This is a genomic window from Achromobacter marplatensis (genome assembly GCF_002209535.1).
In the GTDB taxonomy this organism is placed as follows: domain Bacteria; phylum Pseudomonadota; class Gammaproteobacteria; order Burkholderiales; family Burkholderiaceae_B; genus Achromobacter; species Achromobacter marplatensis.
Genome location: NZ_NJIG01000016.1, coordinates 1 through 115,343, shown reverse-complemented (window position 1 = coordinate 115,343; position 115,343 = coordinate 1). Strand labels below are relative to the sequence as shown.

Below are 115,343 nucleotides of genomic sequence, written 5' to 3'. Positions count from 1 at the left end.
CAGGTTGAAGAATTCTTCGATGGTGCGGGCGCGCACCGCGCCGTATTGACGGAACAAGGCGTCGTAGACCGCGTCGTCGCCCGCCAGCGCGGCGGTGTGCGAGGCGGCGGCCTGCGCACCGGCCTGGGTGCGGCCGATCTTGGTGACGACGACCGGTTTGCCGGCTTCGCGCGCCGCGGACAGGGCGCGGCGCAGCTTGTCGCCGTCGCGGCAGCCTTCCATGTACGTCATGATGACCCGCGTGTCGGTATCGCGGGCCAGCCATTCAATGCAGTCGGCGACGTCGACGTCGGCCTCGTTGCCGGTGCTGATCCAGTGCGACAGCCCCAAGCCACGGTCGCGCGCCATGCAGTAGGCGTAGGCGCCGAACGCGCCGCTTTGCGACACCATCCCGATGCCGCCCGGGGCAACCGTGCCGTTGGCGGGGGCGGGGGAGAACGTGGCGTAGATGTTGCGCCGGACGTTCATGTAGCCCAGGCAATTGGGGCCCAGCAGCCGGATGCCGCGGTCGCGGGCGATTTCGCACAGCTGCGCCTGCAGCGCGACGCCGGCCGCGCCCGTTTCCGAAAACCCCGAGGTGAATACCACGGCACCACCGACCTGGCCGGGCCGTGCCTGTTCCAGCGCTTGCGCGGCAAGCGCCGCAGGTACGGCCAGAATCACCAGATCGGCCTCGCCGCCCAGCGCAGCCAGATCGGGCGCCGCGGGCAAGCCCTGAATGGACTCCGCGCGCGGATTGATGGGCAGGATGCGGCCGTCGTAGCCATGCTGGCGCAGCAGGCTGACGGGCATGGCGCCGATCTTGCCGGGCGTGGCGGATGCGCCGACGATGGCGATGCTGCGCGGGTTGAACAAGCGGGTCAGCGAGGAATCGGGATTCTGGGTCATGGTCTGGGCAAGAAGGTTCAGCGAACGCAAGCGGGATACGCGTTCAGGAAAAGCGCACGACGCTGCGGCCGGTGCTGCCGCGTTCCAACATGGCGGCCAGCGCCTGGGGCAGGTCGCGGGGCTCGATCACGCGCGAGGAAAGGTCCAGGCGCGCGGGGCGGTAGTCGGCGGCCAGCTTTTGCCACAGCGCGCGGCGCAGCGGCATCGGGCTGTTGGCGTTGATGCCCAGCAGCTTGACGCCGCGCAGGATGAACGGAATGACCGAGGCGGGCAGGTCGGCCCCACCGGCATTGCCGAAGGCGGCGGCGACCCCGTCGGTGCGCAGGCTGGCCAGGGCGTGGGCCAGCAGTTTGCCGCCCACGGAATCGATGATGCCGGCCCAACGGGCGCTCATCAGCGGCTTCTGCGGACCCGACAGGTCGGGCGGCGCGATGACCTCGGCGGCGCCGAGCGACCGCAGGTAATCGCCGGCCTCGGGTTTGCCGGACATGGCGCACACCGTGTAACCGCGCTGGCTGAGGATGTCGATGGCAATGCTGGCGACGCCGCCTGTGGCGCCCGTCACCAGCACTTCGCCTTGTTCGGGTGTCAGCCCGCAGTGCTCCATCCAGTGCAGCGACAGGGCGGCGGTGTAGCCGGCAGCGCCCAGCACGGCGGCGTTGCGCAAGCTGATGGCGCGTGGCAGTGGCAGTACCCAGTCGTGGCGCACGCGTGCATATTCCGCATAGCCGCCGTCGCAATCCACGCCGATGCCAAAGCCGTGCACCACGACTTCCTGCCCGGGTGGCAGCGCCGGGTCCGCGGAATGCACGACGGTGCCCGAGAGGTCGATGCCGCCGATGCGCGGATAGTCGCGGACGACGTTGCCGCGCCCGGCTTGCGCCAGCGCATCCTTGTAGTTCAGGCCGGCGTAGGCCACCTTGATCAAGGTATCGCCGGCGGACAGCTGATCTACCGTCAACGTGTCGAAGCGGCCTTGCGGGGCGTCGCCGGCCGGGCCGGCATGCAGGCGATAGGCCTGGAATTCAGGAGTGCTCATGGGGGCTCCAATAGGCGGTCAGGCATGCGCCAGCAGGCGGCGCGCCAGCGTGGCGCGGTGCAGCTCGTTGGCGCCGTCGTAGATGCGGAACGGGCGCATTTCCTGCCAGATCATGGCCACGGGGGTGTCGTCCGACAGCCCCAACGCGCCCATCATCTGCACTGCGCGGTCGGCCACGCGGTTCACGGCTTCGGACACGAAGACCTTGGTCATGGCGCTGTGCTGCTTCACTGAAAGCCCTGCGTCCATGCGGCGGGCGCAATCCAGCGTCATTAACCGGCTGGCGTGCAGGTCGATGTGCGAATCCGCCACCATGGCCTGGATCTGCTGCAGGTCGGCCAGGCGCGAGCCGAAGGATTCACGCTGCGCCACATAGGCCTGCGCGGTGTCCAGCGCCCGGCGGGCGCGGCCGATGTAGCGCATGCAGTGCGACAGGCGGGCAGGCTCCAGCCGCAATTGCGCGTATTCCAGGCCGCGGCCAGGTTCGCCCAGCACGGCGTCGTCGCCGACTTCGCAGCCGTCCAGTTCGATCTCGGCGTGGCCACCGATCTGGTAACCCGTGACCATGCCGATATCGCGCACGACCTGATAGCCCGGGGTGTTGGCAGGCACCACGAACAGGGTGGCGCCCGCGTCCGTTTGCGCCAGCACCAGCGCGAAGTCGGCGCCCACGCCACCGCTGATGAACTGCTTGTGCCCGTTCAGCACCCAGCGCTGCCCGCGCCGTTCGGCGCGGGTGCGCAGCATGGACGGGTCGGAACCGGCGCCCGGCGCGGGCTCGGTCATGGCAAAGCAGGCGCGCTGTTCGGCGCGGACCAGGGGCCGCAGGTAGCGCTCCTGCTGGGCGGGCGTGCCCAAGCGCAGCAGCGTCAGCATGTTGGGTTGATCGGGGGCGGCGCAGTTCAGGGCGGCAGGCGCGAGGAACCCGCGTCCGGCCGCCTCCAGCACCTGGGCCAGGGCACTCCAGCCCAGGCCCAGCCCGCCCCATTCGACGGGCAGTTGCGGCGCATACAGGCCCGCATGGCGCGCCCGGTCGCGCAGGCGCGCCACGCATCGGTCCAAGGCGGCGACGTCCCGCGCAATGGTAGGAGATTCTGCGGGGATGGCGACCTCGTCCACGAAGCGGCGCACGCGTTCGCACAGGTCTGCGATGGCGTCGGTGTCAGGGGCTTGATCCGCGGGCATGGGGGTCGGGTTGGCGGGGCTCATTGGATCTTGGTCCCGGTGGACTGCACCAGCTTGCCCCACCACACGGTTTCGTCGGCGATCTGCTTGGCGAATTCGGTGGGCGAGCTACCCAAGGGCTCTGCGCCCAGTTCCTGGAAGCGGCTGCGCAGCTGCGGATCCTGCAAGGCCTTGACCACGGCGGCGTGCAGGCGGTCGACCACGGCCGGGGGCGTGCCCGCCGGCGACATCAGGCCTTTCCAGGCCATCACCACGAATCCCGTCTGGCCGGCTTCGTCGAACGTGGGGATATCGGGGGCGGCGGAAGCGCGCTGGTCGCTGGGCACGGCCAAGGCGCGGATCGTGCCCGCCTTCACCTGCGGCAGCAGCGCCGGCATGTTGTCGATCATGAAGTCGATATGGCCGGCCACAAGATCGGTGACGGCGGGGCCGGTGCCCTTGTAGGGCACATGCTCGGCTTGCAGGCCGGCCTGTTGCTTGAGCAGTTCCCCGGCCAGTTGCGCGGGCGATCCGTTGCCGGGCGAACCGAAAGACAGTTTTCCGGGATTGGCGCGGGCATATTGCAGGAACTCCTGCAGGGTCTTGGCGGGCAGGGACTTCGTCACCACCATCAGGTTGTGCTCTTTTTCGAGGCAGGTGATGGCGGTCAAGTCCTTGGCCGGATTGAACGGCATGTTGGCGTACAGGCTGGGATTGATGACGGTGGGGCCAGCCGCGGCCAGCAGCAGCGTGTACCCATCGGGGGCGGACCGCGCAACGAAGTCCCCGCCGATGTTGCCGCCGGCCCCGGGCTTGTTTTCGACGATCACGGGCTGGCCCAGGATGGGGTGCAGCGCTTCGGCCAGCAACCGCCCCAAGATGTCGGTGGAGCCGCCGGGAGCGAACGGAATGATCAGCCGGACAGGCTTGTCAGGGTAGGCGGCCGCGGCCTGTGGCGCCACCGCGGCGAACGCCAGCGCGGCCGCCGTGGCGGCGATCCATTTGGGCAGGTGCTTGTGCAGCATGTCAGTCTCTCCTTTGGTTCAAGGCCTGTTTCGAAGTACAGGCCCGGTGGGCCGCAGGCTTCTACTGGCTGCGGTCCCGGGTTCGCCCAAGCCTAGCGGCCGGGCGTATAACCTGCCTGGGTCAGCGTATGGCGGGCGATGGTCAATTGATGGATCTGGCTCGTGCCTTCGTACAGGCGGAACAGGCGCACGTCGCGATAGAAGCGTTCAATGCCCTGGTCGGCGATGTAGCCATACCCGCCATGCATCTGCACGCAGCGGTCCGCCACGCGCCCGCACATTTCGGAGGCGAAGTACTTGCAGATCGAGGCGTTTCCCGTCACGTCCTGGCCGGCGTCGCGTTCGCGCGCGGTTTGCAGCACCAGCGCCAGTGCCGCCTGGATTTCCGTCTGGCAGTCGGCCAGCATCGCCTGGATCAACTGGAAGTCCATCAGCGGCTTGCCGAACTGCTGGCGCTCGGCCACGAAGCGCATGGTGTCGTCCAGCATGCGGATGGCCGGGCCAATGCACAGCGCGGCCAGATGGATGCGTTGCTTGTTCAGGACTTTCATGGCCGTCTTGAAGCCCATGCCGGCCTGGCCGCCGATGATGTTGGCGGCGGGCACCCGGCAGTTGTCGAAATGGACGGACGACACGGGCGACCCGGCCTGGCCCATCTTGTCGTAAGGCTGGCCGGTAGATAGCCCGGGCGTGCCGCGTTCCACGATGAAGGCCGAGATCCCCTTGGCGCCGGGCGCATCGGGATCGGTGCGCGCCATGACGGTGAACAGGCCGGCCAGCGGTGCATTGGTGATGAAGCACTTTTCGCCGTTCAACACGAAGCTGTCGCCATCGCGCACGGCGGTCGTGCGTAGCGCCGTGGCGTCGGATCCCGCCTGCGGTTCGGTCAGCGCGAAGCATCCCGTCAATTCGCCGGACGCCATCCGGGGCAGGTAGCGTTCCTTCTGCTGCTCGGTGCCGTCGGCCACCAGGGCCTCGGAACCGATGCCGGTATTGGTGCCGACCCGCGCGCGGAACGCCACGGAGCATTGCGACAGTTCGAGCGCGGCCCGGATCAGTTCTTCGGTGCTCATGCCCGCGCCGCCATAGGCCTCGGGGATCGAATAGCCGAACATGCCCTGGGCTGCCATGGCGCGCACCAGATCGTCGGGCACCTCGTCCTGGCGGGCGACTTCGGCTTCGCGGGGCACGAGCTGTTCGCGGACAAAGCGTCGCAGCGATTCCAGGAAGGCCGGAAAGCCGTCGGGGTCTCTGATCATGAAACGTCTCCATTTTTCTAGTTGCGGCGCCTGCCGGATTGGGATGTCTGGTCCGGGGCGACTGATGATTCAGGCTAGCAAAGCGCCGCCCAATGCGAGACAAGTGTTTCGCTATCTTGAACTTGCGGCGCGCCGGAACCGCGTGGCCTTGCTCTATCATCGGCATCAGGGCCTCGCGCATCCGACGCGGCGCCGACTTCCGGATTGCGACCATGACCACGCCCCTGGGCGGCCGCCACCCTGACCCCGCATTCGCCACCACGCTGGCCCATGGCCTGTCGCTGTTGCAGACCTTCCGGCATGGCGAACCGGCGCTCAGCAACCGCGAACTGTCCGACCGCACCGGCCTGTCCAAGGCGACGATCTCGCGGCTGACTTCGACGCTGGTGCAACGCGGCCTGCTGCGCTACGACAGCAGCCTGCGCCGCTACCGGCTGGGCACGGCGCTGTTGTCGTTGAGCTACCCGCTGCTGGCCAGCATCAAGCTGCGGCAACTGGCGCGGCCCCTGATGACCCGGTTGGCGAATTCGGCAGGCGGTTCGGCGTCGCTGGGCATGCACCATGGCATGCACATGGTGTATCTGGAGACCTGCCGCGGCCATGACGCCGTGGCGTTCCGCCCCGATATCGGCGCCATGCTGCCCCTGCTGCAGTCCGCCATGGGACGCGCCTGGCTGGCGCAGGCCGACGCCGGGCAGGCCGAGTCGCTGCTGGAGGCATCGCGCCAGCAGGACCCTGCGGCGTGGCAGCGCAATGTGGCCGGCTGGGAGCAGGCGCGCCGCGACTACGCTCTGCATGGTTATTGCCTGGCCGAGGGCGACTGGCACACCGATGTGCACGCCGTGGCCGTGCCCATGCGCCGGCGCGTGGACGGGCAAATATTCGTCTTCAACTGCGGCGTGCCCCTGCGGCGGCTGCGTGGGGGGGATCTGCGCCGGCGCATCGCGCCGCGCCTCGTCAGCCTGGTGGCGCGGGTGGAAAAAATGCTGGAGCGTCAGGATGGCGCCTGACCGCGACTTCGCCACCACCTTGGCGCACGGCATCGACATCCTGGCGTGTTTCCGGGCGGATCGTCCCGAACTGGCCAATAAGGACTTCGCGCAGCAGACCGGCTTGTCCAAGAGCGCGGTGGCGCGCTTGACGCATACGCTGGTGGAGTTGGGTTTCCTGCAGCGGTCGGGGCCGCCTGCCCGGTATCGGCTGGGTGCGTCGGTGCTGGCGCTGAGCTACCCCTTGCTGGCCAGCATGCAGATCCGCCAACTGGCGCGGCCGTTGATGAAGCAATTGGCCGACCACGCCTGTGGCGCGGTGTCGCTGGTGGTGCGCGACCGGTTGCAGATGGTGTTCGTGGAAACCGCCCGATCCAACGACGCCTTGCAGACGCGTCCGGACATCGGCGGGTCGTTGCCGCTCTTGGCCAGCGCCGCCGGCAAGGCCTGGTTGTGCCGGGCGCCGGATAGCGAGCGGGCGGCCGTGCTGAACCAGTTGCGCGTAGCCGACGCCGGCCACTACGCCCAGCATTTCCCCAGCCTGGAGACTGCTGCCCTCGATCTGGAGCGCAAGGGCTATTGCGGCAACAACATGCAGTGGCGCCCGGACGCCTTCGGCTTTGCAGCGCCGCTATGCCGCCCCTATCAGTCGCTGCTGTACGTGTTCAATTGCGGCGTGCCGTCAGGCGATGGTCCCTACCGGGAACGCGCGGCGGACATCGGGCCCCGATTGGTGGCGCTGGCACGGGAAACGGAGCAATTGCTGGGGCTGGCCTGACCGGATTCGTGACCCCAAGTCAAAAGTGTTTACCCGTCAGACGGCTTTTTCCGCAAGGATGCCGCCGTCATACTGCACGCCTGTCTCCCCGATATGCCGGCCAATTCTGGCCGGCCACGCCCCAGGGGCACCCTGCCGGCGCGATCGAACCCAAGGAACCTGCATGAACCCGCAAGATACCCAACCGGTGAAAGCCGGCCTGCCGTTGTTGGCGCTCGCCGTCGGTGCGTTTGGCATCGGCGTGACCGAGTTTTCCCCCATGGGCCTGCTGCCCGTCATCGCCGAGGGCGTGAACGTGTCCATTCCCAGCGCGGGCATGCTGATCAGCGCCTACGCGATCGGCGTGATGGTCGGCGCGCCGCTGATGACCTTGGCGTTTTCGCGCTGGTCGCGGCGCAAGGCGCTGATCCTGCTGATGGCGATCTTCACCATCGGCAACATCCTGTCTGCGCTATCCCCCAATTACACGACGTTGCTGCTGGCGCGTCTGGTCACCAGCTTGAACCATGGCGCGTTCTTTGGCCTGGGCTCGCTGGTGGCGGCCAGTGTGGTGCCGCGCCATAAGCAGGCGAGTGCGGTGGCGACCATGTTCATGGGCCTGACCATCGCCAACGTCGGCGGGGTGCCCGCCGCGACCTGGCTGGGGCAGGTGATCGGCTGGCGCATGTCTTTTGCGGCCACCGCCGTGCTGGGCCTGATCGCCATGCTGTCCCTGTGGTTCGCCTTGCCGGCAGGCGAAGCCGGACGCCGTCCCAACGTGCGCCATGAGCTGGCCGTGCTGAAGAGCCCCGTCGTGCTGCTGGCGCTGCTGACCACCGTGCTGGGCGCGGGCGCCATGTTCACGCTGTACACCTATATCGCGCCGACCCTGGCGGACATCACCGGCGCCTCGCCCGCTTTCATTACCGGCATGCTGGTGCTGATCGGCCTGGGCTTCACGCTGGGCAACGGCTTGGGCGGACGTATGGCTGACCGCTCGCTGGACGGCACGCTGATCACGTTCCTGGTGATCGTCATCATCGACCTGCTGGCGTTTCCGTGGATCGGTTCCACTCCCGTCGGCGCGGCGATTTCGCTGCTGATCTTCGGTGTCGCGACCTTCGCCGTGGTGCCACCCTTGCAGATGGGCGTGATGCGCGCCGCGACCGATGCGCCGGGATTGGCATCGTCGGTGAACGTGGGTGCCTTCAACCTGGGCAATGCGGTCGGCGCGGCAGCGGGTGGCGCGGTGATTTCGGCGGGCATGGGTTATGCCGCCGTGCCGATCGCCGGCGCCGTCATCGCCGTGTCTGGCCTGGCCCTGGTGCTGGTGCAGCGCGCCGCGAATCAGCGTCGCAGGCTGGCGGTGCAGGGCTGCTGAGGAAGTGGCCCCCGGGGCCGCGAAATGAAAGGCCCCGGCAGCGGATCCGCTGCCGGGGCTTTTCATTTGAAGCGGCTTACAGCTTGAACACGTCTTCCAGGTCGACCGACTCTTCCACGGATTCCAGCTTCACACTCTGCTCGATGTGGTCCAGGTGGTGCAGCGTCAGTTCTGCCGCGCGCTGGGCATCCTGGGCGGCAATGGCCTCGGTGATGAGCTCGTGCTCGTCGTCGCGGCAACTGGTGGCGGTAGGGAGGTTGTACAGAAAGATGACCAGGCAGGTCAGGGTGGACAATTCGCGCATCGTGCGCGCCAGTTCGCCGTTGCCCGCCAGTTCGCTCAGCAGGATGTGGAACTCTCCGGCTAGCCGGATGATGGCGCGCTTGTCGTCCCGCTTGCGGGCGTCGTGTTCCAGGATGACGTGCTCACGCAGGCGCGCGAGCTTTTCCGGCGTCAGGTTCTGCGTCAGGCGACGCACCACGGCAGGCTCGATCAGCCTGCGGGCCTCGAAGACGTCACGCGCCTTTTCAATGGAAGGCTTGGCCACGTAGGCGCCACGCTGGGGGAACAGTTCCACGATCTGTTCATGGGCCAGACGCGCCAGCACCTCGCGGATGCGGGGCCGACTGACCTCGAAGATCTCGGCCAGTCGCTCTTCGACCAGTTTGGTTCCGGGCTTGAGGCGGTTGTCCAGAATGGCGCGATAGATGCGCTCGTAGATGCCGGTGACCGTGTTTTCGCGTTTGTCTGATGCCATGGGCTCGTTGTTGGTTTGCGCGTGTAGTGCCAGGGCGGGATCACCGCCATGGGAAGTGAGCGGTTCTTTGCCGCCTGTAGACGTCACGTTGACGACAACCTGATCGTTGAACGTGAAGATACCCGATTGGCTGCCGTGATTGCCAGACGTCGCCCCGAATCGTCAAAAATAATGTTAACAATTTAAATCTTAAATGTATATTTCAGGGTAATCACTGACGTAATCATTTTTGTATTCAGCCTAGAATCCGCTCACAACTTGCCCTCCCGGAACGCCAAGCGCCCCGGAAAATCGGGCGGATCAGACGGGCTGACGCATATGACGAAGCAGGGTTTTGATCTGGTGCTGCGCGACGCGGTGCTGGCGACCGCCGGTGATACTTGTCGGGCGGATCTGGGGATTTCGGACGGCCGGATCGTGCAGATCGGCCTGGGCCTGGCCCGGGGCGAGCGCGAAATCGACGTGGCCGGACGCGTGGTGACGCCGGGCGGCATCGATGCGCACTGCCACCTGGATCAGCCGATGGCGCCGCCCGTGAAGCTGGCCGACGACTTCCACACGGGCACGCGCTCAGCGGCCTGCGGCGGCACCACCACCGTGATTCCTTTCGCGGCGCAACGCAAGGGCGGCACGTTGCAAGCCGCCATCGACGACTATCACCAGCGAGCCGAGGGCAGGGCCTGCGTGGACTATGCCTTCCATCTGATCCTGACCGATCCGACGCCTGCCGTGCTGAACGAAGAGCTGCCGCGGCTGATCGCGGCGGGCTACACCTCGTTCAAGCTGTACATGACCTACGACGCGCTGAAGCTGTCCGACGGCCAGATCCTGGACGTGCTGGACGTGGCGCGCACGCATGGCGGCATGACGATGATTCATGCCGAGAATTCGGATTGCATCGCCTGGCTTACTCGCCGCCTGGAGGCCGCGGGCCGTACCGCGCCTCGCTTTCATGCGCATTCCCGCCCGAGCCTGGTGGAGCGCGAGGGAGCGCACCGTGCGATCGCGCTGTCCGAACTCATCGACGTGCCGATCCTGCTGGTGCATATCTCTGGCGGCGAGGCCGTCGCGCAGATCCGCGAGGCGCGCGCCAAGGGGCTGAACGTTTATGCGGAGACCTGTCCGCAATACATCCTGCTGACGGCGGCTGACCTGGGCACGGACGACAGCTACTTTGGCGCGCGATGCGTGTGCAGCCCGCCACCGCGCGACAAGTCCAGCCAGGAAGACATCTGGCAGGGTCTGGCGGACGGCTTGTTCACCGTGTTCTCGTCAGACCACTCGCCCTTCAACCTAACGGGAGAAGACGGCAAGACGCCCGGCGGCAAGGAAGTGGCGTTCAGGCATATCCCGAACGGCATCCCGGGCATCGAGACGCGCATGCCCCTGCTGTACTCCGAAGGCGTGCTGGGCGGGCGCATCAGCCTGAACCGCTTCGTCGAACTGACGGCGACTCAGCCGGCGCGCGCTTACGGCCTGTACCCGAAAAAGGGAACGTTGGCCATCGGCAGCGACGCCGACCTGGTGATCTGGGAAGAGCGCGAATTCACCCTGGCCAACGAACACCTGCATCACGCGGTGGACTACACGCCATACGCCGGCATGACGCTGCGGGCCTGGCCCGCGATGACCCTGCTGCGCGGACAGATCGTGTGGGAAGGCGCGCGCTTTGCGGGCACGCCGGGGCAAGGACAGTTTTTGCCGCGTGGCTTGCCGAACGTGGCGCCACCCAGCGCCCGCAAGGGTGCGCAGCCGGCTTGGCGTTGACACGCGCCGCACGGATACCAGTGATTCATTTCGGAGGAAATTGCGTTGAAAACTACCCTGATCAAGAATGCCGATGTCGTGGTGGCCTGGGACGAGGCGCGTCACCGGCACGTCTACGTGAAGAACGCCGACGTGGCGTTCGCGGACGGGCGAATCACGCATGTCGGACCCGGCGCGCAAGCCGCGGCGCCGGACGCGGACATCGTCAGCGGCAAGGGCATGATGGTAATGCCCGGCCTGGTGGATATCCACAGCCATCTTGTGCATGAGCCCATCAATAAGGGCTACACGGACGAGACGGGATCGGCGGGTTTGTACAACTCGAACCTGTACGAGTACATGCCCACGATGGAAGGCGACGACGAGGCCGCACCCGCGCAACTGACGCTGGCCGCCGCCGAACTGCTGATGTCTGGCGTGACGACCGTGGTCGACATGTCGGTAGCGCACGAGCACTGGATCGACATCATGGTGCAAAGCGGGCTGCGCGCCTACATCGCGCCCATGTTCCGCTCGGCGCGCTGGTACACGCGCAACGGGCACGTCGTGGAATACGACTGGAACGAGAAGGCCGGGGAAGCCGGCATGGAGCGCGCGCTGGCGCTCATCGACCGCGCCGAGGCGCATGCGTGCGGCCGTTTGACGGGGATGCTGGTGCCGGCGCAGATCGATACCTGCACGCCGGAACTGCTGAAGGCCAGCCACCAGGAAGCCAAGCGCCGGGGCATCGGCTGGCAGACGCATGCCGCCCAATCCCTGCCCGAGTTCCACGAAATCACGCGCCGCCACGGCCTGACGCCGATCCAGTGGCTGCACAGCCTGGGTGTGTTGGACCCCGGCAGCATCGTCGGCCACGGCATCTTCGTGGACGATCACCCGAACACGCACTGGAGCACCGCGACCGACCTGACCATTCTGGCCGAGACGGGCGCCAGTGTGGCGCACTGCCCCACGGTGTTCATGCGCCGGGGCATGGCGTTGCGCGATTTCGGGCGATATCGCCGGGCGGGCATCAACCTGGGGATCGGCACCGACACCTATCCGCACAACATGATCGAGGAAATGCGCCACGTCGGTTATCTGGCGCGCCTTATGGCGCAGACGCCGCGCGCGGTCAGCACGGGCGAAGTCTTCCATGCCGCCACCGTCGGGGGCGCCACGGCGTTGGGGCGAGACGACCTTGGCCGTATTGCGGTGGGCGCACGCGCCGACCTGGTGCTGGTGGACATGACCCATCACTTGATGCGCCCGTCGCGTGACCCCGTGCGCAGCCTGGTCTACGCCGCGGCTGACCGCGCCGTACATACCGTGTACATCGACGGCCAGCGCGTAGTGCAGGCGGGCCAGGTGCAATCGCTGGATTACCGCAAGGCGGCCGAGCAGGTGGACGAGGCCCAGCGCCGCGCCGAAGCGCTGGTGCCGTCGCGCGACCTGGTGGCGGGCCGCACGGCCGAACAGATGTCGCCGCTTTCATTCGACATCGTCTGACACGGTTCAACCTCAGGGGCCGGCGACAGGCCCCGTTCTTCCATAAAAACTCAAGGGAATGAAATGGCTTATCTCAATGAAGAAAGACTCGAAGCCCGCTTCGGGCTGAGCCGCGTTGGCGCCGTGCTGGCTTGCGCCGCTGCGATGGCCTGGGCGCCCGTGCAGGCCGAAACGCTGACCGTGGTGATGGCCAGCAAGTTGACCGTGCTGGATCCGGTGTTGACCGCTTCTCACCAGACGCGCAATCACGCCTACATGATCTACGACACCTTGCTGGCTACCGACGCCGACAACAAGATCCAGCCTCAGATGGCCGACAAATGGGACATCTCGGCCGACGGCAAGACCTATACCTTCACGCTGCGCGACGGTCTGAAGTGGCACGACGGCGCGCCGGTGAAGGCCGAGGATTGCGTGGCGTCCATCCAGCGGTGGGCGCAGTCCGACAAGACGGGCCGCCAACTGATGCCGCTTGTGGTGTCGATGAACGTCATCGATGACAAGACGTTCAGTATCGTGCTGAACGCGCCGGCCGATTTGCTGTCGGCATTGGGCAAGCCCAGCGGCCTGCCCAGCTTCATGATGCCCAAGCGGGTGGCCCAAACGCCGGTGGCGCAAGCCATCACCGACTACACCGGTTCGGGCCCCTTCAAGTTCGTGCAGAAGGAATTCCAGCCGGGCGTGAAGACGGTATACGAAAAGAACACGGACTATGTGCCCCGCAAGGAAGCGCCCAGCTGGACGTCGGGCGGCAAGGTCGTCAACGTGGATCGCGTGGAATGGGTGGCCATGGCCGATCCGATGACGACCGTGAACGCGCTGCTGGGCGGAGAAGTCGACTATATCGAGACGGTGCCGTTCGACCTGGTGCCCATGGTCAAGGGGGCGCCCGACATCACGCTGCGCGTGCTGGACAAGATGGGATATCAGCCCATGTACCGCTTCAACCAGTTGAATGCGCCGTTCGACAACAAGCTGGTCCGCCAGGCCGCCATGTACGCGGTGGGCCAGGACGACATCTTGAAGGCGCAGGTGGGCGATCCCGAGTTCTACAAGACCTGCGGGGCGGTGTTCGGCTGCAACCTGCCGTATTCCAGCAACACGCGCGCGGACATGATCGTGCCGTCCAATATCGAAAAGGCCAAGGCGTTGCTGAAGGAGGCGAAGTACGACGGGGCGCCGGTGGTGATCCTGCATGCCACCGACATCGCGATGGCCTCGGCCATCCCCGTGGTGATGGCGCAGCAGCTGCGTCAGGCGGGCTTCAATGTGCAACTGCAGGCCATGGACTTCATGACCATGCTGTCGCGCCGCGCCAACCGCGATGTGCCGGCCAAGGGCGGCTGGAGCATTTTCGTGACCACCTGGCACAACAGCGAGATCATGGATCCGCTGCGCAACTATGGCGTGTCGGCCAACGGTGAGAAGGCCTGGTTCGGCTGGCCGACGGTGCCCCAAGTGGAAGCGCTGCGCGACAAGTTCCTGGTGGCGGGTTCCGAAGCCGAGCGCAAGCAGTTGGCCGAACAGCTGCAGGACGTGATGCTGGATGAAGGCGTGGCCGTCACGCTGGGCCAGATCGAAACGGCGGCGGCCTACAGCAATAAGCTGTCAGGCGTGCTGGATTCGCCCGCGCCGGTGTTCTGGAACATCAAGAAAGCCAGCCGGTAAGCCAGCATGTTCAGCTACCTACTCAGACGCGTCCTGGCGACGGTTCCCGTGGTGTTGACGGTGGCGGTGCTGGTGTTCTGCCTGCTGCGCCTGACGCCGGGGGATCCCGCGCTGATCCTGGCGGGTGACGCCGCCACCGAGACGCAGCTTGCGCAGATCCGCGAGCACATGGGGCTGGACCGGTCCCTGGTCACGCAATTCCTGTTGTGGGGTGGGCAGGTGCTGCGGGGCGATCTGGGGGTGTCGCTGCATTCCGGCACGCCGGTCACGGCCATGATCAGCAACCGCGTCGGGCCGTCGTTGGCCCTGGCGCTGTCCACGATCTTGCTGTCGACGTTGATCGCCGTCCCGCTCGGCGTGTTCTCGGCGTGGCGCCGGGGCACCCGCGCGGACCGGGCCGTGATGGCATTTTCAGTGCTGGGATTCTCGGTGCCGATTTTCGTCACGGGCTACGCGTTGATCTTGCTGTTCGCGATGACGCTGGGCTGGCTGCCGGTGCAGGGGTACAAGTCGCCGTCGGCGGGATTGCTGGCCTTTGGCATGCACCTGCTGTTGCCTACGATCGCGCTCAGCACGGGTTTCGTTGCACTGATCGCGCGCATCGCCCGCAGCAGCGTGCTGGAAGTGATGGGCGAAGACTTCATCCGCACCGCCCGCGCCAAGGGCATCACCGAGCGCGCCGTGATGATGGCGCATGCGCTGCGCAACGCGGCCGTGCCCATCATCACCGTGATCGGCGTCAGCATTGCCCTGCTGATCAGCGGCGTCGTCGTCACGGAATCGGTGTTCAACCTTCCAGGCTTGGGCCGGCTGGTGGTCGAGTCCGTGCTGGCCCGCGACTATCCGCTGATCCAGGGCCTGATCCTGCTGTTCTCGCTGGTCTATATCGGCGTGAACCTGACCATCGACGTCCTGTACTCGGTGTTCGACCCGCGCATCCGCTATTGAAGGAATCCGCATGTCCTCCTCTATACACTCCATCACGGGGGCGGTCGCGGCTGCGCCCCTCCTGCGCAGACGTCCGCGCTCGGCGCTGTTTCGTACGCTGTCCTCCTGGCCGGTCATGGCTGCCTTCGCGATGCTTGCCGTTATCGTCCTGGCGGCCATCGCGGCCAATCTGCTGGGCCTGGCCGACCCCATGGCCATCAATCCCATGCAGCGGCTGAAGGGGTTTTCGGCCGAGCACTGGTTCGGAACTGATGCCTATGGCCGTGACGTGCTATCGCGCGTTGTCCACGGCGCACGCGTGTCGCTGATGATCGGGGCTGGCACCGCGGTGGCTGCGTTGGTTCCCGGGCTGGTGCTGGGCGTGATCGCCGGCTATTTTCGGGCCGCGGACATGGTCATCATGCGGATCATGGACGGCATCATGTCCGTGCCCAGCATCCTGCTGGCCATCGCTCTCGTCGCCGTGACCGGTGCAAGCCTGCTGACGGTGCTGATCGCCATCGCCGTGCCGGAGTTTCCCCGGGTGGTGCGCCTGGTGCGGGGCCTGATCCTGAGCCTGCGCGACGAGCCCTATGTGGAGGCCGCCATCTCGCTGGGGACCCCCACGCATACCTTGATGATGCGCCATCTGGTGCCCAATACGCTGGCGCCGCTGATTGTGCAGGGCACGTTCATTTTCGCATCCGCCATGCTGTCCGAGGCGGTCATGAGCTTTCTGGGCGTAGGCATGCCGCCCGAGTTCCCGTCGTGGGGCAATGTCATCGCCGAGGGGCGGATGTACTTCCAGATCAAACCGGGGCTGATTCTGCTGCCGGGGCTGTTCCTGGCCCTGACCGTGCTCAGCGTGAACATGCTGGGCGACGCCATGCGCGACGCGCTGGATCCGAAGATGGCGCGGAGGATTTGAGATGGCCGATTCCACAATGCCCGTATTGCAAGTGCAAAACCTGACGGTGCAGCTGGTGGGCGCGCCCGGGGAAGAGGAGCGTTCGGTGGTGGAGGGCATCAGCTTCGACATCCACGCGGGCGAAACCCTGTGCGTGGTGGGCGAGTCCGGCTCGGGCAAGTCCGTTACGTCATTTTCGGTGATGGGGCTGTTGGCGCCTGATGCGCTCCGGCCTACCGCCGGCCGCATCCTGCTGGATGGCGAAGACGTGCTCGCGTGTTCGCCGGAGCGCCTGCGTGAACTGCGCGCCACCCGCATGTCCATGGTTTTCCAGGAGCCCATGACGGCGCTGAATCCGGTGCGTACCGTGGGCTGGCAGATCGACGAGGTGTTGCGCACCCATAGCGCCCTGGATGCCGCCGCCCGAAAGCGCAAGATCCTGGATATGCTGGAATCGGTGCGCCTGCCGGATGTGGAGCGCATCTATCATTCCTATCCGCACCAGCTGTCGGGCGGGCAGCGCCAGCGCATCGTCATCTGCATGGCGCTGATCCTGAATCCCAAGCTGCTCATCGCCGACGAGCCCACCACCGCCCTGGACGTTACGACCCAAAAGCAGATCCTGGCCCTGATCCTGGAACTGCAGCGGTCGCACAACACGGCGGTGCTGTTCATCACGCACGATTTCGGCGTCGTGGCCGAGATCGCCGACCGCATCGCGGTGATGAACCGAGGGCGGCTGGTGGAGGTAGGGTCGCGTGAAGATATCCTGGCGCGCCCAAAAGAGGCTTACACCCGTATGCTCGTGTCCTCCGTTCCCGGCCTGGCACCGCAGGCGCGGCAAGCTCCCGAGGGGGAGCCAGTGCTGGTTGTGGACGGCCTGGAGAAGACCTATGCCGAACGCGGCTTCTTCAAGGCCAAACGCACGGTGCACGCGGTGCGCGATGTCAGCTTCACGCTGCGCAAGAAGGAGATCGTGGGCATCGTGGGCGAGTCCGGGTCGGGCAAGTCCACCCTGGCTCGCTGCATTGCGCGCCTGATCGACCCCAGCGCCGGCAGCGTGCGCCTGGACGGCACCGAGATCGCCACGGCGACCAAGCGCGAATTCCATCCGGTGCGCAAGCGGATCCAGGTGGTGTTCCAGGATCCGTACCGTTCATTAAACGCGCGCATCCGCGTGGGTGACTCCATCGTCGAGGGCATGCGCAATTTCGGCGTGCCGGAAGAGGACGCCCGTGCGCGCGCCGTCGAACTGCTGGATATCGTCGGATTGGGCGCGGATACCATGGACCGCTACCCGCATCAGTTCTCGGGTGGCCAGCGCCAGCGCATCTGCATCGCGCGTGCCTTGGCCTTGCGGCCCGATATCCTGATTGCCGACGAGGCGGTGTCGGCGCTTGACGTGTCGGTGCAGGCGCAGGTGCTGGAACTGATCGAAGACATCCGCACCCGCACCGACACAGCGGTGCTGTTCATCACCCACGATCTGCGCGTGGCTGCGCAGATCTGCAATTCCATCGTCGTGATGAAGTCCGGGCAGATCGTCGAGGCGGGGCAGGCGGCCGACGTGCTGACTCGGCCGCAGGATGAATACACGCGCCAATTGCTCGACGCCGCACCTGGAAGGCATTGGGACTTCAAACGGTTCCGGCCGGCCCAGGCCTTGCCTCACTAGGCGGACGCCCTGGGCGCGCATGCTGCAAAAATAGGGCGTCCGTCGGGACGCCCTTTCTATCCGGACCGTAATCAGGGGGTAAGCCCGCAGACCGTGGTCACGCCTCGATCCGCTCGACTTTCCCCACGAGCAGGATGTACGACAGTGCGCCCAGCAAGGCCAGGGACGATACGTACACGATGGCCGGCGCGAAGCTGTCTTTCGACACGAGGAAGCCGATCACGATCGGCGTGCAGATCGACGACAGATTGCCCACGAAGTTGAACACCCCGCCGGTCAGGCCCAAGAGGCGCACGGGCGCCAGCGTCGACACCAAAGACCACGTGATCGACGCCAGTCCGTTGCCGAAGAAGGCCACGGCCAAAAAGAAGATGACCCACGGCGTGGAATCGGTGAAGTTGGCGCCGATCATCGACGTCGAGATCAAGAGGCCCAGGATGATCGGCAGCTTGCGCGCCAGGCCGACCGTGGCGCCGCGCCGGATCAGGAAGTCGGACAGCACGCCCGAGCACAGCACGCCGACGAACGCCGCCAGGAACGGCACCGACGCCAGGAAGCCGGATTTGATGAAATCCATGCCGCGATACTTCACTAGGTACGTCGGGAACCACGTCAGGAAGAACCACAGCGTGGAGGTCAGGCAGAACTGGCCCAGGTACACGCCCCACAGCTTGCGCTTGGTCATGACCAGCGCCAGGTCGTTCCAATCGAAGGGGGCCTTCTTGGCGCGGGCGTTGCGGTCCAGGTCGACCACGCCGCCGCCTTGCTGGATCAGTTCGATCTCGGCGGCATTCGTGCCTTTGAACTGGCGCGGTTCGCGGTAGATCAGGTACCACAGCACGCCCCAGACGATGCCCAGCAAGCCGGTGCTGACAAACACCATGTGCCAGCCGTAGTGGTGCTGCAGCCAGGCCAGCACGGGCGTCAGGAACGCCAGGCCGACGAACTGGCCCGACGTATAGAAGCCGATGGCGGTGGCGCGTTCCTTTTCCGGAAACCAGGTGGTGACGACACGGTTGTTGATCGGGTAAGCGGGCGCTTCCAGCGCGCCGACTGCCAGGCGCAGCACGAACAGGATGACGAAGCTGCCGGCGAATCCCATGAAGAAGGTGGCGGCCGACCACAGGATCAGCGCCGCGGCGTACAGCACGCGGGGCGACACGCGGTCCACCAGCCAGCCGCCGGGGATTTGCATGGCGGCGTAGGTCCAGCCGAAGGCGGACAGGATCAGGCCTTCATGCACCGTGTCCAGGCCGAACTCGTCCTTGAGCGCGGGCGCGGCGATGGACAGGTTGCTGCGGTCCAGGTAGTTGATGACGACGGTGATGAACAGCATCACCATGATGAGGTAGCGGCTGCGGGTGGGCCGCTGGGCGCTTTGCAGGCCCGCGTGGGTGGCGGTGGACAAGGGTGTCTCCTCTCTCTTTTATCCCATTACCACTCGGCGAAGCTGCCGTCGGCATGGCGCCAGATCGGGTTGCGCCAGCGGTGGCCCACGGCGGCGCGTTCCTTCACGTATTCCTCGTTGACCTCGATGCCCAGGCCAGGGCCTTGGGGGATCGTGACCATGCCGTCTTCGTACGCGAACACCTCGCGGTTGCTGACGTAGTCCAACAGGTCGTTGGCGGCGTTGTAGTGGATGCCCAGGCTCTGTTCCTGGATGAACGCGTTGTAGCAGCCCGCATCGATCTGCAGGCAGGTGGCCAGCGCGATCGGGCCCAGCGGGCAGTGCAGCGCCAACGCTACGTCATAGGCTTCGGCCATGGCGGCAATCTTGCGGGTTTCGGTGATGCCGCCGGCATGCGAGGGGTCGGGCTGGATGATGTCCACATAGCCTTCGGACAGCACGCGCTTGAAGTCCCAGCGCGAGAACAGGCGTTCGCCCAGCGCGATCGGCGTGGACGTCAGCGGGGCCAGCTCCTTCAGCGCTTCATAGTGTTCGCTCAGCACGGGCTCTTCGATGAACATCAGCTTGAACGGATCCAGCTCTTTCATCAGCACCTTCGCCATGGGTTTGTGGACGCGGCCGTGGAAGTCCACGCCGATGCCCACGTTGGGGCCCACGGCGTCGCGCACGGCGGCCACGTTCGCGAGGCACTTCTCGACCTTGTCGAACGAGTCGATGTATTGCAGTTCTTCGGTGCCGTTCATCTTCACGGCGGTAAAGCCGCGGTCGACCGCGCTCTTGGCGGCGGCGGCCGTGTCGGCCGGCCGGTCGCCGCCGATCCACGAATACACGCGGATGCGGTCGCGCACGTTGCCGCCCAAGAGTTGCGACACTGGCACGCCCAGGTGCTTGCCCTTGATGTCCCACAGCGCCTGGTCGATGCCGGCCAGCGCGCTCATGTGGATGGCGCCGCCGCGATAGAAGCCGCCGCGGTATAGCACCGTCCAGTGGTCTTCGATGTTGCGCGGGTCTTTGCCGATCAGGTAGTCGGACAGCTCTTCAACGGCGGCAGCCACCGAGTGGGCGCGGCCTTCGACGACGGGTTCGCCCCAGCCGACGATGCCTTCGTCCGTTTCGATTTTCAGGAAGCACCACCGGGGCGGCACGATGTAGGTAGTGAGCTTGGTGATCTTCATGCTTGGGTCTCCTGGACGGGATAGGCGCGTTGCCAGGCCGCGATGAATGCGCGGGCGTTCTGGCCGACTTCGATGGCCGACAGGCCGGGTTTGTACAAGGCGGAGCCCAGGCCGAAGCCGCTGGCGCCCGCCTGGGCATAAACGGAAATGTTGTCGGGCGTGATGCCGCCGACGGGAACCAGCGCGATCGGCGGGCGCATCACGGCGCGCCAGGCCTTCAGCACGATGGGGCCCAGTTGTTCGGCGGGGAACATCTTCAGCACGTCGGCGCCGGCGGCCAGCGCGGCGAAGGCTTCGGTAGGCGTGGCGACCCCGGGGCAGGAGGCCATGCCCAGCGCCTTGGCGGCGCGGATCACTGCGGCGTCGCTGTGCGGCATGACGATCAGTTCGCCGCCCGCGTCCTGGACGCGGGCGCAGTCGTCGGGGTTCAGCACGGTGCCGGCGCCGATCAGGCAATCGGTGGGCAGGGCCGCGCGCATCGCTCGGATGCTGGCAAGCGGGTCCGGCGAATTCAGCGGCACTTCGATCAGGCGGAAGCCCGCGTCGTAGAGCGCCTTGCCGACGTCCTCGGCTTCGGCGGGCTTGATGCCGCGCAGGATGGCGATCAGGCCGCAGTGGGCCATGGCGGTTTGCAGACCAGGGTGGTTCATGTTGGATTCCTAGACGGATGCCGAAGAAGGGGTTTCTGCCGCGACCAGTCCGGCACAGACGGCCAGATGCCACAGGCCGCGCTCGGTGGCGTTCTGCGCTTGTTCAGGCGTGCCCAGGCCGTAGTGCTGCATGGCAAGGATGTAGCGCTGGCACAGGGCGGGTTCGCCGCACAGCACGATGCGGGGCGGTTCGCCTTGCTGGCGCAGCATCTCGGCAAGCGCGGCGACTTCATGGCCGATCAACAGGCCCGACAGGTAGTCGGCTTGCGAGGCGGATGGCAGTTCGCCGGTCAGGCCCAGCGCGCGGGTGCTGAAGATGGTGGACAGCACGCCGGCGCGTCCTGCGGGGGCGCCGGCGACTTTCAGGCCGCGCTCGAATGCGGCCATGTCGGCGGCGGGCGCTTCGCTCATGGTGCGGCCCAGGATGGTGTGGCCGCGCAGCGCGGCGTAGACCTCGCCGGTCATGAAGGTGTCGAAATGCGTGACGCGGCCGCGGCGGGCGTTGACCCATTTGGAGTGCGTGCCGGGCAGGCCGATCAGGACGCTGTCCGCCGCGTGCGGGTCGGAAGTGCGTGCCTGGTCGAACATCACGCCGAAGACTTGCGTCTCTTCGCCGCGCATGACGTTGGGTAGCCCATGGCGCTGGATCAGGCCGGGCACGATGTGCACCGGGGTCGCGGTGCCGCGTTCGACTTTCGTCAGCAGCGTGCCGATGCGTTCCAGGTCGACGGGCACATCCAGGTAAGCCGCTTCTTTCCAGCCTTGCGCGCTGCCCACCATGCCGCAGGCGATCACCGGCAACGCCGGTTCGGCGCGCAGCCAGTCGCCGCAGGCTTGCTCGAACGCCAGGTCGAATCCGGACAGCGCAGTGCTGGCCGCGCCGTCCTGCAAGGGCTGCGGCAGGCGCATGATGCCCCAGGGAAGATGGCGCGTGTCCAGGGTGTTGCCCCGGGCGTCCAGGCGGTAGGCGCGCAACGATGAGGTGCCCCAGTCCAGCGCGATAAGCGCCGCGCTGGCGGGCGATCCGGTAGTCATCTGATCTGTCTCGTCTCTGGCCGCAATGCCGACTGCAGTGACCGCGCTGGGGCGGGGAGCGGGGCGTTGCAGACCTTGTTGTCGGACGCGCCCGCTGCAACAAGGCGCGGGGCGCGCATTGCGAAAAATTCTAGATCAGCGCTTGAAAAATCTCAAAATATAGAATTTAATCCCACATATAGGGAATTTGTTGCCTGAACGAATTCCGCCGCCTTTGCTGTCTTTGCCCACGTTTCATGACTTCCACCACCCTGCCTTCCGCTCGTTCCTCTTCGCTGGACCCCGACGCGGTCGCGCCCGCCGGCACGCAGACCCTGATGCGCGGCCTGGCCGTAGTGCAGGCCGTGGCCGACGGCGCGCGCGACTTGAAAGAGATCTGCGCCCGTATCGGTGTCGCGCGCAGCACCACACACCGGCTGGCCAGTTGCCTGGTGCAGGAGCGCTATCTGCGCGCGCTGCCGGGCGTGGGCTACGTGTTGGGTCCCAAGCTGATCGAACTGGGCTTTCAGGCGCGCGAGGCGTTTCCGATGGCCACGCTGGCCCGGCCGTACCTGGATAGCCTGGCCGAGCTGACGGGCGACACCATCCACCTGGCCGTGCGCGACAACGACGAAGTGCTGTACCTGGAGAAGATTCCCGGCAAGAAGGGGCTGGAGATGCGTTCGCGGGTGGGCCACCGCATGCCGCTTGCCGCCACAGGCGTGGGCAAGGCGTTGCTGCTGGACACCGAAGAACCGCAATGGAAGGCGCTGCACCGCATTGGCGCGCCGGTCTCGTCGCGCGCGCCCGGCGGGCAGCAGAGCTGGGAGGCGTTCCGCGACCGCATGCGCGAGTACGCCGCGCAAGGCTATGCGTTCGACCTGGAAGACAACGAACCCTCGATCCGCTGCGTGGCCGCGCCCGTGCGCGACGCGTCCAGCGGCATCGTGGCGGCCATCAGCGTGTCCAGCACCGTGCCGTACATGTCGCTGGAACGCATGCACGACATGGTCGCGGTGGTGCAGGGGGCCGCAGCGGAGATCTCTGCGGAGATGGGGTGGAAGGTGGAGCGCGGCTGACGTGGTCTAGCGGGCCGGGGCCAGCGGCGGCAACGGCAGCAGTTGCGGCGCGATGCCAGCAATGACCATTTCAAGTTGCGCCACCAGCGCCTGCGCGGCGGGCGACAGCGAACGGTCGCGCCGATGCAGCAGGCCGATGTACCGGCGTGCCGAGGCGTCGCCCAGCGGGGTGCAGCGCAGGCCCGTCAGGTTCAGTTCGGGCAGGGCCAGCCGGGGCAACACGCTGACGCCTAGCCCCTGGCGCACCATGCCGGCGGCCGTGCCCATGTTCGTGACGTCGTAGCGCAGTGCCGTGGCCGGCGCGCCGACTTCGTCCTGCACCGCGCGGTCGAATTGCTGGCGCGCATTGGACCCCTGCGACAACAGGATCAAGTCATAGCGCAGCACGTCGCGCCACTGCAGCGTGCGCCGCTGCTTGCCCAGCGGATGGCCTGCGGGGTAGATCGCGCAAAAACAATCTTCGGTCAGCGGCGTGAAGGTCAGGTCGGGCGCCGGTTCGGCCAAGGCGCCTACCGCGAATTCGATCTGGTTGGTACGCAGCAGGGCCACCAGCTCGTCGTTGTGCGCTTCCACCACGCGTACCTTCAAGGCCGGATGGGCCTTGCGCAACGCACCTACGGCGGCGGGCAGCAGCGTTAGCGCGGTCGACGGCAGGGCGCCCAGCGCGACGTTGCCCCGGCGCATGGCGGCCAGGTCGGCCAGGCCGCGGTACGCCTCTTCCAGGTCGGCGATGGGGCGCTGCACGCGGGAATGGAAATCCTGTCCGGCAGAGGTCAGGCTGATGCTGCGCGTGGTGCGCTCGAACAGGCGCAGGCCCAGCACGTCCTCCAGGTCCTGGATCAAGGCGGTGAACGACGGTTGCGTCACGCCCAGCTGATTGGCGGCATGCGTGAACGAGCCGCTGTCCACCGCCAGCAGGAAGGCCTTGAGCGGTCGGTATTTGATATTCATAGCCATAAGCTAAGAATAGGACACAAATATCGATTTGTGTCTAAGAATCGTCCAGACCATGATGGCGCCTACCGATGAACCTCCCGGATTCGAGAGACGCCATGGACGCATCTAGCCATAAGCCATTCCGATTGGGCGCCAACTGGCGCCGCAGCCAAGACGGCGACGCCGTCATCACCTCCATCAACCCGGCCGACGGCAGCATTGCCGGCATTGTCACTCGCGCCTTGCCGCAAGACGTGGATACGGCCGTCAACATTGCGCAGGACGCCTTCTTGCACCAGCCGTGGCGCCAGCTGCGTCCAGACCAGCGCGCGGCCACCTTGTACGAGATCGGGCGTCGCCTGTCGGCCGAACGCGAACCGCTGGCGCGGCTGCAGATGCAAGACAGCGGCAAGCCCTGGAAAGAATGCCTGAACATGGTGGACAGCGCGGCGGGCCACTTCCGCTATTACGCGGCCGTGTGCGACACCTGGCAGAACGAAATGACCTCGCCACGCGGCGAGTACTTTTCGATGGCGCTGGCGGAGCCGTTCGGGGTGGTCGCGGCGATCACACCGTGGAATTCGCCCATCATGAACGAGGCCCAGAAGGCCGCGCCGGCCTTGGCCGCGGGCAACGCTGTGTTGATCAAGCCGTCTGAAGAGACCCCCCAGTTGGCGTTGGAACTGGCGCGCATCTGCTCGGAGGCCGGCCTGCCCGATGGCTTGCTGACCGTATTGCCGGGCCACGGCGAAGACGTAGGCGCGGCGCTGGTCAAGCATCCCGGCGTACGTATGGTGTCTTTCACCGGCGGAACGGAAACCGGACGCGCCATCGGCGGCATTGCCGGCCAGCGCCTGATCCCGGTGGGCTTGGAGCTGGGCGGCAAATCACCGCACATCGTGTTCGACGACGCGGACCTGGACCGCGCCGTGGCGGGCGTGATTTCGGGGATCTTCGGGTCGGCCGGGCAGAGCTGCGTCGCCGGGTCGCGCCTGTTCGTGCAGAAATCCATCTACAAGCGCTTCATGGAAACGCTGGTGGCGCGCACGGCGCAAGTGCGCGTTGGCCTGCCCGACGATCCCGCGACCCAGATGGGGCCGCTGGTGTCCCGGGCGCATCGCGACAAGGTCGCAGGCTATGTGGACATCGGCCGCGCTGAAGGCGGTCGCGTGCTGGTCGGCGGCGCGGCGCCGGCGCAGCCGGAATTGGCCAATGGCTGGTTCTACCTGCCGACGGTGATCGACGGCCTGGGCAACCAGGCGCGCGTCTGTCAGGAAGAGATCTTCGGGCCGGTACTGGTGGCGCTGCCCTTCGATGACGAAGACGACGTGATCGGCCAGGCCAACGACACGCGCTTTGGTCTGGCGGCCGGCATGTGGACGGGCGACTACGCCCGCGCCTGGCGCGTGGCGCGCGAGATCGAGGCCGGCTCCGTCTGGATCAACACCTACAAGCAATCGCATATCGCAACGCCGTTTGGCGGCTTCAAGGCTAGCGGCATCGGACGCGAAAAAGGCCTGCACGGCCTGCGTCTCTACAGCCAGGTCAAGAGCCTGTACTGGGGCATGCACGACAAACCCATGGGACTGTAAACCACATGACGACAGACAAGAAAAGCGCGGCACTGCCGCTGAACGAATCCCGCATCCTGATCGCCGGCGCGGCCAGCCTGGTGGGCTCACACACCGCCGATGCGCTGCTCGCCGCCGGCGTGCGCGAAGTGATCCTGCTGGACAACTTTGCATTCGGAACGCCCGAGGCCATCGCACATCTGCAAGACAATCCGCGCGTGAAAGTCGTGCGCGGAGACTTGATGCGCCTGCCGGATTTGCTGACCGCGACCGAAGGCGTGGACGGCGTGCTGCATCTGGCGGCCTACATGACGCTGGGTTTTTCCCAGACCCCGTGGCAAGCGGTCGACGTGAATATCCGCGGCGCGCAGAACATGCTGGAAGCCTGCCGCGCGAACAAAGTGAAGAAGATCGTCTTCGCGTCGTCCAATGCGGTCTACGGCTACGGCACCGGCATCGCGGGCGCGCTGGTGGAAGACGGCCCCTTTCATTCCGTGGGCGCGCCACCTGCCGCCATCCTGTACGGCGCCTCCAAGATCATGGGCGAACAGCTGTGCCGGCAGTATTACCAGAAGGCGGGGCTGGACTACGTGGTGCTGCGGTATTCCACGGTGTACGGCGAACGCCAGCACTACCGCGCGGCCAACTCCCTGTACATCATGGAAACCTATGACCGCGTGCGCAAGGGCGAACGGCCGATACTGCCCGGCGACGGCACGGACACCAAACATTTCGTGCATGTGTCGGACGTGGCGCGGGCCAACGTGGCCGCGTTGCAGAGCGCGGCCACCGACGTGGCGGTGAACGTGTCGGGCCCCGCGCCGATTACCACCGGCGAACTGGTGCGGCTGGTACTGGACTATTGCAATAGCGACCTGCAACCCGAGATCAAGCCGGACCCGCCGGGCACGGTGCGCCTGACCTCCGGCGGCGCGTTCCACATTCCGCATGACCTGGCCGGGCAGCACATCGGCTGGGAGCCCAAGGTGGGCATGGCGGAAGGCGTGGCCCGCCTGCTGGCATGGCGCGAGGCGCAGGCGGCCGCTTGAGCCGCCGCGGTACTTAAAACACGAATAACGAGGAGACAACCATGTTCTTGATACGCAAGGCGGCCGCTTGCGCCGCGCTGACCCTGACCGGCCTGTGCGCCGCATTGCCGGCGTGGGCCTGGCCCGACCATCCGATCGAGCTGATTGTCGGGTTCGCCCCGGGCGGCGGCACGGACCTGACGGCCCGTTCGCTCGCGGTGTTCCTGGAGAAGGAGCTGGGCGCGACGGTGGTGGTGCAGAACAAGCCGGGCGCATCCAGCGCCATCGCCTTGTCCTATGTGGCGCGCGCCAAGCCCGACGGCTACACGCTGGCCATGACGAACATGCCGGGGCTGGTGTCCCTGCCCATCGAGCGCAAGGCGGGCTTTGCCACCGACGATTTCACGTATCTGGCCAATCTGGTGCGCGACCCCAGCGCGTTCAGCGTCGCCAGCAATAGTCCCTATCAAACCCTGGAATCCCTGATCGCCGCTGCCCGCGAAAAGCCCGGTTCGATCAGCTATGGATCCACCGGAGTCGGCACCGACGATCACTTGGCGCTTGTGCTGTTCCAGTCGTTGACGGGGACCCGGCTGAACCACGTGCCCTATAACGGCGCTGGGCCGCTGCGCAGTTCCGTGCTGGGTGGGCACACCGTCATCGGCGGGTTGAACCTGGGCGAGGTCATGCCGTATCACGGCAAGAACATGCGCGTCTTGGCGCAGGCCAGCGACAAGCGGTCGCCGTTGGGCCCCGACGTGCCGACGTTCAAGGAATTGGGCGTGGACCTGGTGTTCGCGTCCGAGCGCGGCATCGTCGCGCCGAAGGGCCTGCCGCCCGAGGTCTCCGACAGGCTGCGCCGCGCGTTGGGCAAGGTCGCCGCCAACCCGCATTTCCAAGCCCAAATGAAGCAGCAATTCACCGAGATGGACTACGTGGATGGCCCGCAATGGCAAGAGCGGCTGAAGGGCGACGACGCGCGCCTGCGGCAGATCTGGGCGAAGACGCCCTGGGTCGAATAGGGCCGGTTATTCCAGCGGCAGTGTCAGCACGCCCTGCGGGGCGGGGCGCATCATCACACGCCGGTACCAGGCGGATAGTGCCGGCGTGTCCGGGCGTTCGATCGGCAGGGCCAGCCAGCGGTGCGCGGAAGTCACCAGCGCGATGTCGCCGATGGTCAGGTGGCGGCCGGCGATGAATTCACGGCCCTGCAGGGCTTGATCCAGGATCAGCGCGCGGGCGTTGGACCGTTTCACCGAGTTTTCAATCGCGGCGCGGTCGCGTTTGTCTTCCGGCGTGCGGATCAAGCCCAGGAAGGCCGGCGCCATCGCGCCCTGCCATTCGGTCGTCTGCCAATCCATCCAGCGGTCGGCGTCCGCGCGCATACACGCGTCTTCCGGCCACAAGGTGCCCGCGCCATAGCGTGCGGCCAGGTAGCGGACGATGGCATTGGATTCCCATAGCACGAAGCCGCCGTCATCGATGACGGGCACGGTGCGGTTGGGATTCAGCTTGGCGAACTCGGGCGTGTCCACCACGCCGAACGGCCCGCCGGCCTGGATGAAGGTGTGCGGCAGCGCCAGCTCGCGCACGGCCAGCATCACTTTCTGCACGTTGACGGAAGTCAGGCGTCCCCAGATCTTCAACATATCCAGTCCTTGAGTTGTGTCAGGCGGGCGGCAATTGCCGCCGCGCAAAGCCGCTGTCGCGCGAAAAGCGCGTCCAGTTGAATGCGGGCCCCGGATCGGTCTTGCGGCCCGGGGCAATGTGTTCGTGGCCCCAGGCTGCGGCCAGGGGATAGCGCGTGCGCAGCACTGGCGTCAGCTTGCGCAGCGCCAGGTACTGCTCGTCGGCGTAGGGCAGCGTGTCGGTGCCTTCCAGTTCGATGCCGATGGAGAAGTCATTGCAGCGTTCACGTCCGCCAAAGCGCGACACGCCGGCGTGCCACGCGCGCTGCTCGGTAGATACGAACTGGATGATGCGCCCGTCGCGGCGGATGAAGAAGTGGGCCGACACGCGCAAACCGCGCAAGCGTTCCAGCCAGGGGTGCGAGGAATAGTCCAGCGTGTTCAGGAACAGCCCGGCAACCTCGGGGCCGCCGAACCGGCCGGGCGGCAGGCTGATGTTGTGCAGCACCAAGAGCGAGACCTGCACGCCGGCGGGGCGCGCGTCGCGGTTGGGCGAAGGCAGAAGGGTGACGCCCGGGGCCGGCGCCAGCCAGCCATGTCGATCCAGAAGCAGAGCCATGGGAGAGAGCATGCGTGGTGAATCCAACAGGCATTATGCCGTGGTCGCCGCAGCCTCCCAAATCAGCACTTGCGCGGCGCGTGAACCCCATCGCGCCGCGTTGGTTACTTCTTTGCGGGCCCGAGCCTTGCGTGTTCCGTGCTGCACCAGGTCAGCCCGCTCTGCAGCACGGCCTCGGAGCGCGGCAGGTGGATGCCGCAGTGCGCGCAGCGCACCATGGACTCCGGAGCAGCCGGCGCAGGCTGGCTGCGGCGTGCGCTGTTCTGCGCGCCTGCCTGCTTTGCCGCCGCCATGCGGGCGGCGATGCGGGCCACGAACAGCACCGCAATGATCAGAACCACCCAAAACAGCAACTTGCCCACGTCAGCCTCGATGCAAAATCATTTCCAGCACGAACCGGCTGCCGGTGTACGCCAAAATCAGGAAACCAAAGCCCGTCAATGTCCAGCGCAGGGCCACGCGGCCACGCCAGCCCCAGATGTGGCGGCCTGCCAGCAGCACGCCGAACGTCAGCCAGGACAGCAGGGTGAAGACGGTCTTGTGGTCAAAGGGCAGGATCTTGCCGGTCAGCTTCATGGACGCGACCGACCCGGATCCCACGGCGAGCGTCAGTACGATGAAACCGATCCAGATGATACGGAACAGCAGTTGTTCCTGCACCAGCAGCGGGGGCTGGGAGTCCAGCACGCGGCCGATGATGCTGCGTTCGGTGGGCGCGTCCAGCGGGCGGTGCAGATGGCGGTCAAGCAGGGCCATCATCATGGCGTGCAGGGCGGCGATGGTGATCAGGCCGTAGGCGGCCAGGGCGATCAGCAGGTGGACACGCAGCCAGGCGTCGTCGGCGTGGGGCACGAATTGCCCCTGCGGGAACAGCGCGGCCAGGGCGCTGGCGATGGCGGCGGCGGGCAAAAGCAGCAATTGCAGGCCGTCGATACGCACCAGCAGGCTTTCCAGCCAGAAGACCACCATGCCCAGCCAGATGGCCGCCGACAGGGCAAGTGCCCACCCAATGAACAGATGCTGGGCGCCCAGCATGGCTTGTTGCAGGCCGATTCCATGGAGAACCAGGGCCCCCAGCAGGCACAGACGGGCGATTCTGCCCGTCTTTTCCACTTCCCCGGCGCCGGCCAGTCGGATCCAAAGTGACCCTCCTAGCACTGCGTACGCCAAGGCAGCCGCTGTGTGAAATACAATGCCTAGTGACATAGAAACCGTTGTCTGGATGGGGCCTTGGGGTGCATGTCACCCGAAAGCGCAGAATCCGCGCCTGCGGCCACCGTTCAATCAACTAGTTTAAGCGGAAACGCCTCTCATGCTCGATAACCTAACTACACGCCTATCGCGCGTCGTCAAGACGCTGCGCGGTGAAGCCCGCCTGACCGAGGCCAACACCCAGGAGATGCTGCGCGAAGTGCGCATGGCGCTGCTGGAAGCCGACGTGGCGCTGCCCGTCGTGCGCGAGTTCATCGCCCGCGTGAAGGACAAGGCGCTGGGCGAAGAAGTCGCCGGCAGCCTCAGCCCCGGCCAGGCCCTGGTGGGCGTCGTCCACAAGGAACTGACTGCCCTGATGGGCGGCGACCTGGGCGCGGATTCCAACGAATTGTCGCTGGCCGTGCAGCCCCCCGCAGTCATCCTGATGGCCGGTTTGCAAGGCGCCGGTAAAACCACCACCACCGGCAAGCTGGCCCGCTGGCTCTCCGAAGGCCAGCACACGCAGCACGGCCGCAAGACCGGCAAGAAGAAAGTGCTGGTGGTCTCGGCCGACGTCTACCGTCCCGCGGCTATCGATCAGTTGAAGAGCGTGGCTGCCCAGGTCGGCGTGGATTTCCTGCCGTCCGACCCCAGCCAGAAGCCTGAAGACATCGCGCGCGGCGCGGTGGACCACGCCAAGCGCCATCACTACGACGTCCTGATCCTGGACACGGCCGGCCGCCTGGGCATCGACGAAGCCATGATGCGCGAAATCCGCGCCTTGCATGACCTGGTCAAGCCGGTTGAAACGCTGTTCGTGGTGGACGCCATGCAGGGCCAGGACGCGGTCAACACCGCACGCGCCTTTGCCGACGCCTTGCCGCTGACCGGCGTGGTGCTGACCAAGCTGGACGGCGACGCCCGCGGCGGCGCGGCCCTGTCGGTGCGCCACGTTACCGGCAAGCCGCTGAAGTTCGTCGGCGTGTCGGAAAAGCTGGACGGTCTTGAGCCCTTCTACCCCGACCGCATGGCGCAGCGCGTGCTGGGCATGGGCGACATCGTCTCGCTCGTCGAACAGGCGCAGAAGAACATCGACATCGCCGAAGCCCAGAAGCTGGCGGCGAAGATCAAGTCGGGCAACAAGTTCGACCTGAACGACTTCCGCGACCAGCTCGGCCAGGTGAAGAAGCTGGGCGACATGGGGTCGCTGCTTGAAAAGCTGCCGGCCCAGTTCCAGCAGGCCGCAGGCCAGTTGCAGGGCGGCCAGGCTGAAAAGCAGTTGCGCCGCACGGAAGGCATCCTGAATTCCATGACGGCCGCCGAACGCGCCAAGCCCGAATTGATCAAGGCTTCGCGCAAGCGCCGCATCGCAACGGGCTCCGGCGTGCCGGTGCAAGAGGTCAACCGCCTGCTGGCCCAGTTCGAACAGATGCAGGGCATGATGAAGCAGATGAAGAAGGGCGGCATGGCCAAGATGATGCGTGCCATGGGCGGCATGAAGGGCCTTGGGCGTTTCGGAATGAAGTAAAAAAATGGCCAGACGTTGCGTCTGGCCAAGCAATCGCGGCAGGCAGGGGGCGCCTCGCCGCGACACAAGCCGGAAAACGCATGGGTGTTCTCCGGGTTGTTGGATTCTCGTTGCGGCTTACGCCAAGGGCGGGATGCGCAGCACCTGGCCCGGGTAGATCTTGTCGGGGCTGGTCAGCATGGGCTTGTTGGCTTCGAAGATCAGCGAGTTCTTGGCGCCTTGGCCCTTGCCGTATTGCGCCTCGGCGATCTTCCACAGGTTGTCGCCCTTTTGCACCGTGTACATCTTGGCTTCGGGCGTGGCCTGCTTCACTTTCAACTGATTGTCCACCGCGGCCACGCCGACGGTGTTGCCCAGCGCCAGGGAGATCTTCTCGGCCGCTTCGGTGCTGAGGGCTTCGCCCGCCACCGTGACCTTGTCGCCATCCACCGTGATTTGCAGGCCGTCCGCGTTCAGGCCGTGCTTATCCAGCTCTTTCTTCAACTCGTCTGCCGTCGCGGCCTTGGCCTCGCTGGCGCCGAAGAGCTTTTCCCCAACGTCCTTGATGAAATTGAGCAGACCCATAGTGTTTCCTTTATCTATGTTGCGGTGAGAAAACGAGAAGTGCTTTCAGGGCGCGCGGCCCACGAACATCTTGCGCACGATCCCGACGATCAGGGTAAGCACGGCGCCACCGACGCCACCACCCACCACGTCACCGGCGATCGTTGAAAGATCCAATCCGGTATTGCCTGCTGTTGCCGCCGCTCCCGCGCCGGCGGTGATCATGGGCGCCAGCCAGGAACCGCCCGCCAGGCCGCCGATGGCCCCTGCGATGGTGTTGCCGAGTGGGCCAAGATTGAACTGCTGGAGCATTTTCCCCAGTCCATTGCCACCGGCTGCGCCAGCGACAAGCTGGATGAGAAGATTGATGATGACCGCGGTGTTCATGATGCCTCCTTGCCCCGTGGGGCGATGTGCAACGCTAGAACAACAGCAAGACAACGTAACGACGCCAGCAGCAACGATTATTACTCGCAGACTTGCCGCCAGACGAGGGGTTAACGTGTAACAGGTTGCTAGTACCGCGGCAGACTACGCAAGAATGCTCGTCAGTTTGCAGGCGGCGTAGCGCGGCAGGCGCAAACCCCATCAGGCGCATGGTGCCGTGCGTCAGAACCTGATGGAAAACGCATAAGCAAAAGGGCCGCTGATCAAGCGGCCCTTCGTCTTGAAAATGCCTGTTTGCGGCGCAATAAGTGCGGCGCAAACAAATCGCGAAATCAGCCGCCGCCCACCGCGACGACAATCTCGATCTGGTCGCCGTCGGTCAGCGTGGTCTGTTCGTGCTGGCTCTTGGGCACGATCTCGCCATTACGCTCTACCGCCACGCGCTTGCCCGCGTAGCCCAGCGTTTGCAGCAGTTCGATGACGGTGGTGTCCAGCGGGAACTCCCGCGCGTCGCCATTCAGGGTGATGTGCATATCGGGTCTCCTCACTGTTTCGCGTAGGCGTCGGTGGCGGCGATCAGGCGCGCCAAGGTGCCGGGCTCGTCGAAGGCGTGGCCGGCGTCGGGCACCAGATGGAATTCAGCTTCCGGCCAGGCGCGATGCAGGTCCCACGCGGTGCGCGCGGGCGTGCAGACGTCGTAGCGGCCTTGCACGATGGTGCCGGGGATGCCGCGCAGCTTGTGGGCGTCGCGGATCAACTGGCCTTCTTCCATGAAGCCGGCGTTCACGAAATAGTGGTTCTCGATGCGGGCAAAGGCCAGCGCGGCGCGGTCGGCGGCGTGGCTTTGCTGGTGGCGCGGACTGGGCAGCAGCGTGATGGTGCTGTCTTCCCACTTGCTCCATGCCTTGGCGGCGCGCAGCTGCTCGGCGGTGTCGTCGCCCGTCAGACGCTTATGGTAGGCCGCCACCAGGTCGCCGCGTTCGGCTTCGGGGATGGGCGCCAGATATTCTTCCCAGCGGTCCGGGAACAGCCACGACGCGCCTTCCTGATAGAACCACTGGATTTCCGCGCGGCGCAGGCCGAAGATGCCGCGCACCACCAGTTCGCTGACGTGCGACGGGTGCGTCTCGGCATAAGCCAGCGCCAAGGTCGATCCCCAGGACCCGCCGAACACCAGCCACTTGTCCGCACCCATGATCTCGGTGCGCAGGCGCTCGATATCGGACACCAGGTGCCAGGTCGTGTTGTTGTCCAGGCTGGCGTGCGGCTTGGAACGGCCGCAACCGCGCTGATCGAACAGCAGCACGTTGTAGCGCTGCGGATCGAACAACTGACGATGCACGGGCGAACAACCGCTGCCCGGGCCGCCATGCAGGAAGACGGCGGGCTTGCCGTTCGGATTGCCCGACATTTCCCAATAGATCTGGTGGCCGTCGCCGGTATCCAGGATGCCGTGGCGGTAGGGTTCGATGGGCGGGTAGAGCATTAGGCGACTCGCTTGAAGATCAGGTCCCAGACGCCGTGGCCCAGACGCAGGCCGCGGTTCTCGAATTTGGTCAGAGGGCGGTAATCGGGGCGGGGCGCATAGCCGTCCGCCGTGTTGGCCAGCAGCGGTTCGCCGCTAAGCACTTCCAGCATCTGCACCGCGTAGTCTTCCCAGTCGGTGGCGCAATGGATGTAGCCACCCGGTGCGATGCGGCTGGCCAGCAGCGACACGAACGCGGGCTGCAGCAGGCGGCGCTTGTGATGGCGCTTCTTGGGCCACGGGTCCGGGAAGTACACATGCACGCCGGCCAGCGAATCCGGGGCGATCATGTCGCGCACGACTTCAACGGCGTCGTGCTGGATGATGCGCAGGTTCGGGATGCTGGAATCTTCAATGCGGCGCAGCAGCGAGCCCACACCGGCGTTGAACACTTCGACGCCCAGGAAGTTGTCGTCCGGACGGGCCAGCGCGATCTTCTCGGTGGTCTCGCCCATGCCGAAGCCGATTTCCAGCACCGTCGGCGCCTGCCGGCCGAAAGCGGCGGCGGGGTCCAGGCGGCGGGGCGCGTACGGAATGGACCACTGGCCCATCAGGCGCTCCAGCGCGGCCAGCTGGCCCTGGGTAATGTGGCCGCGGCGATGCACGAAGCTGCGGATGTGCGTGGCGCCCGGGCTGTTCGGGGCGTGGGCGGTGCTGGCCAGCGCGGCCTGGGTTTCCGGGGAAACGGGGGCTTGCGCAGCGGCGGGCGCGGCGGAGTCGGCGGTCGTGTCGGGGGTGTTCACGGGGGGCGTCGCGGGCTTGTCCGCGGGGTTGTTCGTATTCATAGCCCCGAATTGTAGTGGCAGGTGTGGCGGGGCGGAGTCGGCCGGATGGACTAAATTGGGGACGCATTTATGCCGAGGCTGCCGGAAGGCGCGGCAGGGAGGACAAAAATCCCCCTAGAATCCAAAAAAAGGCGCGCTATAATCGTCGGCTCTGCCCCGGCCCTGCGCCGCGGCACGACACCCGAGCGGGTGTAGTTCAATGGTAGAACGGCAGCTTCCCAAGCTTCATACGAGGGTTCGATTCCCTTCACCCGCTCCACTTCGATTTTTCACGAACCGCCACCGCACGCCGGTGATCGTCGCAAGCCATTCCCAGATTTCTGACCTGCCCGACCGGCGTGACTTCATTGCCTTCACATTGACGCGCGTGCCTGTTTCGCCGCCGGCGCTGCCGCCTGCGCGGTATCAGCACTGTCGGCGGCCTTCGCCGAGCGTTTCTTCAATTCCAGGATGACCTGGCCGCCCGACAGGATGTCGGTCTGGACGGCGACCCTCGCTGCCTGGCTATCGCGATTGCGCATCGCCGCCAGCAGGGAATAGTGACCGTCGATCATGTCGCGCCCACCTGCCGTATAGCACTGGGCGATCAACGGTCCCATCTTCAACCACAGCCGTTCCAGGATGCTTAAGAGCACCGGCATGTTGGCGATCCGACAGTACTCAAAATGGAAGTGCTGGTTCAGGCTGATGGCCGCCAGGACGTCGCCGGCGGCCAAGGCCTGTTCGTTCTGCTCGATCAGCGCCTCCATGCGCGCAATGTCTTCGGCGGTGGCGACTTCGGCGGCCCGCGCAGCGGCCATGCCTTCGAGCTCAAGGCGGATGTCGCGGATTTCCAGGTATTCGGGCAGGGTGACTTCGGCCACCCGGATATCGCGCGCGCTACGCATGGTCAGCGCGCCATCCTGCACCAGGCGCAGCACGCCGTCGCGCACGGGGGTGATGCTGGTGCCTAGCTCTGCGGCCAGCTCCCGGATACGCAGCCGGTCTCCCGGCCGTAGCTGGCCCTCCATCAGGGCGCTGCAGATTCTGGTGTAGACCCGCTTGCCCATGCTTTCGTACTGCATGGCGGAAAAGCGGGCTTCTGTTTGCGGCGGCAGCAATGTCGCAGGCGCGTCGGCGTTAGGGTCGGAATGCGGGCTTGCGCTCGGATGATGCATCAAAGTACGTGCCAAGAGTCTGAAGATCGCCACAGAGACGTTGGTCCGGGCGGGCGGATGGCGGGCTTGCTGCCCACTCCCTACTTTATCAGCCTTATAGGCGAAACCGGCATTCGAGGGCGGTTTCCCGGAATATTGCCGTCTTCGGGATTACACCGATATCGGGGCTTTTATATCTTGATGCATGATGCATCAAATATCTAAATCGGGATGTGTCGTGATGCTGTCGAATGCCGCCACCGGCTTGGAAGAACCGGTGGACGCCCTGCTGGTGAATTCGCCGCCGCCGATCCGGCTCAAGGATGCGGAACGCGTCGCCAGGGCCTGCTACCCCGGTTATGCGCAGTGCGCCCCGTTGTCGGGCGAGCGCGACATGAATTTCCGGATCAGCCGGGCGGACGGCGAGTCGCTGACGCTGAAGTTCATCAATGGCGCGGAAAGCCTGGACGAAACGCGCATGCAGATTGCGGTGCTGAAGCATCTGGAAGCGCGCAGTCACGGCATGGGCTCGGTGCGGGCGCCGCATCACCAGCCTGCCGACGCGGCAAGGCTGACAGAGGACTACCCGGATATCAGGCCGGGGTGCGGGGATGGCTCAGCGTCGCAGGACTGGCTGGATTTTCATGTGCCGGACGTCGCTGACCCTGTACGGGTGCGCGCCTATGGCTACCTGCCTGGCCGGGCGGGAACGGCCATGTCGGCCGCGCCGCAGTCCTGGTACGCCGTGGGCAGGGCGGCCGGGCAACTGGATGGGCAGCTTGCTGACTTCGAACATCCGGCGGCGCATCGCCTTTTCCTGTGGGATGCCTGCCAGGTGGCGCGCGTGCGGCCGATGCTGGGGGCAGTCGAGTCCGCGGACGAACGGGCGCGCATCGCTGCCTATCTGGACGTGTTCGAGCTGGACGTCATGCCTGCGCTGGCCGCGCTACCCAGCCAGATCATCCACAACGATCTGTCGCCCAGCAACATTCTGGTCGATGAGGCGGGCTCGGATCTGGCGGGCATCCTGGACTTCGGCGATATGGTCCACGCGCCGCGGATCGCCGAGATCGCCATTGCCGCGTCCTACCAGATGACGGCTGCCGGCAATCCCCTGGACGTGCTGTCGGCCGTCGTGGCGGGTTACGAGTCGGTGTCTGCGCTGACGCCGCAAGAGCGGCGCCATGTGCTGGACCTGGTGCTGGCCCGGCTGGTGCAGCGCATGGCGATTCCGTCCTGGCGCGCTTTGCGCTTTCCCGGTAATGGCGCCTACATCCTGCGCAGCCGGGCGGCGGCGACGGCGTTGTTCAACGAGCTGTACGACGAATGGAGCCGGGGCGCCCGTTGAGCGCGTCCTGCATGGAACTGCGCGACGCCGCGTACGAATCGAACCAAGGACATGCGATGACAGTAAACCGCAACGAAGCGCATCAAGACTTGTTGGCGCGGCGCAAGGCGCTGGGGCCGGCTTACCGGTTGTTCTACGAAGAACCGGTGGAACTGGTGCGCGGCGAGGGCGTGTGGCTGTACGACGCCTCGGGGCGTCGCTATCTGGACGCCTACAACAACGTACCCGTGGTCGGGCACGCCAATCCCGCCGTGGTGCAAGCGCTGTCGCGTCAGGCATCCAAGCTCAACACGCATACGCGGTATCTCCACGAAGGCGTGGTTAATTTCGCCGAGCGTTTGCTGGCGCTGTTGCCGGATGCGCTGGACACCGCCATGTTCACCTGCACGGGCAGCGAGGCCAATGATCTGGCGCTGCGCATCGCTTTCGAAGCGACGGGGCGCCGGGGCGTGATCGTTACCGAGAATGCCTATCACGGCGTGACGATGGCGCTGGCCGATGTGTCGCCTTCGCTGCGTCCTGTCGGGGCGCACGTCCGGACGATACCGGCGCCTTGCCTTCTGAAGGGAACGCCGCACGAGGTCGCGGCGAAGTTCGCCGCCTGCGTGGATGCTGCGGCCGACGAGCTGGAAGCCGCCGGCACGCCAGTGGCCGCGCTGATGGTCGACACCGTGTTCGCCAGCGACGGCATGTACGCCGATCCCGGCGAAGCGCTGACGTTGGCGGCCGAGCGCGTGCGCGCCCGCGGCGGCCTGTTCATCGCCGACGAAGTGCAAGGCGGCTTTGCCCGGATGGGCGCCAACTGGTGGGCTTTTCAGCGCGATAGCGTGATCCCGGACATGGTGTCCATGGGCAAGCCCATGGGCAACGGCCATCCGATCGGCGGCCTGGTCGTGCAGTCGCGCCTGGCAGAGGTCTTCGGCCGGCAATGCCGCTATTTCAATACTTTCGGGGGCAACACCGTGTCGTCGGCCGTCGGCCTGGCAGTGCTGGACGAGCTGGCGCGCATGGATGCGCCAGCCCACGTCGAGCGCACCGGCCAGGTCATGGCGCAAGCGCTGGACGAGCTGGCGCAGCGCCACGATTGCCTGGGGGCAGTGCGCGGGCAGGGCCTGTATTGGGGCGTCGACATCGTCGCGCCTGACGGGGATGCGGCGAGTGCCGCCCGCCTGACCCAACGAATCGTCAATGGGTTGCGCCAGTCCGGCGTGCTGCTCGGCACGGCCGGCCGGCATGCTTCGACGCTCAAGATCCGCCCGCCGCTTGTGTTCCAGCCCGAGCATGCCGGCCTTCTCGCCGCTGCCCTGGATGAGCAGTGCCGCACGGCGATGCGCTGAGCCACCAACAAGATAACTAGACGCTTCATAAGAAGACCGGTCCCACCCCACCACGTCGAACAAGCAAGGGAATCATCATGCGCAACACTATGTTCTTCAGAAAAACGGCTCTGCATGTCCTGCTGGCAGGCGCAGCCGCTCTCGGCGCAGGCGCGTCGGCCATGGCGCAGACGCATGGCGGCACGCTCAACGTCATCCTGAATCCCGAGCCTCCCGTCCTGATGCTGGGCCTGAACCAGCAGACGCCTACCCAAATCGTCGGCGGCAAGATCTACGAGAGCCTGCTGACCTATGATTTCAAGCTTAATCCCCAGGCCAGCCTTGCCAAGTCGTGGAGCGTATCGCCCGATGGCCTGACCTATACCTTCGAGCTGCAGGAAGGCGTGACCTGGCACGACGGCAAGCCGTTCGGCGCCGACGATGTGCTGTTCTCGCTCAAGGAATACCTGCCCGAGGTGCATGCGCGTGCCCGCAACAACCTCAGCCATGTGGCGAATATCGAGAAGACCGGGCCGCTCACCGTCGTCATTACGCTTAAAGAGCCGTACTCACCATTCATCAATGCCTTTGAAGTGTCGTCCGCGCCCATCGTGCCGGCGCACATATACAAGGGCACCGATTTCCGCAACAACCCCGCCAACCAGACGCCGATCGGCACCGGGCCGTTCAAGTTCAAGGAATGGCAGCGCGGCCGCTTCGTGCTGCTGGAGCGCAACGACAAATACTGGCGTCCCAACCTGCCGTACCTGGACAAGATCTACTTCCAGGTGATTCCGGACGCCAACTCGCGCCTGGTCGCGCTGGAAAGCGGCTCGGTGCAGGTCGCCAGTTTTGGCGACATCGATTTCGCCTTCCTGCCGCAGATCAAGGCCAACCCGCAGTTGGTGATCACGACCCAAGGGTACGAGTTCACTGGCTCGCACGCCGCGATCGAGCTTAACCATCGCGCCAAACCGCTGGATGACGCGCGTTTCCGCCAGGCCATCCAGTACGCCATCGACCGCAAGTTCATCGCCGAGCGCATTTTCTTCGGCGCTGCGCGCCCGGCCACGGGCCCGGTGTCGTCGGTCACGCGTTTCTACGACGACAAGCTGCCGCGCTATGACTACGACCCGAAGAAGGCTATTGCGCTGCTCGACGAAATGGGCCTGAAGCCGGATGCCAGCGGCAAGCGGGCCAGCATCAAACTGCTGGGCCTGCCCTATGGCGATACCTGGAACAAGGTGTCCGAGTACGTCAAGAGTTCGCTGTCCAAAGTCGGGGTGGAAGTGGTGCTGGAAAACACCGACGCGGGCAGCTGGGCGCGTCGCTACTCCAACTGGGAGTTCGATTCGGTGGTCGAGTACCTGTACCAGTATTCGGATCCGGCGCTGGGCGTGGATCGCACCTACCGGTCAGACAATATCCACAAGGGCGGCTACGGCACCAACACATCGGGCTATGTGAACAAGGACGTGGACGCCGCGCTGATCGCCGCCGCGAAGGAAGTCGACCCGGTCAAGCGCCAGCAGCTGTACTCGCAGGCCTACGGCCAGGTCGCCAAGGATGCGCCGACCGCCTGGTTGGTCGAACTGGCGTTCCCCACAATCACCAATAAGAAGGTCAAGAACGTGACGACGTCCGCCATCGGTGTGGCGGAAAGCTTCGCGACGACCTACATCGAGAAGTAAGAGGGAGAACGGATGATGAGGTGGCTGCGGCCCTTACTTTCCGTGCTGGGCAAGTCGGTCACGGTGCTGGTTGCAGTCGCCGTCATCAACTTCGCCCTGGTGCACATGGCGCCCGGCGACCCGGTCAGCGTGCTGGCTGGCGAAGCCGGGTCGTCCGACGCGAAGTTCCTGGAACAGCTGCGCCAGGAGTTCAAGCTCGATCAACCCCTGGTGGTGCAACTGGGGAGCTATCTGCAATCCATCGCCACGCTGGACCTGGGCTACAGCTACCGGCAGCAACGCCCCGTGTGGGACATGATTGCCGACCGCTTGCCGGCCACGCTGGTGCTGGCGATCCCCGCTTTCCTCATCGCCCTGCTGGGAGGGATCCTGCTGGGGGCGCTGGCCAGCCGTTACCGCGGATCATGGCTGGATTCGGTCATCACCGCGGCATCGCTGGCGTTCTACGCGACGCCGATCTTCTGGGTCGGATTGCTGCTGGTGCTGGGATTCTCGGTCAGCCTGGGCTGGCTGCCCGCGTTCGGCTACGAGACGATGGGTTCGTCGCTGACCGGCGTGCCGCGAATGCTGGACATTGCCAAGCACGCCCTCTTGCCCATCGTCACCCTGGCGGGCTTCAACCTGGCGGTCTACACCCGTCTGGCGCGGGCCTCCATGAACGAGATCCAGGGCGCCGATTTCGTCAAGACGGCGTGGGCCAAGGGCCTGTCTTCGGGCCGGGTGGTGTGGGTGCACCAGCTGCGCAACGCCGTGCTGCCCGTCATCACACTGGCCGGCATGCAGGCGGGTCAACTGATCGGCGGCTCGGTGCTGGTGGAAACGGTGTTCGCCTGGCCGGGTATTGGCCGGCTGGCTTTCGACGCGCTGCAGCAGCGCGACTATCCCGTCCTGCTTGGGGTGTTTTTCTGCACATCGGTGGTGGTGGTGGCGTTCAACCTGTTGACCGACCTGATCTACCGCGTCGTCGATCCTCGCATGCAGAGTCAATCATGAAGTCATTGATCAAGCGATATTTCAGCAATGCTGGCGCGGTGGTGGGGCTGGTCTGCCTGGCAGCCATCGTGCTGATGGCCCTGGGCGCTCAGTGGCTCTATCCGATCAACCCTTGGGACGCTACTGAAGCGCCGTTCCTGCATCCGTTCGAGCAGGCCGGCGCCTGGTTGGGGGCGGACTCCATGGGGCGCAACATCGCAGCGGGCATCGTGCATGGCGCGCAGGCCTCGCTGCTGGTGGGCGTGGTGGCGACCGTGGTCGCGGTGTTCATCGGCATGCTGGTGGGCGTGCCGGCCGGCTACCTGGGCGGGCGCTGGGACGAGCTCCTGATGCGCGTGACCGAGATCTTCCAGACCATTCCCAGCTTTTTGTTCGCCATTGTGCTGGTGGCGATCTTCCAGCCGTCTTTCGGTTCGGTGATTACTGCCGTGGCGCTGGTGAGCTGGCCGCCGATCGCCCGGCTGGTGCGCGCCGAGTTCATGCGGGTCAAGTCCAGCGAGTTCGTCGAGGCCGCCACGGTGCAGGGCTATTCGCGCACGCACATCGTGTTTGCCGAAATCCTGCCTAACTGCGTGTCGCCGCTGATCGTGATGGCTTCGCTGATGGTGGCCAACGCCATTCTGCTGGAGAGCGCGATCAGCTTCCTGGGCCTGGGCGATCCCAACCTGATGACCTGGGGCTACATGGTGGGCGCGTCGCGCACGTTTCTGCGCCTGGCTTGGTGGATGTGCCTGTTCCCGGGCGTGGCGATCTTCGTCACCGTGCTGGCGGTCAACCTGATGGGAGAGGGGCTCAATGATGCGCTCAATCCCCGTCTCCATCGCAAGGGGTGAGCCGTGGCGTCGTTGCTTCAGATTGAAAACCTGTCGATCTCGCTGCCGGCCGGCGGAGACCGCGCGTTTGCGGTGGAAGGCGTGAGCCTTGCCCTGAACCCGCGCGAAATCGTCTGCGTTGTGGGCGAGTCCGGGTCGGGTAAGTCCACGTTGGCGCATGCCGTCCTGGGCCTATTGCCGCGCGGCCTGCGGATCGCCGGCGGTGATATCCGGCTGGGAGAACTGCAACTGGCCGGCATGCCCCTGGGCGAGCTGCGTAAAGTGCGGGGCAAGCGCATCGCCATGGTGTTCCAGGAACCGCTCAGCGCGCTCAATCCGCTGATGCGCTGCGGACGCCAGATCGGCGAAATGTTGCGTACGCACGGCATGCGCCATGCCGCACAGGTGAATGCGCGTGTCGCCGAGCTGCTGACTTCGGTCGGCTTGCCGGATCATGCCCGCATTGCCGATTCCTATCCTTACCAATTGTCGGGCGGACAACGCCAGCGTGTCATGATCGCCATGGCCCTGGCGCTGGAGCCGGACATCCTGATCGCCGACGAGCCGACCACGGCGCTGGACGTCACCACCCAGGCGCAGATCCTGGCCCTGATCAAGGACATCCAGCAACGCGAGGGCCTGGCCGTGCTGTTCATTACGCACGACTTTGGCGTGGTGTCCGAAATTGCCGACCGGATCGTCGTGATGCAGGGCGGCCGCGTGATCGAGTCGGGCTCGGCGCAGCAGGTGCTGCGCGATCCCCAGGAGGCATACACGCAGTCGCTGCTGGCGGCCGTGCCGTCGTTCCGGCCACCGCCCGCCGGCGAGGTTCAGCCGGATGCCTTGCTTACGGTGAAGAACCTGCGCAAGACGTACGTGCGCAAGGGAAAGTGGTTCGGTCCGGCCCAGCAGTTCCCGGCGGTCAAGGGCGTGTCGTTCGACATCCGGCGCGGCGAGACGGTCGGGCTGGTGGGCGAGTCCGGTTCGGGCAAGTCGACCATCGGCCGCATGCTGGCGGGTCTGGTTTCTGTCGACGATGGCGAGGTGCGATTGCGCGGGGCCGACATGCTGGCAGACGGCGCATTCGCCGACCCGGCGCGGCGCCGTTCGGTGCAGATGATCTTCCAGGACCCGTATGGGTCGCTAAACCCCCGCCATACCGTGGCGCGCATCCTGACCGGCGGCATGCGCCGGCACGGCATGTCGGCCAGCGCGGCGATGGACAGGGCGCGCGAATTGATGCAACTGGTCAAGCTGGATCCGTCCGCGCTGGATCGCTATCCGCATGAGTTTTCGGGCGGCCAGCGCCAGCGTCTGGGCTTTGCCCGCGCCATCGCAGTGACGCCGGAACTGATCGTGGCGGACGAACCTGTGTCGGCGTTGGACGTCTCGGTGCAGGACCAGGTGCTGGCCATGCTGCGCCAACTCAAGCAAGAGCTGCATCTTTCCATGCTCTTCATCACGCATGATCTGCGCGTGGCCTCCCAGCTGTGCGACCGCGTCATCGTGCTCAAGCATGGCGAAATCGTCGAGCAGGGCCTGACTGCCCAGGTCTTGGAAAACCCGCAGCACGAATACACCCGCGAGCTGATTGCCGCGGTGCCCGGAAGAAGCTGGAAATAAACACACCCACACGCTTTATAGGATCGCGCAGTGAAAGCATTCATCTCCCCGACCCATGACGTGCCCTGGCCTGGCAACGCCATGATCCGTGGGCTGCTCAAACAGCACCACGATCGCGCCGAACGCAGCATCGAAATCCTTGCCGCGTTGAAGGATGACCTGCGTCTGGATTGCCAATTCGTGCAACGCGTAGCCGAACGTCCAGTGGAATTGTTCGAAGTCCACGCCCCGGACTATCTACATTATCTGGAGACCGCCTGGGACGAATGGTCCAAGGCGCCGGATGCGTCTTTCGAAGTGCGGCCCTACATCACGACGAATCGCTATTTCCCGACGTTGCGTACGCAGATTCCGGTGACGCTCGCCGGCCGCTATCTGGGCGATGGCGGCTCGCCATTGGTCCAGGACGCCTGGGTCAACATGAACGGCAGCGTCGACGCCGCGGTGGCGGCTGCCGACGCGATCATCGAAGGCGAACGCAGCGCCTACGCGCTGCTGCGGCCCGCCGGTCATCACGCCATGCGCGATCTGGCGATGGGCGGCTGCCACATCGCGAATACGGCGATCGCCGCGCAGCGTCTGGCCAAGCGTTTTGGCCGCGTGGCCGTGCTGGATATCGACGTGCACCATGGCAACGGCACGCAGCAGATCTTCTACGACCGCGACGACGTGCTGACCGTGTCGCTGCACGGAAAGCCAGAAACGCTGTTTCCGTTCATCTGCGGCTATGCCGACGAGATTGGAAGCGGCGCCGGCGAGGGCTACAACTGCAATCTGCCCATGGAGGGCGGCACGGCGATCAACGGTTACCTTGAGCACTTCGATCATGCCCTGGAACGGATCAAGGATTTCGCGCCAGGCGTGCTGGTGGTGGCGGCGGGCTTCGACACGTTCCGCCACGATCCGTTCGGCAACCTGGACATCGACACGGCCGATTACGCGGTACTGGGGGATCGAATCGCCCAGCTTGGCCTGCCCACCCTGTTCGTTCAGGAAGGGGGTTACAAGGTCGATACCCTGCGCGCCAATGTCAATTCGCTGGTCGAGGGCTATCTGAACCGCCAGGGAGCCTAGGCATGATGACTGTTGAACGCGAGGCGGGTGAGGGCCGTGTGGTGCTTATCAGCGGCGCCAGCCGGGGCATCGGGCTGGCCCTGGCACGTGAACTGCTAGCGCATGGCTGGCGAGTGTCGGCGGGGACACGCCAGCCTGTGGCGGCGCTGGCGGAGTATGGAGCGGATCGTTGTCATGGGGCGCCCTTCGATGCGCGGGATCCGGCAAGTGAAGCGGCCTGGGTGGCCGCGGCGCACGGCCATTTTGGACGAATCGACGCGATCGTCCATAACGCTGGCATCCTTAGCGGCAAGTCCGTGATCGAAGCGAGCGACCAGGACTTCGACGATATCTTCGCCGTCAACGTCAAGTCGCCCATGCGTCTGACGCGGTTGGTCTGGCCCCATTTACAGGCCGCGCCGGAGGGCAAGGTGCTTGTGATTGCCTCGCTGGCCGGCAAGCGCGTGCGGGCGGCGGAAGGCGGGCTGTATTCCATGAGCAAGGCCGCTGCACTGATGCTGGCTCATGGCATCCGCCATGCCGGCGAAGGGGATCGGATCCGTTGCACCGCAATCTGCCCGGGCTTTGTTGCCACCGACATGGCCGACGGCGTGGACGACTCCGTCAAGGCGCAATTGACCCAGCCCCAGGAAGTTGCCAGGATCGCCCGGATGGCGCTGGAGCTTCCCGCCACGGCCAGCGTGGCGGAAATACCGATCAGCTGGCGGGTGGAAACGGCTTATTGATCGGGAAGCGAGGCGGCGCTGCCGGGCTGGCGTCCGTCCGACCCATGCCCGGCTGGGTACAATCCGCTCCCTATGCGCTATTCCGACTTCGATCATCGCCTTGCCGCACTCGGCGCCCAGCCTGTCCATCGCGGCCGGCTCATGCGCGTCTGGCTGAACGGGCAGGCGCTTGACACCGGCACGCGGCGGCGGCGCGCAGAGGATTTCCTGCCGCTGGCGCTGCGCAATGCGTTGCCCGCCGTGACGGCGGAACTGGACGGTCTTGCCTGTATCCGTTCCGAGCATGCCGGCAACGACGGCTCGCGCTTGCTCGTCGACCTTGCCGATGGGCAGATGGTGGAAAGCGTGCTGCTGCCGCGTGACGGCCTGTGCGTGTCCACGCAGGTTGGTTGCGCGGTGGGCTGTCGTTTCTGCATGACCGGCAAGAGTGGCTTGATCCGCCAGGTCTCCAGCATGGAAATCCTGGCCCAGGTGGTGCTGGCACGGCGTCTGCGCGCGGTGAAGAAAGTCGTCTTCATGGGCATGGGCGAACCGGCGCACAACCTGGAGAATGTGCTCGAAGCGATTGACCTGTTGGGCACCGAAGGCAATATCGGGCATAAGAACCTGGTGCTCTCCACGGTGGGCGACCTGCGCGTGTTCGAGGCCTTGCCGAAGCAGCGGGTCAAACCCGCACTGGCGTTGTCGCTGCACACGACCAAGACCGAGCTGCGTGAACACCTGCTGCCGCGTGCCGCGAAAATCTCGCCGGGAGCGCTGGTCGAGCTGGGCGAAAAGTACGCCCGCGACACCGGATACCCGATCCAGTACCAGTGGACGTTGCTCAAGGGCGTCAACGACGGCGACGACGAGCTCGACGCCGTGCTGCACCTGCTGAAGGGCAAATACTGCGTGCTCAACGTCATCCCTTTCAATAGTCTTGAAGGGGACGACTACCAACGCCCCGATCCCGAACGCATCCGCGAGATCGTCCACTACCTTCATAGCCGCGGTTTGTTGACCAAGGTGAGGAACAGCGCCGGGCAGGATGTGGACGGCGGCTGTGGCCAGTTGCGCGCGCGAGCCGTTGGCGCCGAACAGGTCGTCGTGCTGCGTCGCCCGCGCACGCCCAGGCTGGAAGCCGCCTAGCGCCGCCTAGAGCCGCCTGAGCTATGCTCGCCCCAGCGTGTGAGGTGCGAAGCGGGCCTGCTGGCCGCTGGCATCGGCCGCACACCATCCGATACGATTCGATGTTATGGAAGGCCAGGTCGCTCAAGATGAATACGCCCGAGAACTCCCCATCGTCCGCTGCCCCTTACGGGTTGCGGCCTGCTGAAGCGCAGAAAAAGGTCACTGTCCCGACCTTCGCCGACATGCGCGCCCGCGGCGAGAAGATCGCCATGCTGACCGCCTACGATGCGACGTTTGCGGCGGTGGCGGATGCGGCCGGCGTGGACACGCTGCTGGTGGGCGATTCGCTGGGCATGGTGTGCCAGGGCGGCAATGGGACCGTCGGGGTCACGCTTGAGGACATGGCTTATCACACCCGATGCGTGGCGGAAGGCGTCCGGCGCACCGGGGGACGCTCGCTGATTGTGGCGGATCTGCCCTTTGGCAGCTATCAGGTGTCCAAAGAGCAGGCGATCACCTCGGCCGTGGCGCTAATGAGCGCCGGCGCGCAGATGGTCAAGCTTGAGGGCGGAGGATGGGTCGCGGAAACGGCTCGGTTCCTGGTGGAACGTGGCGTTCCGGTATGCGGCCATCTTGGGCTGACGCCCCAGACGGTGTCGTCACTGGGCGGGTTTCGCGTGCAGGGCCGTACTGATGAAGCCGCTGCGCGCTTGCGCGAAGATAGCGCGGCGCTTGAAGCTGCCGGCGCCACGATGCTGGTCCTGGAAATGGTGCCAGCGGCGCTTGCGGCCTCGATCACGGCGGATCTGGCCGTTTGCGCCACGATTGGCATTGGTGCGGGCCGCGGCACTGCCGGGCAGGTGCTTGTCCTGCACGACATGCTGGGCATCAACCTGGGCCGGATGGCGAAATTCGTCCACAACTTCATGGACGGCAGCGATGGAGTCAAGGACGCGATCGCGCGTTATGTACATGCGGTGAAGAGCGGGTCATTTCCCGATGACGCCAAGCATGCTTGGTAAGCCGTCGGCGCGGTTGCCGTCCGGCTTCGGGGCTGGGGCCGTGCCTTTTGCGGCAACGTTGCCTGCCTAGGCGGCCGGGTGGCGCGGCTTTTTCATGAGGGCTCCTGATCGAGTTTTGCATGGCGGTACAGCGCGGCCCGATCCAGGACCGTCAATCCGCCGTAGTGCGTCTGCAGGACGCCGGCCCGGGCCAATGTCACCAACGCGGTGTTGCAACGCTGGCGCGACACGCCGCACAGGCTGGCGATCTCTTCCTGGGATATCTTCAAGCGGCCGTTGGTGCCGGAATGCGCTTCGGCGTCCAGTTGCGCCGCGACGGCGCGTGCAACCGTGGTGTCGACATCCAGCAGCACGTTGCCCGTGTAAGAGGCCATCAGCCAGTTGACCCGATGGGCCAGGTGCGTCATCAGCGCCTTGGTGAACTCGATATTGTTGTTCCACAGGCGTTCGCAGGTGTCGCGCGGCAAGATCACGACCCGGCTGGGCCGTAGCGCCACCACTTCATATTCAAAGCGTTCCCGGCGGATCATGGTGGCTTCGCCGAACCAGCTGCCGGTACTGAAACCGGCCAGCGACAGGGATCGGCCGTCCGACCCCCGCGACGACCATTTCACCAGGCCTTCGACCACGCCATACCAGCCCGGGGACTTTGCGCCTTCGCGAAACAGGTATTCGCCCGTGCGCAGCGACACCACACGCAGCTCGGCGCGGACCACTTCACGTTCAAGTTGAGGCAAGCCGTTGTACCAGGGAACAACGTCCAGCATTTTGTCGACAGGGCATGGCGCCGGCCGTCGTTTGGCGCCTGGCGATTCGCTGCCGGTACCGGTGGGCGGTCCGCGCATAGTGCTCCCTATTCAGCAGTGATGTTTACGCACAGGTAAACCCTAGGGCGCTTTGTCAACTTGATGACTGTCCGCACTCGGGGTCCAGTCCCAGAATAGTTGAGGCCTTAAGAGCCAAAAACCATAAGAGGAGATGGGTATGTTGTCAATGCCACGCATGTTGTCCGGCACCGCGCTCGCTTGCGCGGGCGCTGCCTCGTTGCTGAGCGCGAGCATCGCGCATGCGCAGATTTCCGACGATGTTATTCGAATCGGGTTCATTACCGACATGTCCGGGGTCTATTCCGGCCCCGACGGCCCCGGCGGGGCAGAGGCCATCAAAATGGCCATCGAGGAAATGGGCGGCGAGATCAACGGCAAAAAGATCGAGCTTCTGACGGCGGACCACCAGAACAAGGCGGACATCGCGTCGGCCAAGGCGCGCGAATGGTTCGACCAGCGGGGCCTGGACATGCTGATTGGCGGCACCAATTCCAGCACGGCGCTTGCCATGTCCAAGGTGGCGGCCGACAAGAAGAAGCCGATCATCGTGGTGGGCGCGGGCGCCCCGGCGCTGACCAACGAGCAATGCACCCCCTACACCCTGAACTACGCCTACGACACCGTCGCGCAAGCGCGCGGCACGGGCGCGGCGGTGGTGAAAGCGGGCGGCAAGACCTGGTACTTCCTGACGGCGGACTACGCCTTCGGCAACGCGTTGCAGGCCGATACGACGAAGGTGGTCGAGGCGGGCGGCGGCAAGGTGGTGGGGTCGGTCAAGCATCCGCTGGCTTCCAGTGACTTTTCGTCCTTCCTGCTGCAAGCGCAAAGCAGCAAGGCGGAGATCCTGGCCCTGGCCAATGCGGGCGCCGACGCGACCAACGCCATCAAGGCGGCGAATGAATTCGGCATCACCAAGACGATGCGGCTGGCCGGCTTGATCATGTTCATCAACGACATCCATGCCATGGGCCTGGATGCGGCCCAAGGGCTGTACCTGACCGACAGCTGGTATTGGAATACTTCGGACGAGACGCGCGCCTGGAGCCAGAAGTTCTATGAGCGGCGCAAGGCCATGCCCTCGTCGCTGCAGGCGGCGGATTATTCGGCGGCGTTGCAGTACCTGCGTGCGGTCAAGGCCACCGGAACCGACGACGCGGACCGCGTGCTGGCGTACCTGCGCGAGAACAAGCTGAACGACCTGTACATCAAGGACGGCGTCGTCCGCCCGGACGGCCGGGTGGTGCACGACATGTACCTGTTGCAGGTCAAGACGCCCGAGCAGTCGAAGGCGCCTTGGGACTACTTCAACGTGGTGCAGACCATCGACGGCAGCGAGGCCTTCACGACCAAGGCGGAAAGCCGCTGCGCGCTGTGGAAGTAAGGAGAATCCCATGAGCAAACGCAAAGTCATCGTGACCATCGCCCCGACGGGGGGCATGGCGCTGAAAAGCCAGAACCCGCATCTGCCGACGCAGCCCGCGGAAATCGCCGAAGACGTCTACCGTTGCTACAACGCCGGCGCCAGCGTGGTGGCCCTGCATGCGCGGCGGCCGGACGATCTGGCCACCTGCAACGCCGACATCTATCGCGACATGAACGAGCGCATCCGCGCGCGTTGCGACATCGTCCTGAACAACTCCACGGGTGGGGGCGTGCATGGCGACATGGTCAAGGAGACGTCGCCCGGTACCTGGGAGATCCTGTGGGAAGAGCGGCTCAAGGGCATGGACGCCGGCGCCGAGATGTGCACGCTGGACGCCACCACCTTGAACCTGGCCTTCGGTGACCGCGAATACCTGATGAACACGCCGCTGACCCGGGCGCGCGAGATGGCGGCCGCCATGCAGGCACGCGGCATCAAGCCGGAGTGGGAGGTTTTCAGCCCGACGCACATCCTGCAGGATGCGACGACGCTCATCAACGAGGGCCTGGACGAAGCTCCGCATTTCATCAACCTGGTGATGAACGTGCACCGTAATTTCCAGAACGCCATGCCGTTTTCGCCGCGGCATCTGCAGATGATGGTGGACCTGCTGCCCAAGAACAGCATTTTCTGCGTCAGCGGCATCGGACCCGCGCAGCTGGAAGCCAATATCAGCGCCTTGCTGCTGGGTGGGCATGCGCGCGTGGGCCTGGAAGACAATCTGTACTACCGGCACGGGGAATTGGCTACCAATGTCCAGTTGACCGAGCGCATCGTGCGCGTGATACGGGAAATGGACATGGAACCGGCCACGCCTGCCGAGGCGCGCGAAATGCTGGGCCTGCCTTTGCGTAGCGGCAGCCGGCCGGCGTTCGCGCTGTGACCGGCCCCCAACCCTCCACCGACCAAGCAACATGATCGACTCATTGAAAGGCAAGCGCGTCCTCGTTACCGCAGGGGCGCACGGCATCGGCCTGGCCATTGCCCGCAAATTCCTGCAGTCGGGCGCCGACGTGCATATCTGCGATGTGAACGCGCAAGCGTGCGAGGCTGCGCGTGCCGCGCATCCGGCCTTGAGCGCCAGCGTCACGGACGTCTCTGACGAAGCCCAGGTGCTTGCCATGTTTGAAGACCTGTCCGGCCGATGGGGCAAGCTGGATGCGCTGATCAACAATGCGGGCGTGTCGGGCCCGACAAGCCGGCTGGAAGACACCGCGCTGGACGCGTGGCGGAATACGCTGGACGTGAATCTGACCGGAACCTTCCTTTGCTCTCGTAGCGCCGTGCCTTTGCTGCGGGCGGCGGGGGGCGGGTCCATCGTCAATATCTCGTCCGTGGCGGGCCGCCTGGGCTTTTCGTTGCGCACGCCTTACAGCGCCAGCAAATTCGGCCTGGCGGGCCTGACGCAGACCTGGGCCATGGAACTGGGCCCCGACGGCATCCGGGTGAACTCCGTGTTGCCCGGCGTGGTGGCTGGTGACCGCGTGGAACGCGTGATCGCGGCCCGTGCGACGGCGGGCGGGGTCAGCAACGATGACATGCGCAAGCAGCTGGTGGAGAAAGTCTCGCTGCGCCGCATGACGCAGCCGGAAGATGTAGCCAACCAAGTGGCGTTCCTGTGTTCGGACGAGGGCGCGATGATCAGCGGGCAAAGCATTTCCGTGTGCGGCAACGTGGAGCACCTGGGATAAGCCAGGGTCGGCCGCCGGATAGAATGGTCTGCTTCTATGGCAACCATTCCTCTGGCGAACAGACCGCATGACCCGGGCATTCGAACTTGAAACGCTGAAGATCCGCATGAACGATGCGGACCTTCAGCCGTTGGATCTGCATCAGCGCATTCAGCGGGCGCTGCGCGCCCTGATCCTGGACGGCGCGCTGGACCCGGGCGTGAAGTTGCCCGCGACGCGCGCCATGGCCACCTCGCTGGGGGTGGCGCGCGACACGGTCGAGAACGCCTACGTCCAATTGCACCGTGACGGCTACATCGTGCGGCGTGCGGGGTCGGGCAGCTACGTGTCCGACACCGTGGGCGCGGAGTTGCACGGGGCCGCAAGGCGCCGTATCAAGCTGGTCGACGACAAGCGCGAGGCGGCAGCGCCCGGCGCGGGCCTGAGCCGCCGGGGCAGGATGATATTCGACAGCGGTGGCGTGACGGATCAGCAGGCGGTCCGGGCCTTTGCCACGGGGCTGCCCGAGACCCGGACGTTTCCAACCGACATCTGGGAACGCTTGCAGCGCCAGGCGATGAAGGACCACCGCGGCCAGGTGTTGCTGCATGGCGACCCGCAAGGCGCCGCGCCGCTGCGCAAGGCGATCGCGTCCTATCTGAACCTGGAGCGGGGCGCCAACGTGTCGGCGGACCAGATCCTGGTGCTGAGCAGCACGCGGCAGGCCTTGTTCCTGTGCGCGCAATTGCTCGTGGATGCCGGCAAGCCGATCCTGTTGGAGAACCCGGGCTACTTCGGCGCGAAGAAGGCCTTCGAATCGGCCGAGGCCAGGATCGTGCCCATCGACGTGGACGAGCAAGGCATTCGCACGGACCTGCTGCGCGCGGACCGCAGCGGCGCCAACTGCGTCTACGTGACGCCCTCGCATCAATACCCCACGGGGGCGACGCTGTCACTGGCGCGCCGGCTGGAGCTGACACGCTGGGCGGCAGAGAACGGCAAGTGGATCATCGAAGACGATTACGACAGCGAGTTCCATTACGAAGGCTTGCCGACGGCCTGCGTGCAGGGCCTGGACAAGTATCAGCGCACGCTTTACATCGGCACCTTCAGCAAGACGCTCTATCCGGGCCTGCGGATGGGCTACATGGCGCTGCCCACCGAGCTGGTCAGCGCCTTTGCCTATGCACGCAGCATCCTGGACGGGCACACGCCGCAAATCTTGCAGCTGACCTTGGCTCGGTTCATGGAAGACGGGCACTACAACGCCCACATCCGCGCTATGCGCAAGCTGTACGCATCGCGTCGCGACGCCATGCTGCAAGCGCTGGACAAGCACATGGACGGCATTGCGGTGGCGTTGCGGCCGGAAGGCGGGTTGCAGATCCCTTGCCTGCTTGCCCGCGGCTGGTCCGAGGAAAAAACCATCCGGCAGGCGGCCGGCGCCGGCCTGTTGCTGCCGGGGCTAAGCCGCCTGTATGCCGGTGCAGACAAGCGGCAAGGCTGGATCCTGGGATATTCGTCGTTGACCGCGCACGAGATCGACACCGCCATGCGGCGCTTGTCTGCCGCGCTCAGGAAGCGGTAGGCGGCGAGGCTACGGTTTGGCCGGGTTGGCCGAATTTGGGATCAGCGCGCGGCTGCCGCCGTGCATCAGCAGGTGCGCCGTCAGGCCGGCGACAAGCCCCCAGAAGGCGCCGCCCACGCCCAGCAGCGTGACGTTGGCAGCCGTGGCCAGGAAGGTGATCAGCGCGGTTTCCCGGGTGCGGGCGTCGGCCATGGCGTTGGCCAGGCTGCCGCCGATGGCGCCCAACAGGGCCAGCCCGGCCAGCGTGGTGATGAAGGCCTTGGGCAATACCATGAACAACGTGGCCAGCGTCACGCCGAATGTGCCCACCAGGATGTAGAACGCCCCGCAGGCCAGCCCCGCAACGTAGCGCTTGCGCGCATCCGGGTGCGCGTCCGGTCCCGTGCAGATGGCTGCGGTGATGGCCGCCACGTTGAACGCGTGGGCGCCGAACGGGGCCATGATCAACGAACCCAGGCCGGTCACCGTCAGGATGGGATTCGCGCTGGTTTTGAAGCCGTCGTTGCGCAGCACCAGCATGCCCGGCATGTATTGGCCCGTCAGGGTGATGATGAATAGAGGCAGTGCGACGCCCAGCAGCGCCTGCACTGAAAAGCGGGGCATTTCGAAAACGGGCGCGGCCAGGCGCAGGTGGATGGCCGAGAAGTCGATCCGATGCTGTGCGATCAGCATCGCCACGCCGATTGCAAGGATGCCGACCACCGCGAAGCGTGAGGTATAGCGCTTGAGCAGCGCATACGAGATGACCAGCACGATGACCAGCAGCGGGTCGACGCTGGCGCCGCCGAATGCGTTGACGCCGAACTGCAGCAGGATGCCGGCCAGCAGGCCGGCCGCGATGCCGCCGGGGATCATGCGCACCAGTTTCTCAAACGCACCGGACCAGCCCAGCAGAATGAAGCCCAATGCCGAGATCACATAGGCGCCGATCACTTCGCCATAGGGCGTGAACGGCATTACGGTGGCCAGGAAGGCCACGCCCGGCGTCGACCAGGCCGTGATGATGGGTTCCTTGTAGCGAAAACTGAGCAGGGCGCCGGTAACGCCCACGCCGATGGAAACGGCCCACACCCAGGACGCCGTCTGGGCGGGCGTCAGCCGGGCCAGTTCGGCCGCCTGGAATACCAGCACGAAGGTCCCGCCGTAGTTAACGAGGACCGAGATCAGGGCGGCGACGGTGGGCGAAAAGAAGTCGGCGGGTCGAAGGCGAGCCGGCGATGTCGTCATGAATCACTCCAGATTGCGAAAGGGGCCGCAGGGCGCGCAGCCGGAACAAGGCGCAAAGTGTAGGAGTGATGTGGACTGGCATCTCATGCCACATCGGAATGCTTCAACAGACCGCTTTTGGTGCTATGCCTGCACCTTCGCGGGCTCGTAGAAGCAATAGCCGCTGTTGCGCAGCGTCTTGACCGGGAGCGTCTGTCCGCTGACGTCTTCCACGCGACGCCGCAATCGGCGCATCTGCGTATCCAGGCGGCGCTGGTCGTAGTCCAGGTAGTCGAAGCCCAGTGCTTCGATGATCTGCCGGCGGCTGATGTTCTCGCCGGGTTGGCTCATCAGGCAGCGCAACACCAACAGGTCCTGCTGCGACAGCGGCACGGCCGGCGCGCCGGGAATGATCAACCGGCGAGGCCCCACTTCCAGGGTCCAGTTGGGCGCTGTCGGTTGGACTGCAGGCGGCGGGAGCCGCTGCAGCCCCAGGCGGCGCTCCAGGGCGGCCAGCACGGCGGCCAGTTCGTCCAGGTCGCAACCTTTGCCCAAGTAATGGTCGGCGCCTAGCCCCAGTCCGGAAATCCGGTCTGCGCTGGTCTGACGCGCGCTGAACACCACGATGCCCACTTGCTGGCCTTCCTGACGCAGGCGTTGGATCAGGTCCAGGCCGCAGCCGTCCGGCAAGCCGATGTCGATCACCGCCAGGCGATGGCGGTCGGCGTCAAAATGCCGGTCGAATTCTTGCAGGCTGGACACGCAGCTGGGCGCGTAGCCAAGCTCTTCCAGAAACTCGCCCAGCTCTTGGCGCAAGACGGGTTCGTCTTCCAGCAGGATGACCTCAGGCATGGGACACGCCCGCGTGGGAACCGCTGTAGGGGTGGTGTAATCTGCGTGGCTGCACGGGATTGCGACTCGATGAAACGGAAATATTACCCCACGGTGTGGGCGGGATTGATGCTGTTGGCGCTGACCTTGGTCGCCGCACTGGCGGGCGCCGGGCAGGCGCGCGCAGAGCCCCTGCATCTGAACGCGCAGGTGCGGCTGGCGGACGCCGCGGGCCATTTGGAACGCCTGGACGATCCGGCCGGTACGTTGACGGTAGACGAAGCGGCCGATGCATCGGGGTGGGCGGGCCTGCCGGCTGGCCTGAGCGCGGGTTTCACCCCGTCCACCGTCTGGCTGCGTCTGCCGGTGCAGGTGGATGATCTGGCGCGCGGGGGCTGGATGCTGCGGTTGAGCAACGCGCTGCTGGACGATGTGCGCTTATACGTCCATCAGGATGGCGACTGGAGGCCGCTGGGGTACAGCGGGGAGGACGTGCGGCGGCGCGATTGGCCGGTGGACTATCGCACCCCGGTGATTCAGTTTGATCCGCCCGCGCCGGGGTCCTATGTGATCCTGGCGCGGCTGCAAAGCAAAAACGCCATGGCGACGCGCCTGGAGGTCTGGCAGCGGTTGGCGTTCGATAACCAGTCGCGGCGCGAAGGGCTGCTGTTCGGCCTGTATTTCGGCTTTTATCTGCTGCTGATCTGCGTGCACGCCGTATTCTGGTGGGCGACGCGCGCACCCATGAGCGGCTTGTTCCTGGCCTACATCGGCAATTGTGTTTTCAATGAAGTGATGTCGCTGGGACTGGTGCAGCAGCTGACGGGCTTGCCGGTGGGCTGGAGCGACCGGATGCTGGGCGTGGGCATTGCGGTGAGCTTGCCGGTGGCGTTGCGGATTGCCTTTGCCCAGCTGAATCTGGGCGCGCTGTATCCGCGTGCGGTGCGCTGGCTGGAGCGGTTGTTCTGGGGTATTGCTGTGGTGTGCTCGGCCCTGGTCGTGTCGGGACACTACGGGTGGGGTATGCAACCGATCCAGTTGCTGGCCTTGGCGCTGATCGTGGGGTTTACGACGCTGGCCGCCTATCTGCTGAAAAAGGGCTGGCGTCCGGCGCGCTTTTTCGCCCTGGCTTTCGGGGTGTTCTATATCGGCGTGCTGATTGCCTTCTTGCGCAATCTGGGCGTGCTGCCAGTCAACGTGTTCACGGAATACGTCTCTACGCTGGGCACGATGCTGCACATGCTGCTGCTCAGCCTGATCATCGTGGGGCGCTACGAGCGCCAGCGCCGCGACATGGAGCGCCAGCAGGCCAATCTGGCGGCCGACATGGCGCGCCAGCACAGCCATCGGCTGGAGCAGGAGGTGGCGTTGCGCACGGCCGAAATGCAGGGCGAGATCCAGCGGCGGGTCGAACTTGAGGATGAACTGCGCGCATCGCTGGAACAGGAACGTCGCGTGTTCGCCGAGCAACGCGAATTCGTGGCGATGGTGTCCCATGAATTCCGTACGCCGCTTGCCATCATCACGACATCGGCGCAGCAACTGGGCCGCAATCTGGCCGCGCCCGTCGAGAAAAGCCTGGCGCGCTGCGGCAATATCCGCGATGCGGCCATGCGCCTGTTGGCGCTGGTCGACGAATACCTGACCCATGACCGTATGCGCGAACCTAGCGCCGAATTGCGCCTGACGCAATGCGACCTGCTGGCGCTGCTGGCGGATTTGAACCGCGAGTTTCCCGCAGGCCGCATCCAGTGCGTCTATGGCGCGGGCGAACACGTCTTGCTGTGCGACGCCGGCTTGCTGCGCATCGCGTTGCGCAACTTGCTGGCCAATGCCGACCGGCATTGCGCGCCGGGCAGGGCGGTTCGAGTGACGCTACGCGAAGAGGGCGACTGCCTGCATATCGACGTGGCCAACTCCGGCGACCGCATTGCTTCCGCCGAGCAGGCGCGCCTGTTCCAGAAGTACTACCGGGGCCCGAACGCCTTGCGCCATCCAGGTGCCGGCTTAGGGCTATACCTGGTCAGGACAATCGCCGAGCGCTTGGGCGGTTCGGTGTTCCTGAAGAGCGCGGGTGGGGCTGAGCCGGTGTGTTTCTGCCTGAGCCTGCCGCGCCGGCTGAAGGGAGCGGGGGCAGGCTGATCGCGCCGGGGATGGCGCCGCCCGCGGTGTCGACACCCGACAATCTGTTGCAGAAAAGCATCTATATGTTTCTGGCCGGGCTAGCGCCTGGAGGGATAACTTCGCCCAATTGCACGCTACATCGCGCTTTTTTGAATCCCGTAAGCCGAATTCTCGAACATTTTCGACTTGCTTAGATTTGCTCAGATTTAAAAACGCAATCATCGGTATATTTCAGCAGCGAAATTTACAAATTGTGACGCTGTCCGATTCAGGAATATCCGATGAAAAAGCCTTCCCTTAACCACATCTTCCGCCTGGTCTGGAATGACGCCCTGGGCGTGTATGTGCCGGTTGCCGAACACGCTAGCGCGCGTCGCAAGCGCAGCAGTGGGTCTGCCGCGGCGTTGACCGCAGCGTTGTTGCTGTCCGGGCCGGCATTAGCCGCGGATCTGCCCACCGGGGGCAATGTCGTGGCGGGGGCGGGGTCGATCAGCCAGAACGGTTCGGCGATGACCATCAACCAGCAGACCGGCAAGATGGCCGTGGACTGGCAGAGCTTTTCCATCGGCAAGGGCAATAGCGTCACGTTCAACCAGCCGGGCCGCGATTCGGTCGCGCTGAACCGGGTGCTGGGTCCGGACGTGTCGGTGATCCAGGGCGCGCTGAACGCCAACGGCCAAGTGTTTCTGGTCAACCCGAACGGCGTGGTGTTCACGCCGACGGCGCAGGTGAACGTGGGCGGCATCGTCGCCAGTACGCTCAACATCAGCACCCAGGATTTCCTGGCGGGCAACTACAAGTTTGAAGGCGCCAGCAGCAACGCCATCATCAACCAGGGCAACATCACGGCGGCCCCGGGCGGCAGCATCGCGCTGATCGCGGCCAAGATCACCAACACCGGCAACCTGACGGCCGACAAGGGCAACGTCCTGCTGGGCGCCGGCAGCCGCGTCAAGCTGGACCTGGGCGGCCCGGTCAAGATTGAAGTGGAACAAGGCGCGATTGACGCGTTGATCGAACAAGGCGGCGCCATTCGCGCCGACGGCGGCGTGGTCTACCTGACGGCCAAGGCCGCGGGCGATTTGGCCAGCACCGTCATCAACCACACCGGCATCACGCAAGCCAAGACGCTGGCCACCGGCGAGAACGGCAAGATCGTGTTGCTGGGCGACATGGTCAATGACCGCATCGCCGTGGCCGGCAAGCTGGACGCCAGCGCGCCCAACGGCGGCAAGGGCGGTTTTGTGGAAACGTCGGCCGCGAAGGTGACAGTGGCGGCAGGCGCCGTGATCACCACCAAGGCGGTCAGCGGCCAGCATGGATCGTGGCTGATCGATCCGACGGACTTCACGGTCAGCGCGGGCACGACGGGTCAGACAGACAGCGGCATCGGCGCCGATACGCTGTCGGCCAACCTGGACAACGGCAATGTAGAGTTGCAGACGGTCGCCTCGGGCGCCCAAGCGGGCAACATCAACGTGAATGCCGGCGTAACGTGGAGCGCGGACACCAAGCTGACGCTTAGCGCTCACGGCAACATTTTGCTCAATGCGCCGATCACGGCGACGGGCGCAAATGCGGGCCTGGCGCTGAACCACGGCGGTTATAAGCAGAACGGCAGCGTTGCGGCAGGCACGGATTACCGCGTGAATTCGCCCGTCACGCTAAGCGGGGCGAATTCCACCTTTGCCGTAAACGGAAATGCGTACACGCTCATTCGCAGCGTGGCGCAATTGAGCTCGGTCAACGACGCCCTGGCAGGCCGCTATGCGCTGGCGCAGGATCTGGATGCGGCAGACCAGTTGTTCTCGCAATCGGTGATCGGGACGAATTCGCAATTTACCGGCGCATTCGACGGTCTTGGGCACACCATTTCCAACCTGAAAGGCACCCAAGGCTATTCGGGCCTATTCGCTTTCGTTGAAGCCACTGGCGATATCCGCAATCTGGGAATTGTAAACACCGAGGTGGCAGGCTTCACCTATGTAGGTGGGCTGGTCGGATACAACCGCGGGAAGCTGGATAACGTCTATGTTACCGGCAAGGTGGTTGGCGGAGACAATGGCCTAGGCAGCGGCGGACTGGTCGGGGTCAACTTTGGGACCATTTCCAACGCCTATTCTTCGGGAACGCTCGAAGCATCGCAATTTCCTTTGCCGACGGGACAGCGGGGCGGCTTGGTGGGCGCCAATTACGGCGTCATCACTAATTCGTACACCACGATGCTGGTGAAAGAACCCGTTTTCCCGTTTATCCAAAGCGGCGCCCTGGTGGGCGCCAACTACGGCACGATTATGGGTAGTTTCGCCGCCAGCACGGATGCGGCGGGCAGTGTTTACACCGGCGCGTCAATGACGAAGCTGGTCGGGGGGGCCCAGGGCACGATCAGCCCAAACAGCGGCATGAAGACCTATCAACAGCTGACGCAGTTGGCGACGTTCAAGGATGCTGGTTGGGACATCGACAACGCGGGCGGCACGGGTACGACGTGGCGCATCTACGAAGGCATGGGTGGCCCGCTGCTGCGCGGCTTGCTCAAGCAGGTCACTGTGAGCCTTGCCGACAAGGTCTATGACGGCCGACTGAGCGGGGGTATCGGCTATGTGGCGTCGCAGCCGGGTGCCCAGCTGGACGGCAGCATCAGCTACACCACCAACTCGAAGAACGCGGGAGTCTACCGCTTGGCCGACGGTACGCTGACCGTCAATGGCGGCCTGTATTCGAATCAGCAAGGCTACGACATCGTCTATGCCGACGGCTTGGCCTTGAACGTCTTGAAGAGGGGGGTGTCGGTAGGCTTCACCGCCCAAGACAAGACGTATGACGGCACCTTGGGCGCCAATGTCAGCGGTACGGTGGGCATCGACGTACTCGCGGGCGACGTCCTTGGCGTTGGCGGCACTGGCAGCTTCTCGGACAAGAATGCGGGCGCTGGAAAAATTGTCTATATCGACGGAGTCGCGCTGACCGGGTTAGACGCCAACAACTATTTCATCACTACGGGTTCGTCCACTACAGCCACGGCCTCGATCACGCCCCGCGAACTCACGGGGTCGGTGATCATAAGCGACAAGGTCTATGACGGGGGCACCCACGCGGATGCGGGGGGATGGCTTACGGGCTTGCTAGCGGGGGATAGCTATAGCTACGGTTTCCAGTTTGCCGACAAGAACGTAGGTGCCAATAAGCAGGTAATTTTCGCGCTCAGCGGTCTGGATGCCGGCAATTACGTCGTAGGTGCAGGCCTGGATGCGTTGACGGCCAGCATCACCCCCAAGGCCCTGACCGCCTCGTTGACCGCCGGCAACAAGATCTATGATGGATCGACCATCGCCGCGGTGTCGGGCAATCTGTTCGGGGCCATCAACGGCGACGCGGTGTCGCTGATAAGCGGCGGAAACTTCCGGGACAAGAACGTCGGTGTCGGCAAGGATGTGCAGCTCTTCAGTTCGTTGACGGGCCTGGATGCACGGAACTACACGCTCACGTTCAACGGGCAGTCCACCGCCTCCATCACGCCCAAGGCCTTGACCGGTTCGATCACTGCCGCCGGCAAGACCTATGACGGCACACGGGATGCCGACACATCGGGCCAACTGACGGGCGCCGTTCAAGGCGACACCGTCACGCTGGCAAGCACGGGCTTGTTCGCCGATAAGAATGCGGGCGTGGGCAAAACCGTGGCGGTGACCGGTTTGCTGCAGGGCGCCGATGCAGGCAACTACACGGTGTCGTATAACGGCACCACAACGGCCACCATCTCGCCCAAGGCGCTGACCGGCGCGATCACTGCCGCCGGGAAGACCTATGACGGCACCTTGACGGCCGACACGAACGGAACACTCACCGGCAAGATCGCGGGCGACACGGTAAGCCTGTCGTCGACGGGCGCGTTCGCAGACAAGAATGCGGGCGCGGGCAAGCAGGTCAACGTCAATGGCATGCTGGCAGGCGCCGATGCCGGCAACTACGTGGTGACTTTCAACACCACCACGACCGCCGACATTGCGGCCCGTCAATTGACGGGCGCACTCGGCGCATTGGACAAGGTGTATGACGGCTCGTCGCTGGCTTCGGTCACGGGCGTGAACAGCCTGAACGTGCTGTCGGGCGACCTCTTGACTGTCAGCGGCAGCTTCAGCGACAAGAACGTGGCTAACGGCAAATCCGTGGCCTACGTGCTGGGCGGTGCGGACGCCAACAATTACACGCTGGGCAACGGCGTGACCAAGGGCAAGGCCAACATCACGCCGGCGACCCTTGCTGGCGACATCACCGCGGCGGGCAAGGTCTACGACGGCGGCGTCGCGGCCACGACCCAAGGCCGCGTCACGGGTGTGGTCCTGGGCGACGTTGTCGGCCTGTCGACCACCGGTGCGTTCGCGGACAAGAACGTCGGCAACGGCAAGACGGTGAACGTTGGTGGGTCGCTGACGGGCCTGGATGCGGGCAACTACATCCTTGCTGCCAATGCGACGACCACGGCCAACATCACGCCCAAGGCGATCACCGGCGCGCTGACGGCCGCCGGCAAGGTGTACGACGGCTCGCGCGATGCCGCCACCACCGGCACGCTGAACGGCGTGGTGCAGGGCGACAACGTCGCCGTCAATGCCACGGGCCTGTTCGGCGACAAGAACGTGGGCAACGGCAAGCTGGTGGCGGTGAACGGTGTCCTGACCGGCGCCGACGCGGGCAACTACCTGCTGAGCACCAACGCCACGACGTTGGCCAACATCACGCCCAAGGCCTTGACGGGCGCCATCACGGCCGCCGGCAAGACCTATGACGGCACCACTGCCGCGGACACGTCGGGCTCGCTCAACGGCGTGGTCCAGGGCGACACGGTTGCGCTGGCGACGACGGGCGCCTTCGCCGACAAGAATGCCGGCGTGGGCAAGCAAGTCAACGTCAACGGCAGGCTGACGGGTGTGGACGCCGGCAACTACACGGTCAGTGCCAACGGCACGACGGTCGCCACCATTACGCCGAAGTCGATCACCGGCGCCATCACGGCGGCGGGCAAGGTCTACGACGGCTCTGTGGCCGCCAGCACGTCGGGCAGCCTGACCGGCCAGATCCTGGCCGATGCCGTGGCGCTGTCGACCACCGGTTCGTTCGCAGACAAGAACGTCGGCAACGGCAAGACCGTGAACGTCGGCGGCTCGCTGACGGGAGCGGATGCCGGCAACTACACGCTGGTCGCCAATGCGACGACCACGGCCAACATCACGCCCAAGGCGATCACCGGCGCGCTGACGGCCGCCGGCAAGGTGTACGACGGCTCGCGCGATGCCGCCACCACCGGCACGCTGAACGGCGTGGTGCAGGACGACAACGTCGCCGTCAATGCCACGGGCCTGTTCGGCGACAAGAACGTGGGCAACGGCAAGCTGGTGGCGGTGAACGGTGTCCTGACCGGCGCCGATGCGGGCAACTACCTGCTGAGCACCAACGCCACGACGCTGGCCAACATCACGCCCAAGGCCTTGACGGGCGCCATCACGGCCGCCGGCAAGACCTATGACGGCACCACTGCCGCCGATACGTCGGGCTCGCTCAACGGCGTGGTCCAGGGCGACACCGTTGCACTGGCGACGACGGGGGCCTTCGCGGACAAGAATGCTGCCATCGGCAAGCTGGTGAATGTCAGCGGTTCGCTGACGGGCGCTGACGCCGGCAACTACACGGTCAGCGCCAACGGCACGACCACGGCAACGATCGCGGCGCGCCAATTGAACGGCGCGCTTGGCGCGCTGGACAAGGTCTACGACGGCAACACCGTGGCAACGGTCACCGGCGCGGATGCCATTGCCGGCATCATCGCGGGCGATTCGCTGGGGGTCGCGGGCAGCTTCTCCGACAAGAACGCGGGCGAGGGCAAGACGGTCGCCTTTGGCTTGACGGGCGGCGACGCCGGCAACTATGTGTTGAACGCCGCCGATGCGCGCGCCGCCATTGCGCGTCGCGTGCTCGGTGTCGAGGGCACCACGGTTGCTGGCAAGGTCTACGACGGCAGCACGGCCACCCAGGCATCCGCGGGATCGCTGACCAACCTGGTCGAAGGCGAATCGCTGGGCGTGGGAACCACGGCAACGTTCGACAGCGCCAACGCCGGCAACCGTAACGCCAACGTGCGTTACGCCTTGGCCGACGGCGACAACGGCCTGGCCAGCAATTATGTGCTGGCCGACACGCAGCATCAGGCTGTCATCGATCGCCGCGCCATCACCGTCGCGGCCGACGACAAGACCAAGCGTGCGGGCGATGTGGATCCGGCGCTGACGTGGCGCGTCACGCAGGGCAACCTGGTCGGCAACGATACGCTGGCCGGTGTGTTGAACCGCGCGGCGGGCGAGACGGCCGGCAACTACGTGATCGGCGCGGGCGGACTGTCCAACAGCAACTACCTGGTTGCTGCGCAGGATGGCACGCTGGTCATCAGCAATGCCGTGCAACCCGACAGCCGTCGCGAGGCTGCGCTGTCGACGGCGCAATGGCTGCAGGCGGCCGTGGGTACCGCCAACACGACGCCGCCGACCCTGTCGGGTGAGCTGAGTTTCGTGCCGGTCGAATCCGGCAACCAAGGCCAGGGCGGCACTGCGAAACCGGCGCCGAATGCGGGCCAGGGCGCGCGCAGCATGCAGGGCCCCGCTCAGGTCCTGGTGATCGACGGCGGTATCCGCCTGCCGGAGGGCGTTGTCCAGGGCGGAATCTGATTCCGGCCCCTGATACGGCGAACTCCACGACTTATCCGCTTGCCGGCTGTCCATTGCCCTACGGGGACGTGGGCAGCCGCTCCGAACACCCGATTCTCACAAGATCATGACGCAAGTTTCATCTTTCGCACGTCCGCACTACCTGGTCCTGGCGCTTGCCGCGCTGCTGCCTGCGGCGGCTCTCGCCCAGCAGATCCCCAACGCGGGCCGCATCCTTCAGGAACAGGCCACCGAGCCGCAGCCGCCGGCCCCGTCGCCCGAACTGAACCTGAGCAGCCCCGTTCCCGGCACCGTTGCGCCGGGCGGCCCGCAAGCCAGCGTTACCCGCATTGACCTGACGGGCAACCAGGCCTTCTCGACCGAGCAATTGCTGGCGCGGTTGGGCGACTATCAAGGCAAGTCCTATGACCTGGCCGGCATGCAAGACCTGGCCAATCAACTGACGCGCTACTACCGGGATGCGGGTTATCCGTTTGCACGCGTCTATCTGCCGGCGCAAGGGCTGGAAAACGGCGTGCTGCGCCTGCAAGTCGTCGAAGGCCGTTACGGCGAGGTCAAGACCGAAGGCGATGCCGGCCTGGCTGCACGCGCCCAGGCATACCTGAGCCCGCTGAAATCCGGCGACATCATCGAGAGCGCCTCGCTGGAGCGCGCGGCGCTGCTGCTGTCGGATCTGCCCGGCGTGACCGCCAGCCCGATCATCCGGCCGGGCCAGCAACTGGGCACGGGAGACCTGGTCGTGCAGGTGGACCGCGGGGACCGCGTCAATGGCAGCGTCGGCCTGGACAACCAGGGCAACCGCTACACGGGCCAGTACCGCGCCAACGCAGCGCTGTCGATCAACAGCCCCTTTATGCTGGGCGACCAGATCACGCTGCGCGCGCAGCGCACCAGCGAAAGCCTGAACTACGGCGATGTGGGCTATAGCGCGCCGCTGGGCAGTTCGGGTCTGCGCGGCCGCGTCGGCTACGGCTATACCGGCTATGAGCTGGGCAAGGAATTCAGCGACCTGGATGCGCACGGCACCGCCAAGGTGGCCAGCGTGGGCCTGAGCTATCCGCTGATCCGTTCGCAAAGCCGCAACCTGACCATCGGTATCGATTTCCTGCACAAGAAGCTGCGCGACGATTATCGCGCCGCCGAGATCGAGCAGAACAAGTTCAGCAACAGCGTGCCGATCGCGGCGCAGTTCGATGTGCGCGACAGCCTGGGTGGTGGTGGTCTGACGTATGGCGCCTTGAGCTGGACGCCGGGCACCTTGAAGCTGGACGGCAATCTGGCCACCGCCGACAGCCTGAGCGCGAACTCGGCGGGGCACTACAGCAAGCTGAATCTTGACATTGCGCGCCTGCAATCCGTGTCGTCGCGCTGGAGCCTGTTCGGCCGTTTCAGCGGCCAATGGACCAACGACAACCTGGATTCGTCCGAAGACTTTGGTCTGGGCGGACCCGCTGGCGTGCGGGCCTACCCTGTGGGCGAAGGCTACGGTGACCGGGGCTGGCTGGCGCAGGTGGAAGTCCGCTACGCGGCAGGCGCAGTCACTCCGTTCGCGTTCTACGACGCGGGCCGGGTAGAGATTTCCTCCCATCCCTGGCAGGCCGGCGAGAACTTCCGCCGCGTCGCCGGGGCAGGCGTCGGTGCCCGCGTTGCCGTGGGCGGCTGGCGGGGCGAAGCCACGGTCGCTTGGCGCACCGATGGCGGCGCACCGCAGTCCGACAGCCGGGACCACAAACCCTTGTTCTGGGTAAGCGCGCAGTACTTGTTCTAAGCCAGCGCGCCGGCTTGGCCCCTGTCTTCCTCCCGGGGACAGGGGCTTTTTTTCGCGTCGCGTCATCGCGTCAGGAAACATTCAGCCACGACGGTTCTTGTTACGCATTCGCGGGCTCTCCGTGTAATACCCGGTTCTCGACGTAGAGGCTTTTCCATAAACTACCGGACCGCCCCAGTATCGACCCCGATAACGATCCCCATAACGAGAACGCCATGAGACAGTTTCTTCCCACCCTGGGCGCCGCCCTGGTTTTGTCGCTGAGCACGCATGCCGCGCTGGCCCAACCGGCGCCCGCCGCCGCTTCTTCGGCCGCACCTGCTGCTGCCACCGCCGTGCCGCGCGATCCCTTCTTCTGGTTGGGAGAAATCAACAAGGCCACCGCCGTCATCAACTCCGATGAAGGCCTGCTGGACAAGTCCATCGCGCCGCGCCTGGCCGCGGGCGTCGCCAAGGTGATCAACGACGGCAACCAGCCGGGCGCCAAGCGGCCTGCCAGCGTCATCACCTTCGAGCCGCTGCTGATCAAGGCGGCGGGCGAAGACGTGACCTTGCTGCACGCGGGCCGTTCCAGCCAGGACATGCACGCGACCTACCGCAGCGCCATCCTGCGCGACAAGCTGCTGGAACTGGCCGACCAGTTGAACAAGACGTCGACCACCCTGGTCGAGCTGGCTGCCAAGCATGCGGGCACGATCGTGCCGAACTACACCAACGGCGTGGCCGCGCAGCCCAACAGCTATGGCCACTATCTGCTGGGCCAGGCGGCCGGCCTGGCGCGCGACGCGCAGCGCATCCGCGAAGCGTATGTGCGCATCGACCGTTCGCCCATGGGCACGACGGTGCTCAACGGCACCAGCTGGCCGCTGGACCGCAAGCGCATGGCGCAATACCTGGGCTTTGAAGCACTGGTCGACAACGCCTACGACGCCTCGCAGATCTCGTCCATGGACCAGCCGGTGGAGGTGGCTTCGATCGTGACCAGCATCGCGCTGCGCACGGGCAACTTCGTCGAAGACGTCATGACGCAGTATGCGCAGTCGCGTCCCTGGATCCTGCTGGAAGAGGGCGGTGGCAACACCTACGTGTCCAGCGCCATGCCGCAAAAGCGCAATCCCGGGCTGTTGAACGACACCCGCAGCGATGCGTCTACCGCCGTGACCCTGGCGATGGGCCCCGTCATCCAGACGCACAACATCACGCCGGGCATGAGCGACCCGAAAGACGTGAAGCAGAACTCCGCCATGGTGGACAGCGGCATCTCGGCGCTCAAGCGCTGGGATCGTGTGCTGAAGGCGATGGTCATCAGCCCCGACCGCGCGCTGGAAGAGTTGAACAGCGACTGGACTGCCTCGCAGGAGCTGGCCGATGTGCTGATGCGCAAGTACAAGCTGCCGTTTCGCGACGGCCACCACTTTGCGTCCGAAGTCGTGACGTACGCCAAGACCAACAACATCAAGCCGTTGGACTTCCCGTACGAGCAAGCCCGACGCATCTACGCCGACGCCATGAAGGATTCGAAGTACGGCAACGAACTGCCGATGAGCGAAGCGGAATTCCGGTCGACGCTGGACCCCGTGGCCATCGTGAAGAACCGCGCCACCAGCGGCGGGCCGCAGCCTGCTGAGATGGACCGCATGCTGAAAGAGGCACGCGACCAGTTGACCGCGCAAGGCAAGTGGATCAAGGATCGCCGCGACCACATCAACACGTCGCTGGCGGATCTGGACAAGAAGTTCAACGCGCTCGCGGCCAGCGAAGCGAAGGCGAAGTAAGCGCGGGCTGGCGCCGTCAGCAGACGGCGTCCAGCACGCATCCGCGCAGCCAGCGATGGGCGGCGTCGCCGTCCATGCGCGGATGCCACAGCATCGACAGGGTGAATGCCGGCATGGCGAAGGGCAGGGGAAAGCTATGCATGCCTGCCCGCAAGCTGCCGGTGTGGCGTTCGGGTACGGTGGCGATCAGGTCGGACCCGCGTGCCAGCGCCAGCGCGGTGGAAAAGCCGCCTGCAATGGTGGCGACGTGGTGTTCGCGGCCGTGCGAGGCCAGCGCATCGTCGACCGGCCCTTTGTCCAGGTTGCGCCGCGACACAAGGATGTGACGCGCGGACGCATAGCGTGCAAGCGTGACCTTGCCTAGGCTAAGGGGATGTCCGGCACGCATCACGCCGACAAAGCGGTCCTGGAACAGGGCCCGGGTGCGCAGTTCGGGGCTGGCCGCATCGCCGACGATGCCGGTTTCCAGATCTACGGCGCCTTCGCGCAGCGGGGCGCTGTCCTTATCGGTTTTCTGGATGAAGCGCAGCCGCACGCCAGGCGCTTCGACGCCCAGGCGTGCCAGCAAGCCCGGACCGAAATTCTCTGCAAAACCGTCGCTGGTGCGCAGTGTGAAGGTGCGCGACAACTGCGTGACGTCCAGCTGCGCTGCGGGGCGGAGCACCGCTTCCACGTCTTGCACCAGCACGTGAACCCGGTCGCGCAGTTCCAGCGCCCGCGGCGTGGGCACCAGGCCGCGCCCGGCACGCACCAGCAGCGGATCGCCCGTGGCGTCGCGCAGACGGGCCAGCGCCCGGCTCATGGCGGACGGGCTTAGCCGCAAGCGGCGGGCGGCGCGCGCGACGCTGCCTTCGGCCAGCAGGACGTCCAGGGTGATCAGCAGGTTTAGATCGGGGGTGGCCATGCCGCAACCGTAGCACGGTGGGCGTGTGATGGCGCACTTTGGCATGGCGTTTGGTGCAGGTATTCAGTGCAAATGCTGCGCCTTCCGCCTGATGCCGGCTGCGCCTAGGATGGGTGCAGGGCGTCATGTTGGCGTCCCGGACTTTCCGTAGGCCAGACCGTGTTGCCCCTGAATTCTTCCCCGCTAGTCTCCGCCCGCTCGTCATTGCCCGTCATGGCCTGCCTGTCAGTGTCGATGTTGCTGCCGGCGCTGGGCGTCAGCGTTGCCAACGTTGCCTTGCCGACGCTGGCGCAAGCCTTCGATGCGCCGTTTCACGCTATCCAATGGGTCGTGCTGGCCTATCTGCTGGCCGTGACCACGCTGATTGTCAGCGTCGGCAGGTTGGGCGATCTAATTGGCCGGCGCCGTCTGATGCTGGCGGGGATTGGCGTGTTCACCGTGGCCTCGGCGTTGTGCGGCACCACGCCCTGGCTGGGTGGCTTGATTGCCGCACGCGCCCTGCAGGGCTTGGGCGCCGCCATCATGATGGCGTTGACGATGGCCTACGCTAGCGATGCCGTCGCCAAGGAGAAGACTGGCAGCGTGATGGGCCTGCTGGGCACGATGTCGGCCATTGGCACGGCGCTTGGCCCTTCGCTGGGTGGATTGCTGCTTGCGGGGCCGGGTTGGTCGTCGATCTTCCTGATCAACGTGCCGTTGGGCTTGTTGGCATTGGGATTGGCCTGGTTCCACTTGCCGGCGGACCCGTCGGGCAGCGGCAGGTCGCGGGCCAATTTCGACATGCGGGGTTCGCTGTTGTTGGCCGCTGGTATTGCGGCGTATGCGTTGGCGATGACCGGGGCGGTCGGCGGGGGCTGGATGATCGGGGCGCTGCTGTCCGCCGCCGGGGGGCTGACCATCGCGTTTGTGCGGGTGCAGGCGACGTCGGCTTCGCCATTGATCCGGCTGGCGCTGTTCGGCCACCCCGTGCTGAGCGCGGGGGTGGCCGCCAACGGGTTGGTCTCGACGGTCATGATGACGACCCTGGTGGTGGGGCCGTTCTATCTGGCGGGGGCGTTGGGATTGGACGCGGCGCGGGTGGGGCTGGTGATGTCTTGCGGTCCGGCCGTGGCGGCGCTGGCGGGTGTGCCGGCGGGGCGCGGCGTGGACCGCTACGGTGCGCAGCGCGTGATGCGCGTGGCGCTGGCCGTCATGGTGGCAGGGGTGGCCTTGCTGTCCCTGGCGCCCGTGGCGCTCGGCGCGCTGGGTTACGTGGCGCCGTTGGCCGTGACCACTGCGGGCTATGCGTTGTTCCAGGCGGCAAACAGCAGCGCCGTCATGCAGTGTGCCGGCGCGGACCAGCGCGGCGCCTTATCCGGGTTGCTGAACCTGTCGCGCAATCTGGGGTTCATTACCGGCGCATCGTTGATGGGCGCGGTATTCGCTTGGGCATCGGGGGCGGGCGACCTTCGGATCGCCTCGCCCGCCGCGCTGGCTGCGGGCATGGGCTGGACCTATGCGCTGGCCGCCGTAATGCTGATGCTGGCCTTGGTCATTATTGTGCGGGGGCGGGACTAGGTGACCCTCGCTGCGCCAGCCGAGATCGCCTTGTTTCCGCTACTCGGCCTTCAACCCCGCCTGGACGATCAGCGGCTGCCATTTCAGGCGTTCGCTACGCGCGAATTCGGCCAATTCCGCAGGCGTGCCGCCGCCCGGTTCATGGCCCAGTTCCAGCAGGCGTTGCCGCACCTCTGGGCGCGCCAAAATCTTTGCGAGTTCGGCGTTCAGCTTCTGCACGACGGCGGGGGGCGTGCCCTTCGGCGCGTATAACCCGTTCCACGCGATGACCTGAAATCCCGGCAGCCCTTGTTCAGCGACGGACTTCACGCCCGGCAGCAGGGCGGATTCCTTCAGCGAGGTCACCGCCACCGCATGCAGCTTGCCGCCCGTGATGAACGAACGCGCGGCACTGACGGTATCGATGCCGATTTGCACTTGCCCGCCCATCAGATCCGTCGTCGCGGTGGCCGAGCCCTTGTAGGGAATGCCCCGGATGCTATCGACGCCTTGCTGCTTGAGCAGTTCGAAGACCAGCCGCGCGGTGGCGCTGGGCATGCCGACGTTGACGCTGTCGGACTTCGCCTTGGCAGCGTCGCGCAGGTCCGGCAAGTTGGCGTAGGGCGATCCTGGCGGGGACAGCAGCACCATCGGAAACGAGCTGACCAGCATGATCGGTTCAAAATCCTTCTCGGGGTCGAAGGCCGTGGACGCATACATGTATTGGTTCAGCACGTGCGTGCCGTTGGTGCCCATCAGCAGCGTGTAGCCGTCCGGCGCGGCGCGGGCGACTTCGGACGCGCCGATATTGCCGCCCGCGCCGGGGCGGTTTTCGACGATGAAGGCCTGGCCCAGCGATTTGGCCAGGTACTCGGCCAGATAGCGGCCGGCCACGTCGGTGCCTTGCCCGGCCTGGTAGGGGACGATGACCCGCACCGGTTTGGACGGATACTTGTCCGCTGCCGCGGTGGGCTGCGTGAATAGCATGGACGCCGCTAGCGCGGCGATGAGGCGTAAGGGTTTCATGGTGGTCTCCTCGATGTTTTTATTGGGTAGCGATTTGGGGCTACAGCTTGGGAGGAGGCCAGCGCGGCAGGACGCCCTGTTCCCGCAGGGCCGCGATATGGGTGTCGTCGAGGCCGGCCTCCCGGAGGACCTCGTCGGTGTGCTGCGCATAGGCAGGGGGCGGCCGGCGCAGGCGCGCGGGCGATTCAGCCAGCCGGGTGGCGGCGCCGATGCCGTGGTAGCCATCGCGGTCGATGCGCATGCCGCGATGCGCCGCATGCGCCTGTTCGAAGGCTTCGGGCACGCTGTGGACGGGTCCTGCGGGGACGCCCCGCTGCATCAGGTCCTGGCAGAGGGTGTCACGCGTGCGCGTGGCCAGCGCCGCTTCGATCGCCTCGCGTAACGCGTCGCGATGTTGCAGCCGTTGGCGGTTGGTCGTGAAGCGCTCGTCTTCCAGTAGGGGCGCCAGGCCGACGTAATCGCAGAATTTGCCGAATTGGCGGTCGTTCACGACGCCCAGGAAGATCTCGCCGTCCAGGCACGCGAAGCGGTCATAGGGTGCGATATTCGGATGGGCGCTGCCCAGCAGTCCCGGCACGTGTTGTGTGTGCATCCAGTTGGCGGCGTGCGGCACCAGCAGGCTGAGCGCGGTGTCGAACAAGGTGGCATCCACGCGTTGGCCGCGCCCGGTGCGCGCGCGGTGGTACAGCGCCAGCAGGATGCCCGCTTGCGCGGTGTAGCCCGTCAGGTGGTCCACGATGGGGATGCCGATGCGGGTGGGGCCGCTGGCGGGGTCTCCGTTCACGCTCATCAATCCGCACATGGCTTGCAAGATGGCGTCGTAGCCCGGTAGCCCGCCCAATGGCCCGTCTTGGCCGAATCCCGAAATGGCGCAGTAGATCAGCTGCGGAAAGCGCGGCTTGAGGTCCGTCTCGTAATCCAGCCCCCACCGGGCCATCGTGCCGGGGATGAAGTTCTCGACCAGGATGTCGGCGTCCTCCAGCAGGCGCAGCAGGACGTCGCGCCCGCCCGCCAGCGACAGGTCCAGCCCGATCGCCCGCTTGCCGCGGTTGACGGCGGTGAAGTAGGCCGCGTCGCCCTCCGCGTTGACGGGAGGCCCCAGCGTGCGGGTCTCGTCGCCGCCAGGCGGCTCGATCTTGATCACGTTCGCGCCCTGGTCAGCCAGCATCTGGGTGCACAGCGGACCCGCCAGTACCCGGGACAGGTCGATGACCCGAATGCCCTCCAGCGCGCCGGCGGCCCGGGCGTTTGGGGGAGGTGCAGCATGCTCCGTTGAACCAGACATCATCGACCTCGAGTTGGTCATGTCCGACGCGCGGGCGGGAACCGCGGGCGCGTGATCATGGCAGGCAGCGGCGGCCGGTCAGCCGTCGGAGATCAGACCGCCAGGCGCGGCGTGCGTCTGGCGGCCCGCGCGTCATCCGCGGGCAGGCAATTCAACCACGCCGGAGCCCAATACAGACAGCTCGTCGTCCTGGTTGCGTGCTTCCTGCTCGATTTCCACCAGGTGCCGGCCGTCTTCGATGTATTTGCGGGTGACGCGTCCCTTGAAGAACAGCATGTCGCCTTCGGGGTTGTGGCGGCGGATCTTGCACGTGGACTTGCGCAGGAACCCCGCATCCCCCATCCAGTTGGTCAGGTGGTGCGTCAGCCAGGAATTGCGTTCCGGACCGTAGTCGTAAGCGCCAGGGGCGCCGACTTCCAGCGCGAAATCCTCTTCCCAGTGCACGCGCTCGGGTACGTCGGGAATACCGAAGCGGTTGGTGATGCCCACGCCGGGGTGCGCGTCGATCAGTTGCCACGCGAGCTTGTTGGCGCGGATGTACAGGCCGCCCCAGCCCTGCGCGAAGGCGATGAAACCCGTCACCGTCATGGGGCCTTTGAACATCACGGGCAGGGCTTCGCCTTCCTTCACGTCTTCCCAATAGCGGGGGGTGGCGCCGCGCACTTCTTCCTGCGCATACAGCTTGTAGGCTTCCTTGATTTCCTCGGGGCTGTAGCGGCGGGGTTCACGAGCGCGCACCTCTTTGTATTTGCTCCCTTGTTCGCGGGCGTGGTCGCGCTCGGTGCGGAAGCACCAGCTGTCGGCTTCAGCGACCTTGTCGCCATCCTGGTTGAAGAAGTCCACGTGATAAATCTGCTGCACCGCACGGCCGGCGAAGCGGGTCTCGTGCTCGATGAGGTTCTTCAGGTGCGCTTCGGTCGAGATCACGTCGTTGCGTTTGACGGTCTTGTGCCAGGTCCAGTCGGCGCCCGACCACATGGCGTGCACGCCGGGCAGCCCGCCCACATAACCCGACACGATGCGGCTGGTCGAAAACAGGAAGCTGGGCAGGGCGATGATGCCGCCGTGCAGGGTCTTGGCCGCGTATTCCGGGTCGGACCACAGGGGGTTATCGTCGCCGATGCCGTGGGCGTAGTGGCGGATGTTGTCGCGCGTGGCCTCGTAGCACCACGGTTCGGCGGTGGCGCCGATCTTCACGCCGATGCGGGCGCGCAGTTCGTCCAGGCCGCTTTCGGTGATTTTGGGGAAGCTTCTTTCGGTCTTGGTCTTGGTCAGCATGATGTCTCCTGGGGATGGGTCAGACGTGCGCGGCGGGCGCGGCGTTTACGGTTGAAGCATCAGCGGTCGCAAGCTCTTGCTCCCGCAGTTTCCGGCGATGGATCTTTCCTGCGGGCGTCTTCGGCAGTTCGGGGACGAACACCACCTGGCGCGGATACTCGTGCTGGGCCAATTGGCCGCGCACCGTGTTCTGGATCTCTTCGATGAAGGCGTCGTCGCCCGTGCGCCCCGACACGATGAAGGCTTTGACGACCTGGCCGCGCAAGGCGTCCGGCACGCCGATGGCGGCGGCTTCGGTCACGTCGCGGTGTTTCAGGATGGCGTCTTCGATCTCGACTGCGCTCATCGTCCAGCCGGCCGAGATGATGACGTCGTCCGCACGGCCGCCGTGCCAGAAGTAGCCGTCCTCATCGACGCGTCCCAGATCCTTGGTGGCGACCCAGGCGTCGCGGCGCCAGAGCTTCAGTTCACCCGTCACGCCGGGCGGGCAGGGCGCGCCATTGGCGTCCTGCACTTGCACCCGCAGGCCGGGCACGGGCTTGCCCAGCGACCCGGGTTTGACCGTGAAGTCCGGGGCGCCCGGGAAGTTCACCAGGCACACCCCGATTTCCGTCGTGCCGTACATGCTGCAGACCGGGCGTCCGAAGGCGGCCTGCACGAAGGCGGACGTTTCGCTGTCGATGGGCTCGCCGGTGAAGGACACCTTCTGCAGCTGATAGCGGTACTGGTCCGCCACGCCCGAGTTGCGCATCATCCGGTAGTGAGTGGCGGCGGCCGAGATGTTGTTGAAGCCGTGGTCCTGCAACGCTTGCAGCAGGCGTTCGGCGTTGAATTTGCCCGCGTAGGCGCCGATGGTCACGCCCAGGGCCAGCGGGGCCAGCGTGCCGTGCCAAAGTCCGTGGCCCCAGGCCGGCGACGATGGGCACATGAAGCGGTCACCGGGCCGCACGCCCGTGCCGTACAGGGCGGCCAGCATCAGGGTCACCAGCGCGCGGTGGGTGTGCTTGACCGCGTCGGGCAGTTCGCGGGTGGTGCCCGAGGTGTATTGGAAGATGGCCAGATCGTCCGCCCGTGTACGGCATTCGTAGCGGGAGGGGAACGCAGCCAGCGTGCCGATGAAGTCTTCGTCCGCGATAACGACGCGCATGTCGTCGCGCCCGCCGGCCAGCGGGGCTTTTTCGGCATTCGTCACCAACATGCGCGGCTTGCAGTCCTGCACGCGCAGCCGGATGCCGTCCGGCCCGAAGAGCGTGAAAAGCGGCACCGCGATCGCGCCCATCTTCATCGCGCCGAACATCGCCACGTAGAACGCCAGCGACGGCTCCAGCATCACCGCGACCCGGTCGCCGGGCTGGATGCCCTGCGCGGCCAGATAGTGCGCAAAGCGTGATGAGGCGTCGGAAAGCTGTTGAAAGCCGTAGGTCTCGTCGCCGCCGGCGGCACGCACCAGAATCACCGCCGGCTCCGTCTGGCCGATATGGCGGTCGATGCACTCATGGGCGATGTTCATCCATTCGCGGTCGCCGTCGAACAGTTCCCAGAGTTTGTCCGGCGTGCAGAGCGCCTGGGCGTCCGCATAAGAAGTGGCCTGCGTCAGCGTCGTCATGTCGTCGTGCCTGTGTGGGGTCCGCAATCTGTTGAAGCGATATTGCGCGTCGCTTTAAAAATTGTCAATTACGTCTATTGATTGTATATAGACAATTACAGGCGGACGGTCCCAGGCAGAACCTGCGGTGCGCAGGGTATGCTTGCCGCAGTAAAAACGGAGAGTCAGATGAGCCAGTCCAGTCCCCAGGAACCCGCCGCCGCAGCGGGGCCGCGTGTCCGTCCCGTGCCCGCCGTCACGCGGTCGATCGCCATCTTGAGATTGCTGGGGCGCGGCGGTGCGCCGATGACCTTGAAGGCGATTTCGCAGGAGCTTGAGATGGTGACCAGCACCTGCCTGCATATCCTTCGGGTCCTGGTGGAGGAAGGGCTGGTGAAAGTCGATACCGGCACCAAGCGCTACAGCCTGGGCGTGGGCATGCTGACGCTGGCCCGCAGCGTGATCGAAAGCAGCCCCTTTCCGACATTGGTGCAACCGGTGCTGGACAAGCTGTCCAGCGCGGCCAACGTCACTGCGATCGGCGTGGAAGTGGCGGGGGGGGACCACATGGTGGTGCTGGCCTTGTCCCGTTCCACGGCGCCGTTCCGGCTGCATGTGGACGTGGGCAGCCGCTTCCCTGCGCTGATCAGCGCGACCGGCCGCCTGGTGGCGGCGTTTTCAGACCTGACGGACAAGGAACTGGAGCGCCGCTTCAAGGCATTGCGATGGGACCAGGCGCCTGAATTCGCAGCCTGGAAAGCGGACGTGCAGGCGGTGCGCCGCGACGGCTACAGCATGGACCGCAACAACTACATCAACGGCGTCGTGGTGATTGCGGTGCCTGTGTTGAACAGCCAGAACCGCATGACGCATTCGCTGGTCGCGGCAGGGCTGGCGGAACAGCTTGATGACGCCCGCGCCCACGCCTTGGCCAAGGACCTGCAGGCCGAAGCGCACACGTTGTCACAGCTGCTGTCCGCCCGCAGCTGAGCCGATGCGCGACCCCGCCGGCTACACCATCGCCTGCCCGCTCCGCCGGGCGGCGCGGATGTCCTTGCCTAACGTCACGCACAAGAGCGCCAGGATGGCCGCGGACAGGGCCGGCCAGATCAGAAAATAAACGGTCAACCACATATCGATCTCCTTGTTTTCAATGGGTGCGGCTCAACGTGCGGCGGTGTCTGCGGCAAGTTGGTTGGACGGCGCTTCGCGCGCCAGGTCGTCCTGCTCTTGGTGAAAGGACGTGACGCGGTCGGCCAGCACGCTGAAATCAAATCGTTCGCGGTTGCGCAGGCTAAGCGCTACGCAGATCGTGGCGCTCGCGCCGTAGGCGGTCAGTGAGGCCATCAGCACGATGTAGTCGCGCAGGCTGCCGATGAAGACGGGCAGCATGACCACCACGGCGATCGTGCCTACGGTGATGGCGACGGTACGGCCCAGGAAGCCGAACGCCATCAACCCCAACACCACGCCGCCGCCGATGGCTGCGCAGATTTCGAAGAAGACGGCGATGACGCCCGTAATCGGCAGCAATTCAAAGCGCACGATGGTGAACAGCACCACGGCCGACAACACCGACGCGACGAAGGCGCGGTTGTTCACGCGGTCCCAGTAGAAACTGGCGATCACCGGGAAGACGATGGCGCCCCACAGCGCGCCCACGAACACCAGCATGACCAGGATGTCCAGGCGCAGGCTGGCGAAGATCACGCCGATCATCGTGGCGATGATCATGGTGGCGCGGCCCCACCACAGCATGCGCCGCGGATCCGGGCGTCCGCGGGACAGGTTCTTGGCGTAGACGTCGGTCATGACGATGGCAGACAGCGCCGCCAGGTCGGAGTCGGCGGTGGAGGAAAGCGATCCCACGACCAGCAGGAAGAAGAGCGCGATGCCGAAGGGCGGCAGATAGGTGGACGCCATCTGCGGGATGATGTTGTTCATGTCGCCGTTGGCGGGCTCCAGCCCGACGAACAGCGCCAGCAAGCCCAGCATGCCCAGGCCGATCACGACGGCGCCGTAGCCGACCGTGGCGGTCAGGAAGGTGGGCTTGATCAGGTCTTCGCGCACGGCGAACAGGCGTTGCGCAATGGTCTGGTTGCCGATGGCATAGGCCAGCACGGCGACGAAGTACGGTGCGCCTTGCTCCAGGATCGCCTTCGAGGAATAAAAGTCGGCCTGATCGCTGTTCAAGCGCCACATGTTCGCTTGCAGCATGTCCGGTCCGCCGGCGTTGAAGAAGATCAGCGGGATGATGATGACCGCCGCGATGATCATCGCAGCCAGCTGTGCAAAGTCGGTCATGACCGACGTGCGGAAGCCCGACCACAGGGTGTAGGACAGGACGCCCAGCCCGGCGATCAGCACGCCCTGGATGAACGTGAGCGGGCTGAGGATCGAGACCAGCGCGCCGGCGGCCGTGAAGTTCACCATCAGGCTGATGCAACTACCCACGATGTTCGACACCGCCATGATCATCTGGCTGGACGTGCCGTGGCGCGCGTGAATGACTTCTGCCAGCGTATGGGCCTTGGGCGCCAGTTGCCGGAAGCGCTTGCCGAAGGGGTAGATGAAGAGAATCATCAGGGCGCCCCAGAACCCGTAGTGCAGCGGTCCGGACAAGCCGTACTTGTAGCCGGACGTGGCGCTGGCGTAGAAGGAGGCGGCCCAGATCCAGGTGGCGATCATGCTGGCGGTCGACAGGCCGAAGCCGACCGCGTTGTTCGACACCATGAAGCCGTCGACGTTCTCGTTTTTTTCACCGATGAATAGCGACATCAGGAAGGTCGCGCCGTAGAAGCCGGCCAGCAACAGGATGGCGGTGGTCGCCGATAGCTGGAAGAAAACTGTCTCTTGCATCTTGTGGGTCCTTACTCCTCGACAGCCTGGTCGCGGCCTGCCGGCCGGGGCTGCGTGAGTGCCGTTTCCGCGGAGTGCGATGGGCGGCAAGCCTTCCCATGGCGCAGGCGAAACACCAATGGACCGCGGGCTTTTCGTTTTTGTTTCGAGCGCGCGATCGCGTGCCTGCCCAGCCGGGCAAGGGGTGGCAGCCCGGATCGGACAAACACAAGACACACCGTATTGGTGCCTTGCTGCGGCATGGGGCCGGGGCGTCGCGGACACGGATGCCGTTGACGCGGGTGCGGCTCAATGCGGTGAGCAATGGTCCTGCTGGGTAAGCAGGTTTTTGTTCCGCAACCGCCGGCTTTCGGCCCGGCGGCTGGGTGGTGGTGTTTCGGCGCTAACGCCGGGCCGCTGTGCGCGGCCATGTGACGGGTGCCCTCGATGACAGAGCATCGGCGGGGTCCGGTGATGAATTACAACATCTGTTAAGTATAGGGGTAGACGGGGACAGCGTCTACCCTTGCAGCCATAAAACCCGGGGTAAAAATGTAAATTGCGAGCCTTTGCTCGCGGCCCGCAATCTACGGATACCGGCTCAGAAGCCTTCCTTGGGCACGTGGACGCGGCCCTCCATCAGCACGCGTGCGCTGCGGCTCATGATGGCTTTCGTGACCTTCCATTCGCCGTCCACCAATTGCGCTTGCGCGCCCACGCGCAACGTGCCGGAGGGGTGGCCGAAGTTGACGTTGTCGCGCTCGGTGCCGCCGGCGGCCAGGTTCACCAGCGTGCCGGGCACCGCCGCGGCGGTGCCGATGGCGACGGACGCCGTGCCCATCATCGCGTGGTGCAGCTTGCCCATGGACAGCGCGCGCACCAGCACGTCGATGTCGCCCGCTCCGATCTGCTTGCCGCTGGACGACACGTAGGCCTTGGGGCGCGCCACGAAGGCGACCTTGGGCGTGTGCTGGCGGCTGGCGGCGTCTTCAAGCTTGCCGATCAGGCCCATGCGTAGCGCGCCGTGCGCGCGGATGGTCTCGAAGCGCGCCAGCGCGGCGGCGTCGCCATTGATGTCGTCCTGCAGTTCTGTGCCGGTGTAGCCCAGCGCTTCGGCGTCCAGGAAAATGGTGGGGATGCCCGAGTTGATCATCGTGGCCTTGAACGTGCCCACGCCGGGCACTTCCAGGTCGTCGACCAGGTTGCCGGTGGGGAACATCGACCCGCCATCGCCGTCTTCGGCGGGGTCCATGAATTCCAGCCGCAGTTCGGCGGCGGGGAAGGTCACGCCGTCCAGTTCGAAGTCGCCGGTCTCTTGCACGGCGCCGTCGGTCATCGGCACGTGGGCAATGATGGTTTTCTTGATGTTGGCCTGCCAGATGCGCACGACGGCGATGCCGTTGGCGGGTACGCGCGCCGGGTCGACCAGGCCGTTGGTGATGGCGAAGGGGCCGACGGCGGCAGACAGGTTGCCGCAGTTGCCGCTCCAGTCCACGAAGGGCTGGTCGATGGAGACCTGGCCGAACAGGTAGTCCACGTCATGGTCCGGCTGGGGGCTCTTGCCGACGATGACGGTCTTGCTGGTGCTGGACGTGGCGGCGCCCATGCCGTCGATCTGTTTACCGTACGGGTCGGGGCTGCCGATCACGCGCATCAGCAGCGCGTCGCGCGCTGCGCCCGGCACGCGGGCGGATTCGGGCAGATCGTCCAGCTTGAAGAACACGCCTTTGCTGGTGCCGCCGCGCATGTAGGTGGCGGCAATCTTGGTTTGGGGAGCATGGGCCATGGGATCGTCCTGATGTCTTTGTGCGGTATCGGAGTCTGGGGCGGCGGGCGCGCGGGGCGCCCGCCTGTCCGGCCGGGTGTCAGCCGGCCTTCTTGGTGGTGGCGGATTCGGCTTCCAGGAAGTCTTGCGCAAAGCGTTGCAGGACGCCGCCGGCTTCGTAGATGGATACCTCTTCCGCGGTGTCCAGGCGGCAGGTCACGGGCACCTGCACCGTTTCGCCATGGCGGCGATGGATCACCAGCGTCAGGTCGGCGCGCGGTTCGCGTTCGCCGATGACGTCATAGCTTTCCGTGCCGTCCAGCGCCAGCGTCTTGCGGTTCACGCCGGGCTTGAATTCCAGCGGCAGCACGCCCATGCCGATCAGGTTGGTGCGGTGGATGCGTTCGAAGCCTTCGGCCACGATGGCTTCCACGCCGGCCAGCCGCACGCCCTTGGCGGCCCAGTCGCGCGACGAGCCCTGGCCGTAGTCGGCGCCAGCGACGATGATCAGCGGCTGCTTGCGGTCCATATAGGTTTCGATGGCTTCCCACATGCGCATGACCTGGCCTTCCGGTTCCACGCGCGCCAGCGAGCCTTGCTTCACGCTGCCGTCGTCATTCGTCACCATCTCGTTGAAGAGCTTGGGGTTGGCGAAGGTGGCGCGTTGCGCGGTCAGGTGGTCGCCGCGGTGGGTCGCGTACGAGTTGAAGTCTTCTTCGGGCAGGCCCATCTTGTCCAGGTACTCGCCGGCCGCGCTGTCCAGCATGATGGCGTTGGACGGCGACAGGTGGTCGGTCGTGATGTTGTCGCCCAGCACGGCCAGCGGCAGCATGCCGCGCAGCGTGCGGGCGCCTGCCAGCGCGCCTTCCCAGTACGGGGGGCGGCGGATGTAGGTGCTTTGCGGGCGCCAGGCGTACAGCGGGCTGACGCCGGCCTTGCGGTCGTCCTGGATGCCGAACATGGGCGCATAGACCTTGCGGAACTGTTCCGGCTTGACGGATTCCTTGACGACGGCGTCGATTTCCTCGTCGGTGGGCCAGATGTCCTTCAGGCGGATCTCGCGGCCGTTGGCGCCCGTGCCCAGCACATCGCGTTCGATGTCGAAGCGGATCGTGCCGGCGATGGCGTAGGCCACGACCAAGGGAGGCGACGCCAGGAACGCCTGCTTGGCGTACGGGTGGATGCGGCCATCGAAATTGCGGTTGCCGGACAGCACGGCGGTGGCATAGAGGTCGCGGTCGATGATTTCTTGCTGGATCACGGGGTCCAGCGCGCCGGACATGCCGTTGCACGTGGTACAGGCGAAGGCGACCACGCCGAAGCCCAGTTTTTCCAGGTCTTCCGTCAGGCCGGCTTCGTCCAGGTACAGTTGCACGGCCTTGGATCCGGGGGCCAGCGAACTCTTCACCCAGGGCTTGCGCGTCAAACCGGCGCGGTTGGCGTTGCGCGCCAACAGGCCGGCGGCGATCACGTTGCGCGGGTTGCTGGTGTTGGTGCAGCTGGTGATGGCGGCGATGATGACGGCGCCGTCAGGCATCAGGCCCGGTTCGTTTTCCACGACGCCCGAGATGCCGCGCGCGGCCAGGTCGGACACCGGCAGGCGGCGGTGCGGGTTCGACGGGCCGGCCAGCGTGCGCACCACGGTGGACAGGTCGAAGCGCAGCACGCGTTCGTATTCGGCGGTCTTCAAGCTGTCGGACCACAGGCCCGCCGTCTTGGCATAGGTTTCGACCAGGGCGATCTGTTCGTCTTCGCGGCCGGTCAGGCGCAGGTAGTCGATGGTCTGCTGGTCGATCGAGAACATGGCGGCGGTGGCGCCGTACTCAGGCGCCATGTTCGAAATGGTGGCGCGGTCGCCCAGCGTCAGGCTGGCAGCGCCTTCGCCGTAGAACTCCAGGTACGCGCCCACGACCTTTTCGCGGCGCAGGAATTCGGTCAGCGTCAGCACCACGTCGGTGGCGGTGATGCCGGGCTGCGCGCGGCCGGTGAGTTCCACGCCGATGATGTCCGGCAGGCGCATCCACGAGGCGCGGCCCAGCATGACGTTCTCGGCTTCCAGGCCGCCCACGCCGATGGCGATGACGCCCAGCGCGTCCACGTGCGGGGTGTGGCTGTCGGTGCCGACCAGCGTGTCGGGGAACGCCACGCCGTCCTGCGTGTAGATCACGGGCGACATCCGCTCCAGGTTGATCTGGTGCATGATGCCGTTGCCCGGGGGCACGACTTCGATATTGCGGAAGGCCTGCTTGGTCCAGTCGATGAAATGGAAGCGGTCTTCGTTGCGGCGGTCTTCCACGGCGCGGTTCTTGGCGAAGGCGTCGGGGTCGTTGCCGTCGAATTCCACGGCCAGCGAGTGGTCCACGATCAACTGCACCGGCACGACCGGATTCACCTTGGCGGGGTCGCCGCCTTTCTCGGCGATGGCGTCGCGCAGGCCGGCCAGGTCTACCAGTGCGGTCTGGCCCAGGATGTCATGACAGACCACGCGTGCCGGAAACCACGGGAAGTCCAGGTCGCGGCGGCGTTCGATCAGTTGCTTGAGCGCATCGGTCAGCATGGCCGGGTCGCAGCGGCGAACCAGGTTTTCCGCCAGCACCCGGGACGTATAGGGCAGGCCGGCGTAGGCGCCGGGGGCAATGGCTTCAACCGCGGCGCGCGCGTCGAAATAGTCCAGGCGGGTGCCGGGCAGGGTCTTGCGGTACGAGTGGTTCATCATGCCTCCGTGCGCCGCAGGTTGCTCTGGGCGATCTGTTGTTCGATGTTGATACGGGATACGCGGATGTGCCGGCGCATCAGGATTTCGGCCAGCTCGCCGTCGCGGTCGGCGATGGCGTCAAGAATGCGGTGGTGTTCGGCATAGGCCTGCCGCGGGCGGTTGGGCGTTGTCGAATACTGTATGCGGTACATGCGGGCCAACTGGTAGAGCTCGTCGCACAGCATGCGAAACAGCATCTGGTTGCCGCTGCCTTTGACGATGCGGTAGTGGAAGTCGTAATCGCCTTCCTGCTGGTAGTAGCCCAGGCCGGCCTGGAAGGCGGCGTCGCGTTCGTGGGCTTCCAGCACGCCGCGCAGTTCGGCGATTTCAGAGGGCGGCATGCGCTCGGCGGCCAGGCGGCAGGCCATGCCTTCCAGCGATTCCCGGATCTCGTAAAGCTCGGACAGCTCTTGCTGCGACAGCGACACGACGCGCGCACCGGCGTGCGGGACGCGCACCAGCAGCTTCTGGCCTTCCAGCCGATGCAGGGCTTCGCGCAGCGGACCCCGGCTGACGCCATGTTGGCGCGCCAGTTCGGGCTCGGAAATCTTGCTGCCCGGGGCGATCTCGCCTTTGACGATGGCGGCCTGGATCTTCTTGAAGATGTGATCCGACAAGGTTTCGCCATCGCCGGGCGGGGTGCCCGGCAGGGTCAGCACTTTGCTCATAGTGTCAACAATCTATCCGGATTCTGGAGAAATTTTCGGAATAAGGCGCTGTATGGCGCCAGATTGTCAACAATTTACCTTGGGCGGACGGTGGGCGCAAGCGGCGGGGCGGCCGCTTGCGCCGTGCTTGGCGGGCGGGCTACCGCTTGTGATGCACCTCCTGCACGCCATAGACCTGGACGGGCAGCCCCACGTGCCGTGCCTTCAATTGCAGGGACAGGTATTGGGAATAGTGCCGGGACTGGTGCAGGTTGCCGCCGTGGAACCACAGCCCTTCCTGCTGCGTGGGCTTCCACATATTGCGCTGCTCGCCTTCCCAGGGGCCGGGGTCCTTGGTGGTGTCCGATCCCAGGCCCCAGCACTTGCCCACCTTGTCGGCCACTTCCGGGCTGATCAGGTCGGCTGCCCAGCCGTTCATCGAGCCGTAACCGGTGGCGTAGACGACCAGGTCGGCCGGCAGCGTGACGCCGTTCTTCAACACGACGGCCTCGCGCGCCAGGTGGCTGACGTCGGTACCGGATTGCAGCTTGATGCTGCCGTCGATGATCAGGTCGCAGGCGCCCACGTCGATGTAATAGCCCGAACCGCGACGCAGGTATTTCATGAAGAGGCCGGAGCCGTCGTCGCCCCAGTCCAGCATGAAGCCCGCCTTCTCCAGCTTGCCGTAGAACTCGGCGTCGCGCTCGCGCATCTGGTCGTAGAGCGGAATCTGGAACTGCGCCATGATCTTGTAGGGCAGGGACGCGAACGTCAGGTCCGCCTTGCGGGTGGTCATGCCGTTGGCCAGCGCCTGTTCGGAATACAGCCCGCCCAGGCCGATGTCCATCAGCGTGTCCGACCGGACGATGTGGGTGGACGAACGCTGCACCATGGTGACGTTGGCGCCGCCCTCCCAGAGCGCCGCGCAGATATCGTGGGCCGAATTGTTGGCGCCGATGACCACCACGTTCTTGCCCCGGTACGCGTCAGGCCCAGGGTGTTGCGACGAATGCTGCTGCTCGCCCTGGAACTCGTCCTGGCCCGGAAAGCGCGGGATGTTCGGCTTTCCCGACATGCCGGTGGCCAGCACCAGCTGCTTGGGTCGCAGCACCACGGGCTTGCCGTCGCGCAGCACCGTGACCTCCCATTCCTTTTTCTGTTCGTCGTAGCGTGCCGACTGGCAGACGCTGGAGGTCCAGTAGTTCAGCTCCATCACCTTCGTGTACATCTCCAGCCAGTCGCCGACCTTGTCCTTCGGCGCGAAGACGGGCCAGTTTTCGGGGAAGGGGATATAGGGCAGGTGGTCGTACCAGACCGGGTCGTGCAGGCACAGGGACTTGTAGCGCTTCCTCCAGCTGTCGCCAGCGCGCTCGTTCTTTTCGATGATGATGGTGGGCACGTCCAGCTGGCGCAGCCGCGCGCCCAAGGCGATGCCGCCTTGCCCGCCGCCGATGATCAGCACGTAGGGCTGCGTCTTGTAGCCCAGCTCGGCCGCTTCCTGCTCGCGCTTTTCCAGCCAGGTCTGGCGGTCGCGGTCGTGGCCGTGTTCGGCGCCCTTGGGGCGGCGCGTGCCGCTGGGTTCTTCATGCCCCTTCAGTTCGGACATGGTGGTCAGCAGCGTCCAGATCTTGCCGTCTTTCACGCGGATGTGGCCATAGCCGCGTGCCAGGTTCGTGTCGATATGCAGCCAGGCTTGCAGCAGGCCCCCATCGTCGGAAACAGTCTCACGTTCGTCGCGGGTGAAGCGTACCGGCTCCACTTGCGACAGCTGTTGCGTCAGCATCTCGCGGATCTGGTCGTGGCCTTCCAGCGTGCGCAGGTTCCAGCTGAAAAGCACCAGGTCGCGCCAATAGCATTCGTCCTGGAACAGGCCGGCAACGGCATCAATCTCCTTGTTGCCCAACGCGGTGTTCAGGCGGGCGAGCACCGCGTCCAGAGCGGCATTGGCGGGGTCTGTCTGCATGTCTTGTCTCCTTGCCCGGGGCGGGCGTCGTGGTCATGGCGGATGGCTCCGTCCATTGACGCCCTGGCCTGTGCCGGCCGCTGGGGCGTCAAGACTGCACATGCAAATGCCGTGCCAGCTTGCGACAGGCCGTGGCGACGGGGCGCGCGCCGGACGGCGGCGCGATGCACTGTCGCAACGCGCCACACCTGTTGCAGCATGGTGTGGCCCCCGGCGCCGAGTTCGCGTCTAACGCGTGAGCCCGTAGCGCCGCATCTGGCGGTGGACGGTAGAGCGGTCCACACCCAGCTGCCGCGCCGCTTCCGACACGTTGCCGCCGCAGCGGGCCAGCGTGGCTCGCAGCGCGGCTTCTTCCGCGCTCAGCGCCGCGCCCGCCGGGGCAAAGGTGTCCGGTAGGTCTTGCGGCGTGATGACGCCGTCTTCGCACAAGGCGGCGGCAACCGCGATGACGTTGGCCAGCTCGCGGATGTTGCCCGGCCAGGCATGCGCTTTCAGCGCCAATAGCGCCGCAGGCGATAGCACCGGCGCACCGGACTCGCACTGATGCCGCGCCAGCATGCGGGCGATCAGCCAGTCCAGGTCCTGCCGTTCGCGCAGCGGCGGCACGGTCAGCGTGGCGGCGTTGATGCGGTAATACAGGTCTTCGCGAAAGCGGCCCTCGCGCACCAGCGCGCCCAGGTCGCGATGCGACGCGGACACCAGCGTCAGCCGCACGGCACGCGGCGCGTTGGCGCCGATGGGCGTGACTTCGGACTCCGCCAGCACGCGCAGCAAGCGGCTTTGCAGCGTCAACGGCATGTCGCCGATCTCGTCCAGGAACAAGGTGCCGCCGTCGGATTCCTCGATCAGGCCCTTGCGGCCCTTGGGAGCGGCGCCGGTGTAGGCCCCAGGCAGATAGCCGAACAGTTCGCTTTCGATCAGGGATTCGGGAATGGCCGCGCAGTTCACGGCGACAAAGCTGCCCGGGCGGCGGCTGTCGTCGTGGATGGCGCGGGCCAGGTATTCCTTGCCCACGCCGGTTTCGCCTTGCAGCAGGATGGGCAGGCCTTGGCGCGCTAGTTTGGTGGCGCGTACTTGCAGCGCCGCCATCTTGGCGTCGCCGCCGTCCAGCCCGCGCAGCGCGGACGGCGCGGCGCGCACGGCGACCGTGGCGCCGCGCAGGTGGCGGTTGGGTTCGATGGCGTGCGCGAACAGCGCATTGCCGTCGCGGGCGACGATCAGGCGGTCTTGCGGCGCGTGGCCGCGCGTGTAGTGCGGCAGGTCGTCCAGCTGCACGTCAAAGAAACGGGTCACGGGCTGGCCGATCAGGCCGGCCGGGCTGCGCCAATCCAGCCCGGCTGCGCGCGCCAGCAACTTGGCGCCGGAGTGGGTCATACCCAGAATGCGGCCGGCGCCGTCCAGCGAGATCGCCGCTTCCGGGTCCACGTCCAGAAACTCGGGCGACCGGGCAAAGCGCAGCACCCATTCATTGCGCGTGCGCGCCATCAGGTTGGCCAGTTCGATGCGGCGCGTGGTGCTGTTGACCAGGTGCAGCGCCAGATTCTGGCTGGTTTTCAGGCTGGGCGAGCTGAGCAGAGAAATATCCAGCACGGCGGCCAATTCGCCATCGGCGTTGTAGATGGGGGCGGCGGTGCAGGACAGCGGCGTGTGCGTGTTGTCGAAGTGGTCGGTCTGGTGAATAGTCAGCGCTTCGCCGGTTTCCAGGCAGGCGCCCACGGCGCAAGTGCCGGCGCGCGGTTCGGACCATTCAGACCCCAGATACAGGCCCGCTTTGCGCAGCTTGTCGGTCTGTAACGGGTCACCCAGAAATTCCACGGTGACGCCCTGGCGGTCGGCCAGCAGCAGCACGTAGTTCTGGCCCGCCACTTGCTTGAACAGATGATCCAGCCCGCTGCGGGCAATGTTGATCAGCGCTTCGGATTGTTGGCGATGTTCGCGCAGCCGGCCGTCCGGCACAATGTAGGCTTCGCAAGCCTGGGCGGGGTCCAGCTGGTATTGATCCAGGCAGCGCAACCAGCTGCGCACCACATGCGCGTCGCGCTGCGTGGGGCGTCCGCGGCCTACCTGTTCGATCTCGCGGATATGGGCGGAATGCAGGGATTCCTGACTAGGCATGTCGTCTCCATGTTGCGCCCGATCTGCGTCGGATCAACAAGGCAGCATGCCCAGAGACGGACCCGCTTGTAAATGGTGGTTATCCAGCGGTCTCGCTGTCTATCGCACGCAGCCCCTTGGGAATCCGATAACGCGTGCCGTCAAAGCGCAGCGTGTGGCGGGTCTTGCCCTGGCTGACGGTTTTTTCCTCGCAGCCGCCTTGCTGCACTGCGGCACGGCTGGACGAGTGCGAGTCCGTGGCAACCAAGTCGCGGTAGCCCTTGGTTTGCGCGGTGCCCATCGCCAGGCTCACCGCGCGTTCCGTGAATTTTCCCGCGCAACTGGTGTCCCACTGGCCGGACGAGTGGTTGACGATCAGGCCGTCGAGCACCAGGCGCAATTCCTTGTCTTCCACGGTGAAGAGCCGCAAACTGGTTTCGTCCATGGGGTTGGCGCGCGAGGCGCCTTCGCGTTCGATGCGGATTCCAAACGCACGGCGGTCGGCCGTGACGTCATAGCGCGCCGTATCGAACGACAGGCTGGCGATGCGCAAGGCATCGTCCGACATCAGATCGACCAGCGTGCGGCGCTGCCGTACTTGCAGCGTCTGGCGGTCCAGCACCAGCACTTCCAGATCGCCTTCGTGGCCGTTTTCGGGGTCGGGCGTGTCTTGCATCAACGGCACCGCCACGAGCAGCAAGTCGGGGTTGGCGGGCCAGGCCTTGCAGGCCACCGCGAAGGGCGCGCCGACGTCCGCGTCAGACAGCGTCACGATAGCGTGGCCTTGCTTTAAGCGGATGCGGCCTTCGCGGTCGGGCTTGTCCTGGTTTTGATACACGTTGCGCACGATGTCGGCCGCCTCGGGGCAGGGGCCGCTTGCGGCGTGTGCCACGCCACCCGTCAACAGGGCGGACAAGGTCAGGGCGCCGGTCAAGAAGGATAAGGGGCGGGGCATCGTAGGCGGGCAGGGACGAAGAAGACCGAATTCTAATCACGCCACCCGCCGGCGTTGCGCCCCTTTCGCTACCGGCCGCTACAGATCGCTACAAGTCCACCCGCACCTTGCCCGCCTTTACCAGCCCGGCCACGTCGCGGATTTCGGACAGCAACGCCTGTTGCAACTGCTGGGGCGTGCCGCCGGTCGGCTGGAACCCCTGTTCGGCCAGCTTGGCGTGGACGGCGTCGGTTTGCAGCGCGCGATTGATGCCCTGATTCAGTGCGGCAATCGTAGCTTCGGGCGTGCCCGCCGCGCAGTAAGTGCCGAATTGAATCTGCGCATCGAAGCCGGCGTAACCGCTTTCGGCGACAGTGGGAATGTCGGGGTACTTCGTCAGGCGCTCGGGGCTGGTCACGGCCAGCACGCGCAACCGGCCGCTTTTCAAATAGGGTTCGACGGCGGCAACCGTGGCCACCACCAGTTGAATCTGGCCACCCAAGAGATCAGTCATCATAGGGCCCGTGCCGCGATACGGCACATGCAGCATGTCGATGCCGCAGGCGGCCTGCAACAGCTCGGTGGCCAGGTGTTGCGGCGTGGCGTTGCCCGGTGACCCGAACGTCAGGCCCTTGGGTTCCCGTTTGGCCTGGGCCACCAGTTCCGCCAATGTCTTGGCGGGCAGGTCGCTGTTCACGGCCACCATATAGGGCGAGCGCGCAATCGGGCAGACGGGCGCCAGCTGTTTCAACACCTCTTCAGGCGGGCGGGCGTAGTAGCGCACCGACGGCACCAGCCCCGCGAACAGCAGCACGCTGCCGTCCTTGGCGCCGTTGGCGGTGTAGTCAGCGCCCAGCATGCCGCTGGCGCCGGGTTTGTTTTCGACCACGACGGACCGGTCCAGCGCGCCTTCCAGCGTGGCGGCGATGACGCGCCCCAGCACGTCGGTGCCGCCGCCCGGCGGGAACGGCACGATCACGCGCAAGGGCGCTTCGCGCGCGGCGGCAAGACGGGTCAGCGATAGGGCCGCCGGCGCCGTGGCGGCCAAGGCCAGATGCTTCAGTATGGTTCTGCGATGCATGGGTTTGTCTCCCTCTCCGGCCCCTTTCGGGGCGTTGGCCGATCGTCTCTGTCAGGCGGACGATTCAGCGGTTGTCGGCAGTAAAAAGGCCTGCAGCGCCGCAGCCACCACGGCCGGAGCTTCCACCGGCAGCATATGCCGTTGGCCGTCCACCACGCGGGCTCGGCCGTCGGGCAGCGCACGAGCCAGGCCGCGCGTCATGCGGGCGGTGGACCCGACGTCTTCCTCGCCGGTCATGGCAAGCGCGGGGCAAGCGATTTCGGGCGCGGCCTGCGCCAGGATCTGGTCGCCCTGCGCGAACAGCCGGTAAGCCGCCAGGAAATTCGCGCGGTCGTTGCGCAGCAGACGCTGGCCGATGGCCGCCACCCGCTCCGGGCGCGCGGCCTGGAAGCCGGGCGTGAACCAGCGCTGCAGCGAGACCCCGGCGGCGGCATCCACATCCTGGGTCGCGGCAGCGGCCAGGCGGGCCGTCACGGCGCGGACTTCTTCCGGCGTGCGCTGAAACACGGTGCTCAGCAACACCAGCCGGCTCACACGCCGCGGCCGGGCCGCCGCATAAGCTCCCGCAATCAGGCCACCCATGGAATAGCCCAGCACGTTGGCTTGCGGCCAGCCGGCCTGATCCAGTTCGGCGTCCAACTGCGCGACGAAGTCCTGCACGCGGGCCTCGCCTGGGATGCCCGGGGCCGCGCCATGGCCCAGCAGGTCATAGCGCAGCACGTCGAAATCCGGTTCCAGCAGCGGGGCCAGGTCATCCCACAACGTGTGGTCCAGGCCGACGCCGTGCAACAGCACCAGCGGCGCGCCCTGGCCGGAACGGCGGCGCGGCGTGCTCATTTCGATTGCGCCTCTTGCGCCAGTTCCTGCAGATCGGAATAGCGGTTGCCGATGCGGTGGTGCGGCCGGCCCGAGGTGGCGGCGCCCAAGGCAATCACGATCTCGTCCGGGGCCGGGGCGTCGTTGATGTTGGTCTGCACGGTCAGATAGTGCGACCGCAGGCCTTCGTCTTGCTTGTGCATCAACGGCACGGATATCACGCAGCCCGGTCCGCCGCGCGTGTTCGTGAAGCTGAGGTAGCTGGTGCCGCCCACGGCGTTGCGATAGGCATTGCCGAAGCGCAGCGTGTGGATCAGCGCCGAGGCATGTTCGACTTCGCCAGCGGTGCCCACCACCGCAGCCTTGCCGTAGGCTTCGATCTGGTCGGCGGAGCCGGCCTGGCGCAGGATCTCTGCCACCAGCAGTTCGCCCAGCGGCGGCGCGGCTTCAAGGATCTGCGGGCGCAGGTCTTCCTGGAAGGGCAGGCCGGCCCACGGGTTGCGGATCACGGCGGCCGCCACGATCATGATCAGCGGCCGCTCGGCCGCCTTGCCGCCTTCAATGCAGGTCTTCTCGACGTAGCTGACGATTTTTCGCACTTGCAAAGCCATTCCATTGCTCCAATGCATACGTGATGAACGATGGGTGCATTGTTGAAGCGCGCCTGGAATTTTGACAATCCAAATTAACGTAAGTTAATTTCGGAAAACCTGAATTTGATTAGCCCACCGTCATGCCCCAGCTTCTGAAGATCCAACATTTGCGCCAGTTCCTGCTGGCGGCTGACCACGGCAGTTTTCGCCTGGCGGCCGAAGGCACGCATCGTTCGCAGGCGGCGGTGTCGGCCGCCATGCAGGATCTGGAGCAGCAACTGGGCGCGCCGTTGTTCGAAGCCGGCAAGCGCGCGCAGTTGACGCCGCTGGGCCATGCGGTGGCGCCGTTGCTGCGCGAATTGCTTGCCACGCACGACCGCGTGCTGGATGCCGCGCGCGAGTTGGGGCAGGGCCATACCGGGCCGGTGTCGCTGGCGGTGATGCCGTCGCTGGCGGATGAGTGGCTGCCAAAGCTGCTGGAACGCTACGCGCGCAGCCACCCGGATATCCGTATCCGCGCCGTGGATGAATCGTCACAGGATGTGCACCGGCTGGTGTTGACGGGCGAAGTGCAGGTTGGAGTGGCGGGGCAGGTGCCGCGCACGGCGGAAGTCGCGTTCACGCCCGTTGCGCGCGACGCCTTCGGGCTGGTGTGCCGCAAGGGGCATCCTTTGGCGCGCCGGCGGGGGCCGGTGCCCTGGTCGGCGCTGGACGCCGAACGGCTGATCGGAAACGCCACGTTCGACACCTTGAAGAACCGTCAGTTGGGCGGGGGCATCGACGACCCCGCGATGGTGGTGTCCAACCGCGCGTCGCTGCTGGCCAGCGTGGTCAGCGGGCTGGGGGTGACGGTGTTGCCCGTGCTGGCGCGGCCGTCCGTCGGATCAGGCCTGGCCTTTGTGCCGCTGGCCGAACCGACGGTGGAACGCATCGTCGGGGTGCTGACCCGCAAGGAGGAGACCCTGCTGCCGTCGGTGGCGGCCATGCACGCGCTGGCGTTGCAGTCGCTTACGCAGTTCACGCGCCGCAAGGGCGCCGTGCTGGTCTAGCCGGGGTCTGGCCTTGCCGGGCCTTGCGCCTACACGCCGCAGGCCACCATCATGAATTGCCGGAAGGCGTCGGCAGGTTTGGCCAGCGTGGCCCGCGGATGCCAGAGCAGCCCCGCCTCCATAGGCGGCACGGCATCGGTGACCGGCATGGCTTCTATCTTGCGCCCTTCCAGTGACCAGGGGCGATAGACCATGTCCGACAGCATGGTGACGCCAAAGCCATGCGCCACCAACCCGCGCAGCGCCTCCATGGACCGGGTGCGCAGCGCGATGTCGGGCTGCAGACCGTGGGTGCGCCAATAGCCGAGCGTCGAGCGCTCGCCTTCATCCACTTCCAGCAGGATGTAGGGATAGCGGGCGATGTCGGCCAACGACGGCGCGGAGGCCGACAGCAGCGGATGGCCCGAGGACGTCCAGAGTTGCCGGCGCGACCGCACCAGCACCTGATGGCCGAAACGGTCGCGCTTTTCCACGTTGGACAGCAGTGCCACGCCCAGTTCCACGTCGCCACAGGCCACCGCCGCTTCGATCTCCGGGCGGTCCAGGTCCACCAGGTCCAGCACCACCTCGGGATAGCGCCGGCGAAAGCGCGCCAGCAGGTCGGGCAGGAAATAGCCCAGCACGGTATAGGAGGCCGCGATTCGCACTGTGCCGCGCAACGCATAGCGTTGGAAGCCGGGTTCGCGGATGGCGTCGTCCAGCGAATCCAGGATGTCCTGCGTGCGCCGATGAAAGTTGTGGCCTTCTGGCGTCAGGGTGACGCCATGCGGGTGGCGGTCGAACAGGCGCACGCCCAACTGCGCTTCCAGCGCCAGCACGGCATTGGTGACGGCGGACTGCGAGACATGCTCGTCGGCCGCCGCCATGGAAAACCGGCCCGTACGGGCGGCTGCCGCGAAGTAGCGCAACTGCCGCAGGGTGACGTCGTTTGCCATCTGATTTTCGAATACCTGCTACCTGAAACTATGAATATACGATAACGAGCGGCGTTCCTACACTGCGGAAAACACTCAAATCCGCATCCGGCAGGAGACAAACGCGTGAACGCCCCACTACCCCCTGGCGTGGCCGATACCCATGGCCTGACGCTCGACGACAAGTACACCCAGACGACCGGCCGCATCTACCTGAGCGGCACCCAGGCGCTTGTGCGCTTGCCGCTGTTGCAAAAGCTGCGCGACCAGCAGGCCGGCCTGAACACGGCCGGCTATGTCTCGGGCTATCGGGGTTCGCCGTTGGGCGGCTTGGATCAGGCGCTGTGGAAGGCCAAGAAGCACCTGAAGTCGCACGACGTGGTGTTCCAGCCCGGCGTGAACGAAGACCTGGCCGCGACGGCGGTGTGGGGCACGCAGCAACTGAATCTGTTCCCGGGCGCCACGCGCGATGGCGTGTTCGGCATGTGGTACGGCAAGGGGCCGGGCGTGGACCGGTCGGTGGATGTGCTCAAGCACGCCAACTCCGCGGGTTCCTCAGCCCACGGCGGCGTGCTGATGCTGGCGGGCGATGACCACGCCGCGAAATCCTCGTCCGTGGCCCACCAGTCCGAACACGTGCTGATCGCAAGCGGCATTCCGGTGCTGTATCCGTCCAACGTCCAGGAATACCTGGACTACGGGCTGCACGGCTGGGCCATGAGCCGCTACACCGGCTTGTGGGTGGCGATGAAGTGTGTGACGGATGTGGTGGAATCCAGCGCCTCGGTCGACGTGGACCCGGCGCGCGTGCAGATCGTGCTGCCCGAGGACGCGCTGCCCGAGGGCGGGCTGAATATCCGCTGGCCGGATTCGCCGCTGGCGCAAGAGGCGCGGCTGCTGGACCACAAGTGGTATGCCGCGCTGGCCTATGTGCGCGCCAACAAGCTGAACCGGGTGGTGCTGGATTCGCCTCGCGCGAACTTCGGCATCATGACCGCGGGCAAGGCCTATCTGGACGTGCGGCAGGCGCTGAACGACCTGGGCCTGGACGAAGCGGCCTGTGCCGAAGCCGGCATCCGCGTCATGAAGGTCGGCTGTATCTGGCCGCTGGACGCGCAAGGCGCGCGCGAGTTCGCCACGGGCCTGAAAGAGATCCTGGTCGTCGAGGAGAAGCGCCAGATCCTGGAATATGCGCTGAAGGAAGAACTCTACAACTGGCGCGATGACGTACGTCCGCGCGTGTACGGCAAGTTCGACGAACGCGAGCACGGTGGCGGCGAATGGTCCACGCCGCGCGGTGGCTGGCTGCTGCCGGCGCGCTACGAGCTATCGCCCGCGCTGATCGCGCGCGCCATCGCCGCGCGGCTGGACAAGGCTGATCTGTCTGATGAACTGCGCGCCCGCATCGCTGCGCGCCTGGCCGTCATCGACGCCAAGGAACGCGAAGCCGCGCGGCCCACGCTGGTGGAAGAGCGCAAGCCCTGGTTCTGTTCAGGCTGCCCGCACAATACGTCTACCCGCGTGCCGGAAGGATCGCGCGCGGTGGCCGGCATTGGCTGCCATTACATGGCCATGTGGATGAACCGCGACACCGATACCTTCAGCCAGATGGGCGGCGAGGGCGTGGCGTGGCTGGGGCAGAAGGATTTCACCAGCGAACGCCACATCTTCGCCAACCTGGGCGACGGCACCTATTTCCATTCGGGACTGCTGGCGATCCGCGCGGCGGTGGCGGCGCGCGCGTCGATCACCTACAAGATCCTCTACAACGACGCCGTCGCCATGACGGGCGGGCAACCGGTGGACGGCGTGCTGACGGTGCCGCAGATCGCGGCGCAGATGCAGGCCGAAGGGGTCGTGAAAACCGTGGTGGTTACGGACGAGCCCGACAAGTACACGGGGGCGGCGGCGCTGCCCGGCGCGATCGAGGTGCATCACCGCAAAGCGTTGGACGACGTGCAGCGCGCCCTGCGCGACATCGAAGGCACCACGGTGCTGATCTACGACCAGACCTGCGCGACCGAGAAGCGGCGTCGCCGCAAACGCGGCGACTACCCCGACCCGCTGCGCCGCGCCTTCATCAACGACGCCGTGTGCGAAGGCTGCGGCGATTGCTCGGTCAAGTCCAACTGCTTGTCGGTCGAACCGCTGGACACGCTGCTGGGCACCAAGCGCCGCATCAACCAATCCTCATGCAACAAGGACTTTTCCTGCGTGGAAGGATTCTGCCCCAGCTTCGTGACGGCTGAAGGCGCCGTGCTGCGCAAGCCGGCACGGTCGGGCGCGGGCGAGTCACCATTGCCCGACGCGCCGTTGCCGGTGCCCGCGTCCATCGGGGGGGGCGCCGCGTATCGCGTTGTGATCGCGGGCGTGGGCGGCACCGGCGTCGTCACGATCGGCGCCTTGCTGGGTGCGGCCGCCCATATCGAAGGCAAGGGCGTCACCGTGCTGGACATGGCGGGCCTGGCGCAAAAGGGCGGCGCCGTGCTCAGCCATGTGCAGCTGGCCAACCGGCCGGAAGACCTGCACGCCACCCGCGTGGCGCTGGGCGAGGCCGACCTGGTCATCGGCTGCGACGCGCTGGTGTCGGCGTCGCCCGAGGTGCTGTCGCGGTTGCGGCCGGACCATGGGCGTGCAGTGGTGAACAGTGCGGCGGCGCCGACGGCGGCATTCCTGTCGCAACCGGCCTGGCGCTTTCCCGGCGCGCAGGCGGAAGCCGCGGTTGCCGCAAGCACGGGCGGCAATTGCGACTTTCTTGACGCGGGGCCGCTGGCCGAGGCCTTGTTGGGCGACACCATCTACGCCAACCCGCTGCTGTTGGGTTACGCATGGCAAAAGGGCGGCCTGCCGCTCAGCCGCGACAGCCTGCGCCGCGCCATCGAGATCAATGGCGTCTCCGTGGACAAGAACCTGGCCGCGTTCGAACTGGGCCGGCAGGCCGCGCACCGCGGCGTCGAGGCGCTGCGTCCAAAGAAGGCCGCGCAAGTGGTGGCGTTGCCGGAATCGCTGGACGGGTTGATCCAGCGGCTGGCGGCGCACGTCGGCGCTTACCAGGACGAGGCCTACGCGGCGCGTTTCCGCGCGGCGGTGGACGCGGTGCGTGCGCGGGAATCCGCCATGCCCGAAGGGCAGCGATACGAGGTGACGCGCGCCGTGGCGCGCAACCTGGCCAAGTTGATGACCTACAAGGACGAATACGAGGTGGCGCGCCTGTACACGGACCCCGCCTTCAAGGCCAAATTGCAAGCGCAATTTGAAGGCAAACCCGGGCGGGACTATCGCGTGCGCTACTACCTGGCGCCGCCGGCCTTCGCACGCCGTGACACGCAGGGCCGCTTGCAGAAGCGTGCGTTCGGGGCGTGGATGGGCGTGGCGTTTCGCATGCTGGCGCCGATGAAGCGGGTACGCGGCACGTGGCTGGACCTGTTCGGCAAGACCGCCGAACGCCGCATGGAACGCCAGCTGGCGGCCGACTACCTGGCGCTGTCCGCCGAGTTTTCGCAAACGCTGAACGCCGATAACCGGGAGGCTGCGTTGGAGCTGGCCAATCTGCCGGATGCGATCCGCGGATATGGGCATGTGAAGGAGAAAAGCGTGGGCCAGGCGCAGGCACGCCAGGAGGGGCTGCTGCAACGCTACCGCCATCCGCAGCAGGATTCGCTGGCGGCGTAGGAAGGGAGGGCACGGTGACGGGGATCGGCTGGTGTACGATCCCCCGTCAATGCGGATCACCCCGCGTCTCTATCCGCCCGGCCATGGAAAACCTCCTGCGCAAACTTGATCTGACCTCGCTTCGCCTGTTCGTGGCCGTTTGCCAAGAGAACAGCATCGCGCGGGCGGCCGAACGCGAGTTCATCGCGCCGTCCGCCGTCAGCCGGCGCATTGCGGAGTTGGAGTCATTGGTGGGGCTGCCGTTGATCGAGCGCCATACGCGCGGCGTGACCGTCACGCCCGCCGGCCAGACGGTGCTGCGACATGCGCAGCAGATCATCGGCGACGTCGAGTCCATGGGGGCGGAGCTGTCGCGCTTCTATGCAGGGGTGAAGGGCAATGTGCGAGTGGTCGCCAATCTGTCGGCCATCGTGCAGTTCCTGCCCGAAGACGTGGCGGCGTTTCAACGCCTGTTTCCCGAAGTGGACATCGATCTGGAAGAGCAGCACAGCCCCGACGTGCTGCGCCTGGTGCGCGAGCGCGCCGCGGACTTCGGCATCTGCAACCGCATCGCGGGCGCCGAGGGTCTTACGCAACTGCCCTACCGGCGCGACCGGCTGGCGGTAATGCTGCCGTCGCAGCATCCCAAAGCCTCCGCGCGGCAGCTGAGCCTGCAGGATATTGCGGGCGAAACCTTTGTGGGCCTGCGCGAAAACAGCGCGCTGACACAGTTGCTGGCGGCGCAAGCCCAGGCGTTGGGCGCGACCCTGGCCGTGAAGATCCGCGTGGCCAGCCTGGATGCGCTGTGCCGCATGACGCATGCGGGCCTTGGCATCGCCGTGATGCCGCAGCAAGTCGCCGAACTCTATCTGCAATCGCTGGACGTCGTGGTGCGTCCCTTGTCCGACGAGTGGGCGCGCCGGCAACTGTGCATCGTATTCCCTGACGAAAGCCAGTTGTCGGCTACCGCGGCAACGCTGGTCAAGTTCCTGGCCCAGCAAGGCTGATCCGGCATCTCCATTCGAGATGGCTGGCTTGCCGAGACGACACTTCGGCAATCGATGCCGGCTCCTTATAGTCAAAGCGCGCCTGTGACGTGATTCGCGGGCGCAGCCCAAGCCGGGGCAGACAGACCCCGCTGCGACGATACGGAGACAACATGAACACCCCCACCAGATTCCTGGCGAGCTGTACGCTTGCATTCAGCGCCTTGCTGCCCGCGGCGTCCGCGCAGGCGGCGGGCTACCCCGACCATCCTATCCGCCTGATCGTGCCGACATCGCCGGGGTCCACCGCCGACGTCGTCGCCCGCGTGGTGGCGGAAAACCTGGGCAAGACGCTCGCGCAGCCCCTGATCGTCGAGAATCTGGCTGGCGCGGCGGGCATCCCCGGCACGCGCCAACTGGTGGCCGCCAAGCCCGACGGCTACACGCTGGCCATCGTATCGTCCAACCACGCCATCAACCCCAGCCTGTACAAGAGCATGCCGTACGACTCGGTGAAGGACATCACGCCGATTTCGGTCATCGGCACGACGCCGCTGGTCATGGTCGTGGCCGAGAACTCGCCGTACCGCACGATCGGCGACCTGCTGGCCGCCGCCCGCGCGCAACCCGGCAAGATCAACTACGGGTCGTCGGGCAATGGCAGCGTGCTGCATCTGGCAGGGGAACTGCTGAAATCCAAAGCGGGCGTGGACATGATGCATATCCCGTACCGCGGCGGCAACGCGTTGATCACGGATGTCATGTCCGGCCAGATCCAGGTGGCGTTCCTGGCCGTGCCGTCGGTGCTGGCGCAGGTGCAGGCCGGCAAGCTGCATGCCCTGGCCGTGAGCACGCCCCAGCGCGTGGCAGCCCTGCCCGACGTGCCCACGCTGGATGAGTCCGGGGTAAAGGATTATTCGTACGACGCCTGGATCTCGCTGATCGGCCCGGCCAAGCTGCCGGCCGATCTGGTGCGGACGTTGCAGGCCGCCACTCAACGGACCATGGCGGACCCGGCCGTGCTGAAAACGCTGTCGCCGCAGGGCTTCGTGGCGCAGGGCAGCAGCACCGAACAGGCGGTGCAGACACTGAACGCGGAAATCACCAAGAGCCAGGCGCTGGTCAAGGCGGCGGCGGTGACGGCGGAATAAGGATTGGACAGGCTATGACTGCTGCTATGGCGTTACCGGCGTGCGTGCTTGAGGCGCCGCCCCGATTGCTGTTCTTGTCGCAAGACCCTGCGTGCATCGCGGCGCAGTTGGACCGGGCCGCCAGCGGATCACCGTCTGCCGCCCCGTTGCGTGACGACATTTCCACCGACGAGATCACGCCGGTGCCGATCTTGACGCATTTCGACGAGAAGCTGGGGCGCTATCCCTACACCGGCCTTGCGGCGGGAACGGCGCGCCCCATCGGCATCGATGCGATCAAGCAGGCCGGCGTCAATGTGGTGGTGGCCGGCAAGCGCTACGGCAAGGGCTCGTCGCGTGAACACAGCCCCATGGCCGAAAAGTCGGCCGGCGTGCGCTTGGTCATCGCCGAGAGCTTTGAACGCATCTATCGGCAGAATGCAGACAACATCGGCTTGTACACCAGCACCGATCTGGGCCTGGTGGCGCGCCTGCAGCGCGGCGAGTCGATCACCGTGGACGAGATCGTGGCGGGCCGCGACGCCTTGTCAGCCGCCATCGTGCGGGCGGGCGGCTTGCTGGCGTTCGGGCAGGCGCATTTGCAAGACGTGGGGCAGGGGCGGGCTGGTGATATGGGGCCAGCCCAGGCAACAGAAGGGGATGCGCCGCGCACGCTTTTCGAGAAAATCATCCGGCGCCATTTGCTGGAAACGCCTGTTACCCCGCGCGACGCGCAGCAAGGCGCGGGCGTGTTCCTCCGGGCGGATTGGCGTTTCATCCACGAGTACTACACCGGCATGGCCGCGCACATGCTGCATGCGCGTTTTGGCCGTCCGCTGCGGCTGGTCGATCCGGCGCGCATCGTGGTGTTCGAAGACCACACTTCGTATGTCGAGGAAAGCCCCAACCACGTCAGGGCCGGCATCGTGCCCAACGTCCGCGTCATGTGCCAGGCGCAGCGCGATTTCGTCGACGCCTACCAACTGCGGCATCACCGCACCCTGACCGAGTCCGAAGCCGCGCAGGATCCGGGGGCCAACGTGGCGGGCATTTCGCACGCGATGATGGCCGAACATTACGCACTGCCGGGGCAGGTGGTGGTGGGCACCGATTCGCATACGCCCCATAGCGGCGCGCTGGGGTGCGTGGCGTTCGGTGTCGGTACAACCGACATGGCCAACGCCTTTGTGACGGGCGCGGTGCGCCTGACGATGCCGGCGTCGCTGCGCGTCGACCTTGCGGGCGCCTTGCCGCCGGGGGTGACGGCCAAGGACATCGTGCTGCATTTGCTGGCCTTGCCCGAAATCCGTGCCGGCGCGGGGGTAGGCAAGGTGTTCGAATTCACGGGCGACGCCATTGCGGGCCTGTCCGTCGACGAACGCGCCACCTTGACCAACATGACGGCCGAATTGGGCGGGCTGACCGGCATTGTGGCGCCCGACGCCGAAACCGTACGCTTCTTGCGCGAACGCCGCGGTGTGGACGTGGTGATCGAGCCCTGGATGCATAGCGATCCCGATGCCGTCTATGCGGCCACCTTGCGCGTGGATTGCCAGGCCCTGTCGCCGCTGGTAGCCGCGCCGGGGGATCCGGGCAATGGCATCCCGCTTTCCAGCCTGCAGGCCCGGCCGCGCATCGATATCGCCTACGGAGGCTCGTGCACCGCTGGCAAGCGTGAAGATTTCGACGCATATCACGACGTGCTGGCCTGGGCCGTGGCGCGCGGCCTGACGCTGCCAGACGGCGTGACGCTCTATCTGCAATACGGCACCACGGCCGTGCGCGACTACTGCGTGGCGCAAGGGTATGACCGGACCTTCGCCGCCATTGGCGCGCGCATCCTGCAACCGTCGTGCGGCGCCTGTGCCAATTGTGGCCCGGGGTCATCCACCGACCCGGAGCAGGTCACCATCAGTGCCATCAATCGGAACTTCCCCGGCCGTTCCGGCCCGGGCAGCGTGTGGCTGGGCAGTCCGCCCACCGTCATGGCCAGCGCCCTGGCCGGCAAGCTGATGTCGTTCGCGGAATTGCAGGCCGGGTACGCGGCCTGAAGGCTTATTCCGTTGCCAGCGCCGTGTGACGGCAAGACAGCACGATGATGCCGTCCGTGTCGGCGTAGAGCCAGTCTCCCGTGCGGATATCGATGCCCTGAATCCGCACCTGGTCGCCGGCGGCGGCCGTCGTCAGCGTCCGGGCCCGGTTGGGCACCGAGCCCAGCGCATGCACGCCCAGCGGCATACGCGCCAGGACGGTGGTGTCGCGCACGTAGCCGTTGATCAGCACGCCCGCCCATCCGTTCTGCGCGCCCATGCCCGCCATGCGGTCCCCCAGGGTTGCGTGGCCCGCGTTGCCCAAACCGTCCACCACCAGCACGCGCCCGTGCCCGGGCTCGGCCAGCAGACTGGCCAGCGACAGGGCGCCGTCCGCCACGGGCGAAGGCACCGCCACCACCTGGCCGAAATACCACGTCGGCGCGCCATAGGGGCGGAACACAGGCGGCAGGACGCGCAGCCCCGCGGCGGGCTGATCCAGGCAGCTGTCACACAGGTCTGCGGTCGCCCAGTTCACGTCAGGCGCGCTGCGGTAGCTGGGAGGGGTGAAGGGCTGGTTCATGATGCGGTGGAATTCAGGGCAGTGGATACCGCCGCAGTGTGACATGGGATGGCACCGTTGTGCCGACCCGGTCACGTCCAATGGGTTGGGCGGCCACTGGCTTGCGTCTAGGGGTTCTTCCCAGTTCAGGCGCCGTGAAACCCAGCTTAATGAAAGCTTAATTGGCAGTCCTTCGGCGCTGCGTCAGAGTGCGCAACAGAGTCAACGGCCACCAGACGCCGTCTCGGCCGGCGAGCGAATCCGTCCGGCAGTCAGCCCCGCACAGCACATCCCTATCAATAGAAATCCGGGACACACCGGGTTGCTTGCTATCGGCTGCCGCCATCAGGCGTCGGCTCCCCCTGTTGGTCCGAGGAGACAACAATGAGCAAGAGCTGGAAGTCGTTTTTGGGTGCGGTAGGTGCAGTGGGCGCGGTGGCAGTGATGGCAGCGGGTGGCGCGCAGGCCGCCGATGCGCCGCCGGACATCAAGCTGATGCAGCTTTCGGTCGGCAAGATCGAGCTGGACAAGGGTTTCATGACCGCGATGGTGGATGTGGGCACCAAGATCAAGATCCCCGTGCCGGCCTATGTGATCCAGCATCCGCGCGGGCTGGTGCTGTTCGACACCGGCATGAACCAGGCCACCGCCGACGGCAACTGCGCCAACTATTGGGGGCAGGGCCTGTGCGGCGCCTTCAATTCCATCCAGGGACGCGACGAAGTCGTGGACCGCCAGTTGAAGGCCGCCGGCTTTGACGTCAGCGACGTGAAGTACGTCGTCTACTCGCACTTCCACCTGGACCACGCCGGCAACATCAAGATGTTCCCCAAGGCCAGGCACGTCGTGCAGAAGGCCGAACTGCGCGCCGCCTGGTGGCCCGAAAAGTTCCAGCGCGCCGCCTATGTGATGAAGGATTTCGACACCACGCGCGACTACGACTTCATCCAGGTGGAAGGCGACTTCGACCTGTTCGGCGACGGCACTATCGTGCTGCTGGACACCAAGGGGCACACGCAAGGCCACCAGTCCCTGCAGGTGAAACTGAAGAACACGGGCACGGTGCTGCTGGCGGCGGATGCCATCTATACGGGCGAGAACGAAGCAGGCGTGATTCCCGGCATCACCTGGAACACGGCGGCGTCCATGCAGGCCATCGACCGCTTGAAGCAGATCCGCGATGCGCGTCAGGGCCAGCTCTGGTACAGCCATGACGCGGAGCAGCACGCGCAGAACGCCAAGACGAAAGTCTTCGACTGACGGGCCACGCCATGCAGCCCGCAGTTGCCTTGCACGAGGTCTGCAAGTCGTTCGGGCCCCGCCAGGTCCTGCATTCGCTAAGCCTGTCGGTCAGGCCTGGCGAAATCGTAGGCCTGCTGGGACCGAACGGCAGCGGCAAGACCACGACCTTGCGCCTGATGGCGGGGTTTTATGCGCCGGACAGCGGCCGCATCACGATTCGCGGGCGCGAACCGGCGCCGGGACGTGGCAACGCAGACATCGGCTATCTGCCGGAACGCGCACCGCTGTACGACACGCTGACGGTGACGCAGTACCTGGAGTTCGGGGCGGGCGTCAAAGTGGCGGGCGGGGCGCGTGCGCGCCGCCAGGCCATCGAGCGCGCCATTGACGGCTTTAATCTGCAAGGGGTGGCGCGCACGGTAATCGGCCGGCTATCCAAGGGCCAGCGCCAGCGCGTGGGCTTGGCGCAGGCGGTGCTGAACGACCCGCCGGTGCTGCTGCTGGACGAGGCCACCAATGGCCTGGACCCGGTGCAGATCGTGGAGGCGCGCGCCATGATCCGCCGTTGCGCTGAAGGCCGCGCCGTCGTGTTCAGCAGTCACCTGATGCAAGAAGTGGAGGCGCTCTGCACCCGTATCGCCATCCTGCGCCAGGGACGGCTGGTGGAAGACACGGTGTTGGGCGGGGTGCAGGCGGCCCTGCAATTGCAACTGGCCTTGCCGGCGGCCCGCCACGCCGCACTGCTTGCCGCCTTGTCGGCCTGCCCGGGCGTGCGCGGCGTGGATACGGTCCCGCTGGATGGGGGCTTGAGCAAGTGGCGCATCAGTTGGGATACGGACGCGGGCGGCGCCACCTGCGACGCGGTGCTGCGCATTGCGCTGGCGCACGCCGAACTGCGTGCTGTGCTGTCCCTGCACGACGCGGTGGAAACCCGCCTGCTGGCAGCATTGGCGCCCAACGATCCTTTGATGCGGAGGCGGGCATGACAGGGTTTGCCGCGTTGTACCGGAAAGAGCTGCGCACGGATTTCGGGTCGCCGGTGGCGCTGGTGGTAGTGGCCGTGTTCTGGGCCTTGTCGGGCTATCTGTTCAGCTTCAACCTGTTTTTCGTCAGCACCGGCCAGATGGTGACGGCATTCCACAACATGACGATTTTGCTGATCCTGGTGATGCCGCTGGTCAGCATGCGGGCGTTCGCGGAAGAAGCGCGCCAGGGCACACTGGAACTGCTGCTGACCCTGCCGCTGTCGGATGCGGCGCTGGTGGCCGCCAAGTACGCGGCCGGGCTGACCGTGCTGGCGCTGATGCTGGCGGGCACGACCGCCGCCGTGTTGCCGCTGGCCTGGTACGGGCAGCCGGACTATGGCCCGATCCTGGGCGGATACATCGGCGTGTTCCTTTACGGGGCGCTGTTCCTGGCGATCGGCATCGCGGTATCCAGCGCGTGCACCAACCAGATCGTGGCGGCCAGCGCGACCTGGGGCATCCTGGTGCTGCTGTGGTTCATCGACTATCCCGCGGCGCTCGACGCGTTCCCGGCGCTGTCGCCGTTCTTTCAGGCGTTGTCGCTGTCGGCGCAGCACGTGGACTTCATCCGCGGCGTGTTGCCTGGGCCGGCAACCTTGACCTTGGCCAGCGTTGCCGTGCTGGCGCTGATGATTGCGGCCGTCAATCTGAAGCGCTGGAGGCTGCGATGATGCCGCGCGCGCAATGGCGCCGCGCGGGCAAACGCCTGTCGCTGTGGCTGCCGGTGTTAGCGGTGGCCGCACTGCTGCTGGCGCTGAACTTGTGGGCGGCCCGCAACCTGGGGCGCGTGGACCTGACCGCGCAACGGCTCTATAGCCTGGCGCCGGAAAGCATCGAGGTGGCGCGCCAGGTGAAGCAGTCCGTCGAGGTGACGTGGTTCTACGACCTGCGCAACAAAAGCATGGTCGATGCGCTGGAACTGCTGCGCCAGTACGAGCATGCCAATCCGCTGATCCGGGTGCGCGGTGTGGACCCGGCGCTGCGGCCGGCCGAGGCGCGCGAAGCGGGCATCCAGTTCGCGGGCAGCGCCGTGCTGACGGCTGATCGCCGTAAGCTGACGATCAACGGCGGCACGGAAACCGACTTCACCAATGCGTTGATCCGCATCAGCCAGCGCGGCGCGCAAACGGTCTGCTTCACGCAGGGGCACCGCGAAGCCATGCTGGACAGCTTGACGTCGCTGGACGACCTGGAAGACCACGGCGACGATGAAAACCTGGTGGCCCGCGTCGAAGTCCACGAACAGCACGGTATGGCGATGGCCCGCAACGCCTTGCAGACCTTGGGGTTTGCCACCCGCGGCGTGAATGCCGGCGGCCTGGCGCAAGCACTGCCTGCCTGCGCGGTCGTCGTGGCGGCCGGACCGCGAACGCCATTCGGCGACGATGACGCGCAGGCGCTGCGCGGCTGGACGGCCGCGGGCGGCAAGACCCTGCTGTTGCTGGAGCCGGACACGCGTCATGGCCTGGACGCCTTGCTGGCCGACTTCGGCATCGCGCGGCCGCCTGGGGCGTTGGCGGATCCGGGCAGCCATTACCGCAATGATCCGGGCAGCCCCGCTGTCAGCGACTACACCCGCCACAAGATGACGCGCGGCTTGCCCTTGAGCTTCTTTCCCGGCGCAGCGGGCCTGGAGCCGGCTGGCGACAGCCTGCCTAAAGGCGTCGTCGTGACCCCCTTGGCGCAAACGTCCAGCCAGGCGCATCTGCCTGGGCAAGCACCTTCGCGCTACACCCTGATGGCGCTGGCCACGCGCAACGCGCAGGCAGCCAGCGCGGACGGGGCCGCGCACCCGACTTTGCTGGTGGCGGGCGACAGCGACTTTGCCACCAACCGGCATTTCGCCACGCTGGGCAACGGCGCGCTGTTCACCAGTGCGGTGACGCTGCTGGCGGGCCAGGATGCGCTGCTGACGATCCGGCCCCGCCACTACGAAGGCCGCCGCGTCGAACTTACCAACCGGCAGATGCGCACCGTGTTCTGGACCAGCACGGTGGCCTTGCCCTTGCTGGCGCTGATGACCGGACTTGTATTGTGGTGGAGGCGCCGATGAGGCCGGCACGTGCCCTGTGGCCGCTGTTGCTGGCGGCCGGCGTGGGGTTGTCGGCCTGGCAGTGGCACGAGGCCACCGAGGCGCCGGCCGGACACGGCGGCCACACGCATCTGCACGATGACGCCGGCAAGCCGGCGCGGCTGTATTCCTGGGATGCCGGGCAAGCCGTGCAAGTCACGCTTGCCACGCCCGCTGCCGCGGTAACGTTGACGCGCCGCGGCCAAGGCTGGGCGGTAGCACCCGAGGACCGCGCGGCGGGGTTCGACGCGGCCCAGTTCCTGGCCCTGTTTTCCCAAGCCCGCAGCGACCGCGTCCTGACGCCTCACGACGATCAGTCGTATGGATTGAACCCGCCCCAATTGCGGATCGAGATCCGCGACGAAAAAGGCCTGCGGCTCGCCCGAATGGCGGTGGGCGCGCTTGCGCCGGATGGGCTAGGCCGTTATGTGCAATTGCCTGATGAGCCCCACATCCGCATCATCCCCGACTACCAGACGCGGGCGCCGATGGCGGCGATGCTTCAGGTAAACCCGGATGCGGAAAGCCCGCAGTCCGAACCCACTCTATCGCTTGTGAAACCCGGCTTGCACAAAGATAAATAGGCGCTGAATAGGGGCGTACCTATACTTCGATTCCATTATCGGACGGGTACGAATCGGCGACGTCAACCGCCAGCGGAACCGTCCACATAAACCGCCTTCCGGCCTGCTCCGCGTCGCATCGGGGGCAGGCACGGCAAGGTCCATAACGAGACAAGGGCGCGCCAGGCGCGTCCGGGGCGACATGCCCGTACCGCCGTGCAGGGGATCCACGTTGCCGCGGCAACGTATCCACCGGTGCGGCAGGTGCTTAGCGTATTGGGAGAAGACGCTTGACCTTGGATCTACTGCCTCTCGCCTTGGTGGACGGCGTGGCGTACGCCAGTCTGCTGTTCCTGGTGTCGATGGGGTTAACCCTGGTATTCGGTGTGATGGGCATCCTGAACGTCGCCCACGGCGCCTTCTATGCTTTCGGCGGTTATGCCGCGGCAAGCCTCGTCATGTTCCTGGCGCCCAAGACCGACTCCCCCATCCTGTTGTTCGCCGCCCTGTTCGTGGCGGCCATCGCTGTCGGCCTGGCGCTGGGCAGCATCATGGAATTCGTGCTGATCCGCCGGGCCCAGAACTACGACCCCATCCTCAAGCTGCTGATCACCTTCGGCGGCTTCCTGATGCTGGAAGACATCCAGCGCCTGCTGTGGGGCGCGCAGCCCTACAGTGCCAGCGAGGTCGTCAACCGGCTGGGCAACATTGAAATCGGCGACATCACCTACACGACCTACCAACTGGTGGTGGTGCCGGTGACGGCCGTGCTGGCCTACGTGTGCCTGGAGTTCTTCCTGCGTCACACCAAGCTGGGCAAGCAGACGGTGGCCACCACGCACAACCGCGAGGTCGCGACGTCGCTGGGCATCAACGCCAAGAAGATCGGCTACGTCACCTTTGTGATCGCCACCATCCTGGGCGCCCTGGGTGGCGCGCTGGCGGCCCCCACCACGTCGCTGGTGCCGGGCGCCGGCACGGACATGACGGTGCTGTCGTTCGCCGTCGTCGCCACCGCAGGGCTGGGCCAGATCACCGGCGCGCTGATCGCCGCGCTATTGATCGGCATCATCCGCGCCATCGCCGTGTACGCCGCGCCTGAACTGGAAGTGGCAGTGCCATACATCATCATGGTGCTGGTGCTGATCATCCGGCCGCATGGCCTGTTCACCGTCGCCCAGGCCCGGAGGATCTGATGAAAGTTGCCGTCCTCAGCCTCGTGGCCGCGCTGGTCACGCTATTTCTTGGCTATACCTATTCCTGGACCATCACGCCGATCGTCATCGGCCTGACCTACGCCATTGCCGCGCTTGGCGTGTCGGTGATGGCCCGCGCCGGCCAGATCTCGTTCGGCCACGCAATGTATTCGTGCATCTCGGCCTATACCGTGGCCTTCCTGGCGCGCGCCATGCCGGGCACCGATGCGCTGGTGCTGATCCTGGCGGGCGTCGCAGCCAGTTTTGTGGCGGCCATCGTGATCGGCCTGTTCGTGGTGCGCTACCGCGGCATCTTCTTCGGCATGCTGAACCTGGCGCTGAGCATGGTGCTGTTCGCGCTGCTGGGCAAGCTCTACACCTTGACGGGCGGCTCGGACGGCCTGCGCATCGTGCGCCCCTCCATGGCCGGCGTCCTGATGGAGCGCGAGTCGTTCGAACGTGCGCTGCTGGTGCTGACGCTGGTGCTGTCGATGGCATTGGCCTGGTGGGTGCAGCGCTACTTTCGGTCGGGTAGCGGCCAGGCCCTCTCGGCCATTAAGACGAACGAAACGCGCATCGAATACCTGGGGTTTTCCGCGTACTTCATCATGTGGAAGGGCTACCTGCTGTCGGCCGTGGTGGTGGGTTTCTCGGGCGCCATCCTGGCCTTGATGCAGGGCCTGGTCACCCCCGAGATCGGTTCGTGGCTGCGTTCGGGCGAGTTCGTATTCATCACCATTCTGGGCGGGGCCGGCCATGCGGCGGGCGCATTCCTGGGGGCTGTGGGCTTTGAAACGGTCAAGCTGGTGTCTGCCGCGTACTTCCCCGGCCTGTGGCAGTTCCTGCTGGGCCTGACGCTGATCCTGGTGATCTTCATGTTCCCCACCGGATTCGTGGGCCAGATCATGAAGCGCGTCGCCACGCAGAAGCGGGACCTGGCCCGTGCGCAGGCACGCGCAAACGACACCGTGGCGGCCCGGGTCCAGGCCAATGCGCAAGCCTCGGTGAGGAACTGAAGATGAAACCCCTCATTCAAACTACCGGCCTGTATCTGGCCTTCGGCGGCGTCGTCGCGGCCGACAACATCGATTTCGAATTGCACGAAGGCGAACGGCTGGCCGTGATAGGGCAGAACGGCGCGGGCAAGACCACCTTCATCAACATCTGCACGGGCTACCTGGCGCCGTCCAAGGGCAAGGTGTATTTCGACGGGCGCGACGTTACCGCCATGGCGCCGCGCAAGATCGTGCGCCTGGGGCTGGGCAGGTCGTTCCAGCTGCCGCAGCTGTTCACCGAGCACACGGTGCGCCAGTGCGTGCAGATCGCCGCCGCCCGCCGCAACAAGGAGCTCAGCTGGTTCCGTTCGCTGGAAAGCACCATCGACGAAAAGGAAGTGGATGCCACGCTGGACCTGGTGGGCCTGCTGCCTGAAGCCGACGAAGCATCCATCGAACTGCCCGAAGGCAAGCGCAAGCTGCTGGATGTGGCCATGGCGCTGGCCCTCCAGCCCAAGCTGCTGATCATGGACGAACCCACCAGCGGGGTCGCGTCCGAAGACAAGTTCGCGCTGATGGAAACCGTGATGCATGCGCTGGACGAACGCCGCGTGACCAGCTGGTTCGTCGAGCACGATGTGGACATCGTGTCGCGCTATGCCACCCGGGTCGCGGCCTGGATTGCGGGCAAGGTGGCCGCCGACGGCACACCGGCGGAGGTCTTGAACAACCCGCAGATCAAAAGCGAAGTGCTGGGGGCCTGAACCATGTTGAATCTATCGGCCATCAATGTCGACCTGGCGGGCAACCGCATCCTGCGCGACGTCAGTGCCAACTTCGAACCGTCAAAGACCATCGGCATCGTGGGCCGCAACGGCGCGGGCAAGACCACGCTGCTGCGCACCATCATGGGCCTGACTCGGATCAAGTCCGGCAAGATCGCCTTCGACGGCACGGACCTGACCGCCTTGGCCGGCCACAAGCGCGCCGCGTTGAAAGTGGGCTACGCGCCCGAAGACCGCGTGATCTTCCCGACCATGACGGTGGAAGAAAACCTGAACCTGCCGTGCGAAGTGCAGGGTCAGTCCAAGGCCGAGATCGCCGCGCGCATCGCCACGGTGCTGAAGGTGGTGCCGCAGCTTGCGCCGATGCTGGGCCGTTCCGGGTCCGCGCTGTCTGGCGGCCAGGGAAAGATGGTGGCGTTGGCACGCGCCATCATGGTCGGCACCCGCCTCTTGATGCTGGACGAGCCCTTCCAGGGCCTGGCGCCGAAGCTGGCGCGTGACTACACGGAAGCGCTGGCGCGGCTGAAAGAGCTGCAACCCGACCTATGCGTGGTGATCACCGAGTCCAACGTGAAGTTGCTTGGCGACATCCCCGACCAGATATGGACGATCGAGCGCGGCTCGATCACCTTGAATTGAATACCCGGAGACTTTCCATGACGCAGATGATTATCGACGGCCGCCAGGCCGATGCCGCAGACGGACGCACCATCGACGTGGTGTCGCCGGTGGACGGCAAGGTGTTCACCACCATCCCGCGCGGCCAACAGGCCGACGTGAACGCCGCCGTGCAGGCCGCACGCGCCGCGCTGGAGGGCGACTGGGGCCGCATGACGGCGCTTGAGCGCGGGCGCCTGCTGCTGCGCCTGGGCGAATCCGTGCTGGCGCACCACGAAGAACTGTCGCAACTGGAATCGCGCGACACCGGCAAGCCGATGTCCACCGCCCGCGCCGACATCACCGTGTTGGCGCGTTACTGCGAGTTCTACGGCGGCGCGGCCGACAAGGTGCACGGCCAGACCATCCCGTTCCAGAAGGACTATTCGGTCCAGTTGATCCGTGAACCGCTGGGCGTCACCGCCCACATCATCCCCTGGAACTATCCGGCGCAGATGTTCGGCCGCAGCGTCGCCCCGGCGCTGGCCATGGGCAACGCCAGCGTGGTCAAGCCTGCCGAAGACGCCTGCCTGTCGATCGTCCGCGTGGCCGAACTGGCGCTGGAAGTGGGCTTTCCGGCCGGCGCGCTGAACATCGTCACAGGTCTGGGCGAAGAGGCGGGCGCGAGCCTGTCGCGCCATCCCGACATCAACTTCATCACCTTCACGGGTTCCAACGAGGTCGGCGTGCTGATCCAGCAGGCCGCCGCCGTCAACGCGGTCAAGTGCGTGCTGGAACTGGGCGGCAAGTCCGCCCATATCGTGTTCGACGACGCGAACTACAAGCTGGCCATCCCCGCCATCGTGAAAGGCATCGTCCACAACGCAGGCCAGACCTGCACGGCCGGCAGCCGCCTGCTGGTGCAGAAGGGCATCTACGCCGATTTCATGAAGGCGCTGGCCGAGGAGTTCTCCAAGGTACGCGCTGGCACGCCGGACATGGACCTGACCTGCGGCCCTGTGGTCAACAAGGCGCAGTTCGACCGCGTCAACCGCTACATCGCCAAGGGCCTGGCGGACGGCCTGAAGGTGGCGGCCGAAGGCGCCATCGCCGACGGCGTGCCGACGGGCGGCTACTTCGTCAAACCCACGCTGTTCAGCGCCCCGTCGCACGACAGCACGCTGCTGACCGAAGAGATCTTCGGACCCGTGCTGGTGGCGCTGCCCTTCGATACCGAGGCCGACGCCATCCGCCTGGCCAACGCCACTGACTACGGCCTGTTGGGGGCGGTCTGGACCGAAAACGGCGGGCGCCAGCAACGCATCGCGCGCGGCATCAAGTGCGGCCAGGTCTACATCAACGGATTCGGCGCGGGCGGCGGCGTGGAACTGCCGTTTGGCGGCGTCAAGAAAAGCGGCCACGGACGCGAGAAGGGCTTTATCGCGCTGGAAGAAATGAGCACGACCAAAACGATCATCCAATTCTATGGCGAGTGATCGCCAAGCTATCCGGAGACAAGTCATGAGTCAGTTGCAAGGCAAGGTCGCCATCGTCACGGGCGGCGGTAGCGGTTTCGGCGAAGGCATCGTCAAGCTGTACGCCAAGGAAGGCGCGAAGGTCGTCATCGCCGACATCAATAAGGAAGCCGCCGACCGCGTGGCGGCCGAAGTCGGCGCCGCCGCGCTGGCCGTGAAGGCCGACGTGTCCAGCCGCGCCGACATCGACAACGTGGTGCGCGTCTGCCAAGAAAAGTTCGGCTCGGTCGACATCGTCGTCAACAACGCCGCCATCACCCACAAGAACCAGCCGATGCTGGATGTGGACGAGGCCATGTTCGACCGCATGTTCGACATCAACGTGAAGTCGATCTACCACATGGCCCAGGCAGTCGTGCCGGTGATGCGCAAGCAAAAGCGCGGCGTGATCCTGAACGTGGGCTCGACGGCCGGCATCCGTCCGCGGCCGGGCCTCAGCTGGTACAACGCGTCCAAAGGCGCCGTCAACGTGCTGTCGAAGTCCATGGCGGTGGAGCTGGGCCCCGACGGCATCCGCGTCAACGCCATCTGCCCGGTGATGGGTATTACCGGCATGTTCGAACTGTTCATGGGCTTGCCCGACACGCCCGAGAACCGCGCCAAGTTCGTCTCCACCATTCCGCTGGGCCGCTTCTGCCAGCCGTCGGACGTGGCGGCAGCGGCGCTATTCCTGGCCAGCGACGCGGCGGAATTCATCACCGGCGTGGAATTCCCCGTGGACGGCGGCCGTACCGTCTGATCGTTTTCGACAGGCCCCGCACAGGCCGGGGCGTCTTCTCTCTACCGTGGGTGTCAGGCGCATGAAAATCAAAGCGGCGTTGTTGCGTAACGTAGGGGTGGAAGGCCCCTACGCCCAGACCCGGCCATTGAGCATCACCGAGATCGAACTGGACCCGCCCGGCACGGGCGAAGTGCTGGTGAAGATCAAGGCGGCGGGGCTGTGCCATTCCGACCTGTCGGTGATCAACGGCGACCGCCCGCGCGGCGTGCCCATCGTGCTGGGCCACGAATCCTCCGGCGAGGTCGTGGAAACCGGCCCTGGCGTCACGGACCTGAAGCCGGGCGACCACGTCGCCATGGTGTTCGTGCCCAGCTGCGGCTGCTGCAACCCTTGCATGGAAGGCCGGCCTGCGCTGTGCGAGCCGGGCGCCGCCGCCAACACCCAAGGCACCCTGCTGGGTGGCGACCGCCGCCTGCACATCGGCAGCGAATACATCAACCACCACACCGGCGTGTCCTGCTTCGCGGAATACGCGGTGGTGTCGCGCCGGTCCTGCGTAAAGGTCAACGTTGAACTCAGCCATCGCGAAGCGGCGCTCTTCGGTTGCGCCGTGCTGACGGGCGCCGGCGCCGTGCTGAACCGTGCGCGCATCAAGGCCGGCGACACCGCCGCCATCGTCGGCCTGGGCGGCGTGGGATTAAGCGCCTTGCTGGCGGCCGTGGCCGCCGGTGCACGCCGCGTGGTCGCGGTCGACCTCAGCGACGAAAAGCTGGCCTTGGCCAAGGAGCTGGGCGCAACCCATATCGTCAACCCCAAACAGGTGAAGACGGACGACGACCTCTTCGACCTGGCCGGCGGCCGCGTCGACTACGGCTTTGACATGGCCGGCGCCGTACCCGCGTTCGAGACCGCCTACAAGCTGACCCGCCGCGGCGGCGCCACCGTCACGTCGGGCCTGCCCAACCCCAAATTCAGTTTCCCCTTGTCGCTGTCGCAGATGGTGGGCGAAGAGCGCGACATCCGCGGCAGCTACCTGGGCTCGGGCGTACCCGCCATCGATATCAGCCGGTATATCGACCTGTACAAGGCCGGCCAGTTGCCGGTGGACCGGATGATGGGCAAATCCTTTTCGCTGGACGAGATCAACGAGGGGTTCGATCACCTCGCTACCGGCGGCAGCCTGCGCGACGCCATCGTTTTCTAAGGGCATAGACCCGACTACAACACTGGAGACAAGACCATGAAAACCTCAAGACTGGCTGCCCTCTTGGGCGCCACCCTGCTGTCAGGCTTCACGGCGCTAGCGGGCGCCGCCGACAAGCCCAAGGAACTGAACATCGGTATCTCGACCTTCCTGTCGGGGTCGGCATCGGTGTTTGGCGTGCCGGCCCGCGACGCGGCCGAGATCCTGATCCAGGACATCAACGCCGCCGGCGGCATTGACGGCGTCAAACTGGTGCCCAGCTACATCGACGAAGGCGGCGGCGGTGAAAAGCTGCTGTCCGAGTACCGTCGACTGGCAGAAGGCGGCACCCGCGTCATGCTGTCGGCCATCTCCAGCGGCCACTGCAACATCGTCGCACCCGTGGCCGAAGACCTGAAGGTGCTGAACGTGCTGTGGGACTGCGGCACGGAAAAGGCGCTGGAAGGCAAGAAATACAAGTACGTCGTCCGCACCCAGGCCAACGCCACCACGGAAATGGTCGCCCAGGTCCTGTACCTGATGAAGGTCAAGCCCGACTTCAAGACCATCGCCATCGTCAACCAGGACTACGCCTGGGGCCGCGATTCGCGCGACATCTTCCTGGCTGCGTTGAAGAAGTTCAAGCCGGACGTCAAGGTCGTGGCCGAGATGTTCCCCAAGTTCGGCGCCGCCGACTTCTCCACCGAGATCAGCCGCCTGCAAGCGCTGCGCCCGGACGTCATCGTGTCCACCTCATGGGGCGGCGACCTGGACAACTTCGTGCGCCAGGCGTCCCAGCGCAACCTGTTCAAGAACTCCACCTTCGTGCTGTCGCTGGCCGAAAGCTCGCTGGAACGCCTGGGCAACGCCTTGCCTGAAGGCGTGTACGTGGGCGCTCGCGGCGACCACTACTTCCTGCATCCGGAAACCAAGGACGATCCGCAGCACCAGGCTTTCGTGAAGAAATTTCACGACAAGACTGGCGCCTACCCGATCTACTCGGTCTACCACATGGTGCAAGCCATCCAGGGCCTGAAAGCCGGCTACGAAAAAGCCATCAAGGACAACGGCGGCGCATGGCCCAGCCCGGAACAAGTGGCAGCCGCCATGCACGACGTGACCTTCAAGGGATACGGCCGCGACGTCAAGATGCACCGCGCCGACGGCCAGGGCCTGGAAGCGCAACTGTTCGGCGTAACGAAGAAGAGCGACAAGTACCCGTTCAAGGTGCTGGCCGACATCACCATCGTGCCGGCCGAACTGGTCACCCCGGGCGTGGAGGACACCTCGATGGCCTGGATCGACAAGAGCCTGACGCCGGACGTGCTGAAAAGCGACCAGATCAAGGTGTTCCCGAACTGAGCAAGCTGTGTTGTGTGTGCAGGGACGTCCCCGGCGAGCGATCGCCGGGGTTTTTTTGCCTTAAATGATCTTGAACCGCACGTCCACGTTGTCCTTGATCGCGCGCGAATACGGGCACATCTGATGCGCGCCTTCCACCAGCAGCCGCTTCTGGTCCTCTTCCAAGCCGGGCAGCGACACCGCCAACACCACGCCCAGCGCAAAGTTCTCGCCGTTGTCGACCTTGCCGAGCGACACGCTGGCGTCGATGGCCACGTCCTTGGGAATGGCGATGCCATGCGTCGCGCCGGCTCGCCGCATGGCGCCCATGAAGCAGGCGTATTTAAGGTGTCAGACTGCATTTTTGCCCTATCTGCTGGCGTATTGCCTATAGAGCTGAATCCGGTGAGGGCCGGTATGGTGGTTCGGGCTGAGGACTATCGTTGGTCTAGTTATCGTGGTCGGATGGGTATCGTGACGGACTTGATGCTGGATCTTGATGAGATCTATCTAGCATTGGGAGATTCTGACGTTCATCGACGGCGCGCGTATCAGGACTACATGGAATCTGGCACCTGCGAAGCGGACCTGGCGAAGGTGCGAGATAGCATCCGCGGTAGTCGCCCCACAGCGGGGGCCGAATTTGTCAGAGCGCTAGAAGAGAGTTTGCAGCGGAAGATTGAGCCGCAGCGAAGAGGGCGGCCACCTAAAATGTAGTCTGACACCTTATTTGTATTATTTGAGGGATCGAATCCTGAAGCAGTTTCTGCAATACTCCGACTGCGTGCATGGCCTTGTCTTCCTTCAAACGGTTTGGTCGCCTGATGAAGGGTATAAGACTGGCGCCATGCACGCCCTAATCACCGCCAACCGAACCAATTGAGCCCCGGCTCGCTGAACAGACCGTTGATTCAAAATGAATTTCGTTGGAAATTCGTGGGGAAACCTCAGAGTCTGACCCCTTATTTCTCAAGTTGAAAGTCGTGCGTATTACAACTCTGTGAGGGGACGTAAGCTCCCCCTTCAGGTAGACACCAACCGGTAGAATTTCGGAGCCTCCCTGAGTCGGAGATTCCCTTGAAGAAGAGCAGATTTACCGAGAGCCAGATCGTTTCTGTGCTGAAGGAA

The 115,343-nt window shown here is 65.7% G+C and carries 95 protein-coding genes and 1 tRNA gene (1 of these 96 running past the window's edge); 53 read left to right on the top strand and 43 right to left on the bottom strand.

Annotation, left to right across the window (positions count from 1 at the left end; genetic code table 11):
• The 5 genes from CEY09_RS26010 to CEY09_RS25990 all read right to left on the bottom strand — a co-directional run.
• Positions 1-888, bottom strand: the start of a protein-coding gene (locus CEY09_RS26010; RefSeq protein WP_088590834.1) for an acetate--CoA ligase family protein. It extends 1,218 nt beyond the left edge of the window; only the first 888 of its 2,106 coding nucleotides appear in the window; the start codon lies at positions 886-888; its stop codon lies off the left edge, out of view.
• A gap of 43 nt (positions 889-931) precedes the next feature.
• Positions 932-1,927 carry an acrylyl-CoA reductase family protein gene (locus tag CEY09_RS26005; RefSeq protein ID WP_088590819.1) on the bottom strand — a complete coding sequence of 332 codons (996 nt, stop codon included), beginning with the start codon at positions 1,925-1,927 and terminating at the stop codon, positions 932-934.
• Positions 1,928-1,945: 18 nt separating this feature from the next.
• Positions 1,946-3,136 carry an acyl-CoA dehydrogenase family protein gene (locus CEY09_RS26000; RefSeq protein WP_208625077.1) on the bottom strand — a complete coding sequence of 397 codons (1,191 nt, stop codon included), beginning with the start codon at positions 3,134-3,136 and terminating at the stop codon, positions 1,946-1,948.
• Positions 3,133-4,116, bottom strand: a complete 984-nt coding sequence (locus CEY09_RS25995; protein WP_088590817.1) for a Bug family tripartite tricarboxylate transporter substrate binding protein — start codon at positions 4,114-4,116, stop codon at positions 3,133-3,135. Before CEY09_RS25995 ends, CEY09_RS26000 begins: the two co-directional genes overlap by 4 nt.
• 92 nt (positions 4,117-4,208) lie before the next feature.
• Positions 4,209-5,375 (bottom strand): acyl-CoA dehydrogenase family protein, encoded by a 1,167-nt coding sequence (locus CEY09_RS25990; protein WP_088590816.1) that lies wholly within the window; start codon positions 5,373-5,375, stop codon positions 4,209-4,211.
• Between the two features lie 212 nt (positions 5,376-5,587).
• On the opposite strand from CEY09_RS25990, the gene CEY09_RS25985 reads away from it, so the two are divergent.
• The 3 genes from CEY09_RS25985 (at position 5,588) to CEY09_RS25975 (ending at position 8,502) form a co-directional block, all read left to right on the top strand.
• Complete coding sequence (locus tag CEY09_RS25985) at positions 5,588-6,385, top strand: IclR family transcriptional regulator (RefSeq protein WP_088590815.1); 798 nt, start codon at positions 5,588-5,590, stop codon at positions 6,383-6,385.
• Positions 6,375-7,142, top strand: a complete 768-nt coding sequence (locus CEY09_RS25980) for an IclR family transcriptional regulator (RefSeq protein WP_088590814.1) — start codon at positions 6,375-6,377, stop codon at positions 7,140-7,142. Before CEY09_RS25985 ends, CEY09_RS25980 begins: the two co-directional genes overlap by 11 nt.
• A gap of 163 nt (positions 7,143-7,305) precedes the next feature.
• Complete coding sequence (locus CEY09_RS25975; RefSeq protein ID WP_088590813.1) at positions 7,306-8,502, top strand: MFS transporter; 1,197 nt, start codon at positions 7,306-7,308, stop codon at positions 8,500-8,502.
• A 76-nt stretch (positions 8,503-8,578) separates the two neighbouring features.
• On the opposite strand, the gene CEY09_RS25970 is transcribed toward CEY09_RS25975, so the two are convergent.
• Positions 8,579-9,259, bottom strand: a complete 681-nt coding sequence (locus tag CEY09_RS25970) for a GntR family transcriptional regulator (RefSeq protein ID WP_088590812.1) — start codon at positions 9,257-9,259, stop codon at positions 8,579-8,581.
• Between the two features lie 318 nt (positions 9,260-9,577).
• Between CEY09_RS25970 and hydA the strand changes: the two genes are divergently transcribed.
• From hydA to CEY09_RS25940, 6 genes are all read left to right on the top strand, one after another.
• A complete protein-coding gene (gene hydA / locus CEY09_RS25965) occupies positions 9,578-11,026 on the top strand; it encodes a dihydropyrimidinase (protein WP_088590811.1) in 1,449 nt (482 codons plus the stop codon).
• Between the two features lie 45 nt (positions 11,027-11,071).
• On the top strand, positions 11,072-12,514 hold the full coding sequence (locus CEY09_RS25960) for an amidohydrolase family protein (protein WP_088590810.1): 1,443 nt from the start codon (positions 11,072-11,074) through the stop codon (positions 12,512-12,514).
• Between the two features lie 63 nt (positions 12,515-12,577).
• Positions 12,578-14,182 carry an ABC transporter substrate-binding protein gene (locus CEY09_RS25955; protein WP_088590809.1) on the top strand — a complete coding sequence of 535 codons (1,605 nt, stop codon included), beginning with the start codon at positions 12,578-12,580 and terminating at the stop codon, positions 14,180-14,182.
• A gap of 6 nt (positions 14,183-14,188) precedes the next feature.
• On the top strand, positions 14,189-15,130 hold the full coding sequence (locus CEY09_RS25950; RefSeq protein ID WP_088590808.1) for an ABC transporter permease: 942 nt from the start codon (positions 14,189-14,191) through the stop codon (positions 15,128-15,130).
• A gap of 10 nt (positions 15,131-15,140) precedes the next feature.
• A complete protein-coding gene (locus tag CEY09_RS25945; protein ID WP_088590807.1) occupies positions 15,141-16,037 on the top strand; it encodes an ABC transporter permease in 897 nt (298 codons plus the stop codon).
• Position 16,038: 1 nt separating this feature from the next.
• The gene (locus CEY09_RS25940) at positions 16,039-17,691 is read left to right on the top strand and encodes an ABC transporter ATP-binding protein (RefSeq protein WP_234818401.1); all 1,653 of its coding nucleotides are present in this window, start codon (positions 16,039-16,041) and stop codon (positions 17,689-17,691) included.
• Positions 17,692-17,788: 97 nt separating this feature from the next.
• Here CEY09_RS25940 and CEY09_RS25935 read toward each other — a convergent pair whose 3' ends face one another.
• The 4 genes from CEY09_RS25935 to CEY09_RS25920 are packed head-to-tail and all read right to left on the bottom strand — an operon-like array spanning position 17,789 to position 21,959.
• A complete protein-coding gene (locus CEY09_RS25935; protein WP_088590806.1) occupies positions 17,789-19,099 on the bottom strand; it encodes an MFS transporter in 1,311 nt (436 codons plus the stop codon).
• Between the two features lie 26 nt (positions 19,100-19,125).
• Positions 19,126-20,274, bottom strand: coding sequence for a galactonate dehydratase (dgoD, locus tag CEY09_RS25930; RefSeq protein ID WP_006222400.1), 1,149 nt, complete (start codon positions 20,272-20,274; stop codon positions 19,126-19,128).
• Positions 20,271-20,924: a 2-dehydro-3-deoxy-6-phosphogalactonate aldolase gene (locus tag CEY09_RS25925; RefSeq protein WP_088590805.1), complete on the bottom strand. Its 654-nt coding sequence runs from the start codon at positions 20,922-20,924 to the stop codon at positions 20,271-20,273. Before CEY09_RS25925 ends, dgoD begins: the two co-directional genes overlap by 4 nt.
• Before the next feature lie 9 nt (positions 20,925-20,933).
• The gene (locus tag CEY09_RS25920) at positions 20,934-21,959 is read right to left on the bottom strand and encodes a 2-dehydro-3-deoxygalactonokinase (RefSeq protein ID WP_088590804.1); all 1,026 of its coding nucleotides are present in this window, start codon (positions 21,957-21,959) and stop codon (positions 20,934-20,936) included.
• 236 nt (positions 21,960-22,195) lie between these two features.
• Here CEY09_RS25920 and CEY09_RS25915 point away from each other — a divergent pair, with 236 nt between their 5' ends.
• Positions 22,196-23,017 (top strand): IclR family transcriptional regulator, encoded by an 822-nt coding sequence (locus CEY09_RS25915; RefSeq protein WP_088590803.1) that lies wholly within the window; start codon positions 22,196-22,198, stop codon positions 23,015-23,017.
• Between the two features lie 6 nt (positions 23,018-23,023).
• On the opposite strand, the gene CEY09_RS25910 is transcribed toward CEY09_RS25915, so the two are convergent.
• Positions 23,024-23,968 (bottom strand): LysR family transcriptional regulator, encoded by a 945-nt coding sequence (locus CEY09_RS25910; protein ID WP_088590802.1) that lies wholly within the window; start codon positions 23,966-23,968, stop codon positions 23,024-23,026.
• Between the two features lie 101 nt (positions 23,969-24,069).
• Here CEY09_RS25910 and CEY09_RS25905 point away from each other — a divergent pair, with 101 nt between their 5' ends.
• Genes CEY09_RS25905 through CEY09_RS25895 form a run of 3 tightly spaced genes read left to right on the top strand, consistent with a single transcriptional unit; the run spans position 24,070 to position 27,574 of the window.
• Positions 24,070-25,545: an aldehyde dehydrogenase gene (locus CEY09_RS25905; protein WP_088590801.1), complete on the top strand. Its 1,476-nt coding sequence runs from the start codon at positions 24,070-24,072 to the stop codon at positions 25,543-25,545.
• Positions 25,546-25,550: 5 nt separating this feature from the next.
• A complete protein-coding gene (locus tag CEY09_RS25900) occupies positions 25,551-26,573 on the top strand; it encodes an NAD-dependent epimerase/dehydratase family protein (RefSeq protein WP_088590800.1) in 1,023 nt (340 codons plus the stop codon).
• A gap of 41 nt (positions 26,574-26,614) precedes the next feature.
• Positions 26,615-27,574 carry a tripartite tricarboxylate transporter substrate binding protein gene (locus tag CEY09_RS25895; protein WP_088590799.1) on the top strand — a complete coding sequence of 320 codons (960 nt, stop codon included), beginning with the start codon at positions 26,615-26,617 and terminating at the stop codon, positions 27,572-27,574.
• Between the two features lie 6 nt (positions 27,575-27,580).
• Here the strand turns inward: CEY09_RS25895 and CEY09_RS25890 are convergent, their stop codons facing one another.
• The 4 genes from CEY09_RS25890 to CEY09_RS25875 form a co-directional block, all read right to left on the bottom strand.
• Positions 27,581-28,201, bottom strand: coding sequence for a glutathione S-transferase family protein (locus CEY09_RS25890; RefSeq protein ID WP_088590798.1), 621 nt, complete (start codon positions 28,199-28,201; stop codon positions 27,581-27,583).
• Positions 28,202-28,220: 19 nt separating this feature from the next.
• On the bottom strand, positions 28,221-28,799 hold the full coding sequence (ampD, locus tag CEY09_RS25885) for a 1,6-anhydro-N-acetylmuramyl-L-alanine amidase AmpD (protein WP_088590797.1): 579 nt from the start codon (positions 28,797-28,799) through the stop codon (positions 28,221-28,223).
• A gap of 104 nt (positions 28,800-28,903) precedes the next feature.
• Positions 28,904-29,161 carry a PP0621 family protein gene (locus tag CEY09_RS25880; RefSeq protein ID WP_088590796.1) on the bottom strand — a complete coding sequence of 86 codons (258 nt, stop codon included), beginning with the start codon at positions 29,159-29,161 and terminating at the stop codon, positions 28,904-28,906.
• A gap of 1 nt (position 29,162) precedes the next feature.
• Positions 29,163-30,005, bottom strand: coding sequence for a cytochrome C assembly family protein (locus CEY09_RS25875; protein WP_035212267.1), 843 nt, complete (start codon positions 30,003-30,005; stop codon positions 29,163-29,165).
• A 106-nt stretch (positions 30,006-30,111) separates the two neighbouring features.
• Here CEY09_RS25875 and ffh point away from each other — a divergent pair, with 106 nt between their 5' ends.
• A complete protein-coding gene (gene ffh / locus CEY09_RS25870; protein ID WP_006222392.1) occupies positions 30,112-31,518 on the top strand; it encodes a signal recognition particle protein in 1,407 nt (468 codons plus the stop codon).
• 117 nt (positions 31,519-31,635) lie between these two features.
• On the opposite strand, the gene lysM is transcribed toward ffh, so the two are convergent.
• The 5 genes from lysM to trmB form a co-directional block, all read right to left on the bottom strand.
• Positions 31,636-32,082, bottom strand: a complete 447-nt coding sequence (gene lysM, locus CEY09_RS25865) for a peptidoglycan-binding protein LysM (RefSeq protein WP_006222391.1) — start codon at positions 32,080-32,082, stop codon at positions 31,636-31,638.
• A 45-nt stretch (positions 32,083-32,127) separates the two neighbouring features.
• On the bottom strand, positions 32,128-32,448 hold the full coding sequence (locus CEY09_RS25860) for a hypothetical protein (protein WP_006222390.1): 321 nt from the start codon (positions 32,446-32,448) through the stop codon (positions 32,128-32,130).
• A 332-nt stretch (positions 32,449-32,780) separates the two neighbouring features.
• A complete protein-coding gene (gene thiS / locus CEY09_RS25855) occupies positions 32,781-32,981 on the bottom strand; it encodes a sulfur carrier protein ThiS (protein ID WP_006222389.1) in 201 nt (66 codons plus the stop codon).
• Between the two features lie 11 nt (positions 32,982-32,992).
• A complete protein-coding gene (pip, locus tag CEY09_RS25850; protein ID WP_088590795.1) occupies positions 32,993-33,934 on the bottom strand; it encodes a prolyl aminopeptidase in 942 nt (313 codons plus the stop codon).
• Positions 33,934-34,758, bottom strand: coding sequence for a tRNA (guanosine(46)-N7)-methyltransferase TrmB (trmB, locus tag CEY09_RS25845; RefSeq protein WP_006222387.1), 825 nt, complete (start codon positions 34,756-34,758; stop codon positions 33,934-33,936). The genes pip and trmB overlap by 1 nt, the downstream gene beginning before the upstream one ends.
• Before the next feature lie 185 nt (positions 34,759-34,943).
• On the opposite strand from trmB, the gene CEY09_RS25840 reads away from it, so the two are divergent.
• Positions 34,944-35,017: transfer RNA gene (locus tag CEY09_RS25840), tRNA-Gly, on the top strand.
• 94 nt (positions 35,018-35,111) lie between these two features.
• Here CEY09_RS25840 and CEY09_RS25835 read toward each other — a convergent pair.
• Positions 35,112-35,822 carry a GntR family transcriptional regulator gene (locus tag CEY09_RS25835; RefSeq protein WP_088590832.1) on the bottom strand — a complete coding sequence of 237 codons (711 nt, stop codon included), beginning with the start codon at positions 35,820-35,822 and terminating at the stop codon, positions 35,112-35,114.
• A 313-nt stretch (positions 35,823-36,135) separates the two neighbouring features.
• On the opposite strand from CEY09_RS25835, the gene CEY09_RS25830 reads away from it, so the two are divergent.
• From CEY09_RS25830 to panB, 10 genes are all read left to right on the top strand, one after another.
• Positions 36,136-37,242, top strand: coding sequence for a phosphotransferase (locus CEY09_RS25830; protein ID WP_158218685.1), 1,107 nt, complete (start codon positions 36,136-36,138; stop codon positions 37,240-37,242).
• Positions 37,243-37,253: 11 nt separating this feature from the next.
• Positions 37,254-38,579, top strand: a complete 1,326-nt coding sequence (locus CEY09_RS25825) for an aspartate aminotransferase family protein (protein ID WP_088590793.1) — start codon at positions 37,254-37,256, stop codon at positions 38,577-38,579.
• A 77-nt stretch (positions 38,580-38,656) separates the two neighbouring features.
• On the top strand, positions 38,657-40,249 hold the full coding sequence (locus CEY09_RS25820) for an ABC transporter substrate-binding protein (RefSeq protein ID WP_088590792.1): 1,593 nt from the start codon (positions 38,657-38,659) through the stop codon (positions 40,247-40,249).
• Positions 40,250-40,264: 15 nt separating this feature from the next.
• The gene (locus CEY09_RS25815) at positions 40,265-41,242 is read left to right on the top strand and encodes an ABC transporter permease (protein WP_202803386.1); all 978 of its coding nucleotides are present in this window, start codon (positions 40,265-40,267) and stop codon (positions 41,240-41,242) included.
• A complete protein-coding gene (locus CEY09_RS25810; RefSeq protein WP_006222381.1) occupies positions 41,239-42,075 on the top strand; it encodes an ABC transporter permease in 837 nt (278 codons plus the stop codon). Before CEY09_RS25815 ends, CEY09_RS25810 begins: the two co-directional genes overlap by 4 nt.
• A gap of 3 nt (positions 42,076-42,078) precedes the next feature.
• The gene (locus CEY09_RS25805; RefSeq protein ID WP_088590791.1) at positions 42,079-43,677 is read left to right on the top strand and encodes an ABC transporter ATP-binding protein; all 1,599 of its coding nucleotides are present in this window, start codon (positions 42,079-42,081) and stop codon (positions 43,675-43,677) included.
• A 30-nt stretch (positions 43,678-43,707) separates the two neighbouring features.
• The gene (locus CEY09_RS25800; RefSeq protein ID WP_088590790.1) at positions 43,708-44,751 is read left to right on the top strand and encodes a histone deacetylase family protein; all 1,044 of its coding nucleotides are present in this window, start codon (positions 43,708-43,710) and stop codon (positions 44,749-44,751) included.
• Positions 44,752-44,753: 2 nt separating this feature from the next.
• Positions 44,754-45,476, top strand: a complete 723-nt coding sequence (locus tag CEY09_RS25795) for an SDR family NAD(P)-dependent oxidoreductase (RefSeq protein ID WP_088590789.1) — start codon at positions 44,754-44,756, stop codon at positions 45,474-45,476.
• A gap of 72 nt (positions 45,477-45,548) precedes the next feature.
• On the top strand, positions 45,549-46,604 hold the full coding sequence (locus CEY09_RS25790) for an RNA methyltransferase (protein ID WP_088590788.1): 1,056 nt from the start codon (positions 45,549-45,551) through the stop codon (positions 46,602-46,604).
• Between the two features lie 128 nt (positions 46,605-46,732).
• Positions 46,733-47,608 (top strand): 3-methyl-2-oxobutanoate hydroxymethyltransferase, encoded by an 876-nt coding sequence (panB, locus tag CEY09_RS25785; protein WP_088590787.1) that lies wholly within the window; start codon positions 46,733-46,735, stop codon positions 47,606-47,608.
• Positions 47,609-47,700: 92 nt separating this feature from the next.
• On the opposite strand, the gene CEY09_RS25780 is transcribed toward panB, so the two are convergent.
• Positions 47,701-48,375: a Crp/Fnr family transcriptional regulator gene (locus tag CEY09_RS25780; protein ID WP_088590786.1), complete on the bottom strand. Its 675-nt coding sequence runs from the start codon at positions 48,373-48,375 to the stop codon at positions 47,701-47,703.
• A 226-nt stretch (positions 48,376-48,601) separates the two neighbouring features.
• Here CEY09_RS25780 and CEY09_RS25775 point away from each other — a divergent pair, with 226 nt between their 5' ends.
• The 4 genes from CEY09_RS25775 (at position 48,602) to pdxR (ending at position 53,116) form a co-directional block, all read left to right on the top strand.
• Entirely contained in the window at positions 48,602-49,816 is a 1,215-nt protein-coding gene (locus CEY09_RS25775) for an ABC transporter substrate-binding protein (RefSeq protein WP_006222374.1), read from the top strand.
• A 10-nt stretch (positions 49,817-49,826) separates the two neighbouring features.
• Positions 49,827-50,741, top strand: a complete 915-nt coding sequence (locus tag CEY09_RS25770; RefSeq protein WP_088590785.1) for a beta-keto acid cleavage family enzyme — start codon at positions 49,827-49,829, stop codon at positions 50,739-50,741.
• 31 nt (positions 50,742-50,772) lie between these two features.
• Positions 50,773-51,549 carry an SDR family oxidoreductase gene (locus CEY09_RS25765; protein WP_088590784.1) on the top strand — a complete coding sequence of 259 codons (777 nt, stop codon included), beginning with the start codon at positions 50,773-50,775 and terminating at the stop codon, positions 51,547-51,549.
• Between the two features lie 67 nt (positions 51,550-51,616).
• On the top strand, positions 51,617-53,116 hold the full coding sequence (gene pdxR, locus CEY09_RS25760) for a MocR-like pyridoxine biosynthesis transcription factor PdxR (RefSeq protein WP_088590783.1): 1,500 nt from the start codon (positions 51,617-51,619) through the stop codon (positions 53,114-53,116).
• A gap of 9 nt (positions 53,117-53,125) precedes the next feature.
• Here pdxR and CEY09_RS25755 read toward each other — a convergent pair whose 3' ends face one another.
• Together CEY09_RS25755 and CEY09_RS25750 are read right to left on the bottom strand one after the other, a co-directional pair.
• Positions 53,126-54,343: a benzoate/H(+) symporter BenE family transporter gene (locus CEY09_RS25755; RefSeq protein WP_088590782.1), complete on the bottom strand. Its 1,218-nt coding sequence runs from the start codon at positions 54,341-54,343 to the stop codon at positions 53,126-53,128.
• Between the two features lie 123 nt (positions 54,344-54,466).
• On the bottom strand, positions 54,467-55,174 hold the full coding sequence (locus tag CEY09_RS25750) for a response regulator transcription factor (protein ID WP_088590781.1): 708 nt from the start codon (positions 55,172-55,174) through the stop codon (positions 54,467-54,469).
• 69 nt (positions 55,175-55,243) lie between these two features.
• Here CEY09_RS25750 and CEY09_RS25745 point away from each other — a divergent pair, with 69 nt between their 5' ends.
• The 4 genes from CEY09_RS25745 (at position 55,244) to CEY09_RS25730 (ending at position 67,539) form a co-directional block, all read left to right on the top strand.
• Positions 55,244-57,295 carry a sensor histidine kinase gene (locus tag CEY09_RS25745; RefSeq protein WP_175216770.1) on the top strand — a complete coding sequence of 684 codons (2,052 nt, stop codon included), beginning with the start codon at positions 55,244-55,246 and terminating at the stop codon, positions 57,293-57,295.
• A gap of 263 nt (positions 57,296-57,558) precedes the next feature.
• Positions 57,559-63,996 carry a YDG domain-containing protein gene (locus tag CEY09_RS25740; protein ID WP_088590779.1) on the top strand — a complete coding sequence of 2,146 codons (6,438 nt, stop codon included), beginning with the start codon at positions 57,559-57,561 and terminating at the stop codon, positions 63,994-63,996.
• Positions 63,997-64,102: 106 nt separating this feature from the next.
• Positions 64,103-65,764 (top strand): ShlB/FhaC/HecB family hemolysin secretion/activation protein, encoded by a 1,662-nt coding sequence (locus CEY09_RS25735; protein ID WP_088590778.1) that lies wholly within the window; start codon positions 64,103-64,105, stop codon positions 65,762-65,764.
• A 215-nt stretch (positions 65,765-65,979) separates the two neighbouring features.
• Positions 65,980-67,539, top strand: coding sequence for an argininosuccinate lyase (locus tag CEY09_RS25730; protein ID WP_088590777.1), 1,560 nt, complete (start codon positions 65,980-65,982; stop codon positions 67,537-67,539).
• Positions 67,540-67,555: 16 nt separating this feature from the next.
• Here CEY09_RS25730 and CEY09_RS25725 read toward each other — a convergent pair whose 3' ends face one another.
• Positions 67,556-68,443, bottom strand: coding sequence for a LysR family transcriptional regulator (locus CEY09_RS25725; RefSeq protein WP_088590776.1), 888 nt, complete (start codon positions 68,441-68,443; stop codon positions 67,556-67,558).
• Between the two features lie 159 nt (positions 68,444-68,602).
• Between CEY09_RS25725 and CEY09_RS25720 the strand changes: the two genes are divergently transcribed.
• Complete coding sequence (locus CEY09_RS25720; RefSeq protein WP_337360722.1) at positions 68,603-70,000, top strand: MFS transporter; 1,398 nt, start codon at positions 68,603-68,605, stop codon at positions 69,998-70,000.
• Positions 70,001-70,039: 39 nt separating this feature from the next.
• Here the strand turns inward: CEY09_RS25720 and CEY09_RS25715 are convergent, their stop codons facing one another.
• The 4 genes from CEY09_RS25715 to CEY09_RS25700 all read right to left on the bottom strand — a co-directional run bounded on the left by CEY09_RS25715 (position 70,040) and on the right by CEY09_RS25700 (position 75,174).
• Positions 70,040-71,005: a Bug family tripartite tricarboxylate transporter substrate binding protein gene (locus CEY09_RS25715; protein ID WP_088590775.1), complete on the bottom strand. Its 966-nt coding sequence runs from the start codon at positions 71,003-71,005 to the stop codon at positions 70,040-70,042.
• Positions 71,006-71,045: 40 nt separating this feature from the next.
• Positions 71,046-72,293, bottom strand: coding sequence for a CaiB/BaiF CoA transferase family protein (locus CEY09_RS25710; protein ID WP_234818400.1), 1,248 nt, complete (start codon positions 72,291-72,293; stop codon positions 71,046-71,048).
• A gap of 129 nt (positions 72,294-72,422) precedes the next feature.
• Positions 72,423-73,568: an FAS1-like dehydratase domain-containing protein gene (locus CEY09_RS25705; protein ID WP_088590774.1), complete on the bottom strand. Its 1,146-nt coding sequence runs from the start codon at positions 73,566-73,568 to the stop codon at positions 72,423-72,425.
• A gap of 19 nt (positions 73,569-73,587) precedes the next feature.
• Entirely contained in the window at positions 73,588-75,174 is a 1,587-nt protein-coding gene (locus CEY09_RS25700; RefSeq protein ID WP_088590773.1) for an acetate--CoA ligase, read from the bottom strand.
• A gap of 168 nt (positions 75,175-75,342) precedes the next feature.
• On the opposite strand from CEY09_RS25700, the gene CEY09_RS25695 reads away from it, so the two are divergent.
• Positions 75,343-76,143 carry an IclR family transcriptional regulator gene (locus CEY09_RS25695; protein WP_006222358.1) on the top strand — a complete coding sequence of 267 codons (801 nt, stop codon included), beginning with the start codon at positions 75,343-75,345 and terminating at the stop codon, positions 76,141-76,143.
• 21 nt (positions 76,144-76,164) lie between these two features.
• On the opposite strand, the gene CEY09_RS32625 is transcribed toward CEY09_RS25695, so the two are convergent.
• The 11 genes from CEY09_RS32625 to CEY09_RS25640 form a co-directional block, all read right to left on the bottom strand.
• A complete protein-coding gene (locus tag CEY09_RS32625) occupies positions 76,165-76,287 on the bottom strand; it encodes a putative transporter small subunit (protein WP_006222357.1) in 123 nt (40 codons plus the stop codon).
• A 30-nt stretch (positions 76,288-76,317) separates the two neighbouring features.
• A complete protein-coding gene (locus tag CEY09_RS25685) occupies positions 76,318-78,012 on the bottom strand; it encodes a sodium:solute symporter family protein (protein WP_088590772.1) in 1,695 nt (564 codons plus the stop codon).
• Positions 78,013-78,592: 580 nt separating this feature from the next.
• The gene (gene prpF, locus CEY09_RS25680) at positions 78,593-79,777 is read right to left on the bottom strand and encodes a 2-methylaconitate cis-trans isomerase PrpF (protein WP_088590771.1); all 1,185 of its coding nucleotides are present in this window, start codon (positions 79,775-79,777) and stop codon (positions 78,593-78,595) included.
• 79 nt (positions 79,778-79,856) lie between these two features.
• Positions 79,857-82,469: a Fe/S-dependent 2-methylisocitrate dehydratase AcnD gene (acnD, locus tag CEY09_RS25675; protein ID WP_088590770.1), complete on the bottom strand. Its 2,613-nt coding sequence runs from the start codon at positions 82,467-82,469 to the stop codon at positions 79,857-79,859.
• On the bottom strand, positions 82,469-83,179 hold the full coding sequence (locus CEY09_RS25670; RefSeq protein ID WP_006222353.1) for a GntR family transcriptional regulator: 711 nt from the start codon (positions 83,177-83,179) through the stop codon (positions 82,469-82,471). The genes acnD and CEY09_RS25670 overlap by 1 nt, the downstream gene beginning before the upstream one ends.
• 139 nt (positions 83,180-83,318) lie before the next feature.
• Positions 83,319-85,121 (bottom strand): NAD(P)/FAD-dependent oxidoreductase, encoded by a 1,803-nt coding sequence (locus CEY09_RS25665; protein ID WP_088590769.1) that lies wholly within the window; start codon positions 85,119-85,121, stop codon positions 83,319-83,321.
• A 228-nt stretch (positions 85,122-85,349) separates the two neighbouring features.
• Positions 85,350-87,236, bottom strand: coding sequence for a sigma-54-dependent Fis family transcriptional regulator (locus CEY09_RS25660; protein ID WP_088590768.1), 1,887 nt, complete (start codon positions 87,234-87,236; stop codon positions 85,350-85,352).
• A gap of 79 nt (positions 87,237-87,315) precedes the next feature.
• A complete protein-coding gene (locus CEY09_RS25655) occupies positions 87,316-88,131 on the bottom strand; it encodes a PA3715 family protein (RefSeq protein WP_234818399.1) in 816 nt (271 codons plus the stop codon).
• A 127-nt stretch (positions 88,132-88,258) separates the two neighbouring features.
• Positions 88,259-89,230 (bottom strand): Bug family tripartite tricarboxylate transporter substrate binding protein, encoded by a 972-nt coding sequence (locus CEY09_RS25650; protein WP_088590767.1) that lies wholly within the window; start codon positions 89,228-89,230, stop codon positions 88,259-88,261.
• A gap of 51 nt (positions 89,231-89,281) precedes the next feature.
• The gene (locus CEY09_RS25645; RefSeq protein WP_088590766.1) at positions 89,282-90,067 is read right to left on the bottom strand and encodes an alpha/beta fold hydrolase; all 786 of its coding nucleotides are present in this window, start codon (positions 90,065-90,067) and stop codon (positions 89,282-89,284) included.
• Entirely contained in the window at positions 90,064-90,657 is a 594-nt protein-coding gene (locus tag CEY09_RS25640; RefSeq protein ID WP_006222347.1) for an amino acid synthesis family protein, read from the bottom strand. Before CEY09_RS25640 ends, CEY09_RS25645 begins: the two co-directional genes overlap by 4 nt.
• Positions 90,658-90,779: 122 nt before the next feature.
• Here CEY09_RS25640 and CEY09_RS25635 point away from each other — a divergent pair, with 122 nt between their 5' ends.
• Positions 90,780-91,688 carry a LysR family transcriptional regulator gene (locus CEY09_RS25635; RefSeq protein ID WP_088590765.1) on the top strand — a complete coding sequence of 303 codons (909 nt, stop codon included), beginning with the start codon at positions 90,780-90,782 and terminating at the stop codon, positions 91,686-91,688.
• Between the two features lie 29 nt (positions 91,689-91,717).
• Here CEY09_RS25635 and CEY09_RS25630 read toward each other — a convergent pair whose 3' ends face one another.
• Positions 91,718-92,623 carry a LysR substrate-binding domain-containing protein gene (locus CEY09_RS25630; RefSeq protein WP_088590764.1) on the bottom strand — a complete coding sequence of 302 codons (906 nt, stop codon included), beginning with the start codon at positions 92,621-92,623 and terminating at the stop codon, positions 91,718-91,720.
• A 105-nt stretch (positions 92,624-92,728) separates the two neighbouring features.
• On the opposite strand from CEY09_RS25630, the gene CEY09_RS25625 reads away from it, so the two are divergent.
• The 4 genes from CEY09_RS25625 (at position 92,729) to CEY09_RS25610 (ending at position 100,420) form a co-directional block, all read left to right on the top strand.
• A complete protein-coding gene (locus tag CEY09_RS25625) occupies positions 92,729-96,274 on the top strand; it encodes an indolepyruvate ferredoxin oxidoreductase family protein (RefSeq protein ID WP_088590763.1) in 3,546 nt (1,181 codons plus the stop codon).
• Between the two features lie 83 nt (positions 96,275-96,357).
• Entirely contained in the window at positions 96,358-97,260 is a 903-nt protein-coding gene (locus CEY09_RS25620; protein WP_088590762.1) for a LysR substrate-binding domain-containing protein, read from the top strand.
• Between the two features lie 152 nt (positions 97,261-97,412).
• Positions 97,413-98,390 (top strand): Bug family tripartite tricarboxylate transporter substrate binding protein, encoded by a 978-nt coding sequence (locus CEY09_RS25615; protein ID WP_088590761.1) that lies wholly within the window; start codon positions 97,413-97,415, stop codon positions 98,388-98,390.
• A 14-nt stretch (positions 98,391-98,404) separates the two neighbouring features.
• A complete protein-coding gene (locus CEY09_RS25610; RefSeq protein WP_088590760.1) occupies positions 98,405-100,420 on the top strand; it encodes an aconitase family protein in 2,016 nt (671 codons plus the stop codon).
• A 4-nt stretch (positions 100,421-100,424) separates the two neighbouring features.
• Here CEY09_RS25610 and rraA read toward each other — a convergent pair whose 3' ends face one another.
• Positions 100,425-101,027: a ribonuclease E activity regulator RraA gene (rraA, locus tag CEY09_RS25605; protein WP_088590759.1), complete on the bottom strand. Its 603-nt coding sequence runs from the start codon at positions 101,025-101,027 to the stop codon at positions 100,425-100,427.
• A gap of 318 nt (positions 101,028-101,345) precedes the next feature.
• Between rraA and CEY09_RS25600 the strand changes: the two genes are divergently transcribed.
• From CEY09_RS25600 to CEY09_RS25540, 13 genes are all read left to right on the top strand, one after another.
• On the top strand, positions 101,346-102,221 hold the full coding sequence (locus CEY09_RS25600; RefSeq protein WP_088590758.1) for an N-acyl homoserine lactonase family protein: 876 nt from the start codon (positions 101,346-101,348) through the stop codon (positions 102,219-102,221).
• An 11-nt stretch (positions 102,222-102,232) separates the two neighbouring features.
• Positions 102,233-103,189, top strand: coding sequence for an ABC transporter ATP-binding protein (locus CEY09_RS25595; protein ID WP_088590757.1), 957 nt, complete (start codon positions 102,233-102,235; stop codon positions 103,187-103,189).
• Positions 103,186-103,899 carry an ABC transporter permease gene (locus tag CEY09_RS25590; protein WP_006222337.1) on the top strand — a complete coding sequence of 238 codons (714 nt, stop codon included), beginning with the start codon at positions 103,186-103,188 and terminating at the stop codon, positions 103,897-103,899. The genes CEY09_RS25595 and CEY09_RS25590 overlap by 4 nt, the downstream gene beginning before the upstream one ends.
• A complete protein-coding gene (locus tag CEY09_RS25585) occupies positions 103,896-105,281 on the top strand; it encodes a GldG family protein (protein WP_088590756.1) in 1,386 nt (461 codons plus the stop codon). Before CEY09_RS25590 ends, CEY09_RS25585 begins: the two co-directional genes overlap by 4 nt.
• Positions 105,278-105,883, top strand: coding sequence for an electron transporter SenC (locus CEY09_RS25580; protein ID WP_088590755.1), 606 nt, complete (start codon positions 105,278-105,280; stop codon positions 105,881-105,883). Before CEY09_RS25585 ends, CEY09_RS25580 begins: the two co-directional genes overlap by 4 nt.
• 269 nt (positions 105,884-106,152) lie before the next feature.
• A complete protein-coding gene (locus CEY09_RS25575) occupies positions 106,153-107,058 on the top strand; it encodes a branched-chain amino acid ABC transporter permease (RefSeq protein ID WP_006222334.1) in 906 nt (301 codons plus the stop codon).
• Positions 107,058-108,074: a branched-chain amino acid ABC transporter permease gene (locus CEY09_RS25570; RefSeq protein WP_006222333.1), complete on the top strand. Its 1,017-nt coding sequence runs from the start codon at positions 107,058-107,060 to the stop codon at positions 108,072-108,074. The genes CEY09_RS25575 and CEY09_RS25570 overlap by 1 nt, the downstream gene beginning before the upstream one ends.
• Positions 108,075-108,076: 2 nt before the next feature.
• On the top strand, positions 108,077-108,817 hold the full coding sequence (locus CEY09_RS25565; RefSeq protein ID WP_006222332.1) for an ABC transporter ATP-binding protein: 741 nt from the start codon (positions 108,077-108,079) through the stop codon (positions 108,815-108,817).
• 3 nt (positions 108,818-108,820) lie between these two features.
• The gene (locus tag CEY09_RS25560) at positions 108,821-109,477 is read left to right on the top strand and encodes an ABC transporter ATP-binding protein (RefSeq protein ID WP_088590754.1); all 657 of its coding nucleotides are present in this window, start codon (positions 108,821-108,823) and stop codon (positions 109,475-109,477) included.
• Positions 109,478-109,494: 17 nt separating this feature from the next.
• Positions 109,495-110,931, top strand: coding sequence for an aldehyde dehydrogenase family protein (locus CEY09_RS25555; protein WP_088590753.1), 1,437 nt, complete (start codon positions 109,495-109,497; stop codon positions 110,929-110,931).
• A 25-nt stretch (positions 110,932-110,956) separates the two neighbouring features.
• Positions 110,957-111,709, top strand: a complete 753-nt coding sequence (locus CEY09_RS25550; RefSeq protein ID WP_006222329.1) for a glucose 1-dehydrogenase — start codon at positions 110,957-110,959, stop codon at positions 111,707-111,709.
• 61 nt (positions 111,710-111,770) lie between these two features.
• Complete coding sequence (locus CEY09_RS25545; RefSeq protein ID WP_035212251.1) at positions 111,771-112,895, top strand: zinc-dependent alcohol dehydrogenase family protein; 1,125 nt, start codon at positions 111,771-111,773, stop codon at positions 112,893-112,895.
• Between the two features lie 36 nt (positions 112,896-112,931).
• Positions 112,932-114,236 (top strand): ABC transporter substrate-binding protein, encoded by a 1,305-nt coding sequence (locus CEY09_RS25540; protein WP_035212249.1) that lies wholly within the window; start codon positions 112,932-112,934, stop codon positions 114,234-114,236.
• A 60-nt stretch (positions 114,237-114,296) separates the two neighbouring features.
• Here CEY09_RS25540 and CEY09_RS25535 read toward each other — a convergent pair whose 3' ends face one another.
• The gene (locus tag CEY09_RS25535) at positions 114,297-114,545 is read right to left on the bottom strand and encodes an OsmC family protein (RefSeq protein ID WP_088590752.1); all 249 of its coding nucleotides are present in this window, start codon (positions 114,543-114,545) and stop codon (positions 114,297-114,299) included.
• Between the last annotated feature and the right edge of the window lie 798 nt (positions 114,546-115,343).

Coding starts and splice junctions, on each gene's coding strand:
- CEY09_RS25925 (WP_088590805.1), bottom strand. CDS start 20,924: ATGAACCACCCTGGTCTGCAAACCGCCATGGCCCACTGCGGCCTGATC.
- CEY09_RS25795 (WP_088590789.1), top strand. CDS start 44,754: ATGATGACTGTTGAACGCGAGGCGGGTGAGGGCCGTGTGGTGCTTATC.
- CEY09_RS25545 (WP_035212251.1), top strand. CDS start 111,771: ATGAAAATCAAAGCGGCGTTGTTGCGTAACGTAGGGGTGGAAGGCCCC.
- CEY09_RS25685 (WP_088590772.1), bottom strand. CDS start 78,012: ATGCAAGAGACAGTTTTCTTCCAGCTATCGGCGACCACCGCCATCCTG.
- CEY09_RS25580 (WP_088590755.1), top strand. CDS start 105,278: ATGAGGCCGGCACGTGCCCTGTGGCCGCTGTTGCTGGCGGCCGGCGTG.
- CEY09_RS25640 (WP_006222347.1), bottom strand. CDS start 90,657: ATGGCTTTGCAAGTGCGAAAAATCGTCAGCTACGTCGAGAAGACCTGC.
- prpF (WP_088590771.1), bottom strand. CDS start 79,777: ATGGCCCATGCTCCCCAAACCAAGATTGCCGCCACCTACATGCGCGGC.
- CEY09_RS25915 (WP_088590803.1), top strand. CDS start 22,196: ATGACTTCCACCACCCTGCCTTCCGCTCGTTCCTCTTCGCTGGACCCC.
- CEY09_RS25815 (WP_202803386.1), top strand. CDS start 40,265: ATGAGGTGGCTGCGGCCCTTACTTTCCGTGCTGGGCAAGTCGGTCACG.
- CEY09_RS25985 (WP_088590815.1), top strand. CDS start 5,588: ATGACCACGCCCCTGGGCGGCCGCCACCCTGACCCCGCATTCGCCACC.
- CEY09_RS25535 (WP_088590752.1), bottom strand. CDS start 114,545: ATGGGCGCCATGCGGCGAGCCGGCGCGACGCATGGCATCGCCATTCCC.
- CEY09_RS25650 (WP_088590767.1), bottom strand. CDS start 89,230: ATGCATCGCAGAACCATACTGAAGCATCTGGCCTTGGCCGCCACGGCG.
- CEY09_RS25875 (WP_035212267.1), bottom strand. CDS start 30,005: ATGTCACTAGGCATTGTATTTCACACAGCGGCTGCCTTGGCGTACGCA.
- CEY09_RS25955 (WP_088590809.1), top strand. CDS start 12,578: ATGGCTTATCTCAATGAAGAAAGACTCGAAGCCCGCTTCGGGCTGAGC.
- CEY09_RS25835 (WP_088590832.1), bottom strand. CDS start 35,822: ATGCAGTACGAAAGCATGGGCAAGCGGGTCTACACCAGAATCTGCAGC.
- CEY09_RS25995 (WP_088590817.1), bottom strand. CDS start 4,116: ATGCTGCACAAGCACCTGCCCAAATGGATCGCCGCCACGGCGGCCGCG.
- CEY09_RS25665 (WP_088590769.1), bottom strand. CDS start 85,121: ATGCAGACAGACCCCGCCAATGCCGCTCTGGACGCGGTGCTCGCCCGC.
- CEY09_RS25645 (WP_088590766.1), bottom strand. CDS start 90,067: ATGAGCACGCCGCGCCGCCGTTCCGGCCAGGGCGCGCCGCTGGTGCTG.
- CEY09_RS25555 (WP_088590753.1), top strand. CDS start 109,495: ATGACGCAGATGATTATCGACGGCCGCCAGGCCGATGCCGCAGACGGA.
- CEY09_RS25615 (WP_088590761.1), top strand. CDS start 97,413: ATGAACACCCCCACCAGATTCCTGGCGAGCTGTACGCTTGCATTCAGC.
- CEY09_RS25820 (WP_088590792.1), top strand. CDS start 38,657: ATGCGCAACACTATGTTCTTCAGAAAAACGGCTCTGCATGTCCTGCTG.
- CEY09_RS25825 (WP_088590793.1), top strand. CDS start 37,254: ATGGAACTGCGCGACGCCGCGTACGAATCGAACCAAGGACATGCGATG.
- CEY09_RS25750 (WP_088590781.1), bottom strand. CDS start 55,174: ATGCCTGAGGTCATCCTGCTGGAAGACGAACCCGTCTTGCGCCAAGAG.
- CEY09_RS25770 (WP_088590785.1), top strand. CDS start 49,827: ATGAGCAAACGCAAAGTCATCGTGACCATCGCCCCGACGGGGGGCATG.
- CEY09_RS25620 (WP_088590762.1), top strand. CDS start 96,358: ATGGAAAACCTCCTGCGCAAACTTGATCTGACCTCGCTTCGCCTGTTC.
- CEY09_RS26005 (WP_088590819.1), bottom strand. CDS start 1,927: ATGAGCACTCCTGAATTCCAGGCCTATCGCCTGCATGCCGGCCCGGCC.
- acnD (WP_088590770.1), bottom strand. CDS start 82,469: ATGAACCACTCGTACCGCAAGACCCTGCCCGGCACCCGCCTGGACTAT.
- CEY09_RS25710 (WP_234818400.1), bottom strand. CDS start 72,293: ATGATGTCTGGTTCAACGGAGCATGCTGCACCTCCCCCAAACGCCCGG.
- trmB (WP_006222387.1), bottom strand. CDS start 34,758: ATGAATACGAACAACCCCGCGGACAAGCCCGCGACGCCCCCCGTGAAC.
- CEY09_RS25595 (WP_088590757.1), top strand. CDS start 102,233: ATGCAGCCCGCAGTTGCCTTGCACGAGGTCTGCAAGTCGTTCGGGCCC.
- CEY09_RS25900 (WP_088590800.1), top strand. CDS start 25,551: ATGACGACAGACAAGAAAAGCGCGGCACTGCCGCTGAACGAATCCCGC.
- CEY09_RS25670 (WP_006222353.1), bottom strand. CDS start 83,179: ATGAGCAAAGTGCTGACCCTGCCGGGCACCCCGCCCGGCGATGGCGAA.
- CEY09_RS25765 (WP_088590784.1), top strand. CDS start 50,773: ATGATCGACTCATTGAAAGGCAAGCGCGTCCTCGTTACCGCAGGGGCG.
- CEY09_RS25585 (WP_088590756.1), top strand. CDS start 103,896: ATGATGCCGCGCGCGCAATGGCGCCGCGCGGGCAAACGCCTGTCGCTG.
- CEY09_RS25910 (WP_088590802.1), bottom strand. CDS start 23,968: ATGAATATCAAATACCGACCGCTCAAGGCCTTCCTGCTGGCGGTGGAC.
- pip (WP_088590795.1), bottom strand. CDS start 33,934: ATGCTCTACCCGCCCATCGAACCCTACCGCCACGGCATCCTGGATACC.
- CEY09_RS25705 (WP_088590774.1), bottom strand. CDS start 73,568: ATGCTGACCAAGACCAAGACCGAAAGAAGCTTCCCCAAAATCACCGAA.
- CEY09_RS25590 (WP_006222337.1), top strand. CDS start 103,186: ATGACAGGGTTTGCCGCGTTGTACCGGAAAGAGCTGCGCACGGATTTC.
- CEY09_RS25630 (WP_088590764.1), bottom strand. CDS start 92,623: ATGGCAAACGACGTCACCCTGCGGCAGTTGCGCTACTTCGCGGCAGCC.
- CEY09_RS25950 (WP_088590808.1), top strand. CDS start 14,189: ATGTTCAGCTACCTACTCAGACGCGTCCTGGCGACGGTTCCCGTGGTG.
- CEY09_RS25780 (WP_088590786.1), bottom strand. CDS start 48,375: ATGCTGGACGTTGTTCCCTGGTACAACGGCTTGCCTCAACTTGAACGT.
- CEY09_RS25660 (WP_088590768.1), bottom strand. CDS start 87,236: ATGCCTAGTCAGGAATCCCTGCATTCCGCCCATATCCGCGAGATCGAA.
- CEY09_RS25635 (WP_088590765.1), top strand. CDS start 90,780: ATGCCCCAGCTTCTGAAGATCCAACATTTGCGCCAGTTCCTGCTGGCG.
- panB (WP_088590787.1), top strand. CDS start 46,733: ATGAATACGCCCGAGAACTCCCCATCGTCCGCTGCCCCTTACGGGTTG.
- CEY09_RS26000 (WP_208625077.1), bottom strand. CDS start 3,136: ATGAGCCCCGCCAACCCGACCCCCATGCCCGCGGATCAAGCCCCTGAC.
- CEY09_RS25945 (WP_088590807.1), top strand. CDS start 15,141: ATGTCCTCCTCTATACACTCCATCACGGGGGCGGTCGCGGCTGCGCCC.
- CEY09_RS25810 (WP_006222381.1), top strand. CDS start 41,239: ATGAAGTCATTGATCAAGCGATATTTCAGCAATGCTGGCGCGGTGGTG.
- CEY09_RS25970 (WP_088590812.1), bottom strand. CDS start 9,259: ATGGCATCAGACAAACGCGAAAACACGGTCACCGGCATCTACGAGCGC.
- CEY09_RS25975 (WP_088590813.1), top strand. CDS start 7,306: ATGAACCCGCAAGATACCCAACCGGTGAAAGCCGGCCTGCCGTTGTTG.
- CEY09_RS25725 (WP_088590776.1), bottom strand. CDS start 68,443: ATGGCCACCCCCGATCTAAACCTGCTGATCACCCTGGACGTCCTGCTG.
- ffh (WP_006222392.1), top strand. CDS start 30,112: ATGCTCGATAACCTAACTACACGCCTATCGCGCGTCGTCAAGACGCTG.
- CEY09_RS25905 (WP_088590801.1), top strand. CDS start 24,070: ATGGACGCATCTAGCCATAAGCCATTCCGATTGGGCGCCAACTGGCGC.
- CEY09_RS25700 (WP_088590773.1), bottom strand. CDS start 75,174: ATGACGACGCTGACGCAGGCCACTTCTTATGCGGACGCCCAGGCGCTC.
- CEY09_RS25890 (WP_088590798.1), bottom strand. CDS start 28,201: ATGTTGAAGATCTGGGGACGCCTGACTTCCGTCAACGTGCAGAAAGTG.
- CEY09_RS25600 (WP_088590758.1), top strand. CDS start 101,346: ATGAGCAAGAGCTGGAAGTCGTTTTTGGGTGCGGTAGGTGCAGTGGGC.
- rraA (WP_088590759.1), bottom strand. CDS start 101,027: ATGTCACACTGCGGCGGTATCCACTGCCCTGAATTCCACCGCATCATG.
- CEY09_RS25740 (WP_088590779.1), top strand. CDS start 57,559: ATGAAAAAGCCTTCCCTTAACCACATCTTCCGCCTGGTCTGGAATGAC.
- CEY09_RS25755 (WP_088590782.1), bottom strand. CDS start 54,343: ATGACGACATCGCCGGCTCGCCTTCGACCCGCCGACTTCTTTTCGCCC.
- CEY09_RS25695 (WP_006222358.1), top strand. CDS start 75,343: ATGAGCCAGTCCAGTCCCCAGGAACCCGCCGCCGCAGCGGGGCCGCGT.
- CEY09_RS25560 (WP_088590754.1), top strand. CDS start 108,821: ATGTTGAATCTATCGGCCATCAATGTCGACCTGGCGGGCAACCGCATC.
- CEY09_RS25980 (WP_088590814.1), top strand. CDS start 6,375: ATGGCGCCTGACCGCGACTTCGCCACCACCTTGGCGCACGGCATCGAC.
- CEY09_RS25775 (WP_006222374.1), top strand. CDS start 48,602: ATGCCACGCATGTTGTCCGGCACCGCGCTCGCTTGCGCGGGCGCTGCC.
- CEY09_RS25540 (WP_035212249.1), top strand. CDS start 112,932: ATGAAAACCTCAAGACTGGCTGCCCTCTTGGGCGCCACCCTGCTGTCA.
- CEY09_RS25790 (WP_088590788.1), top strand. CDS start 45,549: ATGCGCTATTCCGACTTCGATCATCGCCTTGCCGCACTCGGCGCCCAG.
- dgoD (WP_006222400.1), bottom strand. CDS start 20,274: ATGAAGATCACCAAGCTCACTACCTACATCGTGCCGCCCCGGTGGTGC.
- ampD (WP_088590797.1), bottom strand. CDS start 28,799: ATGGCTCTGCTTCTGGATCGACATGGCTGGCTGGCGCCGGCCCCGGGC.
- CEY09_RS25715 (WP_088590775.1), bottom strand. CDS start 71,005: ATGAAACCCTTACGCCTCATCGCCGCGCTAGCGGCGTCCATGCTATTC.
- CEY09_RS25610 (WP_088590760.1), top strand. CDS start 98,405: ATGACTGCTGCTATGGCGTTACCGGCGTGCGTGCTTGAGGCGCCGCCC.
- CEY09_RS25550 (WP_006222329.1), top strand. CDS start 110,957: ATGAGTCAGTTGCAAGGCAAGGTCGCCATCGTCACGGGCGGCGGTAGC.
- CEY09_RS25990 (WP_088590816.1), bottom strand. CDS start 5,375: ATGATCAGAGACCCCGACGGCTTTCCGGCCTTCCTGGAATCGCTGCGA.
- CEY09_RS25735 (WP_088590778.1), top strand. CDS start 64,103: ATGACGCAAGTTTCATCTTTCGCACGTCCGCACTACCTGGTCCTGGCG.
- CEY09_RS25565 (WP_006222332.1), top strand. CDS start 108,077: ATGAAACCCCTCATTCAAACTACCGGCCTGTATCTGGCCTTCGGCGGC.
- CEY09_RS25860 (WP_006222390.1), bottom strand. CDS start 32,448: ATGAACACCGCGGTCATCATCAATCTTCTCATCCAGCTTGTCGCTGGC.
- CEY09_RS25745 (WP_175216770.1), top strand. CDS start 55,244: ATGAAACGGAAATATTACCCCACGGTGTGGGCGGGATTGATGCTGTTG.
- CEY09_RS25730 (WP_088590777.1), top strand. CDS start 65,980: ATGAGACAGTTTCTTCCCACCCTGGGCGCCGCCCTGGTTTTGTCGCTG.
- CEY09_RS25920 (WP_088590804.1), bottom strand. CDS start 21,959: ATGACTACCGGATCGCCCGCCAGCGCGGCGCTTATCGCGCTGGACTGG.
- CEY09_RS25895 (WP_088590799.1), top strand. CDS start 26,615: ATGTTCTTGATACGCAAGGCGGCCGCTTGCGCCGCGCTGACCCTGACC.
- CEY09_RS25940 (WP_234818401.1), top strand. CDS start 16,039: ATGGCCGATTCCACAATGCCCGTATTGCAAGTGCAAAACCTGACGGTG.
- CEY09_RS25830 (WP_158218685.1), top strand. CDS start 36,136: ATGCTGTCGAATGCCGCCACCGGCTTGGAAGAACCGGTGGACGCCCTG.
- thiS (WP_006222389.1), bottom strand. CDS start 32,981: ATGCACATCACCCTGAATGGCGACGCGCGGGAGTTCCCGCTGGACACC.
- CEY09_RS32625 (WP_006222357.1), bottom strand. CDS start 76,287: ATGTGGTTGACCGTTTATTTTCTGATCTGGCCGGCCCTGTCCGCGGCC.
- hydA (WP_088590811.1), top strand. CDS start 9,578: ATGACGAAGCAGGGTTTTGATCTGGTGCTGCGCGACGCGGTGCTGGCG.
- pdxR (WP_088590783.1), top strand. CDS start 51,617: ATGACCCGGGCATTCGAACTTGAAACGCTGAAGATCCGCATGAACGAT.
- CEY09_RS25570 (WP_006222333.1), top strand. CDS start 107,058: ATGAAAGTTGCCGTCCTCAGCCTCGTGGCCGCGCTGGTCACGCTATTT.
- lysM (WP_006222391.1), bottom strand. CDS start 32,082: ATGGGTCTGCTCAATTTCATCAAGGACGTTGGGGAAAAGCTCTTCGGC.